General features: G+C 67.9%; 113 protein-coding genes and 1 other RNA gene (2 of these 114 only partly in view). 61 read left to right on the forward strand and 53 right to left on the reverse strand.

Annotated features, from left to right (window positions below):
* Window positions 1–397, forward strand: partial view of an exodeoxyribonuclease III gene (xth, locus tag ACSQ9I_RS20520; protein WP_436314267.1) — the 3' portion only. It extends 383 nt beyond the left edge of the window; the window shows 397 of its 780 coding nt (coding positions 384–780); its start codon lies off the left edge, out of view; it ends in the stop codon at window positions 395–397.
* A complete protein-coding gene (locus ACSQ9I_RS20525) occupies window positions 394–906 on the forward strand; it encodes a hypothetical protein (RefSeq protein ID WP_093103131.1) in 513 nt (170 codons plus the stop codon). Before xth ends, ACSQ9I_RS20525 begins: the two co-directional genes overlap by 4 nt.
* Before the next feature lie 16 nt (window positions 907–922).
* On the opposite strand, the gene ntrC is transcribed toward ACSQ9I_RS20525, so the two are convergent.
* From ntrC to ompA, 16 genes are all read right to left on the reverse strand, one after another.
* Window positions 923–2,473: a nitrogen regulation protein NR(I) gene (gene ntrC / locus ACSQ9I_RS20530; RefSeq protein WP_436314268.1), complete on the reverse strand. Its 1,551-nt coding sequence runs from the start codon at window positions 2,471–2,473 to the stop codon at window positions 923–925.
* 22 nt (window positions 2,474–2,495) lie between these two features.
* The gene (gene glnL, locus ACSQ9I_RS20535) at window positions 2,496–3,572 is read right to left on the reverse strand and encodes a nitrogen regulation protein NR(II) (protein WP_093103127.1); all 1,077 of its coding nucleotides are present in this window, start codon (window positions 3,570–3,572) and stop codon (window positions 2,496–2,498) included.
* Window positions 3,572–4,075 (reverse strand): hypothetical protein, encoded by a 504-nt coding sequence (locus tag ACSQ9I_RS20540; protein ID WP_093103126.1) that lies wholly within the window; start codon window positions 4,073–4,075, stop codon window positions 3,572–3,574. The genes glnL and ACSQ9I_RS20540 overlap by 1 nt, the downstream gene beginning before the upstream one ends.
* Before the next feature lie 131 nt (window positions 4,076–4,206).
* A complete protein-coding gene (glnA, locus tag ACSQ9I_RS20545) occupies window positions 4,207–5,622 on the reverse strand; it encodes a type I glutamate--ammonia ligase (RefSeq protein WP_436314269.1) in 1,416 nt (471 codons plus the stop codon).
* Window positions 5,623–5,769: 147 nt separating this feature from the next.
* Window positions 5,770–6,585 carry a competence/damage-inducible protein A gene (locus tag ACSQ9I_RS20550; protein WP_436314270.1) on the reverse strand — a complete coding sequence of 272 codons (816 nt, stop codon included), beginning with the start codon at window positions 6,583–6,585 and terminating at the stop codon, window positions 5,770–5,772.
* A complete protein-coding gene (locus ACSQ9I_RS20555) occupies window positions 6,570–7,442 on the reverse strand; it encodes an EI24 domain-containing protein (protein WP_093103121.1) in 873 nt (290 codons plus the stop codon). The genes ACSQ9I_RS20550 and ACSQ9I_RS20555 overlap by 16 nt, the downstream gene beginning before the upstream one ends.
* A 36-nt stretch (window positions 7,443–7,478) precedes the next feature.
* The gene (locus ACSQ9I_RS20560) at window positions 7,479–8,450 is read right to left on the reverse strand and encodes a sterol desaturase family protein (protein WP_436314271.1); all 972 of its coding nucleotides are present in this window, start codon (window positions 8,448–8,450) and stop codon (window positions 7,479–7,481) included.
* 16 nt (window positions 8,451–8,466) lie between these two features.
* On the reverse strand, window positions 8,467–9,258 hold the full coding sequence (locus ACSQ9I_RS20565) for a polysaccharide deacetylase family protein (protein ID WP_436314272.1): 792 nt from the start codon (window positions 9,256–9,258) through the stop codon (window positions 8,467–8,469).
* The gene (locus ACSQ9I_RS20570) at window positions 9,245–10,231 is read right to left on the reverse strand and encodes a YncE family protein (protein ID WP_436314273.1); all 987 of its coding nucleotides are present in this window, start codon (window positions 10,229–10,231) and stop codon (window positions 9,245–9,247) included. Before ACSQ9I_RS20570 ends, ACSQ9I_RS20565 begins: the two co-directional genes overlap by 14 nt.
* Window positions 10,232–10,261: 30 nt before the next feature.
* Window positions 10,262–11,020, reverse strand: coding sequence for a pseudouridine synthase (locus ACSQ9I_RS20575; RefSeq protein ID WP_436315790.1), 759 nt, complete (start codon window positions 11,018–11,020; stop codon window positions 10,262–10,264).
* Window positions 11,020–12,756, reverse strand: coding sequence for a gamma-glutamyltransferase (ggt, locus tag ACSQ9I_RS20580; protein ID WP_436314274.1), 1,737 nt, complete (start codon window positions 12,754–12,756; stop codon window positions 11,020–11,022). Before ggt ends, ACSQ9I_RS20575 begins: the two co-directional genes overlap by 1 nt.
* Window positions 12,757–12,781: 25 nt before the next feature.
* Window positions 12,782–14,374 carry a methyltransferase regulatory domain-containing protein gene (locus tag ACSQ9I_RS20585; RefSeq protein WP_436314275.1) on the reverse strand — a complete coding sequence of 531 codons (1,593 nt, stop codon included), beginning with the start codon at window positions 14,372–14,374 and terminating at the stop codon, window positions 12,782–12,784.
* Between the two features lie 173 nt (window positions 14,375–14,547).
* Window positions 14,548–14,935: a transfer-messenger RNA gene (gene ssrA / locus ACSQ9I_RS20590) on the reverse strand.
* A 12-nt stretch (window positions 14,936–14,947) separates the two neighbouring features.
* Window positions 14,948–15,616: an HAD family hydrolase gene (locus tag ACSQ9I_RS20595; RefSeq protein WP_093103275.1), complete on the reverse strand. Its 669-nt coding sequence runs from the start codon at window positions 15,614–15,616 to the stop codon at window positions 14,948–14,950.
* The gene (gene ubiG / locus ACSQ9I_RS20600) at window positions 15,616–16,338 is read right to left on the reverse strand and encodes a bifunctional 2-polyprenyl-6-hydroxyphenol methylase/3-demethylubiquinol 3-O-methyltransferase UbiG (protein ID WP_436314276.1); all 723 of its coding nucleotides are present in this window, start codon (window positions 16,336–16,338) and stop codon (window positions 15,616–15,618) included. The genes ACSQ9I_RS20595 and ubiG overlap by 1 nt, the downstream gene beginning before the upstream one ends.
* A 114-nt stretch (window positions 16,339–16,452) precedes the next feature.
* Window positions 16,453–17,109: an outer membrane protein OmpA gene (ompA, locus tag ACSQ9I_RS20605; RefSeq protein WP_093103112.1), complete on the reverse strand. Its 657-nt coding sequence runs from the start codon at window positions 17,107–17,109 to the stop codon at window positions 16,453–16,455.
* Window positions 17,110–17,332: 223 nt separating this feature from the next.
* Between ompA and gyrA the strand changes: the two genes are divergently transcribed.
* The 22 genes from gyrA to ACSQ9I_RS20715 all read left to right on the forward strand — a co-directional run bounded on the left by gyrA (window position 17,333) and on the right by ACSQ9I_RS20715 (window position 40,042).
* Window positions 17,333–19,981 carry a DNA gyrase subunit A gene (gene gyrA, locus ACSQ9I_RS20610; protein WP_436314277.1) on the forward strand — a complete coding sequence of 883 codons (2,649 nt, stop codon included), beginning with the start codon at window positions 17,333–17,335 and terminating at the stop codon, window positions 19,979–19,981.
* Window positions 19,978–20,559 carry a DUF2059 domain-containing protein gene (locus tag ACSQ9I_RS20615; protein ID WP_436314278.1) on the forward strand — a complete coding sequence of 194 codons (582 nt, stop codon included), beginning with the start codon at window positions 19,978–19,980 and terminating at the stop codon, window positions 20,557–20,559. Before gyrA ends, ACSQ9I_RS20615 begins: the two co-directional genes overlap by 4 nt.
* Window positions 20,556–21,671, forward strand: a complete 1,116-nt coding sequence (gene serC, locus ACSQ9I_RS20620; RefSeq protein ID WP_436314279.1) for a 3-phosphoserine/phosphohydroxythreonine transaminase — start codon at window positions 20,556–20,558, stop codon at window positions 21,669–21,671. Before ACSQ9I_RS20615 ends, serC begins: the two co-directional genes overlap by 4 nt.
* Before the next feature lie 19 nt (window positions 21,672–21,690).
* Window positions 21,691–22,809 (forward strand): prephenate dehydratase, encoded by a 1,119-nt coding sequence (gene pheA, locus ACSQ9I_RS20625; protein ID WP_093103107.1) that lies wholly within the window; start codon window positions 21,691–21,693, stop codon window positions 22,807–22,809.
* A gap of 8 nt (window positions 22,810–22,817) precedes the next feature.
* The gene (locus ACSQ9I_RS20630; RefSeq protein ID WP_436314280.1) at window positions 22,818–23,696 is read left to right on the forward strand and encodes a prephenate dehydrogenase; all 879 of its coding nucleotides are present in this window, start codon (window positions 22,818–22,820) and stop codon (window positions 23,694–23,696) included.
* Between the two features lie 2 nt (window positions 23,697–23,698).
* A complete protein-coding gene (locus tag ACSQ9I_RS20635) occupies window positions 23,699–25,696 on the forward strand; it encodes a bifunctional 3-phosphoshikimate 1-carboxyvinyltransferase/cytidylate kinase (RefSeq protein WP_436314281.1) in 1,998 nt (665 codons plus the stop codon).
* 169 nt (window positions 25,697–25,865) lie between these two features.
* Entirely contained in the window at window positions 25,866–27,551 is a 1,686-nt protein-coding gene (gene rpsA, locus ACSQ9I_RS20640; RefSeq protein WP_436314282.1) for a 30S ribosomal protein S1, read from the forward strand.
* Window positions 27,552–27,599: 48 nt separating this feature from the next.
* A complete protein-coding gene (locus tag ACSQ9I_RS20645; RefSeq protein ID WP_093103101.1) occupies window positions 27,600–27,914 on the forward strand; it encodes an integration host factor subunit beta in 315 nt (104 codons plus the stop codon).
* 32 nt (window positions 27,915–27,946) lie between these two features.
* Window positions 27,947–28,258, forward strand: a complete 312-nt coding sequence (locus tag ACSQ9I_RS20650) for a LapA family protein (protein ID WP_093103099.1) — start codon at window positions 27,947–27,949, stop codon at window positions 28,256–28,258.
* Complete coding sequence (lapB, locus tag ACSQ9I_RS20655; protein ID WP_436314283.1) at window positions 28,248–29,432, forward strand: lipopolysaccharide assembly protein LapB; 1,185 nt, start codon at window positions 28,248–28,250, stop codon at window positions 29,430–29,432. Before ACSQ9I_RS20650 ends, lapB begins: the two co-directional genes overlap by 11 nt.
* A gap of 161 nt (window positions 29,433–29,593) precedes the next feature.
* A complete protein-coding gene (locus tag ACSQ9I_RS20660) occupies window positions 29,594–29,920 on the forward strand; it encodes a ComEA family DNA-binding protein (protein WP_436314284.1) in 327 nt (108 codons plus the stop codon).
* 173 nt (window positions 29,921–30,093) lie between these two features.
* Entirely contained in the window at window positions 30,094–31,062 is a 969-nt protein-coding gene (locus ACSQ9I_RS20665; protein ID WP_093103096.1) for a TRAP transporter substrate-binding protein, read from the forward strand.
* 3 nt (window positions 31,063–31,065) lie between these two features.
* A complete protein-coding gene (locus ACSQ9I_RS20670; RefSeq protein ID WP_436314285.1) occupies window positions 31,066–31,599 on the forward strand; it encodes a TRAP transporter small permease in 534 nt (177 codons plus the stop codon).
* Entirely contained in the window at window positions 31,600–32,913 is a 1,314-nt protein-coding gene (locus ACSQ9I_RS20675; protein WP_093103093.1) for a TRAP transporter large permease, read from the forward strand.
* Between the two features lie 5 nt (window positions 32,914–32,918).
* On the forward strand, window positions 32,919–33,296 hold the full coding sequence (gene crcB / locus ACSQ9I_RS20680) for a fluoride efflux transporter CrcB (RefSeq protein ID WP_436291006.1): 378 nt from the start codon (window positions 32,919–32,921) through the stop codon (window positions 33,294–33,296).
* A gap of 43 nt (window positions 33,297–33,339) precedes the next feature.
* Entirely contained in the window at window positions 33,340–36,279 is a 2,940-nt protein-coding gene (locus ACSQ9I_RS20685; RefSeq protein ID WP_436314286.1) for a monovalent cation/H+ antiporter subunit A, read from the forward strand.
* Entirely contained in the window at window positions 36,279–36,632 is a 354-nt protein-coding gene (locus tag ACSQ9I_RS20690) for a Na+/H+ antiporter subunit C (RefSeq protein ID WP_436304768.1), read from the forward strand. Before ACSQ9I_RS20685 ends, ACSQ9I_RS20690 begins: the two co-directional genes overlap by 1 nt.
* A complete protein-coding gene (locus ACSQ9I_RS20695; protein ID WP_436304769.1) occupies window positions 36,629–38,335 on the forward strand; it encodes a monovalent cation/H+ antiporter subunit D in 1,707 nt (568 codons plus the stop codon). The genes ACSQ9I_RS20690 and ACSQ9I_RS20695 overlap by 4 nt, the downstream gene beginning before the upstream one ends.
* Window positions 38,335–38,826 carry a Na+/H+ antiporter subunit E gene (locus ACSQ9I_RS20700; RefSeq protein ID WP_436315792.1) on the forward strand — a complete coding sequence of 164 codons (492 nt, stop codon included), beginning with the start codon at window positions 38,335–38,337 and terminating at the stop codon, window positions 38,824–38,826. Before ACSQ9I_RS20695 ends, ACSQ9I_RS20700 begins: the two co-directional genes overlap by 1 nt.
* Window positions 38,823–39,101 (forward strand): K+/H+ antiporter subunit F, encoded by a 279-nt coding sequence (locus tag ACSQ9I_RS20705; RefSeq protein ID WP_436314287.1) that lies wholly within the window; start codon window positions 38,823–38,825, stop codon window positions 39,099–39,101. Before ACSQ9I_RS20700 ends, ACSQ9I_RS20705 begins: the two co-directional genes overlap by 4 nt.
* Complete coding sequence (gene mnhG, locus ACSQ9I_RS20710; protein WP_436291002.1) at window positions 39,098–39,445, forward strand: monovalent cation/H(+) antiporter subunit G; 348 nt, start codon at window positions 39,098–39,100, stop codon at window positions 39,443–39,445. The genes ACSQ9I_RS20705 and mnhG overlap by 4 nt, the downstream gene beginning before the upstream one ends.
* 75 nt (window positions 39,446–39,520) lie before the next feature.
* Window positions 39,521–40,042, forward strand: coding sequence for a hypothetical protein (locus ACSQ9I_RS20715; protein WP_436314288.1), 522 nt, complete (start codon window positions 39,521–39,523; stop codon window positions 40,040–40,042).
* Here the strand turns inward: ACSQ9I_RS20715 and ACSQ9I_RS20720 are convergent.
* Window positions 40,032–40,856, reverse strand: a complete 825-nt coding sequence (locus ACSQ9I_RS20720; RefSeq protein WP_436314289.1) for an alpha/beta fold hydrolase — start codon at window positions 40,854–40,856, stop codon at window positions 40,032–40,034. The genes ACSQ9I_RS20715 and ACSQ9I_RS20720 overlap by 11 nt on opposite strands.
* Window positions 40,857–40,968: 112 nt before the next feature.
* A complete protein-coding gene (locus ACSQ9I_RS20725; RefSeq protein ID WP_436314290.1) occupies window positions 40,969–41,157 on the reverse strand; it encodes a hypothetical protein in 189 nt (62 codons plus the stop codon).
* A gap of 166 nt (window positions 41,158–41,323) precedes the next feature.
* On the opposite strand from ACSQ9I_RS20725, the gene ACSQ9I_RS20730 reads away from it, so the two are divergent.
* The 5 genes from ACSQ9I_RS20730 (at window position 41,324) to ACSQ9I_RS20750 (ending at window position 44,884) form a co-directional block, all read left to right on the forward strand.
* Window positions 41,324–41,653, forward strand: a complete 330-nt coding sequence (locus ACSQ9I_RS20730) for a thrombospondin type 3 repeat-containing protein (RefSeq protein ID WP_436314291.1) — start codon at window positions 41,324–41,326, stop codon at window positions 41,651–41,653.
* Between the two features lie 123 nt (window positions 41,654–41,776).
* A complete protein-coding gene (locus ACSQ9I_RS20735) occupies window positions 41,777–42,571 on the forward strand; it encodes an SDR family NAD(P)-dependent oxidoreductase (protein ID WP_436314292.1) in 795 nt (264 codons plus the stop codon).
* Between the two features lie 15 nt (window positions 42,572–42,586).
* Entirely contained in the window at window positions 42,587–43,123 is a 537-nt protein-coding gene (locus tag ACSQ9I_RS20740) for an SRPBCC family protein (RefSeq protein WP_436314293.1), read from the forward strand.
* Window positions 43,120–44,580: an MFS transporter gene (locus ACSQ9I_RS20745; RefSeq protein ID WP_436304776.1), complete on the forward strand. Its 1,461-nt coding sequence runs from the start codon at window positions 43,120–43,122 to the stop codon at window positions 44,578–44,580. Before ACSQ9I_RS20740 ends, ACSQ9I_RS20745 begins: the two co-directional genes overlap by 4 nt.
* 82 nt (window positions 44,581–44,662) lie before the next feature.
* Window positions 44,663–44,884 (forward strand): hypothetical protein, encoded by a 222-nt coding sequence (locus ACSQ9I_RS20750; protein WP_436304778.1) that lies wholly within the window; start codon window positions 44,663–44,665, stop codon window positions 44,882–44,884.
* On the opposite strand, the gene ACSQ9I_RS20755 is transcribed toward ACSQ9I_RS20750, so the two are convergent.
* Complete coding sequence (locus ACSQ9I_RS20755) at window positions 44,885–46,114, reverse strand: NAD(P)/FAD-dependent oxidoreductase (protein ID WP_436314294.1); 1,230 nt, start codon at window positions 46,112–46,114, stop codon at window positions 44,885–44,887.
* Window positions 46,115–46,179: 65 nt separating this feature from the next.
* Here ACSQ9I_RS20755 and ACSQ9I_RS20760 point away from each other — a divergent pair, with 65 nt between their 5' ends.
* From ACSQ9I_RS20760 to ACSQ9I_RS20785, 6 genes are all read left to right on the forward strand, one after another.
* Window positions 46,180–47,070, forward strand: coding sequence for a LysR substrate-binding domain-containing protein (locus tag ACSQ9I_RS20760; protein WP_436314295.1), 891 nt, complete (start codon window positions 46,180–46,182; stop codon window positions 47,068–47,070).
* Window positions 47,071–47,149: 79 nt separating this feature from the next.
* Window positions 47,150–49,144 (forward strand): aconitase family protein, encoded by a 1,995-nt coding sequence (locus ACSQ9I_RS20765; protein WP_436314296.1) that lies wholly within the window; start codon window positions 47,150–47,152, stop codon window positions 49,142–49,144.
* A 25-nt stretch (window positions 49,145–49,169) separates the two neighbouring features.
* Entirely contained in the window at window positions 49,170–50,147 is a 978-nt protein-coding gene (locus tag ACSQ9I_RS20770; RefSeq protein ID WP_436314297.1) for a tripartite tricarboxylate transporter substrate binding protein, read from the forward strand.
* A 32-nt stretch (window positions 50,148–50,179) separates the two neighbouring features.
* Window positions 50,180–50,851: a glutathione S-transferase family protein gene (locus tag ACSQ9I_RS20775; protein ID WP_436314298.1), complete on the forward strand. Its 672-nt coding sequence runs from the start codon at window positions 50,180–50,182 to the stop codon at window positions 50,849–50,851.
* 29 nt (window positions 50,852–50,880) lie between these two features.
* Window positions 50,881–51,747, forward strand: coding sequence for a hypothetical protein (locus tag ACSQ9I_RS20780; protein ID WP_436314299.1), 867 nt, complete (start codon window positions 50,881–50,883; stop codon window positions 51,745–51,747).
* Window positions 51,748–51,770: 23 nt separating this feature from the next.
* Window positions 51,771–52,634, forward strand: a complete 864-nt coding sequence (locus ACSQ9I_RS20785; RefSeq protein WP_436314300.1) for a RibD family protein — start codon at window positions 51,771–51,773, stop codon at window positions 52,632–52,634.
* Between the two features lie 247 nt (window positions 52,635–52,881).
* On the opposite strand, the gene ACSQ9I_RS20790 is transcribed toward ACSQ9I_RS20785, so the two are convergent.
* From ACSQ9I_RS20790 to ACSQ9I_RS20805, 4 genes are read right to left on the reverse strand one after another with little or no spacing between them, the layout of a single operon-like run.
* A complete protein-coding gene (locus ACSQ9I_RS20790; protein ID WP_436314301.1) occupies window positions 52,882–53,688 on the reverse strand; it encodes a methyltransferase domain-containing protein in 807 nt (268 codons plus the stop codon).
* Window positions 53,685–54,755, reverse strand: coding sequence for a glycosyltransferase family 4 protein (locus ACSQ9I_RS20795; protein WP_436314302.1), 1,071 nt, complete (start codon window positions 54,753–54,755; stop codon window positions 53,685–53,687). Before ACSQ9I_RS20795 ends, ACSQ9I_RS20790 begins: the two co-directional genes overlap by 4 nt.
* Window positions 54,752–55,150, reverse strand: a complete 399-nt coding sequence (locus ACSQ9I_RS20800; protein ID WP_093103061.1) for a 6-pyruvoyl trahydropterin synthase family protein — start codon at window positions 55,148–55,150, stop codon at window positions 54,752–54,754. Before ACSQ9I_RS20800 ends, ACSQ9I_RS20795 begins: the two co-directional genes overlap by 4 nt.
* 25 nt (window positions 55,151–55,175) lie before the next feature.
* A complete protein-coding gene (locus tag ACSQ9I_RS20805) occupies window positions 55,176–56,174 on the reverse strand; it encodes a zinc-dependent alcohol dehydrogenase (protein WP_436314303.1) in 999 nt (332 codons plus the stop codon).
* A gap of 18 nt (window positions 56,175–56,192) precedes the next feature.
* Here ACSQ9I_RS20805 and ACSQ9I_RS20810 point away from each other — a divergent pair, with 18 nt between their 5' ends.
* The 4 genes from ACSQ9I_RS20810 (at window position 56,193) to ACSQ9I_RS20825 (ending at window position 59,491) form a co-directional block, all read left to right on the forward strand.
* Window positions 56,193–56,975: a CDP-alcohol phosphatidyltransferase family protein gene (locus ACSQ9I_RS20810; protein ID WP_436290988.1), complete on the forward strand. Its 783-nt coding sequence runs from the start codon at window positions 56,193–56,195 to the stop codon at window positions 56,973–56,975.
* Window positions 56,972–57,568 (forward strand): YceI family protein, encoded by a 597-nt coding sequence (locus tag ACSQ9I_RS20815; protein ID WP_436314304.1) that lies wholly within the window; start codon window positions 56,972–56,974, stop codon window positions 57,566–57,568. Before ACSQ9I_RS20810 ends, ACSQ9I_RS20815 begins: the two co-directional genes overlap by 4 nt.
* Window positions 57,565–59,199: a sulfatase-like hydrolase/transferase gene (locus ACSQ9I_RS20820; protein WP_436314305.1), complete on the forward strand. Its 1,635-nt coding sequence runs from the start codon at window positions 57,565–57,567 to the stop codon at window positions 59,197–59,199. Before ACSQ9I_RS20815 ends, ACSQ9I_RS20820 begins: the two co-directional genes overlap by 4 nt.
* A 73-nt stretch (window positions 59,200–59,272) precedes the next feature.
* Window positions 59,273–59,491, forward strand: coding sequence for a hypothetical protein (locus ACSQ9I_RS20825; protein ID WP_093103053.1), 219 nt, complete (start codon window positions 59,273–59,275; stop codon window positions 59,489–59,491).
* Window positions 59,492–59,508: 17 nt separating this feature from the next.
* Here the strand turns inward: ACSQ9I_RS20825 and ACSQ9I_RS20830 are convergent, their stop codons facing one another.
* From ACSQ9I_RS20830 to ACSQ9I_RS20860, 7 genes are read right to left on the reverse strand one after another with little or no spacing between them, the layout of a single operon-like run.
* On the reverse strand, window positions 59,509–60,525 hold the full coding sequence (locus ACSQ9I_RS20830) for an XdhC family protein (protein WP_436290985.1): 1,017 nt from the start codon (window positions 60,523–60,525) through the stop codon (window positions 59,509–59,511).
* 13 nt (window positions 60,526–60,538) lie between these two features.
* Entirely contained in the window at window positions 60,539–61,147 is a 609-nt protein-coding gene (locus tag ACSQ9I_RS20835) for a CoxG family protein (protein ID WP_436314306.1), read from the reverse strand.
* Between the two features lie 13 nt (window positions 61,148–61,160).
* Window positions 61,161–62,309 (reverse strand): vWA domain-containing protein, encoded by a 1,149-nt coding sequence (locus tag ACSQ9I_RS20840; RefSeq protein ID WP_436306328.1) that lies wholly within the window; start codon window positions 62,307–62,309, stop codon window positions 61,161–61,163.
* 47 nt (window positions 62,310–62,356) lie between these two features.
* Window positions 62,357–63,286: an AAA family ATPase gene (locus ACSQ9I_RS20845; protein ID WP_436314307.1), complete on the reverse strand. Its 930-nt coding sequence runs from the start codon at window positions 63,284–63,286 to the stop codon at window positions 62,357–62,359.
* 9 nt (window positions 63,287–63,295) lie between these two features.
* The gene (locus tag ACSQ9I_RS20850) at window positions 63,296–64,087 is read right to left on the reverse strand and encodes an FAD binding domain-containing protein (protein ID WP_093103044.1); all 792 of its coding nucleotides are present in this window, start codon (window positions 64,085–64,087) and stop codon (window positions 63,296–63,298) included.
* Window positions 64,088–64,110: 23 nt separating this feature from the next.
* A complete protein-coding gene (locus tag ACSQ9I_RS20855; protein ID WP_436314308.1) occupies window positions 64,111–66,492 on the reverse strand; it encodes a xanthine dehydrogenase family protein molybdopterin-binding subunit in 2,382 nt (793 codons plus the stop codon).
* Between the two features lie 11 nt (window positions 66,493–66,503).
* Window positions 66,504–66,998: a (2Fe-2S)-binding protein gene (locus tag ACSQ9I_RS20860; RefSeq protein ID WP_436314309.1), complete on the reverse strand. Its 495-nt coding sequence runs from the start codon at window positions 66,996–66,998 to the stop codon at window positions 66,504–66,506.
* Between the two features lie 131 nt (window positions 66,999–67,129).
* Between ACSQ9I_RS20860 and ACSQ9I_RS20865 the strand changes: the two genes are divergently transcribed.
* From ACSQ9I_RS20865 to ACSQ9I_RS20875, 3 genes are all read left to right on the forward strand, one after another.
* The gene (locus tag ACSQ9I_RS20865) at window positions 67,130–68,239 is read left to right on the forward strand and encodes a helix-turn-helix domain-containing protein (RefSeq protein ID WP_436314310.1); all 1,110 of its coding nucleotides are present in this window, start codon (window positions 67,130–67,132) and stop codon (window positions 68,237–68,239) included.
* Between the two features lie 27 nt (window positions 68,240–68,266).
* Window positions 68,267–68,599, forward strand: coding sequence for a thioredoxin family protein (locus tag ACSQ9I_RS20870; protein ID WP_436314311.1), 333 nt, complete (start codon window positions 68,267–68,269; stop codon window positions 68,597–68,599).
* Between the two features lie 148 nt (window positions 68,600–68,747).
* Window positions 68,748–69,038 carry a GYD domain-containing protein gene (locus ACSQ9I_RS20875; RefSeq protein WP_436314312.1) on the forward strand — a complete coding sequence of 97 codons (291 nt, stop codon included), beginning with the start codon at window positions 68,748–68,750 and terminating at the stop codon, window positions 69,036–69,038.
* Between the two features lie 22 nt (window positions 69,039–69,060).
* Here the strand turns inward: ACSQ9I_RS20875 and aspA are convergent, their stop codons facing one another.
* A complete protein-coding gene (gene aspA, locus ACSQ9I_RS20880) occupies window positions 69,061–70,485 on the reverse strand; it encodes an aspartate ammonia-lyase (RefSeq protein ID WP_093103035.1) in 1,425 nt (474 codons plus the stop codon).
* A gap of 162 nt (window positions 70,486–70,647) precedes the next feature.
* On the opposite strand from aspA, the gene ACSQ9I_RS20885 reads away from it, so the two are divergent.
* Window positions 70,648–71,100, forward strand: coding sequence for a carboxymuconolactone decarboxylase family protein (locus ACSQ9I_RS20885; RefSeq protein ID WP_093103034.1), 453 nt, complete (start codon window positions 70,648–70,650; stop codon window positions 71,098–71,100).
* Window positions 71,101–71,134: 34 nt separating this feature from the next.
* A complete protein-coding gene (locus ACSQ9I_RS20890; RefSeq protein WP_436314313.1) occupies window positions 71,135–72,358 on the forward strand; it encodes a DUF418 domain-containing protein in 1,224 nt (407 codons plus the stop codon).
* A gap of 9 nt (window positions 72,359–72,367) precedes the next feature.
* Here ACSQ9I_RS20890 and ACSQ9I_RS20895 read toward each other — a convergent pair whose 3' ends face one another.
* Both ACSQ9I_RS20895 and ACSQ9I_RS20900 read right to left on the reverse strand, forming a co-directional pair.
* Window positions 72,368–74,086, reverse strand: coding sequence for a tannase/feruloyl esterase family alpha/beta hydrolase (locus ACSQ9I_RS20895; RefSeq protein WP_436314314.1), 1,719 nt, complete (start codon window positions 74,084–74,086; stop codon window positions 72,368–72,370).
* A 228-nt stretch (window positions 74,087–74,314) separates the two neighbouring features.
* On the reverse strand, window positions 74,315–74,839 hold the full coding sequence (locus ACSQ9I_RS20900) for a hypothetical protein (protein ID WP_436314315.1): 525 nt from the start codon (window positions 74,837–74,839) through the stop codon (window positions 74,315–74,317).
* On the opposite strand from ACSQ9I_RS20900, the gene ACSQ9I_RS20905 reads away from it, so the two are divergent.
* Entirely contained in the window at window positions 74,823–75,530 is a 708-nt protein-coding gene (locus ACSQ9I_RS20905) for a hypothetical protein (protein WP_436314316.1), read from the forward strand. The genes ACSQ9I_RS20900 and ACSQ9I_RS20905 overlap by 17 nt on opposite strands.
* Window positions 75,531–75,659: 129 nt before the next feature.
* The gene (locus tag ACSQ9I_RS20910) at window positions 75,660–76,010 is read left to right on the forward strand and encodes an alpha/beta hydrolase (RefSeq protein ID WP_436304799.1); all 351 of its coding nucleotides are present in this window, start codon (window positions 75,660–75,662) and stop codon (window positions 76,008–76,010) included.
* 1 nt (window position 76,011) lies between these two features.
* Here the strand turns inward: ACSQ9I_RS20910 and ACSQ9I_RS20915 are convergent, their stop codons facing one another.
* On the reverse strand, window positions 76,012–76,599 hold the full coding sequence (locus tag ACSQ9I_RS20915; RefSeq protein ID WP_436314317.1) for a TetR/AcrR family transcriptional regulator: 588 nt from the start codon (window positions 76,597–76,599) through the stop codon (window positions 76,012–76,014).
* 96 nt (window positions 76,600–76,695) lie between these two features.
* On the opposite strand from ACSQ9I_RS20915, the gene ACSQ9I_RS20920 reads away from it, so the two are divergent.
* Window positions 76,696–77,163: a DUF1348 family protein gene (locus tag ACSQ9I_RS20920; protein WP_436290974.1), complete on the forward strand. Its 468-nt coding sequence runs from the start codon at window positions 76,696–76,698 to the stop codon at window positions 77,161–77,163.
* Window positions 77,164–77,243: 80 nt separating this feature from the next.
* Window positions 77,244–78,377, forward strand: a complete 1,134-nt coding sequence (locus tag ACSQ9I_RS20925) for an IS110 family transposase (RefSeq protein ID WP_436314318.1) — start codon at window positions 77,244–77,246, stop codon at window positions 78,375–78,377.
* Window positions 78,378–78,744: 367 nt separating this feature from the next.
* Here ACSQ9I_RS20925 and ACSQ9I_RS20930 read toward each other — a convergent pair whose 3' ends face one another.
* Window positions 78,745–79,500, reverse strand: a complete 756-nt coding sequence (locus tag ACSQ9I_RS20930; RefSeq protein ID WP_436304802.1) for a TOBE domain-containing protein — start codon at window positions 79,498–79,500, stop codon at window positions 78,745–78,747.
* A 57-nt stretch (window positions 79,501–79,557) separates the two neighbouring features.
* Here ACSQ9I_RS20930 and modA point away from each other — a divergent pair, with 57 nt between their 5' ends.
* The 3 genes from modA to modC are packed head-to-tail and all read left to right on the forward strand — an operon-like array spanning window position 79,558 to window position 82,077.
* Window positions 79,558–80,319: a molybdate ABC transporter substrate-binding protein gene (gene modA / locus ACSQ9I_RS20935; RefSeq protein WP_436314319.1), complete on the forward strand. Its 762-nt coding sequence runs from the start codon at window positions 79,558–79,560 to the stop codon at window positions 80,317–80,319.
* Window positions 80,320–80,332: 13 nt separating this feature from the next.
* A complete protein-coding gene (gene modB / locus ACSQ9I_RS20940) occupies window positions 80,333–81,007 on the forward strand; it encodes a molybdate ABC transporter permease subunit (protein WP_436314320.1) in 675 nt (224 codons plus the stop codon).
* A complete protein-coding gene (modC, locus tag ACSQ9I_RS20945) occupies window positions 81,004–82,077 on the forward strand; it encodes a molybdenum ABC transporter ATP-binding protein (RefSeq protein WP_436314321.1) in 1,074 nt (357 codons plus the stop codon). The genes modB and modC overlap by 4 nt, the downstream gene beginning before the upstream one ends.
* Before the next feature lie 3 nt (window positions 82,078–82,080).
* On the opposite strand, the gene ACSQ9I_RS20950 is transcribed toward modC, so the two are convergent.
* A complete protein-coding gene (locus tag ACSQ9I_RS20950) occupies window positions 82,081–82,458 on the reverse strand; it encodes a nuclear transport factor 2 family protein (RefSeq protein WP_436314322.1) in 378 nt (125 codons plus the stop codon).
* Between the two features lie 138 nt (window positions 82,459–82,596).
* Between ACSQ9I_RS20950 and ACSQ9I_RS20955 the strand changes: the two genes are divergently transcribed.
* The gene (locus tag ACSQ9I_RS20955) at window positions 82,597–83,502 is read left to right on the forward strand and encodes a ketopantoate reductase family protein (protein ID WP_436314323.1); all 906 of its coding nucleotides are present in this window, start codon (window positions 82,597–82,599) and stop codon (window positions 83,500–83,502) included.
* A gap of 6 nt (window positions 83,503–83,508) precedes the next feature.
* Here the strand turns inward: ACSQ9I_RS20955 and rbsK are convergent, their stop codons facing one another.
* The 8 genes from rbsK to ACSQ9I_RS20995 all read right to left on the reverse strand — a co-directional run bounded on the left by rbsK (window position 83,509) and on the right by ACSQ9I_RS20995 (window position 90,040).
* Window positions 83,509–84,465 carry a ribokinase gene (gene rbsK, locus ACSQ9I_RS20960; protein WP_436314324.1) on the reverse strand — a complete coding sequence of 319 codons (957 nt, stop codon included), beginning with the start codon at window positions 84,463–84,465 and terminating at the stop codon, window positions 83,509–83,511.
* Window positions 84,462–84,911: a ribose 5-phosphate isomerase B gene (gene rpiB / locus ACSQ9I_RS20965; RefSeq protein WP_093103013.1), complete on the reverse strand. Its 450-nt coding sequence runs from the start codon at window positions 84,909–84,911 to the stop codon at window positions 84,462–84,464. Before rpiB ends, rbsK begins: the two co-directional genes overlap by 4 nt.
* Before the next feature lie 25 nt (window positions 84,912–84,936).
* Complete coding sequence (locus tag ACSQ9I_RS20970) at window positions 84,937–85,728, reverse strand: transporter substrate-binding domain-containing protein (RefSeq protein ID WP_436314325.1); 792 nt, start codon at window positions 85,726–85,728, stop codon at window positions 84,937–84,939.
* 39 nt (window positions 85,729–85,767) lie between these two features.
* The gene (locus tag ACSQ9I_RS20975) at window positions 85,768–86,529 is read right to left on the reverse strand and encodes an amino acid ABC transporter ATP-binding protein (RefSeq protein ID WP_436314326.1); all 762 of its coding nucleotides are present in this window, start codon (window positions 86,527–86,529) and stop codon (window positions 85,768–85,770) included.
* A complete protein-coding gene (locus ACSQ9I_RS20980) occupies window positions 86,504–87,205 on the reverse strand; it encodes an amino acid ABC transporter permease (protein ID WP_436314327.1) in 702 nt (233 codons plus the stop codon). The genes ACSQ9I_RS20975 and ACSQ9I_RS20980 overlap by 26 nt, the downstream gene beginning before the upstream one ends.
* Window positions 87,205–87,885 carry an amino acid ABC transporter permease gene (locus ACSQ9I_RS20985; RefSeq protein ID WP_212733618.1) on the reverse strand — a complete coding sequence of 227 codons (681 nt, stop codon included), beginning with the start codon at window positions 87,883–87,885 and terminating at the stop codon, window positions 87,205–87,207. Before ACSQ9I_RS20985 ends, ACSQ9I_RS20980 begins: the two co-directional genes overlap by 1 nt.
* Window positions 87,882–88,661: a FadR/GntR family transcriptional regulator gene (locus tag ACSQ9I_RS20990; protein WP_436314328.1), complete on the reverse strand. Its 780-nt coding sequence runs from the start codon at window positions 88,659–88,661 to the stop codon at window positions 87,882–87,884. Before ACSQ9I_RS20990 ends, ACSQ9I_RS20985 begins: the two co-directional genes overlap by 4 nt.
* Before the next feature lie 68 nt (window positions 88,662–88,729).
* Window positions 88,730–90,040 (reverse strand): D-amino acid dehydrogenase, encoded by a 1,311-nt coding sequence (locus tag ACSQ9I_RS20995; protein WP_436314329.1) that lies wholly within the window; start codon window positions 90,038–90,040, stop codon window positions 88,730–88,732.
* Between the two features lie 99 nt (window positions 90,041–90,139).
* On the opposite strand from ACSQ9I_RS20995, the gene ACSQ9I_RS21000 reads away from it, so the two are divergent.
* Window positions 90,140–90,607, forward strand: coding sequence for a winged helix-turn-helix transcriptional regulator (locus ACSQ9I_RS21000; protein WP_093103004.1), 468 nt, complete (start codon window positions 90,140–90,142; stop codon window positions 90,605–90,607).
* Between the two features lie 13 nt (window positions 90,608–90,620).
* Here ACSQ9I_RS21000 and ACSQ9I_RS21005 read toward each other — a convergent pair whose 3' ends face one another.
* The 5 genes from ACSQ9I_RS21005 to ACSQ9I_RS21025 form a co-directional block, all read right to left on the reverse strand.
* The gene (locus ACSQ9I_RS21005) at window positions 90,621–93,083 is read right to left on the reverse strand and encodes a hypothetical protein (protein WP_436314330.1); all 2,463 of its coding nucleotides are present in this window, start codon (window positions 93,081–93,083) and stop codon (window positions 90,621–90,623) included.
* Between the two features lie 432 nt (window positions 93,084–93,515).
* Window positions 93,516–94,307 carry a molybdate ABC transporter substrate-binding protein gene (locus tag ACSQ9I_RS21010; RefSeq protein WP_436314331.1) on the reverse strand — a complete coding sequence of 264 codons (792 nt, stop codon included), beginning with the start codon at window positions 94,305–94,307 and terminating at the stop codon, window positions 93,516–93,518.
* Window positions 94,308–94,320: 13 nt separating this feature from the next.
* Entirely contained in the window at window positions 94,321–95,145 is an 825-nt protein-coding gene (locus ACSQ9I_RS21015) for an extracellular solute-binding protein (protein WP_436314332.1), read from the reverse strand.
* Window positions 95,142–95,834 (reverse strand): ABC transporter ATP-binding protein, encoded by a 693-nt coding sequence (locus ACSQ9I_RS21020; protein ID WP_093102995.1) that lies wholly within the window; start codon window positions 95,832–95,834, stop codon window positions 95,142–95,144. Before ACSQ9I_RS21020 ends, ACSQ9I_RS21015 begins: the two co-directional genes overlap by 4 nt.
* Window positions 95,831–96,580, reverse strand: coding sequence for an ABC transporter permease (locus tag ACSQ9I_RS21025; protein WP_436314333.1), 750 nt, complete (start codon window positions 96,578–96,580; stop codon window positions 95,831–95,833). The genes ACSQ9I_RS21020 and ACSQ9I_RS21025 overlap by 4 nt, the downstream gene beginning before the upstream one ends.
* 127 nt (window positions 96,581–96,707) lie before the next feature.
* Between ACSQ9I_RS21025 and ACSQ9I_RS21030 the strand changes: the two genes are divergently transcribed.
* From ACSQ9I_RS21030 to ACSQ9I_RS21055, 6 genes are all read left to right on the forward strand, one after another.
* A complete protein-coding gene (locus tag ACSQ9I_RS21030) occupies window positions 96,708–97,802 on the forward strand; it encodes a substrate-binding domain-containing protein (RefSeq protein ID WP_093102992.1) in 1,095 nt (364 codons plus the stop codon).
* Between the two features lie 211 nt (window positions 97,803–98,013).
* Complete coding sequence (locus ACSQ9I_RS21035; RefSeq protein WP_436314334.1) at window positions 98,014–98,928, forward strand: dihydrodipicolinate synthase family protein; 915 nt, start codon at window positions 98,014–98,016, stop codon at window positions 98,926–98,928.
* Between the two features lie 35 nt (window positions 98,929–98,963).
* Window positions 98,964–99,578, forward strand: a complete 615-nt coding sequence (locus ACSQ9I_RS21040) for a TRAP transporter small permease (RefSeq protein WP_093102988.1) — start codon at window positions 98,964–98,966, stop codon at window positions 99,576–99,578.
* Window position 99,579: 1 nt separating this feature from the next.
* Complete coding sequence (locus ACSQ9I_RS21045; RefSeq protein ID WP_436314335.1) at window positions 99,580–100,845, forward strand: TRAP transporter large permease; 1,266 nt, start codon at window positions 99,580–99,582, stop codon at window positions 100,843–100,845.
* A gap of 32 nt (window positions 100,846–100,877) precedes the next feature.
* On the forward strand, window positions 100,878–101,873 hold the full coding sequence (locus tag ACSQ9I_RS21050) for a TRAP transporter substrate-binding protein (RefSeq protein ID WP_093102985.1): 996 nt from the start codon (window positions 100,878–100,880) through the stop codon (window positions 101,871–101,873).
* A gap of 79 nt (window positions 101,874–101,952) precedes the next feature.
* A complete protein-coding gene (locus tag ACSQ9I_RS21055; RefSeq protein WP_436314336.1) occupies window positions 101,953–102,624 on the forward strand; it encodes a GntR family transcriptional regulator in 672 nt (223 codons plus the stop codon).
* Here the strand turns inward: ACSQ9I_RS21055 and ACSQ9I_RS21060 are convergent.
* A complete protein-coding gene (locus tag ACSQ9I_RS21060; RefSeq protein ID WP_436314337.1) occupies window positions 102,621–103,217 on the reverse strand; it encodes a hypothetical protein in 597 nt (198 codons plus the stop codon). The two genes, ACSQ9I_RS21055 and ACSQ9I_RS21060, sit on opposite strands and share 4 nt — an antisense overlap.
* 211 nt (window positions 103,218–103,428) lie before the next feature.
* On the opposite strand from ACSQ9I_RS21060, the gene ACSQ9I_RS21065 reads away from it, so the two are divergent.
* Both ACSQ9I_RS21065 and ACSQ9I_RS21070 read left to right on the forward strand, forming a co-directional pair.
* On the forward strand, window positions 103,429–103,899 hold the full coding sequence (locus tag ACSQ9I_RS21065) for a (2Fe-2S)-binding protein (protein ID WP_436304822.1): 471 nt from the start codon (window positions 103,429–103,431) through the stop codon (window positions 103,897–103,899).
* A gap of 14 nt (window positions 103,900–103,913) precedes the next feature.
* A complete protein-coding gene (locus tag ACSQ9I_RS21070; RefSeq protein ID WP_436314338.1) occupies window positions 103,914–106,109 on the forward strand; it encodes a molybdopterin cofactor-binding domain-containing protein in 2,196 nt (731 codons plus the stop codon).
* Here ACSQ9I_RS21070 and ACSQ9I_RS21075 read toward each other — a convergent pair whose 3' ends face one another.
* The 3 genes in view from ACSQ9I_RS21075 to ACSQ9I_RS21085 are tightly spaced (each overlapping or abutting the next) and all read right to left on the reverse strand, a layout consistent with a single transcriptional unit that may run on beyond the window.
* Window positions 106,110–106,859, reverse strand: a complete 750-nt coding sequence (locus tag ACSQ9I_RS21075; protein WP_093102981.1) for an ABC transporter ATP-binding protein — start codon at window positions 106,857–106,859, stop codon at window positions 106,110–106,112.
* Window positions 106,856–108,697: a branched-chain amino acid ABC transporter ATP-binding protein/permease gene (locus ACSQ9I_RS21080; protein WP_093102979.1), complete on the reverse strand. Its 1,842-nt coding sequence runs from the start codon at window positions 108,695–108,697 to the stop codon at window positions 106,856–106,858. The genes ACSQ9I_RS21075 and ACSQ9I_RS21080 overlap by 4 nt, the downstream gene beginning before the upstream one ends.
* On the reverse strand, window positions 108,694–109,589 hold the 3' portion of the coding sequence (locus ACSQ9I_RS21085; RefSeq protein WP_436314339.1) for a branched-chain amino acid ABC transporter permease. It continues 133 nt past the right edge of the window; the window shows 896 of its 1,029 coding nt (coding positions 134–1,029); the start codon falls outside the window, past its right edge; its stop codon occupies window positions 108,694–108,696. The genes ACSQ9I_RS21080 and ACSQ9I_RS21085 overlap by 4 nt, the downstream gene beginning before the upstream one ends.

Here is a 109,589-nt window from a genome sequence, read left to right on the forward strand (position 1 = left end):
CGCCATGCGCGAGTGGCTGCGCGAGGAGCTCGCGACGCATCCGAGGCTGGTGCTGCTCGGCGACTTCAACATCGCGCCGGAGGACCGCGACAGCTTCGACCCCGTCGGGCTGGCCGAGACCATTCATCACACGACCGAGGAGCGCGACCATTTCAAGGCTCTGCTGGGGCTCGGCCTCGCCGACAGCTTCCGCCTCTTCGAGCAGCCCGAGAAGAGCTACTCGTGGTGGGACTACCGCATGCTGGGCTACCAGAAAAACCGGGGGCTGCGCATCGATCACATCCTGGTGAGCGAGCCGCTGGTGCCGCATGCAAAGAGCTGCACGATTGACCGCGTACCGCGCAAGTGGGACAAGCCCAGCGACCACGCACCTGTAACCCTGGAGCTCGACGCATGAAACGGATCCTCCACCTCGCCCTGCTCGCGGCCGTGCTCGGCCTTTCCGCCTGCTCGGCGCTGAAGCCGAGCGCCACCGACGAAGTGCCCTCCCCCGGCGCCAAAGCCCCCGCGGAACAACCCTCTCAGCCATCGGAAAAGGTGCCGACCGCGCGGCTCATCACCGTGCAGACGCCGGCCGTGCGCGCCTACCGCAAGATCGGCGCCCGGCACATCTACAACAAGTACCCCCAGCGCATCTACAAGGGGAAGATTCCGCCGCTGGTGTATGCGGTGGTGGTGACCGAAACCGAAGTCGACAGCAGCGGGCGCGTCACGGGCGTGCACTTCAGCCGCACCCCGAGCCATGCGCCGGAGGTGAGCGGAAAGATCGCAGAGCTGATCCGCGAGGCCTCGCCCCTGCCGGCCCCGGGCAAGCTGGGCGCGCACACCTACGTCGACACCTGGCTCTGGGACAGGAGCGGCCAGTTCCAGCTCGATACGCTGACCCTGGGGCAGCGCAGCCGCTGAGCGCCGGCGCCACTCGCTATTCCAGGCCGAGCTCCTGGATCTTGCGCGTGATCGTGTTGCGGCCGATGCCGAGCTTCTGCGCGGCCTCGATGCGACGGCCGCGCGTGTTGGCCAGCGCCGTGAGGATCAGGCGCGACTCGAAACGGCGCGACAGCACGTCCCAGACGTCGTTGCGCCCGGCCGCCAGCAGGCTCTGGGCCTCCTGTTCGAGCCCGGCCTCCCACGAGCCCGAACCGACCGGGGCAGCGCCGGCAGCGGGCGCGGATGGCGTCGGGGAAGCCGAGGCCAAGACCGCGGCAGCAGACGTGGAAGGCGCCGCAACGGGTTCGCGTTCGGCTGTGGCGGCAGCGGCGGAGGTGGAGGTGGAGGCACCAGGCGCTGCAACGGCAGCAGCAGCACCGGCCATCACCTCGGGCGGCAGGTCCTTGGCTTCGATCAGCTGTGCCGGCGCCATCACCGTCAGCCAGTGGCAAATGTTCTCCAGCTGCCGCACGTTGCCGGGAAAAGAGAAGGTCGCGAGCTGCGCGAGCGCCGCATCGGAGATGCGCTTGGGCTCGACGCCGAGCTGCTTGGCGCTCTGCTGCAGGAAGTGCCGCGTGAGCGCGGGGATGTCTTCGCCGCGCTCGCGCAGGGCCGGCAGCCGCAGCCGGATCACGTTGAGTCGGTGGAACAGGTCTTCGCGAAAGCCGCCGATCTTGACGCGCTGTTCCAGGTCCTGGTGGGTGGCCGCGATCACGCGCACGTTGGCCTTGACCGAGTTGTGGCCGCCGACGCGGTAGAAATGGCCGTCGCTCAGCACGCGCAGAAGGCGCGTCTGCAGGTCGAAGGGCATGTCGCCGATCTCGTCGAGGAACAGGGTGCCGCCTTCGGCCTGTTCGAAGCGTCCGCGGCGCATGGTCTGCGCACCGGTGAAGGCGCCGCGCTCGTGGCCGAAGAGCTCGCTTTCGAGCAGGTCTTTCGGAATGGCGGCGGTGTTGATCGCCACGAAGGGGCCGCTGGCGCGCGGCGAATGCTTGTGCAGCGCGCGCGCCACCAGCTCCTTGCCGGAACCGGACTCGCCGGTGATCAGCACCGTCACGTTGCTTTGCGACAAGCGCCCGATCGCGCGGAACACGTCCTGCATCGCCGGCGCCTGGCCCAGCATCTCGGGCGCAGCGGCCATCCGTTCCTCGGACACTTCCTCGCGCTGGCTTTCGTCGACCGCGCGGCGGATCAGTTCCACCGCGCGCGGCAGGTCGAAGGGCTTCGGCAGGTATTCGAAGGCGCCGCCCTGGAAGGCCGAGACGGCGCTGTCGAGGTCGGAGAAGGCGGTCATGATGATGACCGGCAGGCCGGGATGCTTGGCCTTGATCTTGTCGAGCAGGTCGAGGCCGGAGCCGCCCGGCATGCGGATGTCGCTCACCAGGACCTGCGGGCCCTGCATCTCGTCGTCGGCCGCGGCTTCGAGCGCGGCCAGCACCTCGCGCGTATTGGTGAAGCTGCGGGTCGGCAGGTCTTCGCGCAACAGCGCCTTTTCAAGCACGAAGCGAATCGATTGGTCGTCATCCACTATCCAAATCGGCTTCATGCAGTTCCTTGTTCCCTGTTAGCTAAGGCAGCGGTATCAATATCTTGAAATCGGTCCGGCCCGGGACACTGTCGCACTCGATCACGCCGTGGTGCTGTTGCACGAAAGTTTGCGCCAGCGTCAATCCAAGGCCTGTTCCGCCTTCCCTGCCCGACACCAGCGGGTAGAAGATGCGGTCCTTGATCGCGTCCGGCACACCCGGTCCATTGTCGATGACATGCAATTCCAGTGCCAGTCGATACCACTGCTTGTTGAAGATCACCTGACGCGCGATGCGGGTCTTGAAGGTGATGCACGCGTCGCCGGCTGCACGCCGCTCGGCCAATGCCTGCGCCGCGTTGTGGACGATGTTGAGCGTGGCCTGGATGAGCTGCTCGCGATCACCGCGGAACTCGGGAATCGAGACGTCGAAGTCGCGCTCGATGTGCAGGTCGCGCGGGAACTCCGCAAGGATCACCGAACGCACGCGCTCGCAGACCTCGTGGATGTTGACGTCGCCCACCACGTGCGGGCGGCGGTGCGGCGCGAGCAGGCGATCGACCAGCGTCTGCAGGCGGTCGGCCTCGTGGATGATGACCTGGGTGTATTCGATGAGGTCGCGCGACTCGACTTCCATCTGCAGCAGCTGCGCCGCGCCGCGAATGCCGCCCAGCGGGTTCTTGATCTCGTGCGCGAGATTGCGGATCAGCTCCTTGTTGGCCTGCGCCTGGTCGAGCAGCCGCTCTTCGCGGTCTTGCCGGACCTGCTGCTCGAGCGGCGACATTTCGATGATCAGTTCGCCCGCGCGGTCGCCCTGCGCGAGCGTGACCTGCACCGGCATCAGCTCGTGGTTGACGCGGCGCAGGAAGGCCTCGTAGCGCAGCGTGGCGAAGTCGTTGCTGCGCGCGCCGTCGATCGCCGTGCGCAGCACCTGCGGCTCATGGAAGCAGGCGCCGAACTGCGAGCCTTCGAGCGTGCGGCGCGAGGTGCCCAGCGCGTCTTCGAGGCCGGCATTGGCGAACAGCACCGCGCCGTCGGTGCGCACCACCGCGATCAGCGTGGAAAGAAGGTCGAAGGCCTGAAAACGCTTGGCGGCAGCGGCGGATTTGCCAAAGGCCATCAACGATTGGCCGGCAGGCGGCCGATTTCGCGGCGGATGCCCGCGATGTCGCTTTCGTTGCGCGCGATCTCGGCCTTCATCTCGGCCACGCGGTCGAGGTACTTCTGATAGTTGCGGGCTTCGCTGCCCTGCTTCTCGGGTTCGCCGTTGTTGTAGTCCTTGAGCAGTTGGGCCTGGCGCTCTTCGGCTTTCTTGAGCTCGGACTCGAGCACCGAGCGGGCTTCGCCGTCGCGTGCGCGCTGGTCGGCGCCGTCGACGCGCGGGCTGCCGGCCGGCGCACGCGCGGCGGTGCTGCCTGCCGCAGCCGCCGCGATCGGGCGGGTGCCCTGGACCACGGTGACGTTGCCGCCCTCCATCACCTTGCAGCCGCGCTGCTGGGCGAGGGTCGCGTTGTTGGTGTATTCGTTGCCGCAGCGCCAGACGCGCTCCTGCTGGGCCTGGGCCTGGAGGTGCACGCCGGCCGCCGCCAAGGCGGCCAGGAGGAAAACGGAAGAAGTCTTCATGGTCGTGAATGTAGTGCGCAGCAAACCGGCATTTTCCTGCAATTCCGGAGTTCGGCCGCGCAAGCTTGCCCCAAAAGGAAAAGGGACGGCCCCAGGCCGTCCCTTTTTAACGCCAAAGCCGAAAAGCTGGCTTACAGGGAGTAGTACATGTCGAATTCGACAGGGTGCGTCGCCATGCGGAAACGCGTGACTTCCTGCATCTTGAGGTCGATGTAGGCGTCGATGTAGGCATCGGTGAACACGCCGCCCTTGGTCAGGAAGGCACGGTCCTTGTCGAGGTAGTCGAGCGCCTGGTCGAGGCTGTGGCACACGGTCGGGATCAGCGCGTCTTCTTCCGGCGGCAGGTGGTAGAGGTCCTTGCTGGCGGCTTCGCCCGGATGGATCTTGTTCTCCACGCCGTCCAGGCCGGCCATCAGCATCGCGGCGAAACCGAGGTACGGGTTCATCATCGGATCGGGGAAGCGCGCTTCGACGCGGCGGCCCTTCGGGTTGGGCACGAAGGGGATGCGGATCGAGGCCGAGCGGTTCTTGGCCGAGTAGGCCAGCTTCACCGGCGCTTCGAATCCGGGGACCAGGCGCTTGTAGCTGTTGGTGCCCGGGTTGGTGATGGCGTTCAACGCACGGGCGTGCTTGATGATGCCGCCGATGTAGTGCAGCGCGAAGTCGCTCAGGCCGGCGTAGCCGTCGCCGGCAAACAGGTTCTTGCCGTCCTTCCAGACCGACTGGTGGACGTGCATGCCCGAGCCGTTGTCGCCGACGATCGGCTTGGGCATGAAGGTCGCGGTCTTGCCGTAGGCGTGGGCCACGTTGTGGATCACGTACTTCTGCAGCTGGACCCAGTCGGCGCGCTGGATCAGCGTGCTGAACTTGGTGCCGAGTTCCATCTGGCCGGCGTTCGCCACTTCATGGTGATGCACTTCGACCGGGATGCCCAGCGACTCGAGCACCAGGCACATCTCGGAGCGCATGTCCTGGAAGCTGTCGACCGGGGGAACCGGGAAGTAGCCGCCCTTGACCGCCGGACGGTGCCCGGTGTTGCCGTGCTCGAATTCCTTGGCGCTGTTCCAGGAAGCCTCTTCGGATTCGATCTTGACGAAGCAACCCGACATGTCGTTCTGCCAGCGCACGCCGTCGAACACGAAGAATTCCGGCTCCGGTCCGAAGTACGCCGTGTCGCCCAAGCCCGAGGCCTTCATGTAGGCCTCGGCACGCTTGGCGAGCGAACGCGGATCGCGCTCGTAGGGCTTGCCGTCGGTCGGGTCGACCACGTCGCAGGTCAAAAGCAGCGTCGTTTCTTCGAAGAAGGGATCGATATTGGCCGTGTTCGGGTCGGGCATGAGCAGCATGTCCGAAGCCTCGATGCCCTTCCACCCGGCAATCGACGAGCCGTCGAAGGCATGGCCGTCGGTGAATTTGCCCTCGTCGAATGCGGACACGGGCACGGTCACGTGCTGCTCTTTGCCGCGGGTATCGGTGAAGCGGAAGTCGACGAACTTGACCTCGTTTTCCTTGACGAGTTTGAGTACATCGGCGACGGTCTTTGCCATCAGGTTCTCCTGGTTTGGATGGTTGGTTGGAATTGCGGGACTGGGAATGCAGTTTTTGTGCCCATTGTCACTGCCGAAGAGGGGTACCCGGCACTGCGCCGAAACCCCAAAAGCAGGCAAGTTGTAACCAAACTGGTGCAGTCAAGATTAACGCACCAATTCGGGTCCAAGACGCGCGCCAAAGGCGTGCAGGCCCTCGAGCAGCTGTGCGTAGGCGGCATCGATGCGCTCGGCATCCCCCTTGACGCCGAGCTCGATGTGGCGGCCGTGCTCGGCATGGTCCACGCTCGGCAGGCTGAAGACCTTGATGCCGGGATGCGCGAGTTCGACGGCTTGCATCAGCGGCGTGAGCGCGGCCTCCATGGCGCCGTAGACGATGACCGATTTCTCCATCGCCCGACCGTGCGCGAACAGGTGCGCATAGCGCTCGTCGAGCACCGATTCGATCATCGGCCAGGCCATGACCGGGAAGCCCGGCACGAAGTGCACGTCGCCGACGCTGAAGCCCGGAATCTTGTTGTAGGGGTTGCGGATGATGTTGGCGCCGAGCGGGAACACCCCCATGTTGAGCCGGTGCACGTTGTCCGGACGGTCGGGCTCGTAGACCGTGCCCTGCTCGCGCGCGGTGTCCTGCATGCGTTCGCGGATCAGCACCTCGGCTTCCGGATGCAGCCCCAGCGGCACGCCCAGCGCCGCGGCCGCACACTGGCGCGTGTGATCGTCGGGCGTGGCGCCGATGCCGCCGGTGGAGAACACGACGTCGCCCGAGGCGAAGGCGCGCGCGAGCGCTTCCGTGATGCGCACCGGCACGTCGCCGACGTACTCGGCCCAGGCCAGCTGCAGGCCGCGCGCGGCGAGCAGCTCGATGACCTTGGGCATGTGCTTGTCGGCACGCTTGCCCGACAGGATTTCGTCGCCGACGACGAGAAGACCGAACGAACGTGTGCTCATGGTGCGCCCCATTGGGTGGCGGCCGCATGGACATCTGCCATCTCGGCCGCGGAAGGTGAAACGGCCGCCGCCGCGCGCTGCGCCCGCAATTGGGCCAGGGCATCCAGGCAGTAGTGCGCGAACCAGAGCGCGGAGAAGGCGAACACCAGCGTGTAGATCCAGATCGCGAGCGGCACCAGCACGAAGAAAGCCGCAGCGAACAGCAGCCCCGACGCCCAGACGATGCTGGGGGCGGCGCCCAGGTAGCCGCACAGCACGCCGACGCCGAGCAGCGGCAGCCGATGGGCGCGCAGCAAGGCCTCGCGCTCCTCCGGGCTCGCATGCTCGGCCAGGGCGTCGAAGCTCATCACGCGGTAGGTCAGCCAGCCCCAGATCAGCGGCGGCAGGATCAGCACCAGCGGCGGAATGAGCCATAGCGGCATCGAGACGACGAGCGCGAGCAGCGCCAGCACGGTGAGGCCCAGCGAGCGGACGACGCTGCCGAAGAAGGAGGCGCCCCTCTTCTGCTCCAGCGACGGGAAACGGCGGTCGGCCACCAGCCGCGTGAGTGGCGGCGCCATGAACCCGGCCACGATCAGGAGCGACACCACAACGATCAGCGGCGTGGCCGCGATCACCACCACCATCGGCGCCAGCACGGCCGTGACGTCACCGGAGAACAGGCGTCCGATCCAGCCCCAGAAGCTGGACAGAAGCGGCCAGGCGTCGAGCGCCTCGCGCGTCCATGCCACGGTCGCGTCCCAGTAGAAATAGCCGAACAGCGCCGCCAGCAGCACCATGAGTCCGAGCGGCAGCAGCGAGAGCACGATCACCCGCGGGTGCATGCAATAGGCCACGGAACGCCAGAAGGAGTCGAGAAGAAGACGCATCGGCGCCGAGGATAACCCTGTCGCGTGGAATCGAGATCAGCCGCGGCCGACAAGACGCCTGAGTCCCAGCCACTGCTGCGCCCAGAAACCGCGCCCGTAGTCGCGTACGCGGCCTCCGGCGTCGGGCTCGACCTGGTCGCGGACGCCGGTCGGGTCGTAGCGCTCCTCGAAATTGACGGTGCGAAACAGCATGTCCCACCACGGCAGCAGCACGCCGAAGTTGTGGCCGCCGAGCGTACGAGGCCCCTGCGACTCGTGCCCGATCCCGATGCTGTGGTGCACGCGGTGGAAGCGCGGGCTGATCCAGAGCCGTTCGCCGATCGCGCCGAAGCCGAGCCGCAGATTGGCATGCTGCAGGCTCTCGCTGAGCTGGGTGAAGGCCACGATCGCGATGAACTGCCCCGGCGCCACGCCGATCAGCTGGGCGACGACGACGATGATCGTGTCGTGGATCACGTCGTCGAGCAGGTGGTTGCGGTTGTCGCTCCACATCGTCATCTGGCGCTGCGAATGGTGCAGCGAATGCAGCGCCCACCACCACTGGAAGCCGTGCTGGCCGCGATGGATGAAGTACTCGACCAGGTCGAGCACCACCAGGTAGATCGCAAACGCGACCCAGGGAATGTCGGTCACGCCGGGCCAGAGCTGGTCGAGATGGAAGGAGCCCCAGCCGGCGGCGCGCACGGTGCCGAGGATTTCGTCGAACAGCGGGTCCAGCGCGAAGAACATTGCCAGCCGGAACAGCCCCAGCCGGTGGATCAGCGTGTAGAGGATGTCGGTGCGGATGGCGGGCCGATCGACCACCGGCTCCGCCGGCCGCCAGCGCTGCAGCGGACCGAACACGGCCACCAGCACCCCTATCTGGATCAGGCCGACCAGCAGCCATCCAGTGGCGTCGAAGGCGTCCTCGACCCAGCCGCCGAGGCCGATGGCGTAGACCAGCGGCTGCACGGCCGCTTCGAACAGCCATTGCTGCAGGTTGGCGAAGGGGTCGGTCAGCCAGTCCATCGGAACACCGCGCGATTCAGGGATGAGATGCGATCCATTCACGATACGCCGGATGCTGGCGCAGCGTCTCGAAGCAGAAGCCCTTGGCCTTGAGGCCGACGATCAAGGGCTCCAGCACGGCCGGCGCCCACGGGTCCTTGCGCGACCAGATGCCCAGGTGCGCAATCAGGATGTCGCCGGGCTTGATGTGATCGAGGGCCTGTTGCAGCAGCTTCTCGTTGCTGAACTTCTCGCTCGGCAGCTCGTCGCCCAGGAAGCCGGCCGGCGCCCAGCCCACGTGCGCATAGCCGCAGGCCCTGGCGGCCGCCAGCAGCCTGGGCGAAGTCTTGCCCCCCGGCGCGCGAAACACCGGCAGCGGCTTCTTGCCCGTGACGTACTGCAGGCGCTCGGAAGCCTTGGTGATATTGGCGCAGTACTGTTCCGCGTCCCAGGTGAACTGCCGCCCGGCAAAGGCGCCGGCCGAGGGTGCGATGCGGAAGCGCGGCGCGAGTCCCTTCACGTCGCCGCGCCAGTAGGCATGGTCGTAGGTGTGGGACGCGAACTCGTGGCCTTCGGCCGCCCTCGCCTTCCACCACGGCGCCCACTGGTTGTCGAGACTGTCGCCGCCGCTCAGCGTGCGCTCGGCCGCGCCGAAGAAGGTGACACGCACCTCCTGGCGCTTGAGCACCTCGGCCACCAGCGGCGCCACGCCCATGTGGCCGGTGTCGAAGCTCAGGTAGACCGGCTTGGCGCAGCTGGCCTGTGCGACGGCGCTGATTGGCGCCGCACCCGCAGCGAGCAGGAGCAGCGCGTATCTAGCGTTTTGCATGATCGAGGGTCCAGACGCCATGGGGCGAGCGGCCGACTGGCACCTGCCGCACCACCTTGTGGGCGGCCAGATCGACCACGCTGAGCTTCCTGGCCCAGCGCGAGGTCACGTAGAGCGTCTTGCCGTCGGCCGAGACGTCCATGCAGTCGGGTCCGCCGCCCACCGGGTAGGTGTCGCTCACCTGCAGCGTCTGCAGGTCGATGCGGCTGATGGTGTTGGCCACGCGGTTGCTGACGAAGACGCTGCGGCCGTCGCCGGCCGAGCGGAAGGCGTGGGCGCCCTTGCCGGTGGGAATCTTGCCGACCAGCTTCGGCTCCCGGCCGGCCACGTCGAAGACCTGCACGCCGTCGCTGCCCGTGAGGCCCACCAGCAGCGTCTTGCCGTCGTGGATGCCGAAGATGTCGGCCGGCATCGGGCCGGTAGGCGTGCGCCAGCGGATGGTCTGCGTGGCGAGATCGACCGCGACCAGTTCGTCGCTGTCCTGCATCGTGACGTAGGCCGTGGTGCTCTTGCCGTCGATCCAGATGTGGCTCGGCGTCTTGCCCGAGGGGATGCGCTTGACCAGCTTGGGCTCCTTGCCGTCCCAGCGGTAGACGTCGATGTGGTTGAGCCGGTTGCCGGCGGTGACGAACCACTTCATGTCGGGCGAGAAGCGCAGGTGATAAGGGTCGATGATGCCGTAGACCACGCGCTGAACCTCGGCCGTGCGCGGGTTCAGGAAGGTGAGCGAGTCGCCGGCCGAATTGGCGACGATCAGCGAACTCTCGTCGGGCGACAGGTAGAGATGGTGCGGCTCCTTGCCGGTCGGGATGCGCAGCTTCTCGGTCCAGCTGACCGGATCGACCACGCTCACCGTGGCATCGAGCGAATTGAGCACGAAGACCGGCGGTGGTTCGGCAGCAAGCGACGGCAGCGCCGCACAGGCAAACAAAAAGGCCGCGAGGCGGCCTATCGGGGGGAAAGAGAAGCGCAAGGGGGAAGTTCCAGAAGCAGGCTTGCGATTTTAACGATCGACCCTGTTCGCTGGCTGACTTGGGCGCGCCGTTCGCAAGGCCTCGACCTGCGCCGACTCCAGCCAGCGCCACTGGCCCGGCGCCAGGTCTTCAGGCAGCGCGAGCGGTCCGATGCGCGAGCGGTGCAGGGTCTCGACCCGGTTGCCCACGGCGGCCAGCATGCGCTTGACCTGGTGGTACTTGCCTTCGGTCAGCGTGAGTCGGAGCTGCAGCGGCCCGACCGGCTCGCAGGCCGCCGCGCGCACCGGCTTCGGATCGTCGTCGAGCACCACGCCGTCGAGCAGCCGGGCCACCTGCGTGTCGTCGATCGCATGCTTGGTGCCGACCTCATAGACCTTCGGCACATGATGCTTGGGCGAGCCCATGCGGTGGATGAACTGGCCGTCGTCGGTCAGGAGCAGCAGGCCGGTGGTGTCCTGGTCTAGCCGGCCGATGGCCTGCACGCCCTGCACTGCGCCTTTGTTGGGACGCAGGCGCAGCGGCGACGGCAGCAGCGTGTAGATGCTGGGATAGGTCGACGGCTTCTGCGAGCACTCGGTACCGGCCGGCTTGTGCAGCATCAGGTAGGCCTTCTCGTGATATGCCCACTCGGTGCCCTGCACAGTGAGGAGCAGGCCCTCCGCCCCGAATTCCGTCGCCGGATCTGCGACGACGGTGCCCGCCACCCTTACCAGCCCTTGCTGGACCAGCCCGGCGCAGACGCGCCGGGTGCCGAAGCCCTGGGTATAAAGAATCTCGTCGATCCGCATCAATACCCGAGGGCCAGGCCGGTGTTGCGCCGCGGATCGTTGGCGCCGTAGAAGCGGTTCTTGCCGACCGGCTTGCCGCCCAGCGCAGGCGCACCGATGGTGATTGCCGCCACGTGATTGGCCGGCTGCGGCACGCCGAGGTTGTGGCCCATGTCGGTCAGGATCTTGCGCGTGTCGGGGCTGAGCGCGAAGGTCTCGACGTTGGTCACGTCGGGCAGCCATTGCTGGTGGAAGCGTGGCGCGTCGACCGCTTCCTGCACGTTCATTCCGTAGTCGACGACGTTGAGGATCGTGTGGAGCACCGCGGTGATGATGCGGCTGCCGCCCGGCGTTCCGACGATGAAGACCGGCTTGCCGTCCTTGGTCAGGATGGTAGGACTCATCGAGCTGAGCGGACGCTTGCCCGGGGCGATGGCGTTGGTTTCGCCCTGCACAAGACCGTAGAGGTTGGGCACGCCAATCTTCACGGTGAAGTCGTCCATCTCGTCGTTGAGCAACACGCCGGTGCCGGCGGCCGTGACCTTGGCGCCGAACCAGTCGTTGAGCGTGTAGGTCACCGAGACCGCATTGCCCCACTGGTCGATGATCGAATAGTGGGTGGTGTTGCTGCCTTCATGGGGTGCGACGCCGGGCTTGATGTCCTTCGAGACGCCGGCTTTCTTCGGGTCGATCACGGCACGGATCTTTTCGGCATAGCCCTTGTCGAGCAGCCGGTCGAGCGGGTTCTTCACGAAGTCGGGGTCGCCGAGGTAGCTGTTGCGGTCGACATAGGCATGGCGCATGGCCTCGATCTGGTAGTGCACGGCCTGCGCCGAGCGGAAGCCGAGGTCCTTGAGCGGATAGCCCTCGAGGATGTTCAGCATCTCGCAGATCACCACCCCACCCGAGCTCGGTGGCGGCGCCGAGACCACGTGATAGCCGCGGTAGTCGCATTCGACCGGCGCCAGTTCGCGGGTCGTGTACTGGTTCAGGTCGGCCTGCGCGATGATGCCCTTGCCGGCCTGGCTGGAGGCCACGAGCGCGGCGCCTACGGGGCCCTTGTAGAAGCCGTCGACGCCGTTGCGGCTGATGGCCTTGAGCGTTTTCGCGAGGTCTTTCTGCACCAGCTTCTGGCCGACCGCGAAAGGCTCGCCCTTGTTCAGGAAGATCGCGCCGGAGGCCGGATCTTTCTTGAAGTCGGCGGTCGCGGTGGCGAGCAAGTCGATGTCGCCCTGCTCCAGCACGAAGCCACGCTCGGCCAGCGCGATCGAAGGCGCGATCAGCGCATCGCGCTTCATGGTGCCGTACTTCTCGCGCGCCAGCTCGAGGCCGGAGACGGTGCCGGGCACGCCGACGGCGAGGTGGCCGTTCGTGCTCAGGCCCTTGACGACGTTGCCATCCTTGTCGAGGTACATGTTGGCAGTGGCGGCCAGCGGCGCCTTCTCGCGGAAGTCGAGGAAGGACTTGCGGCCGTCGGCCAGTTGCACCGTCATGAAACCACCGCCGCCCAGGTTCCCGGCCGCCGGGTAGACCACCGCCAGCGCATAGCCGACCGCCACCGCGGAATCGATCGCATTGCCGCCGCGCTTGAGCACGTCGACGCCGATCTTGGTCGCCAGATGCTGGGCGCTCACGACCATGCCGTTCTCGGCCGCCACGGGCGCCTGCGAGGCCGCGTGCAGCTGTGCCGCGCCTGCCAGCGCGAGCGCCGCCGCGACGGCGCCTCGCAAGGCCGAAGTCCACTGAAGTTGTTTCACGGTTTTATCTCCTTTGAAGAATGGATCAGCCCGCAAGCAGCCCCTTGCGGCGCAAGTCCCGAAGGGCAAGCGCCACCTGTTGCTGCGTGAACTCGCGCAGCGCACCTGCTTCGGTGAGCGGCTTTTCGTCCTTGATGAAGCGCAGGCGCTCAGCGCGGGCTTCAACCGCCAGGTGCAATGCCAGAGACTCGTGCGAATGCTCGCCGTCGAGCAGCGGCAGCAGGCAGCGCTCGAGCAAAGAAAGGCCCACCGGCTCATGCCACAGGTTGCAGGCAATGGCCGAGGGTCCGGCATTCAGCGCGAGACCGGGAGTCCTGCGCACCGCGGCCAGCGCACGCGGGAACTCCGACACTTGCGCGCCCGCCTGCGGCGCGGCGCGCCGGATGCGGACGGCGCCGAGGATCAGCAGCTCTTCGAGCATCGCCATGACGAGCGGCTCGACCGCGGCGCGCGGTTCGCCGGTCCGCGCCGAGACCTCGGCAATCAGTGCGTCGGCCGAGGCGGTGGCCGGGTAGCGCTCGTCAAGCACCTGCGCCACCGCTTTTTGAAGCGGCAGCCGCAGCGTGATCTTGAGGTTGCGCATCGCATTGCAGGGCTGCTCCTGCGCATCGAGCGTCAGCACGCCACCACCTTCGGCTGCGAACACGCCGGCGAATTCGAGCGCGCGGATGCGCTCCGGGACAAGGCGATAGCGGATCTCGGCGGCACGTTCCTGCTTCACGAGCAGCGTCTGACGGAAGGTGCGGTTGACCAGGAAGTCCAGGTACTGCTCCATCATGATCTGGCTGCCTCCGCATTCGCGCAGCAAGGGATCGCGCACTTTTTCGCCGTAGTTCTGGACGAACATGGTCGACGGCTCGGCGTCCGCCAGGTAGCTGAGCCCGTGCGAGCTCGCACGCGCGGCGAACTCCTTGAAGTAGCAGGGCGAGTTGCAGGGCTCGAGGAACTCGTGCAGCAGGTAGGAGCTGTTCGCGGCACGCACGATCGGCATGGTCTCTTCGAGCGTCTTCTTGAGCACGCTGTCCGGTCGCGCCGACTGTTCGAGAAACTCGAGCATGCCGCGCGCGTAGGAGAGTTTCTCGTCCGGCTCGTCGCGCGGGGCGCCGCGCAGGATCATGGCGTCGCGCACGATCTCGCGCGCCTTCCAGCCCGGGTACACGTTGTAGCTCACGTAGGCCACGCCGTTTGGCGCGAGGTTCTCTGAGCACACGCGCAGGATCGCGTCCTGCACCGGCGCCGGCACCCAGCTGTAGACGCCGTGGCAGATGATGTAGTCGAACTGACCGAAGGAGGCGTCGATGCTGGCGATGTCGAGAGCGCGCAGTTCGACGTTCTTCAGGCCCGAGTGCTCGATGGCTGCCGCGCCCTGCCGGATCTGCACCGGCGAAAGGTCCACGCCGAGCGCTCTCGCCTCCGGGTGGCGTGCCGCGAAAGGGATCAGGTTGCCGCCGGCCGCGCTGCCGAGTTCGAGCACGCGTGCCTGCGCCGGCGCAGGCGCCTCCAGCCCGAACAGGAAGGCCAGCGCCTCCAGGTGCTCCACCGCAGACTGAGGAAACGGATGCGAGTCGTACGGCACGGTGTCGTAGTAACTCGTGAGCGCGGTCGTCATTGAATCCATGGGTGTCCTCTGGGCGAGCGACGCCGACTATAGCTCGCGCGCGGAGCAGCGCGGACCTCGTGAGCCCGAAGAATCCAATGAACCTTGACTGATGCGCGAAGCCGGAGCCGGCATGCGCCGAAGCGGTGTCTTGCGGCCGCATGGGCCGCTCGAGGTGTCACTCGCTGGATGTATGGTGGAGCTGGGGGGATTTGAACCCCCGTCCGCAAGCCTTCGTCGCGCAGATCTACATGTTTAGCGATCTGATTTAGGTCTCGCCACCGGTGTCGCGCAGTCGCACGCTACACCGGCCGCCAGCACCCTATGTTCTCGCTCCGACCCAAGGTACCCGGATCGGAGCCAGCCAATGTAGATTATCTTTGCAGCCGGGAGGCGTCAGATTGCTCTAGCGCCCCCTTGCCCAGCCCATCGGCCTGCTGTTGCAAAGCTCACCGGCAATTAAGCGGCGAGTGCGAAACGTTCGTCGTTTGCAGTTAGTTTGTTTGAATCTGTTTTACGAGCGCATTCAGCTCGACATGCCCCGCTGCGATTCCGAACCCACGTCGAAACCAGTGCAGCCCCAAGCGCTGCATTCTAGGCCGGTTTGAGTAGTTGCAAGAGCTCCATGGGCGATGCGATGGCGGCATCGGCCTGCCACAGCGTCACATCCGCCTCCGCGCCCATGTAGCCGTAGGCGGCGGCCACCGTTCCCATCCCCGCGGCCCGGCCGGCCATGATGTCCCGGTGGTCGTCGCCCACATAGATGCAACGAGCGGGCGGCACCCCCAGTTGTCGCGCCGCCTCGAACAAAGGTTCGGGATGCGGCTTGGCATATGGCGTCGTGTCGCCGCTGACGATCGCGCGCGCCGTGCCAAACAGCGGTATCGCGCGTGTCAGCGGGCCAGTGAAGCGCACCGACTTGTTGGTCACCACGCCCCACTGCAGCCCGCGCGCGCAAAGCGCTTCGATCAGTTCGGCCACGCCTTCGAAGACCTGCGTGTTGCGCAGCATTCGATTCTCGTAGTTGACGAAGAACTCCTCGCGCAGCGGCGCGAACTCCGGCGCATCGGGTGTGATGCCGAAAGCCACGCCCAGCATCCCGCGCGCGCCGGCGCCGGCCATGGGGCGATAGCGCTCCAGGGGCAGCGAGGCGAGGCCCCGATCCGTTCGCATCTGGTCGGCCGCGGCGCCCAGGTCCGGAGCGCTGTCGATCAGCGTGCCGTCCAGATCGAACAGGACGGCCTGTGTCGCATCGGCCGCCATCATGGCTGGGGCGCCGATGGTTTGCGGGTTGCAAACATGTAGTTGACGCTGGTGTCGTCGCTGAGCCAGTAGCGCCGCGTCACCGGGTTGTGCTCCAGGCCGCGCGTATGGCGCAAATCGAGGTTTGCAGCGCGGCAATGCGCAGCCAACTCGCTCGGCCGGATCAGCTTCTGGTACTCGTGCGTGCCCCGGGGCAGCATGCCCAGCACGTACTCGGCGCCGACGATCGCGAACAGGAAGGACTTCAGGTTCCGATGAATGGTCGAGAAGAACACCCAGCCGCCGGGCTTGACAAGCTGCGCGCAGGCCTTCACGACGGAGGCCGGCTGAGGCACGTGCTCGAGCATTTCCATGCAGGCCACGACGTCGAAGCTCTCAGGCTGTTCGGCGGCCAGCGCTTCGACACTGATTTCGCGGTACTTCACGCCACGCGTCGCTGCCTCGAGCGCATGCAGTTGGGCGACCTTGAGAGCCTTGTCGGCCAGATCGATGCCCAGGACGTCGGCGCCTCGCCGCGCCATGGCGTCGGCCAGAATCCCGCCCCCGCAGCCCACATCGAGCACCCTGCATCCTGCAATCGGTGCAATGCTTTCGATCCACTCCAGGCGCAGCGGATTAATTTCGTGCAGCGGTCGGAATTCGCTTTCCAGATCCCACCAGCGGTGAGCGAGTTCGGAAAATTTGGCAAGTTCTGCCGGATCGGCATTCACGGTATCGGTCATATGCAGATTATGAAACGACGCGAATTGCTGGGAATCCCGCAACGCGAAATCGCAATGCGATCGCCCATAAAAAAACCCCGCCGAGGCGGGGTTCTTTTTGAAGATTCTTGCGAATCAACGGTTGGCGCGGGTACCGACCACTTCGATTTCCACGCGGCGGTTCTTGGCGCGACCTTCCTTGGTCTTGTTGTCGGCGACGGGTTGCTTCTCGCCCTTGCCTTCGGTGTAAACGCGGTTGCGTTCGATGCCCTTCGAGACCAGGTAGGCCTTGACGGCTTCAGCGCGGCGAACCGACAGGCGCTGGTTGTAGGCATCGGTGCCGATCGAGTCGGTGTGGCCGACGGCGATGATCACTTCGAGGTTCACGTCACGAATCTTCGAGACCAGGTCGTCCAGCTTGGCGCGGCCTTCAGGCTTGAGGACCGACTTGTCGAAATCGAAGAACGCGTCGGCAGCGAAGGTGACCTTCGAGGCGGCGACAGCCGGAGCTGCAGGTGGGACAGGTGCCGGAGCAGCCGGGGCTACAGCGGCGGGAGGTGCAGCGGGAACGAGCGCACCGTCGCAACCAGCGGCAGCCGTGGCGGGCGTCCAGTTGGCATCGCGCCAGCACAGTTCATTGGTGCCGTTTTTCCAGACCAGTTCGCTGGTGCCGTTTTGCCAGTTGTCGATCACGGGGCCACCGTTCGCGGCGGTGACGCGGGTCTGCGCGCCGGCGGCAGTGGCGAGCGCAGCGACTGCAAACATCATCGCCACTTTATTCAGTTTCTTCATGGTTCTCCTCTTGGGGAAAAAGCCGCAGCCGCGCTGCGAATCAAGGACGCTTTAAGTGACCACCACCCAAAACGTTGAGGCGATTGTGCCATAGGGTCTTTGGCAAACCGCCCGCGAGGCGCCCCTGAAACGTAGGACGGAGGCGGAATACCGGCCTTGTGTTGCGGCGGTGCGACACCCTCCGCGGCGTAAAATTCGGCCCCTTGCCGTCAGCCTGCTGCCCATGACCTCGTTCGCCAAAGAAACTCTACCCATCAGCCTCGAAGAGGAAATGCGCCGCAGCTATCTCGATTACGCGATGAGCGTGATCGTGGGGCGTGCGCTCCCCGATGCGAGGGACGGCCTCAAGCCGGTGCACCGGCGCGTGCTGTATGCGATGCACGAGCTCAACAATGACTGGAACCGGGCGTACAAGAAGTCGGCCCGTATCGTCGGCGATGTGATCGGTAAGTACCACCCGCACGGCGACCAGTCGGTCTATGACACCATCGTGCGGCTGGCGCAGGACTTTTCCATGCGCCACATGCTGGTCGATGGCCAGGGCAATTTCGGATCGGTCGATGGTGACAACGCGGCCGCGATGCGCTACACGGAAATTCGGCTCGCGAAGATTGCGCATGAAATGCTGGCCGATATTGACAAGGAAACCGTCGATTTCGGTCCGAATTACGACGGCAGCGAGAAAGAACCGCTGGTATTGCCGAGCAAGCTGCCCAATTTGCTGGTCAATGGCTCGGGCGGCATTGCGGTCGGCATGGCGACCAACATCCCGCCGCACAACCTGAACGAAGTCGTCGACGGCTGCCTGCACCTGCTGCGCCACCCGGACGCCAACATCGACGAGCTGATGGAGATCATTCCGGCGCCCGACTTTCCGACGGCCGGGATCATCTACGGCATCAACGGCATCAAGGACGGCTATCGCACCGGCCGCGGCAAGGTGGTGATGCGGGCGAAGTGCCACTTCGAGGACATCGACCGCGGCCAACGGCAGGCGATCATCGTCGACGAGCTGCCCTATCAGGTCAACAAGAAGACGCTGCAGGAGCGCATGGCCGAGCTGGTGCACGAGAAGAAGATCGAAGGCATCAGCCACATCCAGGATGAGTCAGACAAGTCGGGCATGCGGCTGGTGATCGAGCTCAAGCGCGGCGAAGTGCCCGAAGTGGTGCTCAACAACCTCTACAAGCAGACCCAACTGCAGGACACCTTCGGCATCAACATGGTGGCGCTGGTGGACGGCCAGCCGAAGCTGTGCAACCTCAAAGACCTCATCCAGGTCTTCCTGCAGCACCGCCGCGAAGTCGTGACGCGCCGCACGGTGTTCACGCTGCGCAAGGCGCGCGAACGCGGCCACGTGCTCGAGGGCCTGGCGGTCGCGCTCGCCAACATCGACGAATTCATCGCCATCATTCGCAACGCGCCGACGCCGCCGGTGGCCAAGGCCGAGCTGATGAACCGCCGCTGGGACAGCAAGCTGGTGCGCGAGATGCTCACCCGCACGCGGGCCGACGGCGGCGTCATCAACGCCGACGACTACCGCCCCGACGGACTCGAGATCGAATACGGCATGAGCGCCGACGGGCTCTACAAGCTGTCGGACACGCAGGCCCAGGAAATCCTGCAGATGCGCCTGCAGCGCCTGACCGGCCTGGAGCAGGACAAGATCGTGGCCGAGTACAAGGAAGTCATGGCGGAGATCGACGATCTGCTGGACATCCTGGCCAAGCCCGAGCGCGTCTCGGTGATCATCGGCGACGAGCTCACGACGATCAAACAGGAGTTCGGTCAGACCAAGCTCGGCGTGCGCCGCAGCCAGGTCGAGCACAGCGCCTTCGATCTTTCGACGGAAGACCTGATCACGCCCACCGACATGGTCGTGACCCTCTCGCACAGCGGCTACATCAAGAGCCAGCCGCTGGGCGAATACCGGGCCCAGAAACGCGGCGGGCGCGGCAAGCAAGCCACGGCGACCAAGGAAGACGACTGGATCGACCAGCTCTTCATCGCCAACACGCACGACTACATCCTGTGCTTCTCCAACCGCGGCCGGCTGTACTGGCTCAAGGTGTGGGAGGTGCCCGCCGGATCGCGCGGCTCGCGCGGACGCCCGATCGTCAACATGTTCCCGCTGCAGGAAGGCGAGAAGATCAACGTCGTGCTGCCCCTGACCGGCGAGAAGCGCACCTTCCCGGCCAATCAATACGTGTTCATGGCGACCTCGATGGGCACGGTCAAGAAGACTGCGCTCGACGAATTCAGCAACCCGCGCAAGGCCGGCATCATCGCAGTGGATCTCGACCCGGGCGACTACCTGATCGGCGCCGCGCTGACCGACGGCGCGCACGACGTGATGCTGTTTTCCGACGGCGGCAAGGCCGTGCGTTTCGACGAGAACGATGTGCGTCCGATGGGCCGCAACGCACGCGGCGTGCGCGGCATGACGCTCGAGGACGGCCAGGGCGTGATCGCCATGCTGGTCGCGGAGGACGAGGAGCAGAGCGTCCTGACCGCGACGGAAAATGGTTACGGAAAACGCACAAGCATTACCGAGTACACGCGTCATGGCCGGGGAACCAAGGGCATGATCGCGATTCAGCAAAGTGAGCGCAACGGCAAGGTCGTGGCCGCGACTCTCGTGCATGCCGACGACGAGATCATGCTCATCACCGACAAGGGCGTGCTCGTACGCACCCGTGTCTCCGAAATCCGCGAACTCGGACGCGCGACGCAAGGCGTCACGCTGATCGGGCTCGACGAAGGCGCCAAGCTCAGCGGGCTGCAGCGCATCGTCGAGAACGACGCGAACGTGGAGAACGAGCCCGACGCCGACGACACTTCCTCATCATCTTCAACGGAGAACCCTCAGTGAAAAAACTCAAACTCGCGCTCTTGACGGTCGCGCTCGCCGGCAGCTCGATGGCCATGGCACAGGACAAGGCGGCGATGGTCAAGCAATTCATCGATCTGCAGCGCCCCGGCATCGAAGCGCTGGCGCGCGGCCTGGTCGAGCAGTCCAGCGCCCCCATCGCTCAAGCGGGTTCGCAGTATCTGCAGACGCAGGTGCCGGCCGAGAAGCGCGAAGCCGCCGCAAAGGCCGCCGACGCCGAGCTCAAGAAGTACTTCGACGAGGCTTACCCCATCGTGCGCGACAAGGCGGTGGCGCTCGCGCCGGACGCCCTGGGCCCGATCCTGCGCGACAACTTCAGCGACGAAGAACTGCGCCAGCTGCTGGCCTGGATCAGCTCGCCCTTGAGCAAGAAGTACCAGGAACTCAATCCGAAGATGCAGACCGCACTCACGGAAAAGCTGGTGGCCGAGACCCGCACGAGCATCGAACCGAAGATGCGCACGCTCGACACCAACGTTGCCAAGGCATTGGGCGCCCCGACCGGCAACGGCGCGGCAGCACCGGCCAAGCCGGCGCCCAAGACGCCCGCCAAGAAGTGACGCAGGGTCCGCGCCCGTACAACTTCTCCGCCGGTCCGGCCGCGATGCCGGAGGCAGTGCTGCAACGCGCCGCCTCCGACATGCTGGACTGGCAAGGCAGCGGCATGAGCGTGATGGAGATGAGCCATCGCGGCAAGGAGTTCGGCGCGATCTGCACGCAGGCCGAGGCCGACATCCGGACGCTGCTCGCGGTACCTGCGCACTTCCACATCCTTTTCATGCAGGGCGGCGGCCTCGGCGAGAACGCGATCGTGCCGATGAACCTGTCGCGCGGCGCCGGCGCCGACTTCGTGATCACCGGCAGCTGGAGCGCCAAATCGCAGAAGGAAGCGCAGCGCTACTGCAAGGCGAACGTCGCCGCCTCCAATGCCGACAGCCAGCACACGCGGCTGCCCGACCCCGTGAGCTGGCAGCTCGCGCGCGACGCGTCGTACGTGCACATCTGTTCCAACGAGACGATCCACGGCATCGAATTCCAGGAGTTGCCCGATCTCGCCGCACTGGGCAGCGACGCCCCGCTCGTCATCGATTTCTCTTCCCATGTCGCGTCGCGGCCGGTCGACTGGCGCCGCGTGGGCCTCGCCTTCGGCGGCGCGCAGAAGAACCTCGGCCCGGCCGGCCTCACGATCGTGATCGTGCGCGACGACCTGCTGGGACGCGCGCTCGACATCTGCCCCACGGCCTTCAACTACAAGACGGTGGCGGAGAACAAGTCGATGTACAACACGCCGCCGACCTGGGGCATCTACGTCGCCGGCCTGACCTTCCAATGGCTGCTGCAGCAGACGGAGGGCGAGCTCCGCGGCGTCGAGGCGATGGAGCAGCGCAACATCGCGAAGGCGCAGCTTCTCTACGGCTTCATCGACGCTTCCAGCTTCTACGAGAACAAGGTCGCCGCCAACTGCCGCTCGCGCATGAATGTGCCCTTCTTCCTCAAGGACGAAAGCCGCAACGAGGCCTTCCTCGCCGGCGCGCGCGAAGCGGGTCTGCTGCAGCTGAAGGGGCACAAGTCGGTCGGCGGCATGCGGGCCAGTATTTATAACGCGATGCCGCTGGCCGGCGTGCAGGCACTCGTGAGCTACATGCGAGAATTCGAGCGGTCGCATGCCTAGATGCATGCGAGCCTGACCGATGACCGCACCCACCCCACAGCCTCCTGCCTCCGACAATTCCGCCAGCCTCGCCGATCTGCGCGTGCAGATCGATTCGCTCGACCAGCAACTGCTCGACCTGCTGAACCGCCGCGCGCACGTCGCCGAGCTGGTCGGCGAGGTCAAGAAGCGCGAGGGCACGCCCTACTTCCGGCCCGATCGCGTGGCGCAGGTGATCGAGAAGATGCAGCAGAGCAACGGCGGGCCGCTCAAGGCGCTGCACGTGGCGGCCATCTGGCGCGAGATCATGTCGGCCTGTCTGGCCCTCGAATCGCCGCAGCGCGTCGCCGTGCTCGGCCCCGAAGGCACCTTCTGCGAACAGGCCGCGATCGAATACTTCGGCGGCGCCGCCGACCTGATCTATTGCGCATCCTTCGACGAGGTCTTCCACGCCACGGCCGCCGGCAGCGCGCAGTACGGCGTGGTCGGCGTCGAGAACTCCACCGAAGGCGTGGTCACGCGCTCGCTCGACCTGTTCCTGCACTCGCCCACCCACGTGGTCGGCGAGGTCAGCCTGTTGGTGCGCCATCACCTGCTGCGCACGCGCAACGAGCTCGAAGGCATCGAAGCGGTGCTGGCGCATCCGCAGGCGCTCGCGCAGTGCCAGACCTGGCTCTCCAAGCATCTGCCCAACGCCGAGCGGCGCGCCGTTTCCAGCAACGCCGAGGGTGCGCGGCTCGCGGCCGGCAATCCGGCCTGGGCCGGCCTCGCGAGCGAACGGGCCGCCACCCGCTTCGGGCTGCACATCGTTGCCCACGCGATCCAGGACGACTCGTACAACCGCACGCGCTTCGCCGTCATCTGCCTGCCCCAGACCCTGGCCATGCCGCCGGCCTCGGGCAAGGACTGCACCAGCCTGGTGGTTTCCGTGCCCAACCGGCCCGGCGCAGTGCACGACCTGCTGGTGCCGCTCAAGACCAACAACGTCTCGATGACGCGCTTCGAGTCGCGGCCGGCGCGCACCGGCCAGTGGGAGTACTACTTCTACATCGACCTCGACGGCCATCCGTCGCAGCCCAATGTCGCCGCCGCCCTCGCCGAACTGCGCAAGCTTTGCGCGTTCTACAAAGTCATCGGCGCCTACCCCGTCACCGCCTGAGGCCGCCCATGTTTGAACAGCTCGGCTTGATCGGCTGCGGCCTGATGGGCGGCTCCTTCGCGCTGGCGCTCAAGCGCGCACGGCTGGTCAAGCGCGTGGTCGGCTACAGCAAGTCGCCATCGACCACGGAACGCGCGCGCCAGCTGGGCGTGATCGACGTGGCCGCACCGTCCGCCCTGCTCGCGGTGTCGGGTGCCGACCTGGTGCTGATTGCCGTTCCGGTAGGCGCTTCGGAAGCCACCTTCAAGGCGATCCGCCACGGCATCACCGACCAGATGCTGGTGATGGACGTGGGCTCGACCAAGGGCGACGTGATCGAGGCCGCGCGGCGCGGCCTGCAGGACCAGCTCGGCGCCTTCGTCCCCGCGCACCCGATCGCCGGCAAGGAGCTCGCCGGCGTCGAGCATGCCGATGCCGGCTTGTATGCCGGGCGCCAGGTCGTGCTCACGCCGATCAAGGCCACGCGGCGCTCCAACGTGCAGCGCGCGACGCAGGTCTGGACGGGGGTGGGCGCCAAGGTCGTGACGATGACGGCCGAGGCGCACGACAGCGCCTTCGCGGCCGTCAGCCACCTGCCGCACCTGCTCGCGTTCGCATTCGTCAAAGCCATCACCGCCCAGCCCGACGGCCATCGCTTTCTGGAGCTGGCGGGTCCCGGTTTTCGCGACTTCACACGCATCGCGGCCGGCGATCCGGCCATGTGGCGCGACGTCCTGCTGGCCAATCGCGATCAGGTATTGCAGCATTCGCTGGCCTTTCGCGCGGCACTGTCGCAGTTCGAGGCCTTGATGAACGCGGGCGATGCGCAGGGCCTGGAAGACGCGATCGCGGCAGCCAGCCGCGTTCGCAGCAAATGGCATCCGGGCGCGGCCGCTTCGCCCGACTGACCATGTTCGAAACACCTTTCCTCGACATCCCGCCGCTCGTCGCCGCCGGCGGTACCGTCAGGCTTCCCGGCTCCAAGAGCATCTCCAACCGCGTGCTGCTGCTGGCGGCGCTCGCCGACGGCACGACCACGGTGCACGACCTGCTGGATTCGGACGACACCCGCGTGATGCTCGATGCGTTGGCCGCGCTCGGCTGCCGCATCGAGCGCACCGGCAATGCGCTGCACATCGACGGCCTCGACGGCAAGCTGCAGACGCCGGGCGCTTCGCTGTTCCTCGGCAACGCCGGTACCGCGATGCGTCCGCTGACCGCAGCCCTCGCCCTGCTCGGCGGCGATTTCGAACTGCGCGGCGTGCCGCGCATGCACGAGCGGCCGATCGGCGATCTGGTCGACGCGCTGGTCCAGCTCGGCTGCCGCATCGACTACACCGGCAACCCCGGCTATCCCCCGCTGCACATTCATCCGGTGGCCCTGGATGCTCTGCAGCTCGAAACGCCGATCCGCGTGCGCGGCGACGTCTCCAGCCAGTTCCTCACCGCGCTGCTGCTCGCCTTGCCGCTGGCCGCAGCGCAGCGCGACATCGTGATCGAGGTGATCGGCGAGCTGATTTCCAAACCTTACATCGAGATCACGCTCAACCTGCTCGCGCGCTTCGGCATCGAGGTCCGGCGCGACGGCTGGCAGCGCTTCACGATTCCCGCGGGCAGCCGCTACCGTTCACCCGGCGACATCCACGTCGAGGCCGATGCGTCCTCGGCCAGCTATTTCATCGCGCTCGGTGCGATCGCGAGCGGCGCGGGCATCCGCATCGAAGGCGTCGGCGCCGGCTCGATCCAGGGCGACATCCGCTTCGTCGAAGCCGCCCGTCAGATGGGCGCGCGCGTCGACAGCGGCCCCAACTGGCTCGAAGTCTCGCGTGGCGCCTGGCCGCTCAAGGCCATCGACCTCGACGCCAACCATATTCCCGACGCGGCGATGACGCTCGCGGTGATGGCGCTCTATGCCGACGGCCCCTGCCTGCTCCGCAACATTGCGAGCTGGCGCGTCAAGGAAACCGACCGCATCGACGCCATGGCCAACGAGCTGCGCAAGCTGGGCGCCACGGTCGAGGACGGCCCCGACTTCATCCGCGTGCACCCGCTGGCCGCGGCCGGCTGGCGCGCGGCCAGCATCCGTACCTACGACGACCACCGCGTGGCGATGTGCTTCTCGCTCGCGGCCTTCAATCCGGCCCGCGTACCGCTGCGCATCCTCGAGCCGCAGTGCGTCGCCAAGACCTTCCCTGATTATTTCGAGACCCTGTTCTCGGTGGCCGAGGCCGTCGAAGTGCCGGTGATCTGCGTCGACGGCCCCACCGCCTCCGGCAAGGGAACGCTGGCCCTCGAGCTGGCGCACCGGCTCGGCTATCACTACCTGGATTCGGGTTCGCTCTACCGCGTGACCGGTCTCGCGATGCGCCGCGCGGGGCTCAGCGCAGATGCCGCGCATGAGGCACAGATTGCCACGCTCGCCCGCACCCTGCCCCTTCGCTTCAGCGAGGGCAAGATCGTGCTGGCCGGCGAAGACGTGAGCGATGCCATCCGCACCGAGGCCGCCGGCATGGACGCCTCCCGCGTGTCGGCGCTGCCGGCCGTGCGCGATGCGCTGATGACGCTGCAGAAGAGCTTCCGGCGCCTGCCCGGCCTGGTGGCCGACGGCCGCGACATGGGCACCGTCGTTTTCCCCGACGCCCCGCTCAAGGTCTACCTGACCGCGAACGCCGCCCAGCGCGCCGACCGGCGTCATAAGCAGTTGATTTCAAAGGGTATTTCGACTACAATCGATGGTCTTCGCGCCGACCTGGAAGCGCGTGACCTTCGGGATTCGTCCCGCAGCGTCGCGCCGCTGAAGCCGGCGCCTGATGCCCGCCTCCTGGACAACTCCCTTCTTTCGATCGAGCAATCGGTCGACCGGGTGCTGGACTGGTGGCAGGAAGTACAGCCTTTCAAGTCTTCTTGAAAAGGCGTTTCGGTCCAGCAGGTCCCCGCCGCGCGACAGCGCACCGGCCTGCTGGTTGTTCAACCTCAACCGGGCCCCAAGCCCAACAACCGCCGTCTCCAGATCCGACGCAGTCGCCCGCGATATTGCATTTGCGACTGCAAACCCTGCGTGACGGAAGGAAAACTCAATGTCTGAATCTTTTGCCGACCTGTTCGAAGAATCCCTGAAGCGTTCCGAAATGCGCACCGGCGAGGTCATCACCGCCGAAGTCGTGCGTGTCGAACACAACCACGTCGTGGTCAACGCAGGCCTCAAGTCCGAAGCCTACGTGCCGATCGAGGAGTTCAAGAACGACAAGGGCGAACTCGAAGTCCAGGCCGGCGATTTCGTTTCCGTTGCCATCGGCAGCGTTGAAAACGGCTACGGCGACACCATCCTCTCGCGCGACACCGCCAAGCGTCTGGCTTCGTGGCTCGCTCTCGAGAAGGCACTCGAATCCGGCGATTTCGTCACCGGCACCACCAGCGGCAAGGTCAAGGGCGGTCTCACCGTCCTGGTCAACGGCATCCGCGCGTTCCTGCCGGGCTCGCTGATCGATACGCGTCCGATCAAGGACCTGACCCCCTACGAGAACAAGACCCTCGAATTCAAGGTCATCAAGCTCGACCGCAAGCGCAACAACGTGGTGCTCTCGCGCCGCGCCGTGGTCGAAGCCAGCATGGGCGAAGAGCGCGCCAAGCTGATGGAAACGCTGAAGGAAGGCGCAGTCGTGCGCGGCGTCGTCAAGAACATCACCGAATACGGTGCGTTCGTCGACCTCGGCGGCATCGACGGTCTGCTGCACATCACCGACATGGCATGGCGCCGCGTTCGCCACCCGAGCGAAGTGGTGCAGGCCGGCCAGGAAATCACCGCCAAGATCCTCAAGTTCGACACCGAGAAGAACCGCGTCTCGCTGGGCCTCAAGCAGATGGGCGACGACCCGTGGATGGGCGTCTCGCGCCGCTACCCGCAAGGCACGCGCCTGTTCGGCAAGGTCACCAACATCGCCGACTACGGCGCCTTCGTCGAGCTCGAGCCCGGCATCGAAGGCCTGGTGCACGTCTCCGAAATGGACTGGACCAACAAGAACATCGCCCCGAACAAGATCGTCTCGCTGGGCGACGAAGTCGAAGTCATGGTCCTCGAGATCGACGAAGACAAGCGCCGCATCAGCCTGGGCATGAAGCAGTGCAAGGCCAACCCGTGGCAGGAATTCGCGCAGAACACCAAGCGCGGCGACCGCGTCAAGGGCCCGATCAAGTCGATCACCGACTTCGGCGTGTTCGTCGGCCTGGCTGCCGGCATCGACGGCCTGGTGCACCTGTCCGACCTCTCGTGGAACGAGCCCGGCGAAACCGCCGTGCGCAACTACAAGAAGGGCCAGGAAGTCGAAGCGATCGTGCTGGCCGTGGACGTCGACCGCGAGCGCATCAGCCTCGGCATCAAGCAGCTCGACAGCGACCCGTTCACCACCTTCACCACGGTGAACGACAAGGGCCAGATCGTGACCGGCAAGGTCAAGACCGTGGACGCCCGCGGCGCCGAGATCGACCTCGGTGACGACATCATCGGCTATCTGCGCGCCAGCGAGATCTCCCGCGACCGCGTGGAAGATGCACGCAACGTGCTCAAGGAAGGCGACGAAGTCACGGCCGTGGTGGTCAACGTGGATCGCAAGACCCGCAACATCCAGCTGTCGATCAAGCAGAAGGACATGGTCGACGAGCAAGGCGCGATGGCCAGCCTGAGCCAGCAGTCGGCACGCGAGAACGCGGGCACGACCAGCCTGGGTGCTCTGCTGCGCGCCAAGCTCGACAACAGCGACAAGTAAACAGAGGAAAACACGGTGAGCGTTGCTCACCGTGTTCTTCTGTGGTTTATGACTCGTTCTGACCTTGTCGAAGAATTGGCGGCGCGCTTCGCTCAACTGACGCACCGCGACGCCGAATACGCCGTCAAGACCATTCTTGATGCGATGAGCGACGCGCTGGTGCGCGGGCACCGCATCGAGATCCGCGGCTTCGGCAGCTTCACGGTGAACCGGCGTCCGCCGCGCATCGGCCGCAATCCGCGGTCGGGCGAGAGCGTGCAGATTCCCGAAAAGCGGGTGCCGCACTTCAAGCCGGGCAAGGCGCTGCGCGAGGCGGTCGACGCCCGCACGGCCGAACTCGACGCGCAGAAACGCGAAGCCTGAAGCATAGAATTCCCCCGCCAACGGGGACGCGCATGAAATACCTCCTGTGGCTGCTCAAGGCAGCCATTTTTTTTACCCTCTTCGCCTTCGCGCTGAACAACCAGCACGACGCCACCGTCTACTTCTTCTTCGGCACCCACTGGCGCGCCCCGCTCGTGCTGGTGGTGCTTGCGGCCTTTGCCGGCGGACTCGTGGTCGGCGCGCTCGGCATGCTGCCGGGCTGGTGGAAGCACCGCAGCGCCGCGGCGCAGCTGCCCGCGGCGCCGGTCTCGCCCGTCACGGCAGCCCCTGCCCCGGCAGCCGCCGCCACCGACCTTCCCGCCGTACGCCAACATGGACTTTGATTTCAGCTGGCTGCTGCTCGGCCTGCCCCTCGCCTTCGTCCTCGGCTGGCTGGCCTCGCGTTTCGATCTCAGGCAGTTGCGCATCGAGAACCGGCAGGCGCCCAAGGCCTACTTTCGCGGCCTCAACTTCCTGCTCAACGAGCAGCAGGACCAGGCCATCGATGCCTTCATCGAAGCCGTTCAGAACGACCCCGACACCCAGGAGCTGCACTTCGCGCTGGGCAACCTGTTTCGCCGCCGCGGCGAATACCAGCGTGCTGTGCGCGTGCACGAGCACCTGCTGGGCCGCGGCGACCTGAGCCGCGCCGACCGCGATCGCGCGCAGCATGCGCTGGCGCAGGACTTCCTGCGCGCCGGCCTGCTCGACCGCGCCGAAGCCGCGCTGCAGAAGCTCGAAGGCACGCGCTACGAGAACGAGGCCCGGCTCGCCCTGCTCGCCATCTACGAACGCTCGCGCGAGTGGGCGCAAGCCGCCGCAGTGGCGCAGAAGCTCGACGAGACCGAGCAGGCCAGCTACGGCGTGCGCCGGGCCCATCACCTCTGCGAGCAGTCCGCCGAGCAGGCGGCGGCCGGCGACCTGAACGCCGCAGCGCAGTTGCTGGAGCAGGCGGTCGCGCTGGCGCCGCAGGCGCCGCGGCCGGCCATCGACACGGCCACGCTGCAACTGCGCAACGGCGACTCCGCCAAGGCCTTCGAAACGCTCGCCGCCCTCAGCGAGAACGCGCCGCTGGCGCTGCCTCTTTACGCGGCGATGCTGCAGCAGGCCTCGGTCGCTTCGCAACGCGCGGGCGAGGCGCTGATCCTGCTCCAGCGCCGCTATGCAGAATCGCCCTCGATCGACGTGCTCGAGGCAATCATGGCCTTGGGCGGCGCGCCGGTGCTGCCGGAGGACACCACGTCCAGCGCGCCAGCGGCGCCGGAACCGCGCGACGGCTACATCGCGCACCTGGCCCACCAGCCCTCCCTCGTGGCGGCGTCCCGCTGGCTGGCGAGCGAGCCCTTCACGCACGAGCAGTTCCATCCGCAGGTACAACGCGCGCTCGACCAGGCCACGCGGCCGCTGCTGCGCTACCGCTGCGCAGCCTGCGGCTTCGAAGCCCATCAGCATTTCTGGCACTGCCCCGGCTGCCAGGCCTGGGACAGCTACCCGCCCCGGCGCGTCGAAGAGCTCTGAGCAAATCTGATCAACTCTGACTTCGTCGCAGAGGCGTCAACCCGCAGCTCAGAACCTGCCGTTGAAACCCGCGCCGTGCGCATGCCGCGTGCGGCGGGATGCCCCGTCATCCCTTTCACAACAATGTCAGGGAATCTCAAGTGAAGAAAATGTTGGCCATCATGGCCATGCTCGTTGCGACCGCCTCCTGGGCAGCAGTCGATGTCAACAAGGCGACGGACGCAGAGCTCGATGCGCTCAGGGGCGTGGGCCCCGCGCTCTCCAAGCGCATCATCGAAGCACGCAAGCAAAGCGCGTTCAAGGACTGGCCGGACCTCATGAGCCGGGTCAAGGGCGTGAAGGAGAAGGCGGCCGCCAAGCTGTCTGCCGAAGGGCTGACCGTCAATGGCCAGAGCTTCGCGGGCGCCGCGGCACCTGCGGCCAAGGTCGCGAAGTCCGAGACCCCCAAGGCCGACGGCGCCTCCAAGAAGGCCGACGCCAAGCCCTGAACCATCTCCGCCGCGGTTCGCCGCGCTGATCCCAAGCCGCCTACGGTCGGCTTTTTCATTCGCGCCGAGGCGTCGGCCATGCGCCTACGGCAGGGGAAAGCCCCACGCGATGGCCCGATATTTGCACGTATGCTCCCCGTCGCCTTTTTACTTTCGTACGTTCTGGAGAGCCCATGAATCACAAGTTCGGCATTGCCCTCGCTGGCCTGACCCTCGGCGCAGCAGCGTTGGCGCAAACCAAGTGGGACCTGCCCACCGCCTACCCGGCCACCAACTACCACACCGAGAACATCACGCAGTTCGCGAAGGACGTCGACGCCGCCACCGGCGGCAAGCTCAAGATCACCGTGCATGCGAACGCATCGCTGTTCAAGGCGCCCGAAATCAAGCGCGCCGTGCAAAGCGGCCAGGCCCAGGCCGGCGAGATCCTGCTGGCCAATTTCGCCAACGAGAACCCGATCTACGCGCTCGACGGCGTGCCCTTCCTTGCGACCACCTATCCCGAAGCGAAGAAACTCTACGAGGCTTCCAAGCCCGCCATGGAGAAGCTGCTGGCCGCACAGGGCATCAAGGTGCTGTTCATGGTGCCATGGGCACCTCAGGGCATCTACGTGAAGAAGGAAATCGGCTCCGTCGCCGACCTGCGCGGCATCAAGTGGCGCGCCTACAGCCCCGCCACGGCCAAGATCGCCGAACTGATCGGCGCGCAGCCGGTGCAGATCCAGCAGGCTGAGCTGAGCGCGGCGATGGCCACGGGCGTGATCGAAAGCTACATGAGTTCCGGCTCGACCGGCTACGACACCAAGACCTACGAGCACATCAAGAACTTCTACGACACGCAGGCCTGGATCCCGAAGAACGCGATCCTGGTCAATGCCAAGGCCTTCGACGCGCTCGACCCCGCCACCAAGGCCGCAGTGACCAAGGTCGCGGCCGACGCCGAGGCACGCGGCTGGAAGGTCGCCCAGGAAAAGAACGACGAATACAAGCGCCTGCTGGCCGAGCGCGGCATGAAGATCCACAAGCCTTCGCCCAAGCTCGATGCCGACATGCGCCAGGTCGGCGGCATCATGCAGGCCGACTGGCTCAAGGCCACCGGCGCCGATGGCCAAGCGATCGTCGACGCCTACAAGAAGAAATAAGACATGCGCCGATTCCTCGATCGTCTGTACGGCGGCGCAGGTGCGCTCGGCGCGTTCTGCGTGTTCCTGATCTTCGTGCTGATGGTCGTGGCCGGCGTCGGCCGCCAGATGAACTGGCATGTGAGCGGGCTCAACGATGCGGTGTCCTGGCTCTGCGCCGCGGCCTCCTTCTTCGCGATGGCCCATGCCTTCCGCCACGGCGACTTCGTGCGCGTGACGCTGCTGCTCGATGCCGTGCCGCTCAAGATGCGGCGCGTGCTCGACGTCACGTGTTTGCTGATCGCCGCGGTCTCGGTGACCTACCTCACCTACTGGGCCACCAGCTTCACCTGGGAGAGCTACGAATTCGCCGAGATGGCGACCGGCCTCCTGGTCATCCCGATCTGGATTCCGCAATCGACCTTCGTGATCGGCTGCTGGCTGCTGCTCGTCGCGATGATCGACGAACTGGTCGGCGTGGTGCGCGGCGAGAAGCCGAGCTACCAGCGCGCAGTCGAAGAACGGCACGCGGCCGGCGACTTCTCCTCGGATATCTAGATGCTCGATACCCTCCTCATGGGCGCGCTGCTGCTCGCCATCATGCTGCTGCTCCTGGCCGGCGGCGTCTGGATCGCGATGACGCTGGCCATCGTCGGCTGGGTCGGCCAGGCCTTCTTCACCAACACGCTGCCCGGCAAGAACCTGTTCTCGGCCTTCTGGGAAAGCAATGCCAGCTGGGAGCTCGCGGCGCTGCCGCTCTTCATCTGGATGGGCGAGATCCTGTTTCGCACCAAGCTCAGCGAAGAGATGTTCGAAGGCCTGCGCCCCTGGCTCAACCGCGTGCCGGGCCGCTTGATGCACACCACCATCCTCGGCTGCGGCGTGTTCGGCTCGGTCTCGGGTTCGTCGGCCGCGACCTGCGCGACCATCGCCAAGGTCGCGCTGCCGGAACTCAAGCGCCGCGGCTACAACGAGAAGCTGGCCATCGGCTCGCTCGCGACCGCCGGCACGCTCGGCATCCTGATCCCGCCCTCGATCACCATGGTGGTCTATGCGGTGGCGGCCGACGCCTCGATCATCCGCATCTTCCTGGCCGGCTTCCTGCCGGGCTTCCTGTTGATGCTGCTGTTCTCGGGCTACATCGGCTGGTGGAGCCTGCGCAACCCCGACAAGGTGCCGCCGGCCGATCCGCCGACCGGCTTCAGGGAAAAGATCCGCCTCTCGGGCAACCTGATTCCCTGCGGATTGCTGATCGTCTTCATCGTATGGGTGCTGGTCGCGGGCTGGGCCACGGCCACCGAGTGCGCGGCCTTCGGCGTGCTGGGTTCGCTGGCCATCGCGGCGTGGGGCAAGAGCCTTACCTGGCAGAACTTCAAGGACGGGATCATGGGCGCCACGCGCACCAGCTGCATGATCATGTTCATCCTGGCCGGCGCCGCCTTCCTCACCAAGACCATGGCCTTCACCGGCATCCCGATGCAGCTGGCCGAGTGGGTGGACGGCATGCACCTCTCGCCCTATGCGTTGATCGGCGCGCTGGTGGTGGTGTACCTGGTGCTGGGCACCGCGCTCGACGGCATCAGCATGATCGTGCTCACGGCCGCCGTGGTGCTGCCCATGGTGCAGAAGGCCGGCTTCGACCTCGTCTGGTTCGGCATCTTCGTGGTGCTCTTGGTCGAGATCGCGGAGGTCACGCCGCCGGTGGGCTTCAACCTGTTCGTGCTGCAGAACATGACCGGCAAGGACAGCAACGTGATCGCCAAGGCCGCGATCCCCTTCTTCTTCTGCCTGGTGCTGTGCATCGCGCTGATCACGCTGTTCCCGGGCATCGTGACCGTGTTGCCCAACGCGGTGATGGGCGTCGAGAAGTAGGCGCCGTGCTGCCGGTGTTCGCGATCTGCGTCGGCGCCTCGCTGGGCGCACTGGCACGCTGGGGGCTGGGGCTCTGGCTCAGCACCCCCGGCGCGTCGATTCCCTACGGCACGCTTGCCTCCAACCTCATCGGCGGCTATCTGGTCGGCGTTGCGGTCGCCATGTTCCAGGCCATACCGCAACTCGACCCGGTCTGGCGCCTGCTGCTGATCACCGGCTTTCTCGGCGGGCTCACCACCTTCTCCAGCTTCTCCGCCGAGGTGATCGCGATGCTGATGCAGGACCGGCTCGCGCTGGCCTTCGGCACGGCGGCGCTGCATGTCTGCGGCTCGCTGGTCCTCACCTGGATGGGCATTCGCACGGTGCAGCAGTTCGCCGGCTGATTCGAGGGCTTTCTCCGAGGGGCGCTCGATAGAATCGATCGCGATGCCCCTTGTCCTCCTCGTCGCACTGCCCTTTGTTGCCAGCGTGCTCGCGGCCTTGCTGCCGTCGGATGCACGCAACCGGGAGTCGACGCTGGCGGGCCTGGTCGCGCTGGGTTGCGCGGTGCAGGCTGCATGGCTCTTCCCGCAACTCGCCGACGGCAATGTGATCCGCGAGGAGATCGCGTGGCTGCCCGCGCTCGGCCTCAACCTCGTGTTCCGCATGGACGGCTTCGCCTGGCTGTTCTGCATGCTGGTGCTCGGCATCGGCACGCTGGTCGTGCTCTACGCGCGGTACTACATGTCGCCTTCGGACCCGGTGCCGCGCTTCTTCGCCTTCTTCCTCGCCTTCATGGGCGCGATGGTCGGCGTGGTGCTTTCGGGCAACCTGATCCAGATGGTGCTGTTCTGGGAGCTCACCAGCCTGTTCTCCTTCCTGCTCATCGGCTACTGGCACCACCGGCGCGACGCGCGGCGCGGCGCGCGCATGGCGCTCACGGTCACGGGCGCGGGCGGCCTGTGCCTGCTCGCGGGCGTGCTGGTGCTGGGCCGCATCGTCGGCAGCTACGAACTCGACGTGGTGCTGGCCTCGGGCGAGGAGATTCGTGCGCACCGGCTCTATCCGCTGGTGCTGGTGCTGGTGCTGCTCGGCGCCTTCACCAAGAGCGCGCAATTCCCTTTCCACTTCTGGCTGCCGCGCGCGATGGCGGCGCCCACGCCCGTTTCCGCCTACCTGCACTCGGCCACCATGGTGAAGCTGGGCGTGTTCCTGATGGCGCGGCTGTGGCCGGTGCTCTCCGGCACCGAGGCCTGGTTCTGGCTCGTGAGCGGTGCGGGCGCCGCCACGCTGCTCTTGGGTGGCTATGTCGCGATGTTCCAGCGCGACCTCAAGGCGCTGCTCGCTTACTCGACCATCTCGCACCTCGGGCTCATCACGCTGCTGCTCGGACTCAACAGCCCGCTGGCCGCCGTCGCGGCCGTGTTCCACGTCATGAACCACGCGACCTTCAAGGCCTCGCTCTTCATGGCGGCCGGCATCATCGACCACGAGAGCGGCACGCGCGACATCCGCAAGCTGAGCGGCCTGCTCCGGCTGATGCCCATCACCGGCACGCTGGCGATCATCGCCAGCGCCTCGATGGCCGGCGTGCCGCTGCTCAACGGCTTCCTCTCCAAGGAGATGTTCTTCGCCGAGACCGTGTTCATCCGGGCCACCCCCTGGGTCAACTTGAGCCTGCCGGTCATCGCGACGCTGGCCGGCGTGTTCAGCGTGGCCTATTCGGCGCGCTTCGTGTTCGACGTGTTCTTCGGCCCGTCCCCCGGCCCCGACGTGCCGAAGCAGCCGCACGAACCGCCGCACTGGATGCGCGTGCCGGTCGAACTGCTGGTGCTGACCTGCCTCGTGGTCGGCGTGGCGCCGGCCTGGTCGGTGGGCGCCTTCCTCGCCGCGGCAGCGACGCCGGTGGTCGGCGGCGTGCTGCCCGAATACAGCCTGGCCGTGTGGCACGGCTTCAACACGCCGCTCCTGATGAGCTTCGTCGCGCTCGCGGGCGGCGCGGGACTCTACATGCTGCAGCGGCGCGGACGCGCCCGCGGCGATCTCGAGTACACGCCGCTGCTGCATCGCTTCGACGGCCAGCGCATGTTCGAGAACCTGCTCGCGCGCCTCAGCGAAGCCGGCCGGCGCAGCCGGCGCCTCTTCGGCACGCGGCGGCTGCAAATGCAGTTGCTGCTGCTGGTCGTCGTCGCCGTCGCCGGCGCGGCGGCCTCGCTGTGGCTCACGCCTGCCGAGCGCGGAACGCGCGAACTGCTGCCCTTCTCGACCATGTTCGCGATGACCTGGGTCATCGGCGGCATCTGCGCGCTGGCCGCCGCCTGGCAGGCCAAGTTCCACCGGCTGGCCTCGCTGATGCTGGCCTCGGGCGCGGGCCTGGTGTGCTGCACCACCTACATCTGGTTCTCGGCGCCCGACCTCGCGCTCACGCAGCTGGTGGTGGAGACCGTGACCGTGGTGCTGATCCTGTTGGGCCTGCGCTGGCTGCCGATGCGCACCGCCAAGCCGCAGCCCGCACTGGTGCGAATCCGGCTCTGGGGGCGGCGCGGGCGCGACTTGACTATTGCGGCACTGTCCGGATGCGGCATGGCCGCGCTGGCCTGGACCGTGATGACGCGCCCCTTCCCCCAAAGCATTTCGCCCTTCTTCCTCGAGCGCGCCCTGCCCGAGGGCGGCGGCACCAACGTGGTCAACGTGATGCTGGTTGACTTCCGCGGCTTCGACACCTTCGGCGAGATCGCAGTGCTCGGCATCGTCGCCCTCGCCGTCTATGCACTGCTGCGCCGCTTCCGGCCCGCGCCCGAGTCCATGGCCCTGCCCGCGCAGCAGCGCGCGCAGACCGACGACGGCAGCAGCGACCTGCTGAACCCGCGCCGTGCCCAGGACACCGCCGTCGGCTACCTCATGGTGCCGGCCGTGCTCGTGCGCTTCCTGCTGCCGCTCTCGGTGCTGGTGTCGATCTACTTCTTCATGCGCGGTCACAACCAGCCGGGTGGCGGCTTCGTCGCCGGGCTGGTGATGTCGGTGGCGCTGGTGCTGCAGTTCATCGTCTCCGGCGCCGAGTGGGTGGAAGAACACCTGCGCATCTACCCGCGGCGCTGGATCGCGATCGGCCTGCTGCTCGCGCTGGCCACCGGCTCGGGCGCGGTGCTGTTCGGCTATCCCTTCCTCACCACGCACACCGCGCACCTGCACCTGCCGGTGCTCGGCGAGGTGCACGTGCCGAGCGCATTGTTCTTCGACATCGGCGTGTTCGCGCTGGTGCTGGGCGCGACCATGCTGATCCTCACCGCGCTGGCCCATCAGTCCATCCGCAGTCACCGCTGGGCTGACGAACAAGCCGACAAAGAAGCCGAGCGCGCCGCGGCCGATGCGAAAGGCGCCGCCTGATGGAGGCCGTGCTCGCCATCGCCATCGGTGTACTCGCCGGCTCCGGCGTCTACTTGCTGCTGCGCCCGCGCACCTTCCAGGTGATCATGGGCCTCACGCTGATCTCCTATGCGGTGAACCTGTTCATCTTCAGCATGGGCCGCGTCAAGATCGATAGCGAACCGGTGCTGATCCCGGGCTTCGCCGCCACGCTGGCCAACACCGCCGATCCGATGCCGCAGGCGCTGGTGCTCACCGCGATCGTGATCGGCTTCGCGATGACCGCGCTGTTCCTGGTCGTGCTGCTGGCCTCGCGCGGGCTCAGCGGCACCGACCACGTGGACGGCGAAGAGCGCAAGGAGCCGCAGGAATGACAGGCCTCTTCCGCTTCCTCGACCACCTGCTCGAGCTCGGCATGCCGCATCTCGTGGCGGTGCCGATCCTGCTGCCCCTGTTCACGGCCGCGCTGATGCTGCTCCTGGGCGAACAGCGCCGGCGCACCAAGTCTTTCCTGAGCGTGGTCTCCGGCCTGGTCGGCCTCCTGGCCGCGCTGGCCTTGCTTCGCTGGGTCAACGCCGCCGACACCGGCAGCGGCGCAGGCTCGATCGGCGTCTACCTGCCGGGCAACTGGCGTGCACCCTTCGGCATCGTGCTGGTGGCCGATCGGCTCTCGACGATGATGGTGGCGCTCACCGGCGTCGTCGCCTTCGCCGCCTCGATCTACTCGACCTCGCGCTGGGACCGGGCCGGCGTGCACTTCCATCCGCTGCTGCAGCTGCAGCTCATGGGACTCAACGGTGCTTTCCTGACCGGCGACCTGTTCAACCTCTTCGTCTTCTTCGAAGTGATGCTCGCCGCCTCCTACGGTTTGCTGCTGCACGGCTCCGGCCGGCTGCGCGTGCAGGCCGGCCTGCACTACGTGGCCATCAACCTCGCGGCCTCGTCGCTGTTCCTCGTGGGCGCAGCGCTGCTCTACGGCGTGACCGGCACCCTCAACATGGCCGACCTCGGCATGCGCATTGCGCAGCTCGCGCCGGCCGATCGCGGCCTGGTGCATGCGGCCGCGGCCATCCTCGCGACCGCCTTCTTCGCCAAGGCCGGGGCCTGGCCGCTCAACTTCTGGCTGGTGCCGGCCTACAGCGCCGCCGTGTCGCCGGTCGGTGCGGTGTTCGCGCTCCTCACCAAGCTCGGCGTCTACACGGTGCTCAGGCTCTGGACCGTGCTGTTCGCGCCCGACACCGGTGCTTCGGCGCAGTTCGGGCAGGCCGTGCTGGTCGCGACCGGGCTGGCCACGCTGTTCGTCGGTGCACTCGGCATCGTCGGCACCCAGCGGCTGTCCAACCTTGCCGGCTTCAGCGTGCTGATCTCCGCCGGCACGCTGCTGGCCGCCATCGGACTCGGGCAGCCGGCGGTGTGGGCGGGTGCGCTCTACTACCTGCTGACGTCCACGCTGGCGGCCAGCGCCTTCTTTCTCCTGATCGACATGATCGAGCGCTGGCGCAATGCAGGCATGAGCGTCGCGCCGCACGAGGCGGCCGGCGATGCACCCTTTCTCTCGGAAGACTTGAGTCGCCTGGACGACGTGAATCTCGACGACGATGCGCAAGCGCTTTACGGGCGCGCCATTCCGGCCGGCATCGCCTTCCTCGGCCTCGGCTTCGTCGGCTGCACGCTGCTGCTGGCAGGACTGCCGCCGCTGTCGGGTTTCGTCGGCAAGTTCGCGATGCTCTCGGGCCTGCTCGGCGCGGAACAAGGCATCACGCCGGCGGGCTGGGCCTTCATCGCGCTCTTGATCGTCTCGGGTTTTCTTTCGCTGATCGCCCTGAGCCGCACCGGCATTCGCCACTTCTGGACCCAGCCGCACGCCACCCTGCCTTCGCTGCCTGCGGTCGAAGTGCTGCCGGTGGCGGCGCTGCTGGCGGCCTGCCTCGCGCTGACGCTCGCGGCCGAGCCGGTGATGCGGCACGCCGCCGCCACGGCCGAAGGCCTGCGTTCGCCCGCCGCCTACCGCGAGGCCGTGCTCGGCGCGCGGCAGCTCCCGGGCCCCACCACGCAAGCAGGAGGCAGCGCACGATGATCAAACGCTGGCTTCCCTCGCCGCCGCTGTCGCTGGCACTCTTCGTCGTGTGGCTGCTGCTGAACCAGTCGCTCGATGCAGCGACGCTGCTGCTGGCGGCCATCCTCGCGATCGCGGTCCCGATCCTGACCCAGAGCCTCAGGCCCGCCACGGTGCGCATGCGCCGTCCGGGGCTGGTGCTGCGGCTCGCCGGCGTCGTCGCGCTGGACCTCGTCCATTCGGCCCTGACCGTGGCCCGGCTGCTGCTCACGCGGCGCGGCAGCGGCATGTCGCCACGCTTCGTGCGCGTGCCGCTCCAACTGCGCGATCCCAATGCGCTGGCGGTGCTGGCGATGATCCTGTGCCTCACGCCGGGCACGGCCTGGGGCGAGATCTCGCTCGACCGCTCCACGCTCCTGATCCACGCGTTCGACGTCGAGGACGAAGCAGCCTTCGTCGCCACGATCAAGGCGCGCTACGAGCGCCCGCTGATGGAGATCTTCGAATCATGACCCCCGTGCTCTTCTGGGCCCTCAAGCTGGCGCTGCTGCTGCTTGCGGTGGCCATGCTGTGCGCACTGGCGCGCCTGCTCGTCGGCCCCACCGCGCAAGACCGCGTGATGGCGCTCGACTGCCTCTACGTCAACGGCATGCTGATGATGCTGGTGCTCGGCATCGTCTATGCGAGCAATGTCTACTTCGAGGCGGCGATGCTGATCGCGCTGTTCGGCTTCGTCGGCTCGACCGCGCTCGCGAAGTTCCTGCTGCGCGGCGAGGTGATCGAATGAGCGACTTCATCGTGGGCCCGCTGCCGCTTTGGGCCGAGATCCTGGCCGCGGTATTCACCGTGCTGGGCGCCGCCTTTGCCGCTATCGGCTCCTTCGGGCTGGTGCGGCTGCCAACCTTCTTTCACCGCATCCATGCGCCCACGCTCGGTGCGACGCTCGGCGTGTGGTGCATCACGCTGGCCACCATCATTTACTTCTCCGTGCAGGGCGCAAACCTGTTCCTGCACGCGGTGCTGATCGCGCTCTTCGTCGCCCTCACGGCGCCGGTCACGACCATCTTCCTGATGCGCGCCGCGCTGTTCCGCGAGCGCCAGAAGGGCGGCGACATTCCGCCGCCCACCTAGCGCCATTCCATCAAGGGGCTGGGCTTCGGACGGCTTAATCGCTACGCTCGCGGGACTCAATCCCAGGAGCGCGTCATGTTCTACGGCCTCACGCAGCTCGGTGTCGTGCACACCGCCATCAGCCTCCTCGCGGTCGCCGCGGGCATCGTGGCCTTCTTCCGCTACAAGCAAATCACCCTGGCGACCCGCGCGGGGCAGGTCTACCTGTGGACCACCGTCCTGACCTGCCTGACCGGCTTCGGCATCTTCCAGCACGGCGGCTTCGGCAAGCCGCATGTGCTGGGCATCGCCACGCTCGTGGTGCTGGGCATTGCGGTACTGGCCGGCCGCTCGCGTGCCTTCGGCAAGGCGTCGGCCTATGTGGAAGTGGTGAGCTATTCGCTCACCTTCTTCTTCCACATGATTCCCGGCGTGACCGAGACCTTCACGCGCGTGCCGCTGGGATCTCCGGTGTTCGCCAACGCCGACGATCCCGGCCTGCAGAAGGTCATCGGCCCGATCTTCATCCTGTTCCTGATCGGCGCCTTCCTGCAGGTGCGCCGCCTGCGTGCCGCGAACCGACTGGCGGTCGCAGCTACCGGAGAGCTCAGCCCTTGATGAAAGCCAGCAGGTCGGCGTTGAACTGCTCGGCGTGCGTGCTGGCCAGGCCGTGCGAAAGGCCCGGGTAGATCTTCAGCGTCGAGCCCTTGACCAGCTTGGACGACAGCATGGCCGAGGCGCCGATCGGCACGATCTGGTCGTCGTCGCCATGCGCGATCAGGGTCGGCACGTCGATCTTCTTGAGGTCTTCGGTGAAGTCGGTTTCCGAGAACTGCTTGATGCAATCCAGCAGGCCCTTGTGCCCGCCCATCATGCCCTGCAGCCAGAACGAATCTCGCAAGCCCTGCGAGACCTTGGCGTTGGGCCGGTTGGCGCCGTAGAAAGGTGCGGTCAGGTCCTTGAAGAACTGCGAGCGGTCGGCCGTGACGCCGGCGCGGATGCCGTCGAAGACCTCGAGCGGCAGGCCGCCCGGATTGGCCGCCGTCTTCAGCATCAGCGGCGGCACGGCGCCCAGCAGCACGGCCTTGGCGACGCGCTTCGTGCCGTGGCGGCCGATGTAGCGCGTCACCTCGCCGCCGCCGGTGGAATGGCCCACCATCACCGCGTCCTTGATGTCGAGCTTGTTCATCAGCTCGGCCAGGTCGTCGGCGTAGGTGTCCATGTCGTTGCCGTTCCAGGGTTGGCTGGAGCGGCCGTGGCCGCGCCGGTCGTGAGCGATGACGCGAAAGCCGCGCTCGCCGAGGAACACCATCTGGGCGTCCCAGGCGTCGGCCGTCAGCGGCCAGCCGTGCGAAAAAACGACCGGCTGGCCCGTGCCCCAGTCCTTGTAGTAGATCTGCGTGCCGTCTTGGACGGTGATGGTGTTGCTCATGGTTTGCTCTCCGCGGTTGTGATGCGACGCCTTGCCAAGCGTAGACGCCGATAGGGTTCGGAAGAACCGCAGGAAGAGTAATGCCGCTCTATGACTTTGGGGAGACTTAAAGTCAAAGTCCCGCGAGCCACTTGAAGCCGACGATGAGCGCCACCCCCAGCAGCGCCAGAACCACGAGCCGGCCCCAACGCACGGCACGGTACTCCGGGGCATCGTCCAGGTCGGGTCGCGCGAGCGTGTCGAACGAGGTGTCCGGCTTGTCTCGTGCCCAGTCGTGGAAGTTGTCGCGCTCGGTGTTCATGTAATACATTATAACTACATGTAAGCAAAACTTGCGGAGCCGGCGTTAAGCCTGGCAGGGACAACACCGGGGCGACACACGGCTATACAAGATTTCGCTTGTGCCTTACGCCTACTTCACATGGCAGGAGCACGATGAAGGCTCCTTCCAAGCACAAGGAGCTCGCATGAGAAAGATTACTTTCACTCTTGGCGCCGCCGCCCTGCTGTCGCTCGGCGCGATCACGGCTCCGGCCCATGCTGAATACGGCGAGCGCTATCCGCACCGCGTGATCGTGGTTCCGGCGCCGCCTCCGCCGCCGCAGGTTTACTACGGGCAGCCCTATTACGGCCAGCCGCAGCAGCGCTGGCACGGCGACGATCGCTGGGATTCCCGCCGCCGCGGCTGGGGGGACAACGACCGCGACGGCGTACCGAACCGCTACGACCGCGATCGCGACGGTGACGGCGTGCCCAATCGCTACGACCGCCGCCCGAACAACCCCTATCGCTACTAGGTAGCCTCGCGCCGGCGACGGCGCTCGACGGCGTTCCGAATACTCGTAGACGGTGCATGTGGACACCGTCCAGTATCTCTGCTAAGGTTTGTGGATGGTGTACACAAACCCGAGGAGATACGCATGCTGCTCGCCGACAAGACTGCAGTGATCCACGGCGCCGGGGGCGCCGTCGGCGGTGCCGTCGCACGCGCCTTCGCCCGAGAAGGCGCCAAGGTGTTTCTCGCCGGCCGCACGCTGGCCCGCCTCGAAGCCGTCGCAGCGGACATCGAGGCCGCGGGCGGCACGGCCGAAAGCGCGGTGGTCGATGCCCTCGATGCGCAAGCGGTCGACCGGCATGCCGATGCCGTGGCGCAGAAGGCCGGCGGCATCGACATCGCATTGAATGCCATCGGCGTTGCACACGTCCAGGGCACGCCCTTCGCAGACCTGTCGCTGCAGGACTACGAATACCCGATCACCATCTACACGCGCAGCAACTTCATCACCGCGCAGGCCGTGGCGCGGCACATGGCGAAGAAGGGTTCGGGCGTGATCCTCACCCTCTCGACGCCAGGCGCCCGCCTGCCGGGGCCCGGCTACATGGGAAACTGCGTGGCGAGCGCAGCGGTCGAGGCGATGTCCCGCCACTTGGCCGGCGAGCTCGGCGCGCAGGGCATCCGCGTCGTCTGCATGCGGCCCCATGCGATTCCCGAGGCGGTGGCGACTTCGCACACGCGTGAGGTGTTCCGTCCGCTGGCCGAACGCGCCGGCCTCAGCATCGACCAGATGCTCGCAGGCGCGGCCACCGGCACGTTGCTGAAACGTCTGCCGACGCTGGACGAGGTGGCGAACACGGCGGTGTTCCTGGCCTCCGGCTACGCCGGCGCCATCACCGGCACCGTCGCCAACCTCAGCTGCGGCTTTCTCGTCGATTGAACGGAGATTTTTTTCATGCTCAAGACCATCGTCATCGCCATCGTCGTCCTGTTGGCCGCATTGCTCGGGTGGGCGGCCACCAAGCCCGACACCTTCCGCGTCGAGCGCAGCACCACCATCAAGGCGCCGCCGGGAAAAATCCTTCCCCTCATCAGCGACTTCCGCAATTGGCGCGCCTGGTCGCCCTACGAGAACCTGGAGCCGGAAATGAAAAGAACCTTGAGCGGCCCGCCCAGCGGCAAGGGCGCCGTGTACGCATGGGAAGGCGAAGGCAAGGCCGGCGCCGGACGCATGGAGATCACGGAGGTCGTCGCGCCGGCGTCACGCGTCAAGATCCAGCTCGACTTCAGCAAGCCCTTCGAGTCCCACAACACCGCCGAATTCACGATGCAGCCCGAGGGCGATGCCACCAAGCTGACCTGGGCGATGTACGGGCCCAATCCCTACATGGCGAAGCTCATGCAGGTGTTCTTCGACATGGACACGATGGTCGGCAAGGACTTCGAGACCGGCCTCGGCAACCTCAAGACGGCCGCGGAGAAGCAAGGATGAGCCAGCACATCGAAGGTCGCCGGCGCTGGCTGGCGCTCATGGTCCTTTGCCTCGGCGTCCTGATGATCGTGCTGGACACCACGATCGTGAACGTGGCGCTGCCCTCGATCCGCACCGACCTCGGTTTCACCGAGACCTCGCTGGTCTGGGTGGTGAACGCCTACATGCTCACCTTTGGCGGCTTCCTGCTCTTGGGCGGCCGGCTGGGCGACCTGTTCGGGCATCGGCGGCTGTTCCTGCTCGGCATCACGCTGTTCACCGTCGCCTCGCTGGCCTGCGGTCTCTCGAACTCGCAAGCCCTGCTGGTCGCCGCGCGCGCGGTGCAGGGCCTGGGCGGCGCGGTGGTCTCGGCGGTCGCGCTCTCGCTGATCATGAACCTGTTCACCGAACCGGCCGAACGCGCCAAGGCGATGGGCGTCTACGGCTTCGTGTGCGCCGGCGGCGGCAGCATCGGCGTGCTGCTGGGCGGCCTCCTGACCGACGCCCTCAGCTGGCACTGGATCTTTCTCGTCAACCTGCCGATCGGTGTGGCGGTCTATGCGCTGTGCCTCGCACTGCTGCCGCACCTGCCCGGGCATGCGGCCGGCGAGAAGCTCGACGTCGGCGGCGCGGTGACCGTCACGCTTTCATTGATGCTGGCGGTGTATGCAATCGTCAACGGCAACGAGATCGGCTGGACTTCGACGCAGACGCTGGGCCTGCTCGGCATCGCGGCGGCATTGCTGGCGGTCTTCATCGCCATCGAGGCGCGCGTGCGCCATCCGCTGATGCCGCTGCGCCTGTTCCGCCTGCGCAACGTGGCCGTCGCCAACGTGATGGGCGTGCTGTGGGCCGCCGCGATGTTCGCGTGGTTCTTCATCTCGGCGCTCTACCTGCAGCTGGTGCTGGGCTACAGCCCGATGCAGGTCGGCCTCGCCTTCCTGCCGGCCAACCTCATCATGGCGGTCTTCTCGCTCGGCCTCTCGGCCAAGCTGGTGATGCGCTTCGGCAACCGCGGGCCGCTCGCGTTCGGGCTGCTGCTGGCGGCCGCGGGACTGGCGCTGTTCGCGCGCGCGCCGGTGGACGGCAGCTTCCTGCTCGACGTGATGCCAGGCATGACGCTGCTCGGCCTCGGCGCCGGCATCGCGCTCAACCCGATGCTGCTGGTCGCGATGAGCGATGTCGCGCCGAGCGAATCGGGCCTGGCTTCGGGCATCGTCAACACGGCTTTCATGATGGGCGGCGCATTGGGCCTCGCGGTGCTCGCGAGCCTTGCCTCGGCGCGCACCGACCGCCTCACGGGCTCCGGGGCGCATGCGCTGGCCGCGCTCAATGGCGGCTATCACGTGGCCTTCATCGTCGGCGCCGTCTTCGCGGCCGCGGCGGCCTTGCTCGGCGCCTTGCTGCTGCGTGCCGGATCGCTGTCGCCCGAAACCGAAGAGGAAAAAGAGCCGGTCGGCGCCGCACGCACCAGCTAGAACCGCCAGTCGATGTAACCGGCGCGACGATCGGTCTTCGCCTACAGAAATCGAAGACCTCGGCGCCCAGGATGAGTGGGCCATGAAAAATCCGATCAAACTCACCATCGATGAGCCGGCGCCCGGATCCTTCGTCTGGACGCTGCTCGAAACCGACACCGACGGCGCGCCGCGGAAGGTTCTGAAATCGGCGGAATACGACGCCGACACTTACGAGGCCGCGCTAGCGGCCGGAACCCGCGTGATGGATGCCGAGCTGCGCAGGAGCGCTGCGCCCCCGCGGCGCCGCAGCATGACGAACTGATCAGGCCAGGTGCGTCTTCAGGGGCACGGCGGAGTCTGCCGCAACCGCCGGGTCCGGGCTGCGTCCGGCTTCCAGCAGCTTGCGGCTCATCATGTGGTCTACCGGCGCATTGACCGACTCGACGCAGCGCAGCACGCCGTCCACGTAGTGCAGCAGCGAGAACGAAGCCGGATTGGCGCCCGGGCGCCGCACCATGCTCGCGCCGGCCGTGCCTTCGGCGGGGACCAGCCCGGCCATCTGCAAGCGCAGGCTGCCCTGATCCGACCAGAACCACGGCACAGCGTCGTGCGGACGGGCCGCGCCGGTCAGGGTGGCGACGGCCGTGCGCGCCTGGTCATTGGCGTTCTGCACCGACTCCAGCCGCAAGGCCTGGCCTGCGCGCCGATCCGGAAAGCGCGTGCAGTCGCCGACCGCGAGCACGGCCTCGTCGCTGGTCTGCATGTAGGCGTCGACCACGATGCCATCGGCGCACTCCAGCCCGGCGGCCTGCGCGAGCGCGGTCTCGGGCACGGCGCCGATGCCGAGCAGCATCAGGTCGACCGGCTGCGCCACGCCGTCGAGCTCGATCGCCGCGAGACGCCGGCCCTCGGTCTGCCAGGCGCCGCATTGCACGCCGGTGCGGATGTCCATGCCCGCGGCGCGATGGGTCGCGAGCACATGCTCGGACAAGGCGGGCGACACGGCCCGGCTCAAGAGCCGCGGCGCGCTTTCCAGAACGCTCACGCGCTTGCCGAGCGCCAGCGCCGTCGCCGCCACTTCGAGGCCGATGAACCCGCCGCCGAGCACCGTGACGTGCTGCGCCGCCATCAGCATCGAGCGCAGCTGCGCGGCCTCGTCGGCGGCACGCAGCAGCGCGACGTTCTCCAGCCCCACCAGCGCCGGCAACCGTCGTGCGCGGGTGCCGGTCGCGAGCACCAGCCGCTCCCAGCCGAGCACGGTGCCTGAACGCAGCGTGACGGTGCGCGCCGCGCGATCGATCACAAGCGCCGGGTCGCCCAGGTGCATCGTGATCCCGGCCTCGGCATACCACGCCTCGGCGCGGTGGAGCTGCGGCGCCTCGTCCGGACTCTTGAGGAAGGTCTTGGACAGCGGCGGCCGGTGATAGGGGATCGAGCTCTCTTCGCACACCAGGTGCACGCGGGCGCCCTGCCCCGCCTCCGCCAAGCCGGCGCACAGCTGTGCCGCGGCATGGCCGCCGCCGATGATCACGATGTCTCTGCTTGAATGCATGGTTGGCTTTTTCGTTGATGCCTGCAGATTCTCGCTCGGCGCGCCGCGCCCTTAGGATGCGCGGCATGACCCGCCGCATCGATGCCTACAGCCTGCGACTCTTCGTCTCGACGGCGCGCGCCGGCTCCATCGTGCGCGGCGCGGCGCTCGAGCACATCGCGCCCTCGGCGCTGAGCCGGCGCATCGCCGATCTCGAGCACGCCTTCGGCACTGCCCTTTTCGTGCGCTCGCCGCGCGGCATCGCGCTCACCGATGCGGGCCGCCTCGTGCTCGAGCGCGGGCAGCAGATCGACAACGACCTGCAGTCGCTGGTGCGCGAGGTGCAAATCGAGGGTGACGAAGTGCGCGGCACGGTCAGGCTCTACGCCAACATGTCGGCCGTGATCGGCTTCCTGCCCGAACGTCTGCAGGCCTTCATGGCCCGGTATCCGCGCGTCCAGATCTCGCTGCATGAAGAAGACACGCGCGACGTCATCCGTGCCTGCCTCGACGACCGTGCCGACGTCGGCGTGGGCGTGGAGGCGCCGGTACCCGCCGGGATCGATGCCTGGCGCTTCGCGACCGATCCGCTGCAGGTGGTGCTGCCCGCCGGCCATGCGCTGGCCAAACGAAAGGCCGTCGGCTTCGCCGAGCTGCTGGACCATCCGCTGATCGGCGTCCACCAGGGCGGCGCGCTCGACCGCTCCCTGCACGAACGTGCCCAGGCGCTGCAGAAAAAACCCTTTGCGCCCACCGTGTCGGTCAGCAGCTTCGATGCGGTCTGCCGCATGGTCGAGGCGGGCCTGGGCATTGCGGTGGTTCCGCAAAGCGCCGCCGCGGCCTATGCCGGCAGCCCGCGCTTCGTGCGCCGGCCGCTCGACGAGGCGTGGGCGGCGCGCGAGCTGCATCTCTATGCGCTGCGCAAGACGCCAAGGCCGCGCTCGGTCGCGGCATTGATCGACGCGCTGCGCGGGTAAGTCCCCATCTCGCATTTCGCGAGAGCCCCTGTGCCGCCTTGGCGCTTTTCGGCCCGAGGGCCTGACGCGAAGATCAGGCATGCCAGCCCTTGCGCCAGCTTCCGACGATCTTCCGGCGCTTCGCTTCGCGCCCAGGCTGCTCTTCTTGAGCAGCTCACCCGAAGTCGTCGAACAATGCCTGCGCGGCGAAACGCCGGCACTGGCGGAAGCCATGCCCTTGCGCGACGACATCTCGACCGACGAGATCACGCCGCTGCCCATCCTCACCCACTACGACGACAAGCTCGGCCGCTACCCCTACACCGGCTTCAAGACCGGTGACCGCCTGCCCGTCGGCACCGATGCGGTCCGCGCGGGCGGCATCGAGGTAGTGGTCGCGGGCAGGCGCTACGGCAAGGGCTCGTCGCGCGAGCACAGCCCCGCGGCCGAGAAACTGGCCGGCGTGCGGCTCGTGATCGGGGAGAGCTTCGAGCGCATCTACCGCCAGAACGCCGACAACATCGGCCTCTTCACCTCCACCGATTTCGGGCTGGTCGAACGCATCCGCGCCGGCGAGGCGATTCCGCTCGCCGAACTCGTCGCCGGCCGCGATGCGCTCGCCGCGGCCATCCTGCAAAGCGGCGGCCTGCTGCGCTTCGGCCAGCACTTCATGTGCCGCATCCGGAGCGCCGAGGGCGCGCCGCCCGAGCGGCCACGCACGCTGTTCGAGAAGATCGTGGCCCGCCATGCGCTCGCGACCGAGCTCACCGAGGCGCACCCGGCGCCCGGCGACGGCGCCTTCGTACGTGCCGACTGGCGCTTCATCCACGAGTACTACACCGGCATGGCGGCGCACATGCTGCATGCGACCTTCCGCAAGCCGTTGAACCTGCACGAGCCGGCATCGATCGTGGTGTTCGAGGACCACACCTCCTACGTCGGGGAAAGCCCGGCCCACGTGCGCGGCGGCCTGGTGCCCAACGTGCACCGCATGGTCGAGGCGCAGCGCGAATTCGCGGCCGCGTACGGCCTGCGCTCGCACCGCACCCTGACCGAGGAGGAGGCGCGCACCGACGACGGCAGCAACATCGCTGGCATCTCGCACGCGATGATGGCCGAGCGCTACGCGCTGCCGGGCCAGGTCGTGGTCGGCACCGACTCGCACACGCCGCACAGCGGCGCGCTGGGCTGCGTGGCATTCGGCGTCGGCACTACCGACATGGCCAATGCCTTCGTGACCGGCGCGCTGCGGCTCACCGTGCCGCAGTCGCTGCACATCGAGTTCGACGGCGCGCTGCGGCCCGGCGTGACCGCCAAGGACATCGTGCTGCACCTGCTGGCCGAGCCGCGCATCCGCGCCGGCGGCGGCGTGGGCCGGGTGTTCGAATTCACCGGCGAGGTGGTCGCGCTGCTGTCGACCGACGAGCGCGCGACGCTCACCAACATGACGGCCGAGCTCGGAGGCTTCACCGGCATCGTCGCGCCCGACGCGGAAACGGTGCGCTTCCTGCGCGAGCGGCGCGGCATCGACTTCGTGCTCGAGCCGTGGATGCGCAGCGACGCGGACGCGGTCTATGCGGAGACGATCCGCGTCGATTGCGCCGCGGTGCCGCCGATGGTGGCCCGCCCTGGCGACCCCGGCAACGGGCTGCCGCTGGCGGCGCTCGAGGAGCCGGTGCGCATCGACATCGCCTACGGCGGCTCCTGCACCGCGGGCAAGCGCGAGGACTTCGACCACTATCACGAGGTGCTGCGCTGGGCGGCCGACCGCGGCCTGCGCGTGCCGGATCGCGTGTCGCTCTACCTCCAATTCGGCACGACCGCGGTGCGCGACCACTGCGCGGCGCGCGGCTACCTCGATGCCTTCGAGCGGGTCGGTGCGCGCATCCTGCAACCGTCGTGCGGCGCCTGCGGCAACTGCGGCCCGGGCACCTCGGTGCGCAAGGAAGAGGTCACCGTGAGCGCGATCAACCGCAACTTTCCGGGCCGCGGCGGACCGGGCCAGGTCTGGCTCGCGAGCCCGCCGACCGTGGCCGCGAGCGCCATCGCAGGCGAGCTGCTGTCCTTCGAGGAACTGCGACGCCGGCATCCATGAAACAAGCAAGGAGACACACGTGACGATGATGAAAGCCCCCCTGATCCGCCGCATCGCGGCATCGCTCACCGGCGCCGCCTTGGCGACCGCAGCGCTCGCCCAGGCACCGGCCTCCGACAAGCCGATCCGCATGGTCGTGCCGCTGGCGGCCGGCTCCACCGTGGACGCGGTCGCGCGCGCCATCGGCCCGTCCTTCGGCAAGGCCGCGGGCCATCCGGTCGTGGTCGAGAACATCGCCGGCGCCGGCGGCATCCCAGGCACCACGCAGATCGTGAGGGCGCCGAAGGACGGCCTCACGCTGGGCATGATCTCGTCGAACCACGTGATCAACCCGGGCATCTACAAGACCGTGCCCTACGACACGCTGAAGGACATCACGCCGATCGCGGTGATCGCCACCGTGCCGCTGGTGCTGGTGGTGCACCCCTCGGTACCGGCGAAGAACGTCAAGGAACTGATCGCGCTCGCCAAGGCCAAGCCCGGCACGCTCAACTTCGGCTCGGCCGGCAACGGCAGCACGCTGCACCTGGCCGGCGAGCTGCTGGTCAGCGAGACCGGCATCGATATGAAGCATGTGCCCTACCGCGGCACCGGCCCGCTCGTCACCGACCTGATCGGTGGCCAGGTGCAGCTGGGCTTCGTGTCGGTGTCGCAGGTGGCGCCGCAGATCAAGGCCGGCACGCTGCGCGCGCTGGCCGTGTCGACGCCTACGCGTTCCGGCGCGCTGCCCGAGGTCCCGACCGCGGCGGAGGCCGGCGTGCCCGGCTACAGCTTCGACGCGTGGATTGCGCTGATCGGGCCGGCCGAGCTGCCGAAGAACATCGTCGACGGCTACAGCGGCGCGATGAAGATCGCGCTGGCCTCGCCCGAGGCGCAGAACGCGATCGCCGGCCAGGGGCTCATGGTGCTGAACACCGGCCCCGACGCGGCGCCGGCCTTCTTCCAGGCCGAGCTGAGCAAGCACCAGAAGCTGGTAAAGCAATCGGGAGCAACGCTCGATTGAATGGCCTGCGGACGCGGGTAGAGTCGGCCCAAATGGTCGTCCTCTACCACTGCGTCAGCGCCCGCTCCTTCCGCCCGCTGTGGATGCTCGAAGAGTTGGGCGCACCTTACGAGCTGCGCATGCTGCCCTTCCCGCCGCGCGCGCTGCAGCGCAGCTACCTCGAGATCAATCCGCTCGGCACCATCCCCTACCTCATCGACGGCGAGACGCGGATGACGGAGTCAGCCGCGATCTGCCAGTACCTGGCCGAGCGCTTCGACCCGGACAACCTGCACGGCCTGGCCGTTCGCCCCCACGAGCCCGGCTTCGGCGCCTGGCTCAATGGGTTGCACCAGGGCGAAGCCACGCTGACCTTCCCCCAGACCATCGTGCTGCGCTACGGCCGCTTCGAGCCCGACGAGCGCAAGCTGCCACAGGCGGCCGAGGACTACACGCGATGGTTCCTGGCACGGCTGCGCGGCATCGATGCGGTGCTGCAGCAGGAAGACTTCCTCAGCGCGGGACGCTTCACCGCCGCCGACATCTCGGTCGGCTATGCGCTGATGCTGGCCAGCAAGCTGGACCTGGTTGCGCAGCTTCCGGCCGCCGTTGCCGCCTACTGGCAACGCCTGCAGCAGCGCGACGGCTTCAGGCGCGCCCTCGTCGCGCAGCACGATGCGGCCCTGGCACAGGGCGTTTCGCCCCAAGATGCCAGCGTTGACTGAATCGGCATTGCACCTGCATAACCGTAGGGATGGACTTCCACCACCCGCTGTTCCAGAGCCTGGCGCTGCCGATTTGCATTGCATTCGCGGCGACGGGGTTTCTGCGCGGCGTGCTGGGCCCGGTCCAGGGCGCGCGCTGGGCCGCAGTGGGCGTCGCGGTGGCGATCGTCGGCACGGTGCTGTGGGTGCTGGGCTGGCGGCTGATGCCGGGCGCGCTGACCGAGAAGCTGCCGTGGGTCTATGCGGCTGCTGCGCTGCTTGGCCTCGGCCTCGAAGCCATGCGCGCCGGCCGGCGCGTGCAGTGGCTGGCAGCCGGCATCCTGTGGGCCCTGGTGCTGGCGATCCTGGCCTGGCAGCCGCTGCCGCTCAAGATCGGCATCTGGCTGCTGGGTCTGGCGGTGATCCGCGCCGTGTTGAAGGAAGCCCCGCGGCGCGCCGATGCGATCGCGATGCTCGTGCTCGCGAGCTTCGGGCTCGCGGCGCTCGCGATGATGTCCGGCTCTGCCCTGCTGTTCGAGCTGAGCCTCGGGCTGGGCGCCGCGCTGGCGGGCTGCGCGCTGTGGCTCTGGCCTGTGGGGCGCATCGCTTTCGGCGCCAGCGGCGCGGTCGTCGCGCTGCTGGCCTGGCTGGCGCTGGCACAGGCCACGGCATTGCTGACGCCGGCCCGGCCGGGCGCATTGCTGCTGCTGGCTGCATCCTTCACCTCCGGCTCGCTGGCGCGATGGGGACATCGGCGCCTGCGGCGCGGCGAGGGCCGCCCCTGGGTCGAAACGCTGATCGTGGCCGCGGTGGCCGCCTTGTGGGTTGCAGCCGCGCTGGCATTGGCGCATTGGGGCGGCAGGGTCGACGGGCCCGCCGCTAACATGGACGATCCCTACTACAAGCCCAGGTGGTGAATGCCCGCAACCCGCGCCCGCTCATGAGCTCGACCCAACCCCGCAGCTTCGGCATGGAAGCGCTGTGGCCGCTGTGTCTGGACATCGTCCGGCGTCGCCGCAGCGGAGAGCCGCCGGCGACGCCACTGGTGCCGGGCGAGGATTGGGACGACGAAGCTGTCGAGCTCCTGGCACTGCTACAGCCCCTGCTCGAGCGGACGGCCGAGGCCACGCCCTGGGTGATCGGCCAGTTGGGCCAGAGCCTCGACGGCTGTATCGCCACGCGGGGCGGCGACTCCAACTACGTGAACGGCGAGCAGGTGCTGCTGCACCTGCACCGGCTGCGCGCACTCAGCGATGCGGTCATCGTGGGCGCCGGCAGCGCGGCCATCGACAACCCGCAGCTCACCACGCGCCGCGTGGCGGGCGACAACCCGGTGCGCGTCGTGCTCGACCCGGCCCTGCGCCTGACGCCGACGCTGCGCGTCTTCACCGATCGCCAGGCGCCGACCCTGCTCGTGTGCGACGCGGCACGTGAAGCCGAAGCAGCGCAGCGCGTGGGTGCCGATCAGGTGCTGGGCGTGCCGGGCCTGGTGGACGCCAAGGGCGCAATGGACTTGCGCGCCCTGCTGGCCGCGCTGCAGCAGCGCGGCCAGCGCGTGCTGTTCGTCGAGGGCGGGGGTATCACGGTCTCGCGCTTCATCGCGCAGGGGTGCATGGACCGCCTGCACCTCAGCGTCGCGCCGGTGCTGATCGGCGGCGGGCGTCCCGGGCTGCTGCTGCCGCAAAGCGCGGCGATGCGCGATTGCCCGCGTCCCGCAAGCCGCGTCTTTCGCATGGGGGCGGATGTGATGTGGGATCTGGATCTGCGCCTTGCTCCCTCTCCCTCTGGGAGAGGGCAGGGGTGAGGGCAGCGGCCGTGGTGGCGATGGCGCCGGTTGCTGAGCCCTCACCCTAACCCTTGTATGTAGCAAAGTAGCGGCTGGCCGATCTCGAAAAGAAGACGGCGCTTGTGGCGATGCAGCATGAGTCCTTCAGCCGCAACACGCGCAACCAGCTTCGGCAGGTTTTCGATGCGCTGCGCGAATTGATGACACCACCCGAGCCAGCCAAGCGCCCCATAGGTTTCGTGGCACCCAAGACACGAAAACCTCGCTAAGGCATCGCCAGAAGATCCACGTGCCCCACGCGCAGGCAGGTGCGATCGACAAGCGCTAACCGCCGCGCCTTCCATGCGCCGACGAGCTCGTGCGCAGCCGGTTCCTGTTCCAGCGTGGCATGAGCCATGCCTTCGATCATCGCGCGCAGCATCGCCGCCTCCTCGATGCACCAATCGCTGCGCGCCTGCGTGACGCTGTAGCCCATCGCATCGAGGCGGGCGACCGCCAGCGCAATTGCTTCGCCGCCGAGCGCGGGTCCGAATCCCTTGTCGCGCCGTTGATGGGTGGCGAACAGTTCGTGGACCTCCGCGTCGCCTGCAAGACCAGGCGCCCACGCGACACGGCCATCGACAGTCAGTGCGAAGAGCACGGCCGCATTCGCCATTCGCACATGGTTCAATAGCGCGTCGAGCCACGATGCGGACACGAGGTCCAGCAGCGCCGAGGCCGTGACGAGCCGTGCCTCGCCGAAGGGAACGGCAGCCAGCGCCTCCTCAAGATCGATGCGGAGCGGACGCGCCTTCGCATGCCACCCCGGGCCTTCGAGCGATTCCGGCAACGCCGCCAGCAGGCGCGGGTCGTGGTCGACCATCAGCCACTGCTGGGCGCCGCCCAGCCGCGGCGCCAGTTCGCGCAGATTGGCGCCGGTGCCGCAGCCCAGGTCGATCACGCGCAGGACCGGGTCGTCGCCGCGCAGCCGGGCCGCCATCGCGTGCAGATCCAGCAGCGCAGCCGACGCATTGCGCGCCGCGCGGTCGAAGGGTTCGCGCAGGGCGAGCCAGTCGGCGCTGAAGCCTGTCATGCGCCTCCTGCCTGCTGCCGGAAATCGGCGAGCACCGATGCAAAGCGCGCGCCGCTCTGCTGCCATGTCGGCAGGCGGCCTCGCGCTCTTTGCGCGCCGGCCTTCAGTTGCGCCCGCCACGCAGCATCGTCCATCAGCCGCTGCAACGCGGCGCGCAGCGCGATCGCGTCGCCGGGCGACACCAGCAGGCCCGCATCGGCCGGCACCGTGTCCGGAATGGCGCCCGCGCGGGTGCTGATCACCGGCAGGCCGTAGGCCAGCGCCTCGGCCAGGGCCATGCCGTAACCCTCATGGAACGAGGGCAGCACGAAGGCATCGGCCTTCGCATAGAGCGCGCACAGGCCCGCCTCATCCTGCTCGCCATGCAGCACCACGCGTTCGCGCAGGCCGTGACGTTCGATGGCCTGCATCAATGCCGATGCGCATGCGGCGTCCATGACCAGGCTGCCTGCGCAATGCAGCGTCCAGCGCCGGTCCTTCAACCCGGCCAGCGCTTCGATCAGCAGAGCATGCCCCTTGCGCGGCGTCACGGTCGCCACGCACAGCAGCGACAAGGCATCGGTGCCCGAGCCTGCGGCCAAGGGGGCCGGCTCGGTCCCGGGCTCGACCACGACGATGCGCGAATCCGGAACGTCGAAGGCTGCCAGCGCTCGAGCCGTGGAAGAGCTGGTGACGATCACGCCGCGCGCACTGGCCAGCGCGCGCCGCTCGCTCTCGAACAAGGCGCGCTGCTGCGCCGCGTCGAGGCCGGTCTCCAGCGACAACGGGTGATGCACCAGCGCGATCCAGCAAAGCCGCTCCGCATGCCTTTGCGCCAGATCGGGCAGCACGCCGAAGGCGAGGCCGTCGACCACCGCCAGCGCGCCATCGGGCAAGGCATCGGCCACGCGGCCGGCCTGCGCGAGCGCTGCCGCAGCGGGCGCCGGATAGCCTTCGCCCAAGGTCTGGACCTCGACCTCCCACTGCTGCGCGCGCAGGCCATCGATGACGCGGCGGTCGTAGGTGTAGCCGCCGGTGCGGGTGTTCAAGTCTCCCGGCACCAGGAAGCTGCAGCGCTTGATGGTCAAAGTGCGCCCTCGTAGGCCGCCCAGGCCACATGCGATTCGTTCAACTTCACGCGCATGCTCGCGAGGCCGCTTGCGTGGGGCCCGAGTTCGCCGGCCGCGATGCGCGCGGCAACGCGATCGAAGATCACGCGCGCCATGAATTCCGTGGTGGTGTTGCGCCCCTCGAAGGCCGGATCGTCGTCGAGGTTGCGCAGGTTGAGTTCGCCCAGCACGCTGCGCAGCACCTCGGTGGCGAGCGCGATGTCGACCACCACGCCGTCGGCATCGAGCTCGGCGCGACGCAGTTCGAGATCCACCACATAGGTCGCGCCATGCAGGCGCTGCGCGGGGCCGAAGACCTGGCCGCGAAAGCTGTGGGCAATCATGAAATGGTCGCGGACGTTGACGCTGTACATGCGAAGTCTTTCCAGGGTGAAGGGGTCAGGGATAGTCGATGCGGTGGCACAAGGTGTTCGGCGCGCCCGCGGCGAGCCGGCCGAGCACCGCCGGCAGTTCGGCGAAAGGCGCGCTGTCGGTGATGAGCGCATCGAGCACCGGATCGCGCAGCAGCGACAACGCCAGCGCCATCCGGCGCCGATGGCTCCAGCGCGCGCGCTGCGCGGTGGCCACCTGGCCGACCTGCGAACTCCTGAGCGTGAGGCGCCGCGAATGGAAGGCTTCGCCCAACGGCAGCGTCACCGCGCGCTGCCCGTACCAACTCAGTTCCAGCACCGTGGCCTCGAAGGCGGCCAGCCGCAGCGCCGTGGCCAGGCCTGCTGGGCTGCCGCTGGCATGCAGCACCAGATCGGCCTCGAGACTCGCAGCCTCCGGACTCGCAAAGACGAGGCCCAGCCGTTCCGCCACCGCACGGCGCGCGGGATTCGTGTCGATCACCTCGACCGTGCAACCGGGCATGCGCCCGGCCAGCCAGGCCACCAGCAGGCCGACCACACCTGCGCCCACGACGGCGATGCGGTCGCCAACGCGCGGTGCCGCATCCCACAGCGCATTGACTGCGGTCTCCAGGTTGGCGGCCAGCACCGCGCGCGCGGGCGGCAGGCCCTCGGGCAGCAGGTGCACGGCATCGGCCGGCACCACGTAGCGGGTCTGGTGCGGATAGAGGCAGAACACCTCGCGGCCGAGAAGCGCCTCGGGCCCCCGCTCGACCGTGCCGACGCTCGCATAGCCGTACTTTACCGGCGCTGGAAATTCGCCTTCCTGGAACGGCGCGCGCATGCGTTCGAATTCGCTGGCAGGCACCTCGCCGCCGAACACCAGCAGCTCGGTGCCGCGGCTGATGCCGCTGTGCAACGCACGAACCTGCACCTCTTCGGGACCGGGCGCATCGAATGCAGCGCGCCGGATGCCGGCCCGGCCCGGGGCTTCGATCCAGCAGGCCCAGGACTCGGCAGAAGCAACACGGGAGGGATATGCTGGCATGCAACGGATCTTATGACGATGCTCACCCATCCTCCTGCCGATGGCCCCGCACGCAGCGCGGGCCGGCTCGCGGCGCTCCGGCGCGATGCCTGGCGCGAGGCCGTGCCCTGCTTCCTGCTGCTCGCCGTGGCGGCTGGCGGGCTGACGGTGCTGGGCGAGCTCAGTCCCTGGTTCAAGCTCAAGGCAGCCGCCGTCTTTGCGGCAGCCTTCGCGTGGGTGCTGCATGGCCTTGCGGCCCATGCGCCGAATGCGCGCTTCGGTGCCGCCAACCGCGTGACGCTGGCGCGCCTGGCGCTCGCCGCATTGCTCGCGGCGGGCATCGGCGAGCCCCTGGCCGATGCCGAAGCGATGGCGTGGAGCGCCATCGTCGTGGGCACGACCGCCGCGCTGCTCGATGCCCTCGATGGCCCGCTCGCGCGCCGCAGCGGGCTGGCCAGCGAATTCGGCGCGCGCTTCGACATGGAGACCGATGCGTTGCTGACCTTCGCGCTCTGCCTGCTGGTCTTTCATTTCGACAAGGCCGGCTCATGGATCCTGGCCGCGGGCCTGATGCGCTACGCCTTCGTGCTGGCGATGAAGCCCTGGCCCTGGCTGGCGCGGCCGCTCGCGCCGAGCCAGCGGCGCAAGGCGGTGTGCGTGGCGCAGATCACCAGCCTGCTCGTCTGCCTCGGTCCGATCATCTCGCTGCCCTGGAGCCGGGCCATCGCGGCTGCGAGCCTGGCCGCGCTCACTGCGTCTTTCGCGATCGACATCGCGTGGTTGATCCGTCATCGCGCATCCCCACTGGAGCCTGCCTCATGAAAGCACTCGCGGCCCGCTTGCCGTACGCCCTGATCGTGTCATGCCTCATAGCGAACGCCCTGCCCGCGCGCGCCGAGGCCACACGCTACGAGCTCGACCCTGAACATCTCACCATCGCCTTCCTGGTCGATCACATCGGCTACGCCAAGGTGCTGGGCATGTTCCGCGCCGCGCGCGGCAGCTACAGCTTCGACGAAGCCACGGCCACGCTCAGCAACGTGCGCATCGAGGTCGACACCCAGAGCGTCTTCAGCAACTACGCCAAGCGCGACCAGCATCTGAAGAGCGCCGACTTCCTCAACACGGCCGAGTTCCCGCGCATGGTGTTCACCGCGATCGGCGCCAAGCGCACGGGCGATCGCACCTTCGAGATCGCCGGCCAGCTCGAGCTGCTGGGCCGCTCCCAGCCGCTGACGCTCGCCGCGACCTGGAACAAGAGCGGGCCCTCGCCGATCGAGAAGAGCTACGTGATGGGCGTCTCGGCGCGCGGCAGCTTCAAGCGCAGCAGCTACGGCATGAACTACGCAGTCGGCAACGGCTGGGTCGGCGACGAGGTGCCGCTCATCATCGAGTTCGAGGCCAAGCGCAAATGAGGCCCGCCGCATGGGGCGGGTGGCTGCCGCGCTTCGCCCTGCCCCTGCTGCTGCTCAATGCGCTGCTGACGATGGAGAACCACGGGCCGGGGCTGTGGCCGCGCCTGGCGCTGCGCGTGTCCTTCGAACTCGTCATGGTTCTGGTGATGCTCACGGCCTGGATCGCCTGGCGCGGGCAGCCGGGCGCACGCATGCTGCGCTTGCTGGCGAGCGTCACCGCCTTCTGGATCCTCGCTCGCTACCTCGACGTGACGGTGTCGGCCGTATTCGGCCGGCAGATCAACCTCTACTGGGACAGCAGGCACGCGCTGGACGTGCTGCGCATGGGCGAGCTCGCAGCTTGGCAGATCGGCTTGGCAGCGCTCGCCGCGCTGGCCATCCCTGTGCTGCTGTACGGCCTGGCATGGCGATGCTGGCATGCGATTGCGCGCGAGCTGGCTTGGCCCACGCCGCGGCCCGCGATCGGCCTCATCGGCCTTCTGCTCTTCGCGAACTTTGCCGCGCATGGCATCGGGGGGCGCGACACGCGCTGGTTCTTCTCGATGCCGGTCGCGCCCATTCTTGCGCAGCAGGCCGGAATCCTGGCCGGCCAGCTGCTGCCCGGCCACGCGGCTTCGCAGCTCTCGCCCAGCCCGGCCTTCGAGCACAGCTCGCTCGCAGGCCTCCGCGGCGCCGACGTGCTGCTGATCTTTGCCGAGTCCTACGGCGTCACCGCGCTGGACGACCCGCAGCAGGCCGCCGCGCTCGCGCCGGCGCGCGCGCAGCTGATGCAGGCGCTCGCGGCCGGCGGCCGGCAGGCGGTCTCGGCGCGCGTGCGCTCCCCCACTTTCGGCGGCGCCTCCTGGCTGGCCCATGCGGCGCTGCTCAGCGGCGTCGACATGCAGGACCCCGGCGCATACGAACTGCTGCTGACCACTGATCGTTCGACGCTGGTGCGCCATTTCAAGGCCCATGGCTGGCGTACCGTGAACTGGATGCCGGGCCTGCAGAAGCCCTGGCCCGAAGGCAGCTTCTACGGCTTCGACCGCTATGCCGACGCCGACGGCATCGGCTATCGCGGGCCGCCCTTCGGCTACTGGCGCGTTCCCGACCAGGCCTCGATGGCACTGCTGCACGCGCAGGAACTGGCCGAGCCGCGCGAGGAACGCGCGCCGCGCTTCATCGTCTTTCCGACCCTGACGAGCCATGCGCCCTTCCGCCCGATCGCGCCCTACGTGCCGGACTGGCAGCGGCTGCTGCGCGCCGACGCCTACACGGCGGCGGAAGTCGCACAGGCCGTCGCGCAACCGGGTTCGTGGCTGCAGCCCGTGCCCGCGTACCTCGAATCGCTGGCCTACACCTTCCACTGGCTGGGCGACTACCTCTCGGGTCGCGCGCCGCGGCAGCTGCTCACCATCGTGATCGGCGACCACCAGCCGATGGCGGGCGTGAGCGGCGCGGGCGCTTCGTGGGACGTACCGGTCCACATCATCAGCACGGACACGCAACTGCTCAAACGCTTCGAGGCCCTCGGCTTCACGCCGGGTCTGCTGCCGATGCGGCCCTCAACCGCAGGTATGCATGACCTGACGCCGGTGCTGATCGCCGCATTCGACGCGACTGCCGACGCACCGTTGGGCAGCGCAGAATGAAAGCTGGCGCGCCCACAGCTTCCGAGCAATAGTTCATACCCTGTTCGGCCAGGGCTCTGCTAGCCTCTCTCCCATGCGCGCCATTCTTCTTCTCGCCAGCATCGTGATCCTCGGCCTCGCCTGGTGGCTGGGATCCTTCGTCGGATTGCTGATCGCGATCGGCGCGTGCTTCGCACTGGCGGCTGCGAGTTTCATCTTCTCCAGGGCCCGCAAGGAAGCCCGCGAATCCAAGGAGATGCAGCGCGCCTTCGGCCGCAGCACCACCTTCCTCGCCGGCCTGCGCAGGCACTGACGGCGGCTCACCCGCTGCTACTTGCCGGCGCCCGCGGCCTCCTTGGCATGCGCGACCTCGGTCTCGCGCGGCAGCCTGACGCCGTTCTTCACCGCCAGGATCTCGGCCATCACGCTCACCGCGATCTCGGGCGGCGTCTTGCTGCCGATGTAGATGCCGATCGGGCCGCGCAGGCGCGAAAGCGATGCCTCGGTCTGCTCGAAGTGCTCGATCATGCGTTCGCGCCGCGCCTGGGCGTTGCGGCGCGAGCCGATCGCGCCGACGTAGAAGGCTTCGCTTTGCAGGGCCTCGAGCAGGGCCAGGTCGTCGAGCTTCGGGTCGTGCGTGAGCGCGACCACGCAGCTGCGGCGGTCGGGCTTGAAGGCGCTCACCGCGTCGTCGGGCATCTCGGTGCTGAGCGTCACGCCCGGCACGGCCCAGGCGGTGCGGTACTCGGTGCGCGGATCGCACAGCGTCACCGCGAAACCGCTGAACTTCGCCATCGTCGACAGGTACTCGGCCAGCTGGCCGGCGCCGATCAGGAGCATGCGGTATTCGGGCCCGAAGGTGTTGACCAGCTCGGTGTCGCTGATCGAGAGCTCGGCCGGCGCGCTCGCCTCGGCCACGCTGACGGTGCCATCGGCCAGCGACACGGTGCGCTGCATCAGCCGCCCTTTTTCGAGCGCGGCCACCAGCGTCTCGAGCGAGGCGGCGTCCGGGTCGTATTCGAGCAGCAGTTCCAGCGTGCCGCCGCAGGGCAGGCCGAAGCGGTGCGCCTCATCCGCCGTGATGCCGTACTTGACCAGCGCCGGCGCGCCCGAAGGCATCTCGCCCGGCGCGCCGTGGGCACGGCTGTAGCGCGCGATCAGGTCGTCTTCGATGCAGCCGCCCGAGACCGAGCCGATCACGGCGCCGTCTTCCGCCAGCGCCATGATCGAGCCGATCGGCCGCGGCGAAGATCCCCAGGTGCGCACCACCGTCGTGAGCAGCGCGCGGCGGCCCGCGAGCCGCCAGTCGCGCAGCGTGCGCAGAACCATGACGTCGAGGTTCTCCATGATGTTCGTCTTCCTAGTCGGCCGGCTCTTCCGTATCGCTCGCCGATTTGTCGGACTTCCTGCCGATGCCGATCTTGCGCATGAAGCCCGCCATCGCGCCGGTCTTCTCGGACGGCTCGGCGGCAGCGGGCGCCTCGGCGCTCTCGGCCACCGCGGCCGGCGACGGGCCGTAGCGGCTTTGCATCTCGACCTCGAAGCGCTTGAAGAAATCGTCGGCCGTCGACTTGGCGGCGCCGTCGATCAAGCGCTGCCCCAACTGCGCGATCTTGCCGCCCACCTGCGCCTGCACCGTGTAGTCGAGCTCGCAGCCGGGGCTCGCATCGGCGACCGGCTTGAGCGTCACGCTCGACGAACCCTTGGCGAATCCGGCAACGCCGCCCTGCCCTTCGAAGGACAGCTTGTAGCTGTCCGGCGGCGAGATGTCGGCCAGCGCGACCTTGCCGTTGAACTTGGCCGACACCGGGCCGATCTTGACGGCCAGCGCCACCGCGTACTGGTTGTCGCCTACGGCCTCGAACTTGTCGCAGCCGGGGATGCATTTCTTCAGCGTCTCGGGATCGTTGAGCGCCTCCCAGGCTTGCTGCTGCGTGATGCCGAGCCGGCGGTTGCCGAGCATTTCCATCGTGAGGTTCCTTCTAGCGGCCGGACCGCATCAGGGCCGCGAGACTCGCGGCCAGTTGTTCGAGTGCAAGGAGATTGTGGACCGCGAGCATCGCGTCTGCATGGCGGTGCAGAACGGCCGCCCCGCGCGCGAGCGGCGCATAGCCCTCGTAGCGCAGCAGCGGGTTGAGCCACAGCACCCGCCGCGAATGGCGCTTGAGCCACAGCAGTTCGCGCTCCAGGGTTTCGGGTTCGCCGGTGTCCAGGCCGTCGCTGATCACCAGCACCAGCGTGCGGCGGCCGGTCAGGCGACGCGCATGGCGCTCGCGCAGTTCGCCGAGCGAGGCGCCGAAACGCGTGCCGCCGGCGAAATCGGCGATGGCCTCGCTAGCTGCGGCCAGCATCAGATCGGTGTCGGCCAGCCGAAAGGCCGGCGTCAGGTCGGTCAACTGGGTGCCGAAGGCGAACACGTCGCGCCGGCCGGCGCGCCGCGTCGACGCATGCAGAAAGGCCAGCAGCAGGCGCGCATAACGCTCCATCGATCCGGAGACGTCGACCAGCACCAGCAAGGGCAGCGGCTGCTTCTGCCGCGAGAGCCGCGGCAGAAGCAGCATCTCGCCGCCGGTGCGCCCGGCCTCGTGCCAGACGCCGGGCCAGTGCATGCGCGAATGCGCGCCCGCATCGCCGGTCACGCGCAGGCGGCGCGAGGGCAGCGCCGGCACCGGCAGCGCGATGTCGCGGGCCAGTCGCTCCACCAGGCGGTACTCGGCGGCGCCCAGCGCGTTGAAGTCGGCGTGGTGCACCCGCTGGCGATCGCTTGCCGTCATCGCGGCATCGAAGTCGACCTCGCGCTCGGTCTGCGCGGGCTTCACCGCATCGCGCGGCGCCGCAAGTGCCTCGCGCACGCGTGGCCGGCGCTTCGAGGGCTCGGCCTTGCCTTCGGCGCTCGGCAGCATCTGCGCGAGCAGCTTGTTGGCAAGCTCGGGATCGCGGAACCAGGCATCGAAGAGTTCTCGGAACACCAGGCGATCCTGTTCGCGGCTGATCATCACGGCTTCCATCGCGGCCGCCAGGTCGAGCCGGCTGTCGACCCCGACCAGCGCAGCGGCTTCGGCAGCGAGCGCGATGCGTGCCGAATCGGTCCGCACGCCGGCGCGGCGCAGCGCCCGGCCGAAGCCCATCATGTTGCCGGCCAGCTTGCCGCGCCGCGCGTCGCCGAGTTGCGGAACGCTCACGACGCCGACTCCTCCTCGGGCTTCAGCAGATCGGAGGCCAGCTCGTGCGTCAGCGCCGCCACATCGTCGCGCTGCTTGAAGAGAATGCCCGCGGTATCGACCACGATCTCGGGGTCGAGCTCGACGGTGTCGAGCGCGATCAGCGCCCTTGCCCATTCGACGCTTTCCGCAATGCCCGGTGCGCGCTGGAAGGCGCTTGCAAAGGGCGCGCTACGCAAGCGCCCGACGAAGGCTGCGACCTGCTCGGAAAGAACGGCGCCCGCCTTCGGCACCTGCGCACGCACGATGGCCAGCTCGCGATCGCGCTCCGGATAGTCCAGCCAGTGGTAGAGGCAGCGCCGCTTGACGGCATCGTTGAGTTCGCGCGTGCGATTGCTGGTCAGGATGGTGACCGGCGGCACCAGCGCCTGCACCGTGCCCAGCTCGGGAATGCTGACCTGGTATTCGCCCAGGTACTCGAGCAAGAACGCCTCGAAGGGCTCGTCGGCGCGATCGACCTCGTCGATCAGCAGCACGGCACCGGGCGCCGGCGCCTGCAGGGCCTGCAAGAGCGGCCGGCGGATCAGGTAGCGCGGCTGGTAGACCTCCGATTCGACGTCGCTCGAAGCCCCGTGCGCCTCGGCCGCGCGCATGTGCAGCAGCTGCGCCGCATAGTTCCATTCGTAGAGCGCCTCGCGCTGCTCCAGGCCGTCGTAGCACTGCAGGCGCAGCAACTCGCGCGCGAGCGCGGTCGCCAGCGCCTTGGCCAGCTCGGTCTTGCCGACGCCGGGTTCGCCCTCCAGCAGCAGCGGACGCTGGAGCTTGAGCGCGAGAAACACCGCCGTCGCGAGCCGCCGGTCGGCGTAGTAGGCGGCGCCTTCCAGCGCCTGCACGACCGCGTCGATGGTGTTGAACGGGGAGGTCGCGGCAGGCGTGGTGTCGGTCATCTCCGGAGCTTAGCCCAGCGCCTTTTTCACAGCGCGCTGTGTGAGTACGTTGATCAGGTTGGCGCGGTAGGCCGCCGAGGCATGCAGGTCGCTGTTGAGATCGCTGGCGTCGATCTTCACGCCGGCCGCGGCCTCGGGGGTGAAGCTCTTCGCGAGCGCATCTTCCAGCCCCTTGTGCCGGAACACGCCATTGCCGGCACCGGTAACCGCGACGCGCACGCCGCTGTCGCCTTGCGTGACGAACACGCCGACCAGCGGGAAGTTCGAGGCCTTCTGGCGCAGCTTCTCGTAGGCAGCCCGCTTCGGGATCGGGAAGCGGATCGCGGTGATCAGCTCGCCCTCCTCCAGCGCGGTGGTGAAGAGGCCGAGGAAGAAATCGTCGGCCGCGATCTCGCGCTTGTCGGTGACGATGGTCGCGCCCGAGGCCAGCACCGCGCTCGGGTAGCAGGCCGCCGGATCGTTGTTGGCCACCGAGCCGCCGATGGTGCCCATGGCACGCACCTGCCGGTCGCCGATGTGGTCGGCCAGCCAGGCCAGCGCGGGGAAGCCCGCCTTGATCTCGGCGTTGGCGCCGACGTCGAGGTGGCGCGTCATCGCGCCGATCACGAAGGCATTGCCGTCCTTCTTGATGCCGGCGAGCTCCTTGATGCCGCCGAGGTCGACCAGCTGCTCGGGCGCCGACAGGCGCAGCTTCATCGAAGCCAGCAGCGTCTGGCCGCCGGCGAGGACCTTGCCGCCGGCGGCAGCCAGCTTGGCCGCATCGGCGACGGTGGCGGGACGTTCGAGGGTGAAGGCGTACATGGCGATTTCCTTCTCGTTTGGTTCTACTTGGCCACGGCCTGCATCGCTTCCCACACGCGGTGGGGCGAGGCCGGCATGTCGAGGTCCTTGACGCCCAGCGGCGCCAGCGCGTCCAGCACGGCATTGATCAGGGCCGGCGGCGAGCCGATGGCGCCCGCCTCGCCGCACCCCTTGGTGCCCAGCGGGTTGTGCGTGCAGGGCGTGCAGGTGGTGGCCACCTTGAAGTTCGGGAAGTCGTCGGCGCGCGGCATTGCGTAGTCCATGAAGCTGCCGGTGAGCAGCTGGCCGCTCTCCTTGTCGTAGACGCAGTTCTCCATCAGCGCCTGGCCGAGGCCCTGCACGATCCCGCCGTGCACCTGGCCCTCGACGATCATCGGATTGATGATGGTGCCGAAGTCGTCGACCGCGGTGAAGCGGTCGATCTTCACTTCGCCGGTGCCCTTGTCGATCTCGACCTCGCAGATGTAGGTGCCGCCCGGGAAGGTGAAGTTGGTCGGGTCGTAGAACGCGGTTTCGTTGAGCCCGGGCTCCAGCTTGTCGAGCGGGTAGTTGTGCGGCACGTAGGCGGTGAGCGCGACCTGCCCGAAGGGGATCTTCTTGTCGGTGCCCTTGACGGTGAACTCGCCGTTGCTGAACTCGACGTCAGCGTCGCTCGCCTCCATCAGGTGGGCCGCGATCTTCTTGGCCTTGGTCTCGATCTTGTCGAGCGCCTTCATGATCGCCGCACCGCCGACCGAGATCGAGCGCGAGCCGTAGGTGCCCATGCCGAAGGGCACGCGGCCGGTGTCGCCGTGCACCACGTCGACGGACTCGACCGGAATGCCCAGGCGCGCGGCCACCACCTGCGCGAAGGTGGTCTCGTGACCCTGGCCATGGCTGTGCGAGCCGGTGAACACGGTCACGCTGCCGGTCGGATGCACGCGGATCTCGCCGCACTCGAACAGGCCGGCGCGCGCGCCGAGCGCACCCGCGATGTTCGAGGGCGCGATGCCGCAGGCCTCGATGTAGCTCGAGTAGCCAATGCCGCGCAGCTTGCCCTTGGCTTCGGTCGCCGCCTTGCGCTCTGCGAAGCTGGCCACCTCGGCCAGTTCCTTGGCCTTGTCCATCGAGGCGTGGAAGTCGCCCGTGTCGTACTGCAGCGCCACCGGCGTCTGATACGGGAAGGCGGTGATGAAGTTGCGCTTGCGGATCTCGTCCTGGCCCAGGTTCAATTCCCAGGCGCAGCGCGAAACCAGGCGCTCCAGCAGGTAGGTGGCCTCGGGCCGCCCCGCGCCGCGATAGGCATCGACCGGCGCGGTGTTGGTGAACCAGGCATCGACCTCGACGTAGATCTGCGGCGTCGTGTACTGGCCCGCGAGCAGCGTGGCGTACAAGATGGTCGGCACCGCGGTCGAGAAGGTCGACAGATAGGCGCCCAGGTTGGCGTCGGTGTGCACGCGCAGCGCAAGGAACTTGCCATCCTTGTCCATCGCCATCTCGGCATGGCTCACATGGTCGCGGCCGTGCGCGTCGGACAGGAAGCACTCGGAACGATCGCCGGTCCACTTGATGCTGCGATTGAGCTGCTTGGCGGCCCAGGTCAGCGCCACGTCCTCGGCATAGAGGAAGATCTTGGAGCCGAAGCCGCCGCCCACGTCGGGTGCGATCACGCGCACCTTGTGCTCGGGCAGGCCGAGTACGAAGGCCGTCATCAACAGGCGTTCGACGTGCGGATTCTGGTTGGCGACGTAGAGCGTGTATTCCTCGGTCGCGCGGCTGTAGCTGCCGATCGCGACGCGCGGCTCCATCGGGTTCGGCACCAGCCGGTTGTTGACCAGGTCGAGCTTCGTGACATGCGCCGCCTTGGCGAAGGCCGCGTCGACCGCCGCCTTGTCGCCCAGCGCCCACTTGTAGCATTGGTTGTCCGGCGCGGCCTCGTGGAGCGTGACGCCGCCTGCCTTCTTCGCGGCATCGGCCACGCTCACCAGCGCGGGCAGTTCCTCGTAGTCGACCACGATCGCTTCGGCCGCATTCTTCGCCTGCTCCACCGTCTCGGCCACCACCATCGCGACGTGGTCGCCGACATAGCGCACCTTTCCGATCGCGAGGATCGGATGCGGCGGCTCCTTCATCGGCGTGCCGTCGGGGTTGTTGATGAGCCAGCCGCAGGGCAGCCCGCCCATCTTGCCGTCGATGTCCTTGCCGCTGAAGATGCCGACCACGCCGGGCATCTTCTCGGCGGCGGCGGTGTCGATCGACTTGATGTTGGCGTGCGCGTGCGGCGAACGCAGGAAGATGGCGTGGCTCTGGTTGGCCATCGTCACGTCGTCGGTGTACTGGCCGGCGCCGGTCAGGAAGCGGTAGTCTTCCTTGCGCTTGAGTGCCTCGCCGATGTGCGGCAGGCTGGCGAAATCGGGTGCGCCCATGATGGTGCTCCTTATGCCGTGGCAGCGGCTTTGGCCGGTGCGGCGGCCATGGCCTCGCCGCCCATCTGCACGGCCTTGACGATGTTCTGGTAGCCCGTGCAGCGGCACATGTTGCCGTCGAGCAGTTCGCGGATTTCGGTTTCGCTCGCCTTGGGATGGTGCGTGCACAGGTCGATCGCGCTCATCACCATGCCCGGCGTGCAGAAGCCGCATTGCAGGCCGTGGCACTCCTTGAAGGCCGCCTGCATCGGATGCATGGTGCCGTCGGGCTGGGCGATGCCTTCGATGGTCGTGATCTTCGCGCCGGTCACCTGCGCCACCAGCACGTTGCACGACTTGACCGCGCGGCCGTTGACGTGGACGGTGCAGGCACCGCACTGCGCGGTGTCGCAGCCCACATGCGTTCCGGTCAGGTGGAGATGCTCGCGCAGCGCCTGCACGAGAAAGGTGTTGGGGGGTGCGTCGACCGTGACCGCGCGGCCGTTGACCGTGAATGGAACCTGCATGTGGCTGTCTCCGTTGTGGGTGAGATGGCTAGGATCGGCAACTGGAATCTTGGACGCCGGACAAGGGCACCATCCTAGGCAAAACCCTAGGCGCTTGCAGCGCGCGCTTGAAATTCTCAAAATGAAACACGATGACCGCCCCCCACGCCACGCCGCCGACCGAGCGCTCCCTCTCCATCGCGCAGGCGCGGCGCGAATGGCTCGACGGCGATGACGCGGGTCCGCAGGGCGCGCGCATCGAGCCCTGGCTCGCGCGCTCCTGGCAGCGCTGCCTCGCCGCCGGCCACCAGCCGCAGCAGCGCGTCTGCTTCGATCCAGTCTCGGCGCCGGCGGCCCGCCATGCCGCGGAGCGCAACCGGGCCCTGATCTCGGCCGCGCGGCCGGTGCTCGACAAGCTGTCGCGCGCCATCGCCGACACGCGCTATTTCGCGATCCTGACCGATGCCGAGGGCATCGTGGTCGATGTGGGCGCCCTGCCCGGCGGCAGCGATGCCACAGCCAGGCACGCGCGTGACATCGCGCGCATCGGCGTCGACCTGTCGGAGCGCGCGGTGGGCACCACGGCCATCGGTGCCGCGCTGGCCGAACACGAATCGGTATGGCTGCACCGCGGCGAACATTTCTTCGACGACACCAGCGTCTACAGCTGTGCCGGTGCGCCGCTCTTCGGCCCGCGGGGCGAATGCGTCGGCATGCTGGACCTGACCGGCGTGCAAGTGGTCGAACGCCCCGAGCTGAGGCACCTGGCCGCGCTCTCGGCGCGCAGCATCGAGGACGCGCTGATGCAGAACCATCCTTGCGAGTTGCTGCTGCGCATCGAATGGCCTGGCTATGCCGCAGGGCCGGGCACCGAGGGCTTGCTGTGCATCGACGCCGACGGCCGCGTGACCGGCGCCAATACCGCGGCACGCCAGATGCTCCACCAACCGCTCGGCACCGATCCGACGCTGCACTGCAACGATCTGTTCGCGCTGCCGCCGCAGATGCTCTTCGATGCGGCACGCCGCGGTGACGCGCTGGACGTGCCGCTGTGGTCCGGCCTCCGCGTGCAGGCCCGGCCGCAGCTCGCCGACCGCGCGCCGCGTGGCGCAAGCCAGGAGCGCCCGCGGCTGCGCGACGTCGAGACGGCACTGATCCGCCGCGCGGTGGACGACGCGCGCGGCAACGTGGCCGAGGCGGCGCGCGCACTCGGCATCAGCCGTGCCACGGTGTACCGCAAGCTGGCGCGCCGCCGGCAATAAATTGCAGGTCGACGCAAAATCCGGGCGATGAACGATTCCTACGCCCCGGTCGAGCCCTCCCGCAGCGAAGTCGACACGCTCTCCGGCCCCACGCTCATCGAATTCGGCGCACCGTGGTGCGGCATCTGCAAGATGGCGCAGCCGCTGCTCGCCAAGGCGCTGGCCGAGGTGCCGCCGCTGCGCCACCTCAAGATCGAGGACGCCAGCGGCCGGCCGCTGGGCCGCTCCTTCGGCATCAAGCTGTGGCCGACGCTGATCTTCATGCGCGACGGCAAGGAACTGGCGCGCCTGGTGCGGCCCGACAGCGCGGATGCGATCCGGCGCGAGCTCGGGGAGCTCCTCCATGCCGCTCGGCGATGAACGGTTGCTGAATGGACTTCGGCGGGCACGCCGCCTATATTGAGTTCAGCGATCCGTCTCCGGGGATCGCGGCTCGATGTCATCCCCTCCAGGGCTTTGTGCCGCGGCCGCGGCGGCCAGCCCTCCACCTGCAACGAGGGAAAGCGCCATGGCCACCTACATCTCGCTCATCAACTTCACGGACCAGGGCATCCGCAATGTCAAGGAGTCGCCGAACCGCGCCGAGGCGTTCACGGCCCTGGCAAGCAAGCTGGGCCTGAGCGTCAAGAGCATCCACTGGACCTCCGGCAGCTACGACCTGGTGGTCACGACCGAAGGCAGCGACGAAGCGGCGATGGCCACGCTGCTCAGCGTCGGCTCGCTCGGCAATGTGCGTTCGCAAACGCTGCGCGCCTACTCGGCCGCGGAAATCAAGAAGATCATCGGCCTGATGCCGTGAGGCGCGCGCGCAGAAAGCCGCTTCAGCCGGCCTTCTGCGCCTTCTCGTAGGCGCGTGGCTGCGTCAGCACCTCGTGGCGCAGCGCGTCTTCGAGCTCGGCCTCGGTCATCAGCTTGCGGCGCAGCACCACCTCGCGCACGTTGGTGCCGTTGGCGAAGGCCTCGGCCGCGACCTCGGTCGCTTCCTTGTAGCCGATGATCGGATTCAGCGCGGTCACCAGCGAGATCGAGCGCTCGATGCTCTCGCGCAGCCGGTCCGGGTTGGCGGTGATGCCTTTCACGCAGAGGTCGGCCAGCGTCATGCAGCCGTTGGTCAGGTGCTTGAAGCTGCGGAACAGCGCGCTCGCGATGATCGGCTCGAAGGCGTTCAGCTGCAGCTGCCCGGCCTCGGCCGCGAAGGTCACGGTCAGGTCGTTGCCGAACACCTCGAAGGCGACCTGGTTGACGACCTCCGGAATCACCGGGTTGACCTTGCCCGGCATGATCGACGAGCCGGCCTGCATCGGCGGCAGGTTGATTTCGCCGAAGCCCGAGCGCGGGCCGCTGGAGAGCAGCCGCAGGTCGTTGCAGGTCTTCGACAGCTTGACCGCGATGCGCTTCAACACGCCCGACAGCTGCACGAAGGCGCCGCAGTCCTGGGTCGCCTCGATCAGATTGGGTGCGGTGGAGAGGTCGAGGCCGGTGATGCCGCGCAGCGCGGCCAGCGCCTTGCCCGCGTACTCGGGATGCGCGGTGATGCCGGTGCCGATGGCCGTGGCACCGAGGTTGACTTCGCGGATCAGGGCCGAGGCCTCGGTCAGGCGCGCGATGTCTTCCTCGACCATGACCGCATAGGTCGAGAACTCCTGGCCGAGCGTCATCGGCACCGCGTCCTGCAGCTGGGTGCGGCCGATCTTCAGCAGGTGCGCGAACTCCTTGGCCTTGGCGTCGAAGGCTTCGCGCAGATGCTCCATGGCCGCGAGCAGCTCTTCGATCGCGAAGCAGGTGGCGATGCGGATCGCGGTCGGGTAGACGTCGTTGGTGCTCTGCGCCATGTTGACGTGCTCGTTGGGATGCAGGTACTGGTACTCGCCCCTGCGGTGGCCCATGATCTCGAGCGCGCGGTTGCAGACCACCTCGTTGGCGTTCATGTTGGTCGAGGTGCCGGCGCCGCCCTGGATCACGTCGACCACGAACTGCTCGTGCAGCGCGCCGCCGCGGATTTCCTTGCAGGCCGCGACGATCGCGTCGCGCAGCTCGGCGGGCAGGAGGCCCAGCTCGGTGTTGGCTTCGGCGGCCGCCTGCTTGACCGAGGCGAGCGCGACCACCAGCTCCGGGTAGGCCGAGATGGTCGTGCCCGAGATCTGGAAGTTCTCCTTGGCGCGCAGCGTATGGACGCCGTAGTAGACCTCGTCGGGCACCTCGCGATCACCCAGCAGGTCGTGTTCGATGCGCATCTTCTGGCTCATGGCTTGTTCCTCGGTGAATGGAATTGAAGGCGATGGTCGGCGGATCGGGCCGCGCCCGCAACAGCGTACTCCCACCGCTGTCACAAACGCAGGCCTTCCTGCGTCTTGAATGCATGGAAGGCCGCATGGGGCGGCCGTCCTGATGCAACCAAGGACCTTTTCATGGCTCACACCGCCCGTCTTCCCTACCATCAACTCGCGCCCAAGGCTTTCCAGGGGCTGCTCGACGCCTCTGCCGCCGTCCACAAGGGCGCGCTCGGCAGCCGTCTCGTCGACCTCGTGCTGCTGCGGCTCTCGCAGATCAACGGCTGCGGCTACTGCATCGACATGCACTGGCGCGACCTGATCCGGCAGGAGATCGATCCGCGCCATCTCAATGCGCTGGCCGGCTGGCGCGAAGCGCCCTTCTTCAGCGAACGCGAGCGCGCCGCACTGCGCTGGGCGGAACTCGTCAACGCCACGCCGCACAGCGACGCGAGCGACGAGGAGTTCGCGCGGCTGAAGGCGCACTTCACCGACGTCGAGATCGTCGAACTCGGCTTCACCATCGCGGTCATCAATGCCTGGAACCTGCTCAACGTGAGCTTCCGCAATCCGGTGCCTGAGAAGGTGTAGTCACTTTCGTCAAGCGCGGGCTCTAGGATGCGTCATGGTCGACGCATCTTCATACGGGGCCCGCGCGCTCCAGCCACCGAGGTTGTTGCACCTGGATGCGCTGCGCGGCTTCGCGCTCCTGGGCATCCTGATGGTCAACATCGCGACCTTCGCTTCGGCCTACTTCGGCATGGCCGTGCCCGACCCGGCCTTCGCCCGGCCGATCGACCGCACCGTGCGGTGGCTCGTGGCCTGCCTGTTCGAGACCAAGTTCTACCTGCTCTTCTCCTTCCTGTTCGGCTACAGCTTCACCTTGCAGATGAACGCGGCCGAGCGCAGCGGCAAGGCCTTCGTGCCGAGGATGCTGCGGCGCCTGTTCGGGCTCTGGCTCATCGGCGCCGCGCATGCCGTCTGGCTGTTCCACGGCGACATCCTCTGCACCTATGCCGTGCTGGGCCTGATCCTGCTCCGGTTGCGGCATCGGACCGACGCCCAGGCGACGGTGCTCGCCTGCGTGCTCACGCTGCTGCCCGCCGCCGTCCTGGCCTCGCTGGGCGGACTCCAGCTCCTCGCCGGCGAGACGGCCGACATCGCCGGCACCATGGCCCGCGCGAGCGCCGCGCAGCAGGCCTGGCTGGGCACGCCGGCCACCGTGGTCGCGCAGCGCCTGCGGGACTTGGGCCAAACCTGGTGGATCGTGGTGCTGATCCAGGGGCCATGCGCGCTGGCCATGTTCATGCTCGGCCTGGTGGCCGGCAAGCGCCACCTGTTCGCGCAACACGACCGGTTCCGCGGCCTCTGGCGACGCCTGGCCGTCTGGGGCCTGGCAGTGGGCCTGCCCGGCGCGTTGTTCTATGCAACGGCCACGGTCTACGGGATCGGCTCGGGCTGGGAGATCGCGGGCTTGGGCGCGAGCCTCCTGACCGCGCCCTTCCTGAGCGCCGCCTATGTCGGGATGGCGATGCTGCTGTTCGAGGGCGCGGGCGGCATGCGCATCGCCGGGCTGCTGGCACCCGCGGGGCGCATGGCGCTGACCAACTACCTCACGCAGTCGCTCCTGTGCGCGCTGATCTTCACGGCCTACGGGCTGGGCTGGATGGGCCGCGTCTCGCCGGCGGCCTGCGTGCTGATCGCGTCGATCATCTTCGCGGGCCAGCTGGCGGCCAGCCGCCTGTGGCTGCGCCGCTTCGGCTACGGCCCGGTGGAATGGGCGCTGCGCGCTTTCACGGTCGGCGCCTGGCCGGCGATGCGCAGGACGTCGGAACTACCGCGGCGCTAGGGCCTCTGTTCAGGAGCAGACGTACGAAGCCGCCGATCGCGGATCGCCGCCGGTCAGCGTCGCCTTGGTCGGATGCATGCAGATCGGCCGCGAACTGGCCGGCGTGCCACCGCTGGCGGGGGCCGAGATGTCGATGCGCTCCGGCGAATTGCCGCCCTCCACCCAGGCCGTGAGCGCCGTGTAGAGCAGGTTGATCGTCGGCAGCGGCGGATTCGCGGCCGCGTTGGTGGTGCCGTTGCTGAAGCCGTGGGCCATGCCCGGCACCAGGAAGAGCCGGTAGAAGTTGCGGACCACTGCATCGCCGCCCATCCGATCCGACAACCGCGTGTAGTAGTTGATGGTGCCCTGCGGCGGGATCAGCGTGTCCGCCAGGCCGTGGTAGACCAGCATCCTTCCGCCGCGCAAGGCGAAACGGCCGAGGTCCGGGTCGTCGGTATTGATGTTGGCGAACGCGAATTGCAGGGCGACGCCCTGGTCGAAGGCGTTCGAGAGATTCGCGTAAGACAGCGTCTTCCACCGGTCCACGCCGTTGCCGGTCGCGTTGATGAAGTTGGGCTGGGCCCAGGTCGGGTCCTGCAACTCGAGCGCCACCATGTCGCTCGCGATGGTGAAGGGTGTGGGTCCCGCGAGCCCGATCGGGTTGGTGCCGCGCGTGAGCCCGTGCCAGCGCTGGTTGGCCGAGGCGGAGGGCGAGGTCGCGAAGCCGTTGTCCGCCGAGGGCGAAGGCACGGAGCCGTTGCTGGTCTGGCCGTACCAGATCTTGTTCATCGCCAGCGCCTGGGCGGCCGTGACGCAGCTGCCGGCGGGGCCCGTCCCGCCGCTGCTCGCGCACAGCACGCTGGCGTCCAGCAGCGGGTCGTAGCGGCATTGCGCGAGGTCGGGGATGTAGCCGAGATGCTGCCCGTTCACCACGTCGCAGGCGTTGATGGCGGCATTGCCCATCAGCGTGAGCTGGGCCTGCGTGAGCGGCACGCCGCCCAGGTCGCGCTGGTAGACGATCTGCGGGTACAGCTCGGCCGTGATGAACTTGGTCCAGTTGATGGCCGGCGCGCCGGCGAGGATGCCGTCGAAGTCGGCCGGATTTGCCTGCGCCTCCATGTGGCCCTGGCGGCCGCCGGTGGAGAAGCCGTTCCAGTAGGCGAACCTGGCCGGCGTGCCGTAGAAAGCGGCGGCCAGCGCCTTGGTCTTGACCGCCATCTCGTGGATGCCGCGCTGGGCGAAATCGCTCCACAGCGCCGTGTTGATGGTGCCGTCCGGCTTCATCGCGAAGGAGCCGCCGTTGGCCGTGTTGGCATGGCCGGTGTCGGTGCTGGCCGAGACCGCGCCTTCGACCATCGCGGTTTCCGCCGGCGCGCCGGCGCTGCCGCCCGTGACGCCCGCGAGCGCCGTCAAGGAGGTGTGGACGCCGCCGGCCCAGCCGCCGCCGCCCTTCACGTGCACCCGCTTGTTCCACTTCGCCTCGTTGGGCAGCCAGACTTCGATGCCGATACCGGGCGAGGTCGATGGGGCATCCGCCGGGCCGGAGTTGCCCGGTCCGACCAGCAGTTTCACCACGCAGACGTCGGTGGTCGCCGTGGGTGTGGTGGGCGTCGGCGTGCCGGACAAGAGCAGCGGGTCGCCTGTCTTGAAGGCCTTGACCAGCAGCACGCTGGTGTTGGCATCCGGCTTGAAGGCGCTCTTGATCGAGTCGTCGCAGCTCAGTTTCGTCTGGCCCGGGGGGAAGACCACGCCGGCGCCATGACCGCCGCCTCCACCGCCGCATCCTGCGAGCCCTGCAGCAGCCGCGATGCACGCTGCGCGAATCAGCGCCTTCGTCCGCAAATCGAATCGGCTGTTTGCTTGCATGATGTCTCCCGCTTCTATCCCGGCAGCCGCGACAGCGCGTCTGAAGCGTCATGCGCTGCAAACAAGTCTTCGAGCGTAGGACGAATCCACCGGCCAGCGAGAAGCGGCGGCCTACAGCCGCAGGAGAACGCGGACGCGGCAAAGGCAGTGAACTGGTTTTTCGCGGCGCTCTACGCGTTGTTTTCTCTGTTCAGTTGAGGCCGCAACCGGCTGCTGGATCCATAAGCTGTGCAAATAACGCGGCGAAGACGCGCGCGTTCCGAAGCGCTGCGTGGGAAACGGCTGACAGACAGACGGCTGCCGGTGTGGACAGTGCGGAGGTATTGTTTGCAATTCAGGGGGTTTGCTCATGTCGGTGGTGTGTAGGACTTGCGGAAGCCGGAACCGCGACAAGGCGATGTTCTGCAGCGGCTGCGCGGGCCGCTTGCCCGGCTTCATGCCGACCGGCCCTTCGGCACTCGATGCCGTCAAGACCAGCCGCGCCGCGCCGATCTCGCCATTCGACGCGCCGATGTCCCCCTTGGACGCGCCGTTTTCGCGGCCCCGCGCCGCTTCGCTGGCGCTGCTGCCGGCCGAGACGGCAGCCTTCTGGCTTCGCCTGTTACTGTCGGCATTGGCCATGAGCGTGGTTTTCATCGGCTGGTATCTGTATGTCACGCGCGATGTCGCGGAACCGTCGTGGTGGCCGAAACTGAACGCGGCGGCGGCGGCACCTGAGGCCAAGGCGCCGCCATCGGAAAAAGCTGCAGTGGTGGTGCCAGCGCCAGCATCGACACCAGCACCGCCGCAGGCCGCGGCGCCTGCACCCGTTGCGCCAGCTGTGCCCGTCGCGGCTGCACCCGCTGCACCAGCCGCTGCACCTGCACCCGCTGCACCTGCAACGCCTGTCGCTGCGGCGCCGTCCCAGTCCAACGAAGAAAAATCCTCGGCGGCACCAGCCGCCCCCTCTCGCTCCGCCGCGCTCTCGGAGCGCACTCGCGCGAATCCGCCGATGGCCCCGCGGCAGGCGCGCGCTCCGGCATGGAACCGTGACGACCTGGGGCCGCCGATCGCGCCCGGTCCCGGACCGCTGGTGGGCTCGGTATCTGCACCGGCGTGGCTCCGCGACCCGGGTCCACCGGTCGTGCCGGGTCCCGGCCCGCTGGTCAGCTCTTCTCGCGCGACCACACCGACCTTCGACGACCCGGGACCGCCGGTCGTCCCCGGTCCAGGCCCACTCGTCAGCTCGTCCCGCACGCCCGCATGGGCCGCCGACGACGCGGGACCGCCGATCGCCATCGGCCCCGGACCGCTGGCCAATCCGGTCCGCGCGCCTCGCGCCAGGTAGCGCCGCTCGAGGGACCGCGCGTCCCATTGTTTCCAAGTCGCAAACGCCGCGGTTCTTTTCGCGGCGTTTTTTCGAGGGCGTTCGGTCCCACACTTCATCTCACCAACCAACCGATTTGAAGGAACCGAAATGAATGCCTCGAAGATCATCGCCGCTGCTGCCTTCTCGCTCGTGGCCGCCGCCGGCGCGCAAGCGGAAACCTATGACGGCGTGCACACCCTGACCTCGGCGGCCAGCCGCTCGGAAGTGGCCGCCGAAGGCGTCGCCGCCGCACGCGCCGGCAATCAGTACGCCGATGGCGCTAGCGCCGGTGCGCAGACCTTCACGTCCACCGCCGACCGCGCCACCATTCGCGCGGAGGCGGTCGCCAAGGCGCACGACCCGTTCGAGAGCCTGGATCGCCGTGCCTTCTATCGCGACGAGGTGCCGGCCGCCTACAAGAAGCCGAAGGTGTCGTTCACGCGCCAGGCCGGCCTGTAAATCAGGCTTCGCCGTTGCTTCGCAGCAGCTTCACGAGCCGGTCCAGCGTCTTCAGCGCTGCGTCCGGCGTTTCGTCGAACTGCGCGTGAACGATGGCGCCGTCGACCGCCAGCGCGATGAGCTGCGCGTCCTTCGCGCGCTGGCGCGACGGCGGCAGCAGCTTTTCGATCTCCGCCGTCATGTCGCGCTTGTGGCTGCGCGCGATCTCCACCACCTCCGGCAAGGCGCCGCCGAGCTCGCTCACGCTGTTGAGGAAGGCGCAGCCGCGATAGCCGGCATCCGCAAACCAGTCGCGCAGCGCGGGCACCAGCGCATCGATGCCCTTGCCGCGCTTCGCGCCGTGGCGCTCCAGCGCATCGACGAACCACTTCATCCAGCGCTCGTGACGGTAGGCCAGGAAGGTGCGGATCAGCTCGTTCTTGCTCGGGAAGTGGCGGTAGAAGGTGACCTTGGTCACGCCCGACTCGGCGATCACGCGGTCGATGCCGGTGGCGCGGATGCCTTCGCGGTAGAACAGGTCGTGCGCGGTCAGCAGGATGCGCTCGTTGGCAGGGCGGTCCTTGAGCTCGGGAGCGACGGGGCTTGGCATGACGCCATTGTAGACAGGTCTGTCTACGTGCATTAGACTGGCGACGTAGACAGCTCTGTCTACCTTCTTCCAATCACCCCTCGGGAACCCGCCGCCATGGAAACACGCCCGCCCCTGCCTCCCTTCACATTCGAAACCGCAACCCAGAAGGTTCGCCTGGCCGAAGACGGCTGGAACTCGCGCGACCCGGCCCGCGTCGCGCTGGCCTACAGCGAAGACACGCGCTGGCGCAACCGCGCCGAGTTCCCGGTCGGCCGGGCGGCCGCGCAGGCGCTGCTCGAGCGCAAGTGGGCGCGCGAACTCGACTACCGGCTGATCAAGGAGCTGTGGGCCTTCGGCGGCCCGCGCATCGGCGTGCGCTTCGCCTACGAGTGGCACGACGACGCTGGCAACTGGTTTCGCAGCTACGGCAACGAGAACTGGGAATTCAACGAGCACGGCCTGATGACGCATCGCCACGCGAGCATCAACGACCTGCCGATCAAGGAAAGCGAACGCAAGTTCTTCTGGCCGCTGGGCCGCCGGCCGGACGATCACCCGGGTTTGAGCGACCTCGGACTCTAGATGCTATGGAGGACTGCCCCAGGCGAGTCCCGTTGAGCTAGAACGGGAACCCCCAGGTAGCGAACCAAAGGAGCACGGCCATGTCTGCACCCAAGACAGTCTTCCAAGACAAGGATAGGGCGAATGCGCACGATCTGTATATGAGTTTGGAGCTGAGCGACAAGCGTTGGAACCTGACGTTCGGCGACGGCGCCCGCAGCCCCAGCCGATGCGCTGTGGCCGCTGGCGATTGTGCGGCCGTGCTGGAACGTATTGGCAAGGCCCGAGTGCGCTTTGGGATACCCGCCGAGGCGGCGGTTCACGCGTGCTACGAGGCAGGCCGCGATGGCTGGTGGCTGCACCGCTGGCTGCTTGAGCAAGGCATCAACAACATCGTGGTCGACTCGGCCAGCATCGAGGTCAACCGGCACGCCAGGCGTGCCAAGACCGATCGACTCGATGGTGACAAGCTGTTGGCGATGCTGCAGCGCTACCGCGCGGGCGAGACGCGCGTATGGTCGGTGCTGCGCGAACCCACGGCACAGCAGGAAGACGCGCGCCGGCTGCACCGCGAGCTGCAGCGACTGTCGCATGAGCACACCGCTCATACCAACCGCATCGGCTCGTTGCTGGTGCTGCACAACCTGCGAGTGCATTCCATCGGTGGGCGAGACTGGCAGGCGTGGTGGGACAGCCACTGCGCGCAGGTACCGCCGGCGCTGCGCTGCGAGATCGAGCGCGAGTGTGTGCGGCTGATGCTGGTCAAGCAGCAGATGCGCACGCTCCAGGCGACGCAGCGCAAGGAAGTGGACGACCGTGCGCAGCCGCAGGTGGCGCAACTGGCCAAGCTGCGCTCGATCGGGGTCGCCAGCGCCTGGTTGCTGGTCAAGGAGTTGTTCGGCTGGCGACGCTTTGCGAACCGACGCGAACTGGCAGGCTGTCTGGGGCTCGCACCCACGCCCTATGCCAGCGGCGACAGCCAGATCGAGCAAGGCATCAACAAGGCCGGCAACAAACGAGCGCGCACCTTGCTGGTGGAGCTGGCGTGGAGCTGGTTGCGCTATCAGCCCGACAGCGCCTTGAGCCAGTGGTTCGCGCGTCGCTTCGGTGCCGGCGCCAAGCGTATGAGACGCATCGGCATCGTGGCGCTCGCGCGCCGGCTGGCGGTGGCGTTGTGGCGCTACCTCGAGCATGGCGAGATTCCAGCCGGCGCCACGCTCAAGCCCGTTGCGTAGAGCCCGGCCCAGCTTGGCATACGAAGGCATCTTCATGATCACAGGTCGACGCGCCCGCAACACGCCCGGGTCACCGCATAGGGACCGTCCTACTAGATGGGGCGCGCCGATAACAGGGGTAAGCCCAAGCGCTTTGCGCGCATGTTGCATGTGGTGCTGGATGCGCACACCCGGCACGGATAGAAGGTTGTCCGAGCCTTGGCTCGAACGCTTGTCACTCCCCGACCTCCGATCGCGATGCACTCCCTTCCGGCGGCCCTCGCACCTTGGCACAGCACGTACCGCAATCAACTCCACTGATCGATGTCTGCAGCGAAACCCCTTGACAATTCAGTCCTCATAGAAGGGCCTGTTCAGGCCCTCGCCCTCACCCCGGCAGCGCCACCACCACCGCCGCTTCGTCGATGGTGGCCACCACGCGCTGCCGCGTGCGCAGCCCCGAGCCGGCCGGCGCGAAGCCGACCAGTTGCAGGCCGCTGTCGAGCGTGATCGCGATCTCGTCGCCGTCCTCGCCGCGCGCCGCGCCCTGCACCAGGCCGCCGAGCTGATTGCCACGGGTCCTTCGCGCTGCCGCAACGCGCTCCACGCGTACCGCGGTCGCCTTGCACAGCGCGATCGCCGGCATGCCTTCTGCCAGCCCCAGCAATTCCGCGCTCTCCTGCGTGATGCGCGCGGCGATGGGCTGCTGCGCATCGCCGCCGAGCCTCATGTGCACGCGCACGATGCGGCCGGTGGATTCGAGCGCGGCCACGATCGCCGGCAGCTGGTTGCGCATGCTGGTGCGGATCGAGAGCCGCGCCGCCGCCGTGCCCGCACTGGCGCCTGCCCGCGACTGAACGGCACGGCGCGCCGCATCCAGCGCCTCCGCCAGTTCGAGCAGTTGCGCCCCGTGCGCGGTGAGCACGGCGCCGCCGCCGCCCGCGCCGCCCACCGCGCGCGCCACCAGCGGCACGCCGGCCAGGTTGGTGAGCGTGGCGACCGCCTGCCAGGCCGCCTTGTAGCTCACGGCCGCCTCGCGCGCGGCCTGGGAGATGCTGCCGGTGCGGCCGATGCCGCGCAGGATGTCGATGCGCTTGTCGCTCATGCCATGGCCGAGCGCGTCGCCGAAACGGGGAGATGCCATGCGCGGATTGTGCCGTTGGCTCTACACTCGCGCTATTCCGTTGATGAATAGCGCTCCATGAAGCTCCCACTCGCCTTTCGCCTCGCCGCCGCCACGCTGCTCACGCTCGGTGCGTCGCTCGCCAGCCAGGCGGGGGAAGTCCAGGTCGCGGTCGCGGCCAACTTCTTCGCGCCCATGAAGGCGATCGCCGCCGAGTTCGAGAAGACGACCGGCCACAAGGCCGTGCTCTCCTCGGGCGCGACGGGCAAGTTCTATGCGCAGATCCAGAGCAGCGCGCCTTTCGACGTGTTCCTCGCGGCCGACGACGAGACGCCGGCCAAGCTCGACAAGGAAGGCGCTACTGTGCCGGGCAGTCGCTTCACCTACGCCACCGGCAAGCTGGTGCTGTGGTCGGCCAAACCCGATCTGGTGGATGCCAAGGGCGAGGTGCTCAGGAGCACGAAGTTCGCCCACATCGCGCTGGCCGCGCCCAAGCTCGCACCCTACGGCGCGGCGGCGGTGGAAACGCTCACGCGCCTCGGCCTGCTGGCACAGCTCGAACCCAAGTTCGTGCAGGGCGAGAGCATCGGGCAGGCCTTCAGCTTCGTCTCCACCGGCAACGCGGAACTCGGCTTCGTCGCGCTCTCGCAAGTCTGGGAGAACGGCAAGCTCAAGAGCGGCTCGGCTTGGATCGTGCCCGCTGAACTGCACGGCCCCATCCGGCAAGACGCTGTGCTGCTCGCCCGCGGCAAGGACAACGCGGCCGCCGCTGCGCTCATCGCGTATCTCAAGTCGGATGCAGCCAAGGCCGTGATCCGGTCCTTCGGCTACGACGTCTGAGCGCCGATCCTGCATGCCCACGGCCTCCGACATCGGCGCCATCGTCCTCACGCTGAAGCTCGCGGCGCTGACCACGCTGATCCTGCTGCTGGTGGGCTCGCCGCTGGCCTGGTGGCTGGCGCGCACGCGCTCGGCATGGAAGGGGCCGGTCGGTGCGCTGGTGGCATTGCCGCTGGTGCTGCCGCCCACGGTACTGGGCTTCTACTTCCTGGTGACGATGGGGCCCAACGGGCCGATCGGCGCGTTGACGCAATGGCTCGGTATCGGGGTGCTTCCGTTCACCTTCGCGGGGCTGGTGATCGGCTCGGTGGTCTATTCGATGCCCTTCGTGGTGCAGCCAATCCAGAACGCCTTCGAGGCCATCGGCCAGGAGCCGCTCGAGGCGGCGGCAACGCTCAGGGCCTCGCCCCTCGACTCCTTCTTCAGCGTGGTGCTGCCGCTCGCGCGGCCGGGCTACCTCACCGCGGCCGTGATGGGCTTCGCCCACACGGTGGGCGAGTTCGGCGTGGTGCTGATGATCGGCGGCAACATCCCCGACAAGACGCGCGTGGTGTCGGTGCGGATCTACGACCACGTCGAGGCGCTCGAATACACACAGGCGCACTGGCTGGCGGCCGGCATGGCGGCGTTCTCGTTCCTCGTGCTGCTGGCGCTCTATGTGCTCAATCCGACGGGACAGCGGCGATGAGCGATGGCGTGCATGCGTGGTTGAAGGTCGACCACCCCGGCTTCTCGCTCCAGGTCGAGCTCGACCTGCCGGGCCGCGGCGTGAGCGCGCTCTTCGGCCCCTCGGGCTGCGGCAAGACCACTTGCCTGCGCGCCATCGCGGGGCTGCAACGCGCACCCGGTGCGCAGGTGACGGTCAATGGCGAGGCCTGGCAGGACGGCGACATGTTCCTGCCCACGCACCGGCGGCCGCTGGGCTATGTGTTCCAGGAGACGCGGCTCTTCGCGCACCTGGACGTTCGGCGCAACCTCGAATACGGCATGAAGCGGGTCGCCACAGCCGATCGGCGCGTGTCGCTCGCGCAGGCGGTGGAACTGCTGGGCATCGGCCACCTGCTCGCGCGCCGGCCCGACACGCTCTCGGGCGGCGAACGCCAGCGCGTGGGCATCGCGCGTGCACTGGCCACCAGTCCGCGGCTGCTGCTGATGGACGAACCGCTCGCCTCGCTGGACCTGCAGCGCAAGCGCGAGATCCTCCCCTACCTCGAGCGGCTGCATGCCGAGCTCGACATGCCGGTGATCTATGTGAGCCACGCGCCCGACGAGGTCGCGCGCCTGGCCAACCACCTGGTGCTGCTCGACGCCGGACGCGTGACTGCGAGCGGCCCGGCCAACGCGCTGATGACCCGGCTCGACCTGCCGCTCGCCCATGGCGACGCGGCGGGTGCGGTGGTCGCCGCGGTGGTGACGGGCTACGACGCCGCCTACGGCCTGACGCAGCTCGCGTTCGCGGGCGGCACGCTCTGCCTGCCGCACAGCGGCGCGCGCGTGGGGCAGGCGGTGCGGGTTCGCATCCAGGCGCGCGACGTCAGCCTCACGCTGCAGCACCAAGCCGCGACCAGCGTGCTCAACATCCTGCCCGCGACCGTGGCCGACCTGGCCGAAGACGGACCGGCCCAGGTCATGGTCGGGCTGGACCTCGGCGGCGCACGCCTGCTCGCGCGCATCACGCGCAAGTCGGCCGAGCTGCTGCGCCTTGGCGTGGGCTCGGCCGTGCATGCGCAGGTCAAGGGCGTCGCGATTCTCGAATAGGCCTCAGGCGCCGACCGGCACCTTGTCGAGGAAGCCCGTGACCGACTGCAGCTTGCCCGCTTCGAGCTGAACGAAATCGGTGCCTTCGATCAGGTCTTCGGCGCCGCTCGGGCCCAGGGTCCACGAGAAGCGCAGGTGGTCGCCGTGCGCATCGGCCTCGCCCTTGAGCCTGAAGCGGAAGCCCGGATAGCGCTGGTGCACGCCGCCGACCAGTGCGCTGATCTGCGCGCGGCCACTGCCCTGCATGATCGGATCGACGTAGCGCGCGTCGGCGGTCCAATGGCTTTCGAGCAGCGCGAGGCGGCGCTCGGCGTTGGTCTCGTTCCAGACGGCGATGTAGTGTTCGGCAATGCGCGCGGCATCGGGGGCGGCGGTGTTCATGGCGTTTCCTTTCTGTTCAGGGCCCGCAACGGCGCGGGGTGAATGAATGGTCCCCGCGAGCGCGCCGCGGGTCGATGACGTGGGAGGTCATGGGCGCAACGGCACTACCATGCAGGAAGGACTTTTTCGGAGCAGGTCATGAAGATCGCGGTGATGGGTGCGGGCGCAGTGGGTTGCTACTACGGCGGCATGCTGGCGCGCGCCGGCCATTCGGTGGTGCTGATCGGCAGGGCGCAGCACGTCGAGGCGATACGCCGCGACGGCCTGCTGCTCGATACGCAGTCCTTCAAGGCGCATGTGCCGATCGAGGCCAGCACGGAAGTCAGCGCCGTGCAGGGCGCGCAGCTGGTGCTGTTCTGCGTCAAGTCCACCGACACCGAGAGCGCTGCCGCGCAGATGGGTCCGCACCTGATGCCGGATGCGCTGGTGCTCACGCTGCAGAACGGCGTCGACAACGCCGACCGGCTGCAGGCGGCGCTGCGCCAGCAGGTCGCGGCGACGGTGGTGTATGTCGCCACCGAGATGGCGGGGCCGGGCCACGTGAAGCACCACGGCCGCGGCGAGCTGGTCATCGCGCCGTCGCCCCGCAGCGATGAGGCCGCGCGCCTCTTCATCGAGGCCGGCGTGCCGACGCAGATCTCCGACAACGTGGCGGGCGCGCTGTGGGCCAAGCTGATTCTCAACTGCGCCTACAACGCGCTGTCGGCGATCTCGCAGTTGCCTTATGGCCGGCTCGTGCAGGGCGTCGGCGTGGACGCCGTGATGCGGGACGTGGTGCAGGAATGCCTGGCCGTCGCCGAGGCCAGCGGCGTGACCGTGCCCGGCGACAGCTGGGCCGCCGTCGAGCGCATCGCGCAATCGATGCCGACCCAGTTCTCCTCCACCGCGCAGGACCTGGCGCGCGGCAAACGCAGCGAAATCGACCACCTCAACGGCTACGTGCTGCGCAAGGGTGAAGCGCTGGGCATCGCGACGCCGGCCAATCGCGTGCTGCACACGCTGGTGAAGCTGATCGAGGGACGGTCGGCCGAGGCCCCGGCCTGAGCCGCATCAGCCCAGTGCCACCGGGCTCGGCCGCGGAACCGCAGGCAGTGCCGCGAGGTCTTGCCGATGCGGCATCGACACCTGCGCGCCCGCCTTCGTCACGCTGAGCGCCGCGGCCTGGATGCCAAGCGCGATGCCGGCATCGATGGATTCCTTGTTCGCGAGCGCGGCACACAGCGCGCCGATGAAGGTGTCGCCCGCGGCCGTGGTGTCGACCGCCTGGACCGCCAATGCCGCGAAGTGGCGGCAGCCCTCGGCGTTGGCGGACACGACGCCGTCGCCGCCCATCGTCAGGATCACGTGAGCGGGTCCGCGCTGTCGCAGGGCATCGGCCGCGCGGGCGGCACTCGCCGTGTCGCAGACGGTCATGCCGCTCAACATCGCGGCCTCGGTCTCGTTCAGCACGAGGATGCTCACCAGCGGCCACAGCGCGTCAGGCAGCGGCTGCGCGGGAGCAGGATTCAGCACCACCGTGCAACCGGCGGCATGCGCGATCGCCGCCGCTTCGCACACCGCCGGCATGGGAACCTCGAGCTGCAGCGACAGGATGCGCGCATCAGCGAGAGCGTGGCGCAGGCGCTGCGTGTCTTCGCTGCCCACGGATGCGTTCGCGCCGGGACTCAGCGCGATGCGGTTCTGCGCGCCGTCGTCGACCATGATCAGGGCCACGCCGGTCGACGCCGCATCGGTGGCCACATGGCGAGCCTCCACACCGTCCGCTTCGAGCGATGCCTTCAGGGCGCGCCCGAAGGCGTCGTCGCCCACGCGACCGACCATGGCCACACGGGCGCCCTGCCGCGCGCACGCCACGGCCTGGTTGGCACCCTTGCCGCCCGGATTGCTCATGAAGGAACGAGCCTCGAGGGTTTCGCCGGCATCCGGCACGCGCGGCACACGGAGCACCAGGTCCATGTTGAGGCTGCCGAACACCACGACCTCGGGCGTGGCGTGGTCGGAGTTCAAGACTCGGCGTCCATCTGGTGGAGCTTCTCGACGCGGCGGCGAAAATCCTCGTCCTCCGCCGCGAAGCGCGCCCCCAGGTAGGAGGTGACGAGGTCGGCGGCGAGCCAGGGGCCGACGATCTGCGCGCCGATGCACATGACGTTCACGTCGTCGTGCTCGACCGACTGGTGCGCCGAATGCACGTCGTGGCAGACCGCCGCGCGGATACCCTTCATCTTGTTGGCGGCGATCGACGCGCCGACGCCGGTGCCGCACACCATGATGCCGCGCTCGACCTCGCCGGCGACGATCTTGGCGGCCACCGCGCGTGCCACATCCGGAAAGTCGACCGGTCGGTCGTCGTGGCTGCCGACGTCGACGACCTCGTGGCCGAGCTTCCTGATGTGGTCGACCACGGCGCTTTTGAGCACCCAGCCGGCGTGGTCCGAACCGATGACGAGACGCATGAATTCCTCTTCGAGTTGTGAATGATCAGGGACGCATGTTCGCGGGCAGATCGCTGCCGTGGAACTTCTTGTAGATGGCGTTGAGCTTGCCGTTCTGGAGATTGGCCGTGACCCACTCGTTGAGCTTGGCGACCATGCGCTCCTCGCCCTTCTTGACGCCGACGGCGAGATCGAGATTGCGCAGCACGATCTTCTGCTCGAACGGGCGTTGCGGGTTCTTCGCGGTGATCTGATTCATGATCGTGACCGAGGTGGAGACGATGTCGGCCTGGCCGCTGACGCCGGCGGTGACCATGGTCGCATCGTCGTCGTAGCGCACCACCTTGAAGTCCCTGTCCTTCGCCAGCTGGGTGAGTTCGGTGTCCTGCGTGGTGCCGCGCGTGACGGTGACCGACTTGCCCTTCAGGTCGGGCCAGTCCTTGATCGCCAGATCCTTGCGCGCGCCGATGACGGAGACCAGCGCCGCATACGGCTTCGAGAAGTCGATGACCTTCTGGCGCTCCGGGGTCACCGACAGCGTCGAGACCACGATGTCGGCCTTGCCGGTCTGCAGGTTCGGAATGCGCGTGGCGCCGGTGGTCTGCACGAACTCCAGTTCGAGCCCCCAGTCCTTGGCGAGCAGCTGCGCGGTTTCGACGTCGGAGCCAGTCGGCTTGAGGTCCTTGTCGAGCATGCCGGACGGTGGAATCGAGAAGTCCGTTGCGATGCGGATCTTCTTCGCCTTCATCACGTCGTCGAGCACGTCGGCATGCGCGGCAGCCGCCAGCGTAAGGCAGGCGGCGGCCAACAGGGTGGGCAGTGAACGGAAAAGCTTCATGACGGTGTTGTCTCCATGTTTTCGAAAGAAGGCCAGCCTTCAGAGCTCGCTGGCCACGAACTGCCGAAGCTCGGCGGTTTGCGGGGATGACAGGATCTCGGGGCCGCCGCGCTCCCAGACCCTGCCGCGGTGCATGAACAGCACCTGATCTGCGACCTTGCGCGCGAACGCCATCTCGTGGGTGACCATGACCATGGTCATGCCGCCGGCCGCGAGGTCCTCGATGACGTGCAGCACCTCGCCGGTGAGCTCCGGATCGAGCGCCGAGGTCACCTCGTCGAACAGCATCACCTTCGGCTGCATCGCCAGCGAGCGCGCGATGGCAACCCGCTGCTGCTGGCCGCCCGAGAGCTGCTCGGGATAACAGGACGCCTTCTCCGCAAGGCCGACCTTGGCCAGCACCTCGTGTGCGAGCGCGCGCGCAGCCTGCTTGGCCACGCCCTTGGCCGAGCGCGGCGCGAGCATGATGTTCTGCTCGATGGTCAGGTGCGGAAAGAGGTTGTAGCTCTGGAAGACGATGCCGACATCGAGCCGCAGCGCCTTGAGGTCGACGCCGGCCGCGTCGACGCGATGGCCGCAGACCACGATCTCGCCGCTGTCGATGCGTTCCAGGCGATCGATGCAGCGCAGTGCGGTGCTCTTGCCGGAGCCGCTGCGGCCGATGATCGCCGTGACCTCGCCGCGGCCGACTTCGAAGCCGACGCCTTCGAGCACTTTCAGCGCGCCGAAACTCTTGTGCACGTCGTGCAGGCGCACGACCGGCGCCGCGGCGCGCTCAGGATTGGGCGAGGACTGGGTCATGGGTGAAGACGGCTTTCGCCGCAGTGGGGGACGCGACGGCCCTGCGCTCGAGCCGGCGGCTCCAGACCGAGAGCGGATAGCACAACGCGAAGTAGATCGCGGCGATGAAGAGATAGACGATGAAGGGCTCGAAGATCGAGTTGTTGATGATCTGCCCCGAGCGCGCGAGTTCGACGAAGCCGACCACCGACGCCAGCGAGGTGTTCTTGACGATCTGCACCATGAAGCCGACCGTGGGCGGCGTGGCCAGCCGCACGGCCTGCGGCAGCACGACCTTGAACATGCGCTGCGTGCGGCCGAGCGCCAGGCATTCGGCGGCCTCCCATTGCGCGCGCGGCACCGCCTGGATGGCGCCGCGCCAGATCTCGCCGAGATAGGCCGACACGTAGATCGTCAGCGACACGCCGGCCGCGGCAAGCGCGGAAACCTTGATGCCCAGGGTCGGTAGCCCGAAGAAGGCCAGGAACATGATGACCAGGAGCGGCGAGCCCTGCACCAGCTGGACCCACAGCCCCATCGCCGCGCGCACCCAGCGATGGGGCGAGACCCGCGCCAGCGCGACGATGAACGCGCACAGCCCGCCGCCGACGAAGGCGATGAGCGAGAGGATCGCGGTCCACCCGGCGCCCTGCAGCAGGAACAGCAGGTGGTTGGCGTTGAACGCGGTGCCGGTCATCACAGCGCGGTGCCCAGTCTGCGGCGGCGCGGGAACAGCAGCGCGCCCAGACCCCAGAAGCCGAGGCGCATCAGCAGCGACAGCAGGATGTAGGCGGCGCCGACGAGGATGAAGGTCTCGAAGGGCCGGTAGGTGTCCGACTGCACGTGGTTGGCGATCGCGGTGAGCTCTTCGGCCGAGATCTGCGAGCAGATCGACGAGGCCAGCATCAGCAGCACGAACTGGCTGGTCAGCGCCGGGTACACGCGTTCCATCGCGGGCAGCAGCACGACGTGCCAGTACACCTGCAGCCGCGAAAGCCCGAGGCATTCGGCAGCCTCGATCTGGCTGCGGTTCACCGAATCGAAACCGGCGCGCATGATTTCCGTCGCATAGGCGCCGGCATTGACCGCGAGCGCGATCACCGCGACGGTGAACGCCGACAGCGACAGCCCGAGGCTCGACAGGCCGAAGTAGACGAGAAAGATCTGGACCAGGAGCGGCGTGTTGCGGATCAGTTCCACATACGCGCCGCAGGCACGCGCCAGCAGCCGGTGGCTGCTTCGCCTGCCGGCCGCGCACAGCGTGCCGATCGCGAAGCCCGAGAGCGTGGCGACCAATGCCAGGCGCACGGTCAGCCACGCGCCCTCGACGAACAGCGGCCAGCGTTCGAGCACGACTCCGAAGTCGAAATCGATCACGCCACCTCCTCGCGCATCGGCGGCCGGCCGCGCGCGGCAGGCCCGGTGGCGGCCTTGCGCCGGTATTCGTCACCGATGCTGAAGTGCTTGCGCAGCACCTGGTCGGCTCGGTCTTCGTCGCGCGCGACCAGCGCCTGAAAGATGCGCGCATGGTCTTCGACCAGGTACTGCTTGACCGCCGGATCGCCGCCGACCACGTCGCGGCGCTCATGGTGCGAGCGCATCAGGAGCGTCGACATCGCGGCATACAGCTGCATCAAGGTCTCGGAGCGGCTCGCCCGCACCAATGCGGTGTGGAACTCGTAGTCGGCGCGGCTGCCCTCTTCGGAGTCGTCGACTGTCGCCTCGATCCGGTCGACCGCCGCGGCGATGCGCTCCAGGTCGGATGTCGACGCGTGCCGGCAGGCCAGGCGCACGGCCTGCACCTCGATCGCGATGCGCGCCTGCATCACGTCGTCCACGATGTCGGCCTGCTGCGCCATCGAGAACGCGAAGAAGTCGCCGAGCACCGACACGTCGGGCTTGCGGACGATGGTGCCCACGCGCTCGCGGATCTCGACCACGCCCATCATCGACAGCGCGCGCAGCGCCTCGCGCACGATGGGCCGGCTCACGCCCAGCTGCAGCGCGAGTTCGCGTTCGGGCACCAGCCGATCTCCCGAACGGATGCTGCCCTCGAGCAGCCTGTCGCGCAGGAAGGCGAACACCTTGGAGAAGCCGGTGCCTTCGGCTTCTTGCGTCCGCGTGATCGAGGGTGGCTGGATCTTTCTTGTCATGCCGTGGTTTTACCAGAGGCAAAACCACGGCGCATCCAGGCTATCCCTCTACGGAAAAACCCGAAGGCTCAGGCCGAGGCGCCGCTCGGCAACGCGCCGACAGGACCACGCGGCGCGGGCGAAAGGTAGCGGTCCATCGCCAGGCCGTCGGTGCGGATGTCGGGCCGCCGCCCCATCACCTGGTCGGCCACCAGCTTGCCCGAGCCGCAGGCCATGGTCCAACCCAGCGTGCCGTGGCCGGTGTTGAGGAACAGGTTGGCATACGGCGTGGCACCGACGATCGGCGTGCTGTCGGGCGTCATCGGCCTGAGGCCGGTCCAGAAAGTGGCGCGCGGCAGGTCGCCGCAGGGGAACAGGTCGGTGATCACGCGCTCCAGCGTCTCGCGCCGGCGCGGATTCAGGCGCAGGTCGAAGCCGCCGAGCTCGGCCATGCCGCCGACGCGGATGCGGTCGTCGAAGCGCGTGACCGCGACCTTGTAGGTTTCGTCGAGCACGGTGGACTGCGGCGCCGCGGCCGGGTCGACGAGCGGTACGGTCATCGAATAGCCCTTGACCGGGTAGACCGGGATGTCCAGGCCCAGCTTGGCTGCGAAGTCGCGCGAATAGCTGCCGAAGGCGAGCACGTAGCGATCGGCCGTGAGCACTTCGCGCGCCGGCCCGCCCAGGCGCACGCCGGTGATTCGGCCGCCTTCGGCGGCGAGCCCTTCGACGTCTTGTTCGAAACGGAAATCCACGCCCAGCCCGCGCGCGACGTCGGCCAGGGCGCGCGTGAACAAGTGGCAGTCACCGGTCTCGTCGTTCGGCAAACGCAGGCCGCCGGCCAGCAGGTCGCCCGTGCGCGCCAGCGCCGGCTCGACCGTCGCCAGCTGGCTGCGATCGAGCAACTGGTAGGGAACGCCGCACTCCTGCAGCACGGCCACGTCGCGTTGCACGGCGTCGAGCTGGGCCTGCGTGCGGAACAGCTGCAGCGTGCCCTGGGTGCGATGTTCGTAGCGGATGCCGGTTTCGACACGCAGCTCGCGCAGACAGTCGCGGCTGTATTCGGCCACGCGCATCATGCGTTCCTTGTTGATCGCATAGCGCTCGGGCGAGCAGTTCTTCAGCATGGCCGCCATCCAGCGCAGCTGGAACAGGCTGCCGTCGGGCCGGATCGAGAGCGGCGCGTGCTTCTGGAACATCCACTTCAGGGCCTTGAAGGGAATGCCCGGCGCGGCCCAGGGCGTGGAATAACCGGGCGACACCTGGCCGGCGTTGGCGAAGCTGGTTTCTTCCGCGGGGCCGCTCTGCCGATCGACGAGCGTCACTTCCGCGCCAGCACGGGCCAGGTAGTAGGCGGTTGTGACACCGATGACACCGCCGCCCAGAACGATCACTTTCATGGCAAGACACCTTCGCTGCGAGAGAAGAGTCAAGCGTATTCATTCATCTGCCATAAACTCCACTGAAATATCGACACATTCCAGTGCTTTTTGCTGCCCATGACCGAACTCGACCGCACCGACCGCAAGATCCTCGACATCCTGCAGCGCCAGGGCCGCATCTCCATGACCGAACTGGCCGAGCAGATCGGCCTCTCGACCTCGCCCTGCTCCGAGCGCGTGCGGCGCATGGAACGCGAAGGCGTGATCACCGGCTACCACGCGCGCATCGATCCGCAGGCGATCGGCAAGACGCTCCTGGTGTTCGTGGAAATCACGCTGTCCTCCAAGTCGGCCGACGTCTTCGACAAGGTGAGGAAGGAGCTGCTGCACGTGCCCGAGGTGATGGAATGCCACCTCGTGTCGGGTGGCTTCGACTACCTGGTGAAGGCGCGCCTGCGCGCCATGAGCGACTACCGCCGCCTGCTGGGCGACCTGCTGAAGAAGCTGCCGGTGCCGGCCGAGTCGAACAGCTATGTGGTGATGGAAGAGGTCAAGGAAAGCCTGTACCTGCCGCTGGATCGCTGAGGCTTCGGGCGGATCAGGGCACGTTGGCTGTCCTGAGATGAAACGGCCGGCCCTCCATCGTGAAGCTGCCGCCGAACTCCATGTTCATGCCGCCGGTGCCCTGCACCGGACAGCCGCCCGGCGGCTGGCAGGCCCAGGAGCCGCCGCGGTTCGCGAAGATCACCGAGCCGTAGCGGTAGTTCGACACCGCCTTGCCGGTGTAGTCCGCAATGCTCAAGACCATGTTGTCGCTTGCGAAGTTGTCGGCATCCTCGACCGCGATCGGGTCGACGATGCGCGAGTCCTGCAGGGTGCGAACCACACTGCCGCTGTTGCCGTCGCCTGCGAACCTCACCCACTGGATCTTGCGATCGCCGCGCGAAGCCACCAGCACCTGCTCATTCAAGGGCTCGAAGGTCCTGTTCTCCGGGTCGATCTTCGAGATCGCCAGCGAGGTCGGGTTCTTCCCGATCGCGACACGGCCCTTCTCGACGACGTCCGTGACCGTGGTGCCGGTGGGCACGTTGCCGAGGCCATAGATGCGCAGCGAACCCTCTTCCGTGGCGATCCAGGCGCGGTGAGTCGGCCCGAAGATGGTGGTCTTCACCGCGGTCGGCTTGCTGTCCAGCGCCACCGTCGTGATCACCGTCGGCGTCTGCTGCGGCTTGTACGCGAAGGTGTACGGCCACTGGTTATCGGCCTGACCCAGGTTGGTGAACTCCGTCGGACCGGTACCGAAGTAGACGCTGTTGACGTAGCTGAACAGCGGCTTCAGGTCGATGAAGGCGACCTTCTTCTCCGACTTGGAGATGACCACCGCCACACCTGCCTTGGCATACCTATTGGCGTTCGTGCCGGAACCCGAGAACGTCGCACGCTTGGACGGGTCGGTCAACGGCGAGTAGGTCTGGCCCATGAACTCGCCGTACTTTTCCGGCAGTGCCGTCTGGAACTGGTCGAAGCCCGTGGTGACGGCGATCTCGGTCGGTGCGTTCATGCCCGGCAGGTCGATGTAGCCCAGCACCTTCATGAAGGCGATGTTGCCCATGTTCGGCAGGCCGGGGTACACGCCCATCCACTCGTGCCACCAGTCGTACCAGGCGTCGTAGCTGCCGTTCTGGGCCGAGTTGTACGGGTTGCAGTTGTTGCACAGCCCCGCCAGCGAGATCACCGCCACCTGGCCCTTCAGCGCCGTCGTGTCCCACACCGTCACCAGCGCGTATTCGCTGGTGTTGGTGATGGCCATGCCGGTCGGCACCTTGTTGGCGGGCAGTTTCACCGAGCCCCGGTTGTTCGCCGTGTTGCTGCCCGCGGTGCCGATCAGGCCGTTCTGGAAAGCCACCAGCGAGGTGGCGCAGAAGCCTACGCGGCCGCCGCAACGCGCCACCGCCACCGGCTCGCCGGTCGTGAGGCCGGCGGTCTTGTAGGTGCTGACGTTGTAGTTGGTGCGACCGGCGCTGCCGTCCCACGCGGCCGCTTCCTGCCAGGGCAGCTGCGGCGCTTGCGCGAAGGTGTTGTGGTCGATGGCGGAGATCTGCAGATCACCCACCCCCATGCGCAGCGTCGTGTTGTCGGCGACAAAACCGACGTGGGCCTGGTTGGTCATGTAGAGGCCGGGATCTTCGAGAAGAGGTCCCCCCAGTTGCCAGGTGCCTCCGTGGTAACTCATGGTCTGGTCCGCACGCTTGAACAGCGTCGGGATGCCGGTGTTGTTCACGGACGGCGCATTGCCGTAGCGGTAGGCGATGCCCTCCGCCGTGGCCAACTTGAGCGCCAGGGCGCGGTAGCTATCGGCCACCACTCGGCCGGCGCTGTCGACGACATCGCCGGAGACGACTGCGGGTGCGGGTGCGGGTGCGGGTGCGGGTGCGGGCGCCGGGGCCGGCGCTGGAGCCGGGGCGGGTGCCGGAGCCGGAGCCGGCGCGGGAGCGGGAGCGGGAGCGGGAGCGGTGCCGGGTGCTGCGCCGAGGGAATAGCAAGCCTTCACGACAAAGGGCGAAGGGTCTTTGCCGAAGAATTCGTTCGTGCACTGGCCGGTGCCGCTGACTGTCTTTTGAACCCACGATGAACCGGACCCGTACTGCACAAGGGTGGCAGCAGCGACGGTGAACGACGAGCCCTCGCCCGCGAGCAGCGTGCCTGCTGCAGGCGCGGTGGGCGCGGGTGCAGGCGCAGGCGCAGGCGCAGGCGCAGGCGCGGGCGCGGGCGCGGGGCCTTGGATGTAACACGCCTTCGCCACATAGGGCAGCGGATCGCCAAAGGTCGCATTGCTGCACTCGACCGAACCCGAGAGCAATCTCTTCCTCCAGGTCGAGTTGGCCCCGTACTGCACGGTCGTCGTCGAAGCCAGTGTGAATCGCTGATTCTCGACGGCCACCTTGGTCCAGCTCGAATCAAGCGCCTTCTCGACCGGTGCCGCTTCTTTTTCGACGGCAGGGTCGGTTGGCGCAGCAGAGGTGGACGGTGCTGCAGTCGTATCCGATGCGATCCCTTGCATCACCGGAAATCCACCACCCCCTCCTCCTCCCCCTCCACACGCTGCGAGCGCGGCTGCTGCAGTAACAAGCAAAAGCGCGCTTTTTCCAGTGGATTTCATCCAATACCCTCCAAAAAGGATCGAGTCCGGGGTGCAGGAGCGGTCTGACACGCGTTCCAACAATGCTTGCATTTTGTTTCGTTTGTGCCCTTTTATCGCCGTTTGCGTTACGTATGTTTCATTCGGTAACCTGTTAAGCGCAAATACTTACATCAGGACTCCTGATCTGGTCTGGCGTTCAGGGATTTCTGGAAACCCGGCCGATGGACAAAAAGCCAGGCCCCGGCGCATTGCTGCACGTCATGGGTCGCGCATGAGCTGCTGCACGTGCCCGAGGTGATGGAATGCCACCTGGTGTCGGGCGGCTTCGCCTCGCTCGACCGGTTGTCGATATCAGGGCGCGAGGAAGCCGGCCTTGCGCAATGCGCCCTGCCCGGCGCCATGGACCAGGTCGTCCGCAAAAGCCTGCGCCGCTGGGGCCGCGCCGCTGCGTACGGCCAGCCCGTATTCCGCGCTCACGTTGATGGCCGCAGGCACCTCGACAAGTTGAAGCCCCGGCGCCTCGGCGATGGCCACCACCGCGTTGGTGCAATAGGTCAGGAACACATCGGCCTGCCCGCTCGCGACCAGCATGCCGTAGACATTGCGTCCCGGCGGCGGTGCGGGCGAGTTCGAGCCACCGGTCAGTTGCAGCGCCTTGGTGGCCAGCGCACGCGCCGAACCTGCAGGCGCCGCGCCCGTGCGCTCGACACGCTCGAACAGTTCGAAGGCATAGTCACCCGAGGGATCTGCCTTGGGCGTCGAGGTACCGAGCTTGATCGCCGGGTCGAGCATCGTCTTGACCAGCGTGTCGCGCGTCACCGCGAGCCCGGGCCGCGCGAGCGCGCACAGCGCATTGCGAGCGAAGGCACGGGTCGGCCCCCATGCGCCGTCGGCGCCGAGAGATTGCGGATGCGCCATGTTGGCCGAGGCGAACACGTCGGCCTTTTCTCCGGCCGCGATGCGGTCGCGCAGAAGGCCCGAGGCACCGAAAGTCAGCGCGATTCGCGCGCCCGGGTTCGCCTGTTCGAAAGCTTGCGCCGCTTGCGTGATCGGCGCACGCAGGCTGCCTGCCGCATGGACCGCGAGCGTCTGCTGCTGCTGTGCAGCGGCCGCGCCGGCGACCAGACCCGAGGCGAGAGCCACCGCGCGCCAGCCCCTACTGGCCCGCATTGGGAAAGAACAGCTGCTCGCCGCCGATCTTGTAGCTGGCGATGGTCGACTGCCCGGCCGGCGAGATCACCCAGTCGACAAACTTCTGCGCGCCGGCGCTGTTGAGTTGCGGAAACTTCGCCGGGCTCACGACCATCACGCCGTACTGGTTGAAGAGGCGTTTGTCGCCTTCCACCAGCACCGCCAGGTCGGCGCGGTTCTTGAAGCTCAGCCAGGTGCCGCGGTCGGCCAGCACGTAGGCATTGCTCGAGGCCGCGATGTTGAGCGCCGGGCCCATCCCGCAGCCGCATTCCCTGTAGCCCGCGCCCTTCTTGTCGTTGGGCACTTGCTGGCCTGCGTCGGCGCCAGCCTGCGTCCACAGTCGGCGCTCGGCGGCATCGGTGCCGCTCTTGTCGCCGCGCGAGACGAAGGCCGCATTGCTGGTCGCGACCTTCTTGAGCGCGGCGGCGATGTCCTTGCCTTTCACCGCGGCCGGGTCGTTCTTCGGCCCGACCAGCACGAAGTCGTTGTACATGACCGGGAAGCGCCTGGCCGCAAAGCCCTCGGCAACGAACTTCTCCTCGGCCGCCGTGTCGTGCACGAAGAGCACGTCGGCATCGCCGCGCCTGGCCATGTCGATCGCCTGGCCCGTGCCGACCGCGACCACCTTGATGTCGATGTTGCTGGCCTGCTTGAAGGCCGGCAGCAGGTGCGAGAACAGGCCCGACTGCTCGGTCGAGGTGGTGGACGCCATGGTGATGGTCTCGGCATTCGCCGAGAAGGCGCCGGCCGAGAGGACGAGCGCGAGCGCAAGAAACTTGATTGACTTCATACCAACTCTCCTTTGACGAACAGACGGGCCTCTTCCGGCAACGGCCCATTGAAGAAATCGTGTACCGGCAGGTCGGCCAGCACGCGGCCGTGCTCCAGATAGATCACGCGGCTCGCGAGCCGCTTGACCTGGCCGAGGTTGTGGCTTGCGAACACCAGCGTGCGGCCGTGCGCCGCATCGGCGATCAGGGCTTCGACCTCGCGCTTGGCCGTGGGATCCAGGCTCGCCGTCGGTTCGTCGAGCAGCAGCACGGCCGGCTTCAACGCCCAGGCGCGCGCCAGCGCCATGCGCTGCTGCTGGCCGCCCGACAACGTGCGGGCGTTGCGGCCGGCCAGCGCGGCAAGGCCGACGCGCCCGAGCGCCGCCGTGGCCTCGCGCTGCGCGCTGCGCCATGGCGCGCCATGCAGCCAGAGCGCGAGCGCGACGTTGTTGCGCACGCTCATGCGCAGCATGTGCGGCCGCTGGAACAGCATGGCCTGCGCACGCAGCGGCACCTTGCCGACGAAGGCGCCGGACGCATGCGGCACCAGCCCGTGCAGCACGCGCAGCAGCGTGCTCTTGCCGCTGCCGTTGGCGCCGATCAGCGCGACGCGCTCGCCGGCATGGATGGACAGCGTGGCGCGGACCAGCGCCGGCACACGGCCGTAATGCACGTCGATCTCGTGCAGGCTGAAGAGCGCTTCGCTCACGACAGCACCTCCACCCGCCGCGCCGCTGCTGCATCGGCCGCGCCGCCGTCGACGCGCTCGCGCCAGCCGCGCACGGCCGAGATCGCGAGGTTGAGCAGCAGCACCACGCCCAGCAGCACCAGCCCGAGCGCAAGCGCGAGCGGCAGGTCGCCCTTGCTGGTCTCGAGCGCGATCGCGGTGGTCATCACGCGCGTGAAGCCGTCGATGTTGCCGCCGACGATCATCACGGCGCCGACCTCGGACACCGCGCGGCCGAAGGCAGCGATCAGCACCGTGATCAACGCATAGCGCTCGTCCCACACCAGGAGCAGCGCGCGCACCAGCCCGCCGGCGCCGAGCGAGCGCAGCTGCTCGCCATGTGCGCGATCGGCGTCCTCGACGGTCTGGCGCGTGAGGGCCGTGACCACCGGCAGCACCAGCAGCGCCTGCGCCAGCACCATGGCCTTGAAGGTGAACAGCCAGCCCAGGAAGCCCAGCGGCCCCGAGCGCGAGAGCAGCAGGTAGATCACCAGCCCTACCACCACCGAGGGCAGCGCCAGCAGCGTGTTGAGCAGCGTGAGCAGCAGGCCGCGGCCGGGGAAGCGCGCCACCGCGAGCCAGGCCCCCAGAAGCAGGCCGAAGCCGCAGGCCAGCACGCAGGCGGTGCCGCTGACGGCCAGCGAGCGCCCGACGATGGCGAGCAGCACCGGATCGGCCGAGACGACGAGCTGCCAGGCCGCGGCGGCGCTGTCGGTAAAGGTGTTCATGCAGGTGGTGGATTCGGGAGCCGGGCAGTATCGGCAAATGCAGGGAGCCGACTTATGCAATCGCATGCATAGGTCAGGGTCGGCCTCTGCATAATCCTTCGCGGCATCCCGCCCTCCTCTTTTCTCCGTGCAACAGATCGAACTCTCCTATGCCATCGCACCGCGCCGCAACGGCCGGACGCTGATCCGCAATCCGCTCATGGAGCTGCTGCACGCGGTGCGCGAGCACGGCTCCATCTCGGCCGCGTCACGGGTGCTGGGCCTGTCGTACCGCCATGTGTGGGGCGAGCTCAAGCGCTGGGAGCAGACGCTGGGCCATCCGCTCGTGACCGGCGCGCAGGGCCGCTCGGCGCAGCTCTCCGAGTTCGGCGACAAGCTCCTGTGGGCCGAGCGCCAGGCGCAGGCCCGGCTCGCACCGCAGATCGAGGCGCTGCATGCCGATCTCGAACGCGCCTTCGCGCTCGCCTTCGACGACAGCATCCACGTGCTGAGCCTGCATGCGAGCCATGACGATGCGCTGGTGCTGCTGCGCGCGCACGCGGCCGAGAGCGCGCACCTGCAGCTCGACATTCGCTTCACCGGCAGCGTGGACGCGATCAGCGCGCTCAATGAGGGGCGTTGCGTGATGGCGGGCTTCCACACACTGGAGCGGCCGCCGCGCGGCTCGCTGGCGCAGCGCACCTACAAGCCGCTGCTCAAGCCCGGGCTGCACAAGATCATCGGCTTCGCGCGGCGCACGCAGGGCCTGATCGTCGCGCCGGGCAATCCGCTGGGCCTGCGCAGCCTGGCCGATGTCGCGAGCCGGCGCGCACGCTACGTGAACCGCGCGCTCGGCACCGGCACGCGCGTGCTGCTCGACGAGCTGCTCGAAGCGCAGAAGCTCGACGCCGATGCGCTCGAAGGCTATGCGCACTGCGAGCCTTCGCATGCGGCCGTCGCCCACGCGGTGGCGGCCGGCCAGGCCGACGCCGGGCTCGGGATCGAATCGGTCGCGCGCAGCGCGGGCCTGGGCTTCGTGCCGCTGGTCCACGAGCGCTATCACCTGGCCTGCCTCAAGTCGGCGCTCGACCAGCCCGCGATCCTGGCCCTGCTCACGCTGCTGCGCGGCGCAGCGTGGCAGCACCGCCTCGGCACGCTCGCCGGCTACGAGAGCGCCGGCAGCGGCGAGGTGCAGTCGCTGAACGCCCTGCTGCCGTGGTGGAGCTTCAAGCGGCCGAAGTGACGCTGCTTCCCTGACGGACCAAACAAGTGCGCGCCGCGCACTTCAACGATGCGCCTTGCATCGCCATGCCGCGCCGCGGCCCCCGTACCCGCCATTTCCATCAAAACACCCTGGCATGCAACCTGCTAAATACCCTGACAAGATATTTCTAATATCTCACTAATATATTTAAAAGACACTTCCAACCCTATCCATCCCCAGGAGCAAGCACGTGAGCAACCCCCGCTGGCAAGGCATCTTCCCCGCCATCACCACCAAATTCCACGCCGACGAGCGCATCGATGCCGAAGGCACCGCGAAGCACATCGACTTCCAGATCAGGAACGGCATTCACGGCCTCGTCACTTGCGGCTCGCTCGGCGAGGCCAGCACGCTGACGCTGGAGGAAAAGCTGGAGGTCGCCAGGATCGCGCTGGAAGCCAGCGACGGCCGCGTGCCGGTGCTGGCCAATGTCTCGGAGACCAGCACGCGCGAAGCGCTGCGCTACATCGACGGCGCCAACAAGCTCGGCGTCGCCGGCTACATGGTGATGCCCTCCGTGATCTACGTGGCCGACGCGCGGGAGGCGATGCTCAACGTGCGCACCATGGCCGAAGCCGCGCAGAAGCCGGTGATGGTCTACAACAACCCGGTCGCCTACCGCGTCGACCTGAAGCCCGAACACATGGTCGAGCTGGCCGATTGCGAATGGATCGTCGCCATCAAGGAGAGCACCGACAACATCCGCCGCATCACCGACCTGCGCAACACCTTGGGCGACCGCTACCAGCTCTTCCTGGGCGTGGACGACCTGGCCTACGAAGGCCTGGCGCTGGGTTGCGACGGCCTGCTCGCCGGCGTCGGCTGCGCCTTTCCGCGCGAGACCGTGGCGCTCTACGACCTGATGAAGGCCGGCCAGTTCGCCGAAGCGCTCAAGCTCTATCAGTGGATGACGCCGATGCTCCATCTCGACGTGTCGACCAAGCTGGTGCAGAACCTGAAGCTCATCGACCTGCTGGTCGGCGTCGGCACCGAGCACATGCGCCGCCCGCGCCTGCCGCTCGTCGGCGAGGAACGCGCAGCGATCGAAGCCATCGTCGGCAAGGCGCTCGCGACCCGCCCGGCGCAGTACCGGTCGGTCGCCTGATCCGGGCCGCAGCACCGCCAGGCCGCAAGAACGCCATGAACAACAACGCCCTCGGACCGCCGGGCATCAGCCGCTTCGTGCTCGATGCCTCGGACGCGATCCTGCGCTGCGAACGCTATCTGCTCACCGGCCTCATGGGCCTGCTCGTCGCGCTGATCCTGCTGAACGTGGTCACGCGCTACACGGGCGTACCGCTCTACTGGGTGGACGAGGCATCGGTGTACTCGGTGGTCTGGCTCACCTTCATCGGCGCCTCGGCGATGACCCGGCTGCGGCTGGACTTCGCCGTGACGCTCTTGACCGACAAGCTCGGCGCCAAGGCAGCGGCGGCCGCCAAGGCCTGCGCCTCCGGCGGCGTGCTGCTGCTCGGCTTCGGGCTGCTGGCGATGTGCTGGGTCTGGATGGACCCGGTGGGCATCGCGCGCCACGGCTTCGATGCGAAGGACTACGCGGCCGAGTCCTTCAACTTCCTCTACACCGAGACCACGCAGACGCTGAACTGGCCGACCTGGGTCGTGCAGCTGATCCTGCCGATCTTCTCGCTCACGCTCAGCGTGCATGCGCTGGCCAACCTGCTGGAAGACCTCGGCCTGCAGCCCAAGCGCGTGCACCGCGAGTTCCACGTGCTCAACGCCGACGCGGTGAACTGAGATGCTGACCTCCGCATTCTTCCTCGTCGTGATGCTGATCGGCGTGCCCATCGGCGCCTGCCTGTGCCTGGCCGGCATCGTCTACATCCTGAATTCCGGGGACACGGTGCTGTTCCAGTCCTATCCCCTGCAGATGTTCTCAGGGATCGACAGCTACGGCCTGATCGCGATTCCGCTGTTCATCCTGATCGGCGAGATCATGAACGGCGGCGGCATCACCAGGCGCCTGGTCGACCTGGCTCTGGCCTTCATCGGCTCGGTCAAGGGCGGCCTCGCCTACGTGAACATCCTCGCCAACATGCTGGTGTCCTCGATCATCGGCTCGGCCACTGCGCAGGTGGCCATCATGAGCCAGATCATGGTGCCGGAGATGGAGAAGAAGGGCTACGACAAGACCTTCGCCGCCGGCCTCACCGTGTATGGCGGCATGCTCGGCCCGATCATCCCGCCATCGGTGATGTTCGTGGTCTACAGCGTGCTGGCGCAGGTCGCGGTCGGCGACATGCTGATCGCCGGCATCCTGCCCGGCATCGTGCTCACGCTGCTGTTCTTCGTCGTGATCGCCTGCATGGGCGTGATCTACAACTATCCGCGCACCGAGAAGCGGACCCTCCGGCAGCGGCTGCACACCATTGCGACGGCCTGCCCCACGCTCTTGATCCCGATCGTGATCGTCGGCTCCATCCTCACCGGCTTCGCCAACCCCACCGAGGCCGCGGCCGTCGGCGCGCTGGCCGCGGCCCTGGTCGGGCGTTACGTGACGAAGGAATTCAGCTTCAGGACGATGCCGGAGATCCTGCTCAAGTCGGCGATCTACTCGGCGGTCGTGCTGTTCCTGGTGGCCGCCGCGGCGGTGTTCTCCTGGCTCTTGATCTACGGCAAGGTGCCGCAGGCCATTGCGGCATGGATCCAGACCGTCGCCAAAGACCCGGTCACCTTTCTGCTGCTCGCGAACGCGATCCTGCTGGTGATCGGCACGGTGATCGACGGCATTCCCGGCCTGATCATGACGGTGCCGATCCTGCTGCCGATCGCCACCGAGATCTACGGCATCGACCCGCGCCACTTCGGCGTGGTGGTGGTGGTGAACCTCGTGCTGGGGCTGATGACGCCGCCCGTCGGCCTGAGCTTCTTCGTCGCCGCCGCGGTCACCGGCGCCAAGCCCGGAAAGATGTTCATCGTCACGCTGCCCTTCTTCCTCATCTGCTGCGTGGCGCTGGTGCTGTTGTCGCTCTTCCCGAGCCTGTCGCTCGGTCTTCTCAAGTAGGCCTCTTTTCTTCCCCCCAACCGGAGCATTGCATGTCCCTCTCACGCCGACACTTCGTCCAGGCTGCGGCCGGCACCGCCGCCTCGTCCCTTCTCTTCAGTACGCCGTCGCGCGCGGCCGCGGCCAAGGATTTCCGACTCGGCCTCATCACGCCGGCGGGCCATTCGTGGAACCGCGCGGCGCTGGGCTTCGGCGAGGCGCTGAAGAAGGCCACCGACGGCCGCCTGAGCGCCACGGTGTTCCACTCGGGCCAGCTGGGCAACGAGTCGGCCATGATGCAGCAACTGCAATCGGGCGCGCTGGACATGGGCTGGATCCAGGCGGCCGAGCTGGGCTCGCGCGTCGCGAGCGTGGCAGCCATCAATGCGCCCTACCTGGTGCGTTCGACCACCAACGTCGCCACGCTGGTGCGCACGCCGGCCGCGCTGAAGCTGCTCGAGGTGCTGCCGCGCGAAACCGGGACCATCGGCCTGGGCTGGGGCATCACCGGCATGCGCGTGGTGTTCTCGACCAAGAACATCTCGACCCCGACCGAGCTCAAGGGCCTGAAGCTGCGCATCAATCCGACGCCGGTGTACCGCGACTTCTATCAGTTGCTGGGCGCGGCACCCACGCCCATTCCCACGCCCGCCGTGTTCGATGCCATGTCCAACGGCCAGGTGGACGGCCTCGAGGCCGACATCGAGTTCTCGTGGAACCAGCGCTTCGACCGGGTGTCGAAGGTGCTGCTTCCGATGAACGCGCTCTTCATGCCTTTCGCGCCGCTGGTGTCGGGCCGGATCTGGCAGACGCTGGATGCGAAGGACAAGGAGCTGATCCGCGACCTGATCAAGCAATCGCTCGACGCGCAGATCAAGGACATCGTGACCACGGAGCTCGGGCTGATCGACAAGTTCAAGGCGAGCGGCATCGCTTTCAAGAGCGACAGCGGCTTCGACCCTGCGCCGGTCATCCGGGAGTTCGACAAGCTCTGGTTGCCCAAGGCGCCGCAGATCGCCGAACTGCGCAAGATCGGCGCCGCACTGTAAGCCAGGCCCCCTTCGCCACCCGGTCGCTGCCGATGGGAGAATGCGACCGCCTTTCCGACCCCAGCCTCAGCCCTCCACGATGCCCGTTGCAGCCACGTCTTTCCCAAGTGCCGCCGCCCCGCGGCGCGCCGCCGACATCGCCTACGACGCGATAGAGGCGTTGATATGCACGCTGCAACTCGAACCCGGCAGCCAGGTGGTCGAGGCCGAGATCGCCGAACGTACCGGGCTCGGCCGCACGCCGGTGCGGGAGGCACTGCTGCGCATGAGCTCGATCGGGCTGATCGTGCAGCAGCCGCGGCGCGGCCTGCTGGTCTCCAGCATCGATCTGGCCGACCATCTCGATGTGCTGCAGACGCGGCGCGTGCTGGAAATACTCATCGCCTGCTGCTCGGCACGCCGGGCCACCGCCGCGCAGCGCAAGGAAATCCTGCGTTGCGCCGAAAAGATGGTCAAGGCAGCCGCACGCGGCCACCTGGACGACTACATGCAGGCCGACCACGAGCTCGACCGCGTGAATCACCAGGCCAGCCAGAACCACTCCGCCGTCAAGAGCGTGGCGCCGCTGATCGTGCAGTGCCGCCGCTTCTGGTACGCCTACCAGCACGAGGGCGAGATCGTCGAAGCCGCCAAGGCCCACATGGAACTCGCCCAGGGCATCGCCACCGGCGACGAGGCGGCAGCCGTCGCGGGCGCGAACAGGCTGCTCGACTACCTGGAACGCTTCGCCCGCAAGGTGATCGACAACTAGGTTTTTTCGCCGATGGCCGGCGTGGGCACGGCAGCGGCCTGCGCCGCGGCGAGCCCCTTGTTCAGGCGCTGGCGGATCACCAGGCCGACGATGCCCAGCAGCAAGGCAATCAGGCCGAGGACCAGCGTCACCTTGTCGGTGGCCATCGTGGCGGCCACCTTGTCCTTCGATTCCATGATCTTCTGGACGTCGGCGAGGGAGACCACGGTGCGGCCCTTATGCTTGATCTCGTAGACCATGTTGTTGTCCGACGGATCGAGCCTGACCTCGATGGCCTCGTCGATCAGCGGTTCGAGCTTGCTGCGCCCGACCGCGTTGTCGACGCGCCATTTCTCGGTGCTGCCGTTGGCCAGCTTGGCATCGAGCACGAAGTAGCGGCGGGTCGTCGTGCCGCCGCGGCGGCGCTTGGACGTTTCGGTGACCTCGCTGCCGCCGGTGATCGAGCCGCTGCGCACGACCAGGTCTTCGACCGCGGTGCCGTGCGTGTCGGCGGAGGCCTTCCACTGCGCATAGCCGGCCCACCCGAGGATGCCGATGCCGAACAGCAGCGCGAGCCAAGCCTTGCCGGTGACCTGATAGAGCCATTCACTCATGTTGTTCGCCTTTCTTGCGAGTTGAAAAAACCGGCCGATGTTAAGGCGAGTCGATGACAAATTGGCTATCAAATCCATAGCGACAAACGCATATCTGGCGCGGCTTACGAAGGTATTAGCCTGAAAGAATTCGTCATGGACCCGATGCCGGACGTCGCTTGATGCGATGGGCACGCTGTGGCAACCTGCACCGCCGCCCAAGGAGGTCCGCATGCCCAGCATCACCCTCATCGTCAATGGCGCCTCGAAAAGCATCGAGGCCTGGGATCCGGACATGCCGCTGCTCTACGCGCTGCGCAACGACCTGGGCCTGCATGCGGCCAAGTTCGGATGCGGGCTCGCGCAGTGCGGCGCCTGCACCGTGCTGCTCGACGACATGCCTGTGCGCTCGTGCAGCATTCGCATCGCCGATGCGGCCGGGCGCCGCGTCGTCACGGCCGAAGGGCTGGGTTCGCCCGAGAAGCCGCACGCCGTGCAAGCTGCCTTCATCGCCGAGCAGGCCGCGCAGTGCGGCTACTGCACCAACGGCATGGTGATGACGGCCGTCGCGCTGCTGCGCGCCGTGCCGCGGCCGAGCCGCGACGAGGCCAAGCAGGCGCTCGCCGGCAACCTCTGCCGCTGCGGCTCGCACGAGCGGGTGTTGCGCGCCGTGCAGCGCGCTGCCGATTCAGGGAGGGCCTGAGCATGGAGACGCTCATGCTGACACGCCGCGCCCTGCTCGAAGCCGGCGCACTGGTCGTGGGCTGCGGGCTCGTGCCCATTCAGCCCGCGCATGCACAGCCGATCGCCGGCGCGCAACGCTCGCTCGCGCTCGGCGAGGTCGATTCCTTCCTGGCGCTGCGTGCCGACGGCACCGTGGTCGTCTACTCGGGCAAGGTCGACCTCGGCACCGGCCACCGCATCGCAATGCGGCAGATGGTGGGCGAGGAACTCGGCGTGGGTGTCGAGCGCATCGAGCTCATCGAGGGCGACACGGCGCTGACGCCCAACCAGGGGCCCACGGCCGGCAGCACCGGCGTGATGCGCGGCGGCGTCGAGCTGCGCCAGGCCGCGGCGACGGCGCGCGAGGCGCTGATTGCGGCGGCGGCACAGCAGCTGCAACTGCCGCCCGAACAGCTCACGCTCGCCGACGGCGCGGTGCGCGCGGCCGACGGCCGCAGCATCGGCTGCTCCGTCCTCCTGGGCGGCCGCGGCTTCGAGCTGAAGATGAATCCGAAGGCACCGCTCAAGCGGCCTTCGCAGTACGTGCTGGTCGGCCGCTCGCTGCCGCGGCCCGACGTGCCGGCCAAGGTGACCGGCCGCCATGTCTACGTGCACGACCACGTGGTGCCCGGCATGCTGCACGGCCGCGTGCTGCGGCCGCCGGCGGTGGGCGCGAAGCTGTTGTCGGTCAACGAGGCTTCGGTGGCTCGGCTGCCCGGCGTGCGCGTGGTGCGCATCGCCGATTTCGTCGGCGTCGTGAGCCCCGACGAATGGGCCGCGGTGCGCGCGGCGCGCGAACTCGAGCTGCGATGGAGCGACAGCGCGCCACTGATCGGCCACGCGGCGCTGGTCGACTGGGCCCGCAGCGGCCCCTTCGTGGCCGAGGAAGTCATCGCGTCGAAGGGCGACGCGCAACGCCTGGCCGGCCTGCGCGATGCGGCGGACGTGCTGCGCGCGAGCTATGCGTGGCCGATCCAGTCGCACGGCTCGATCGGCCCCTCGTGCGCCGTGGCCGACGTGCGCCCCGACGGCGGCACGGTGTGGACGGCGTCGCAGGCCAGCCATCGCTTCCTCAACGTCTTCGCGGCACTGGTCGAGCTGCCGCGCGACAAGCTGCGCGTGGTCTACCTCGACGGCGCCGGCTGCTACGGCATGAACGGGCACGACGACGCGGCGGCCGATGCGGTGCTGCTGTCGAAGGCGGTCGGCCGGCCGGTGCGCGTGCAGTGGAGTCGCGAGGACGAGCTGGGCTGGGACCCGAAGGGCCCGCCGCAGCTGCTCGACATGAAGGCCACGCTGACGCCGGAGGGCCGCATCGACGCCTGGGAAACCGACATGTGGGTGCCGCGCGCCACGGCCAACCTCGAATGGATACCGCTGCTGTCGCCGCTCGCCGCCGGCCTGCGCCAGCCGGTGGGCCAGTCCGTCGGGCTGGTGTCGCAGAACGGCGATCCGCCCTACGGCGCGAACGCGGTCAAGGTCACGGCGCACTGGCTGGGGCCGGCGCCGCTCAGGCCTTCCAACATCCGCGCGCCGGGCAAGGTCGCGAACTGCTTCGCGGTCGAGAGCTTCGTCGACGAACTGGCGGCGAAGGCGCGCATGGACCCGCTGGCCTTCCGCCTGCGCGACACCGCGAACCCGCGCGGCGCCGAGGTGATCCGGCGCGCGGGCCGGATGATCGGCTGGCAGGCCCGGCCCTCGCCTGCCGCCACGCGCGGCGGCGGCATCGCGAGGGGCCGCGGCATGGCCTATATCCACTATAAGAACAACGAGACCTATGTCGCCATCGCGATGGAGGTCGAGGTCGACCGCAAGAACGGCGAGATCGCGGTGCGCCGGGTCTGCTGCGCCCACGACTGCGGGCTGATGATCAACCCCGACGCCGTGCGCGCCCAGGTCGAGGGCAACATCCTGCAGACGCTCTCGCGCACGCTGCACGAGGAGACCACCTTCGACCGCTCGCGCGTCACCAGCGTCGACTGGGTCAGCTACCCGCTGCTGAACTTCACCGAAGTGCCGCGGCTGGAGATCGAACTGATCGACCGGCGCGAAGAGCCGCCGCTGGGTGCGGGCGAAGCGGCTTCCAGCCCGGTGCCGGCGGCGCTGGCCAACGCGGTGTTCGACGCCACCGGCGTGCGGCTGCGCAGCGTGCCCTTCACCAGTGCGAAGCTGAAGGCGCTGCTGGCCTAGCTATCGCGCCGGCGTTTCGTCGGTGCGCGCGCCCAGCCCCAGGTAGGTGTCGATGATGCGGCGGTCGTGCAGCAGCTCCTTGGCCGGTCCCTGCAGCGCGACCGCGCCCATTTCGAGCACGTAGGCACGGTCCGCCACCTGCAGCGCGGCGCGGGCGTTCTGCTCCACCAGCAGCACCGAGACGCCATGCTGGCGCAGCGAGGACACCACCTGCAGCACCTCGCGCACGATCAGCGGCGCGAGGCCGAGCGAGGGCTCGTCGAGCATCAGCAGGCGCGGCCGCGCCATCAGCGCGCGGCCGATCGCGAGCATCTGCCGCTCGCCGCCGGACAGCGTGGACGCGAGCTGCGCGCGACGCTCCTGCAGGCGCGGGAAGATGCCGAAGACCTCCGTCATGCGCTGGCGCTGGTCGCGCTCGCCGCGCCACCAGCGCGAGAAGCCGCCCAGAAGCAGGTTGTCCTCGACCGACATCTCGCCGAAGAGCTCGCGCTTTTCCGGCACCAGGCCTACGCCGCGCGCCACCATCGCTTCCACGCTGGTGCGCGCCATGCGCTCGCCGTCGAGCAGCACGCCGCCGCGCGAAGGAAGCAAGCCCATCGCGGCGCACAGCAGCGTGGTCTTGCCCGCGCCGTTGGGCCCGATCACCGTGACGATCTCGCCCGCGTCGACGCGCAGGTCGATGTGGTGCACGGCTTCCACCGCGCCGTAGGAGACGCAGAAGTCTTCGAGTTGGAGGAGTGCCTTGCTCATGCCACCTGCTCCATCAGCTTTTGCTCCGCCGGCTCGTCGACGCCACCGAGATAGGCGTCCAGCACCTTCGGATCGGCCTGCACTTCGAGCGGCGTTCCGCGTGCGATGACGGCGCCGAACTCCAGCACAGTCACGCGGTCGGCCAGGTTCATGACGAACTCCATGTCGTGCTCGACCACCAGGATCGCCAGACCCTCGGCGCGCAGCTGGTCGAGCAGGGTGGCGAGCGCGCGCTTTTCCAGGTGGCGCAGGCCCGCGGCCGGCTCGTCGAGCAGCAGCACCGCGGGATGGCCCGCCAATGCGCGTGCGATCTCGATCACGCGCTGCTGGCCCAGCGCCAGCGAGCCCGCCGGCACTTCCACGAACTCGCCGAGCCCGCAGCGCTCGAGCTGGCGCCGCGCCTGCGCGAGCAAGGCGGCCTCTTCCGCGCGATCCAGGCGCAGCATGGAGGCGATCCATCCGCGCCGCCCGCGGCGGTGCGCGCCGAGCGCGACGTTCTCGATCACGCGGCGCTGGCCCAGCAGACGCACGTGCTGGAAGGTCCGACCCAGGCCCAGCGCGGCGAAGGCGCGCGAGGGCTGGCCGGTCATCGGCCGGTCCATCAGCCGCACCTCGCCCGAGGTGGGATCGTCCACGCCCGAAATCATGTTGAAGAAGGTGCTCTTGCCGGCGCCGTTGGGACCGATCAGCGCGTGGATCTCGCCCGCCTTCACATCCATGCTGACCGCGTCGTTGGCGACCAGGCCGCCGAAGCGCTTGGTCACGGCGTCGGCCTGCAGCACGACCTGCCCGCGCGGCGGCAAGGTGGCCTCGGGCAACGTGAGCGTCTGGCGCGGAGCACGCGGCTTCACCGGCTTCAGGAAGCGCCCGCCCAGGCGCGCCACGGTCGGCCACAGGCCGTCGGCAAAGCGCTGCAGCACCACCAGCATCAGGAGGCCGAACACGATCACCTCGAAGTTGCCGCTGGAGCCCAGCAGGCGCGGCAGGATGTCCTGCAGCTGCTCTTTCAACAAGGTGATCAGCGCGGCGCCGAGCACCGCGCCCCAGAGATGGCCGGCGCCGCCGACCACCGCCATGAAGAGGTACTCGATGCCGATGTTGAGGTTGAAGGGCGTGGGGTTGATGAAGCGCTGCATGTGCGCATAGAGCCAGCCCGACACCGCCGCCAGCAGCGCTGCCAGCACGAAGACCTTGATGCGGTAGCGCGCGGTGTCCACGCCCATCGATTCGGCCATCACGCGGCCGCCCTTCAGCGCGCGGATGGCACGGCCCTCGCGCGAATCCAGCAGGTTGTGCAACGCCCACAGCGCGAGCAGCAGCACGCCCCAGATCACCAGGCCCAACGAGCGCGGCGATGCGAAGGACAGGCCGGCCACCACGATCGGCGGCACGCCGGCCACGCCGGTGTGGCCGCCCAGGAATTCCAGGTTGCCGAACAGGAAGTAGAAGCTCAGGCCCCAGGCGATGGTGCACAGCGGCAAGTAGTGCCCGGAAAGCCGCAGCGTGATCGCGCCCAGCCCCCAGGCCACGAAGAAGGTCACGAGGATGCCGAACAGGAGCCCGATCCACGGCAGCAGCGCGGGGCTCACGACCGTGCCGATCGCGGCGGCGACCGCGGGCGAGGTGCAGACCCAGGCGGTCGCGTAGGCGCCGGTGCCGACGAAGGCGGCCTGGCCGAAGGAAGTCATGCCGCCCACGCCGGTCAGCATCACGAGGCCGGCCGCGACCAGCGCGTAGAGGCCGATGTAGCTGAGCACGGTGACCGAAAAGTCCGGCAGGAAACCCCACACCGCCGCGAGCAGGACGACGAAGGCGATGGCCATATGCCGGCGCGTCATTCCTCGTCCTCCACATGGCGGCTGCTCAGCGAGCGCCACCAGAGCACCGGGATGATCAGCGTGAAGACGAAGACCTCCTTGAAGGCGCTGGCCCAGAAGGAGGAGAAGGCCTCGAGCTGGCCCACGATCAGCGCGCCCACCAGCGCCAGCGGATAGCTGGCCAGGCCGCCGACGATGGCAGCCACGAAGCCCTTGAGGCCGATCAGGAAGCCGGTGTCGTAGTAGATGGTGGTCAGCGGCGCGATCAGGAGGCCCGAGACCGCGCCGATCGCCGCCGCCAGCGCGAAGCTCAGGTCACCCGAGAGGCCGGTGGGAATGCCCATCAGCCGCGCGCCGACGCGGTTGATCGCGGTGGCGCGCAGCGCCTTGCCGACGATCGAGCGTTCGAAGAAAAGAAACATCAGCACCACCAGCGCGGCGGTGACCGCGACCACCACGAGCGATTGGCCCGTCAACGCCACGCCGCCGAGGTCGAGCCGCAGGTCCGAGAAGGCCGGCGTGCGCGAACCCTCGGCGCCGAAGAAGAGCAGGCCCAGGCCGACCAGCACACCGTGCAACGCCACCGATACGATCAAGAGCGTGAGCACGGTGGCATCGGCCAGCGGCCGGTAGGCCAGCCGATAGAGCAGCGGGCCGAGCGGCACGATCACCGCGAGCGCCGTCAACGTCTGCATCACCAGCGATTCCGGGCGCAGCAGCAGCACCAGCGCGCAAGCCACCAGCGGCAGCACCACGCACCAGGCGAGCGTCGATGCCCAGTCGACCGCGGCACCCCGCTTCCATCGCCACAGCTCCACCACCAGCGCCATCACGGCCAGCGCCACCAGCAGCCACAGCGTGGCCGGCACGCGACCGGCCTGCAAGGCAACCACCGACAGGGCACTGAAGGCGA

Origin of the sequence: Variovorax sp. LjRoot84 (genome assembly GCF_964254305.1) — a bacterium.
Classification (GTDB): Bacteria; Pseudomonadota; Gammaproteobacteria; order Burkholderiales; family Burkholderiaceae_C; genus Variovorax.

Excerpts from the sequence above, each read along its gene's own strand:
- ACSQ9I_RS20635 (WP_436314281.1), top strand. The coding sequence starts at position 23,699 with ATGTTCGAAACACCTTTCCTCGACATCCCGCCGCTCGTCGCCGCCGGC.
- aspA (WP_093103035.1), bottom strand. The coding sequence starts at position 70,485 with ATGAGCCAGAAGATGCGCATCGAACACGACCTGCTGGGTGATCGCGAG.
- modB (WP_436314320.1), top strand. The coding sequence starts at position 80,333 with ATGCCCACGGCCTCCGACATCGGCGCCATCGTCCTCACGCTGAAGCTC.
- ACSQ9I_RS20665 (WP_093103096.1), top strand. The coding sequence starts at position 30,094 with ATGAATCACAAGTTCGGCATTGCCCTCGCTGGCCTGACCCTCGGCGCA.
- rpsA (WP_436314282.1), top strand. The coding sequence starts at position 25,866 with ATGTCTGAATCTTTTGCCGACCTGTTCGAAGAATCCCTGAAGCGTTCC.
- ACSQ9I_RS20560 (WP_436314271.1), bottom strand. The coding sequence starts at position 8,450 with ATGGACTGGCTGACCGACCCCTTCGCCAACCTGCAGCAATGGCTGTTC.
- ACSQ9I_RS20725 (WP_436314290.1), bottom strand. The coding sequence starts at position 41,157 with ATGAACACCGAGCGCGACAACTTCCACGACTGGGCACGAGACAAGCCG.
- ACSQ9I_RS20920 (WP_436290974.1), top strand. The coding sequence starts at position 76,696 with ATGGAAACACGCCCGCCCCTGCCTCCCTTCACATTCGAAACCGCAACC.
- ACSQ9I_RS20810 (WP_436290988.1), top strand. The coding sequence starts at position 56,193 with ATGCTCACCCATCCTCCTGCCGATGGCCCCGCACGCAGCGCGGGCCGG.
- ACSQ9I_RS20705 (WP_436314287.1), top strand. The coding sequence starts at position 38,823 with ATGACCCCCGTGCTCTTCTGGGCCCTCAAGCTGGCGCTGCTGCTGCTT.
- ubiG (WP_436314276.1), bottom strand. The coding sequence starts at position 16,338 with ATGACCGATACCGTGAATGCCGATCCGGCAGAACTTGCCAAATTTTCC.
- ACSQ9I_RS20900 (WP_436314315.1), bottom strand. The coding sequence starts at position 74,839 with ATGAAAACCACGCTCATGGCCAATGCCGACAGTAACAGGCGAAGCCAG.
- ACSQ9I_RS20815 (WP_436314304.1), top strand. The coding sequence starts at position 56,972 with ATGAAAGCACTCGCGGCCCGCTTGCCGTACGCCCTGATCGTGTCATGC.
- ACSQ9I_RS20820 (WP_436314305.1), top strand. The coding sequence starts at position 57,565 with ATGAGGCCCGCCGCATGGGGCGGGTGGCTGCCGCGCTTCGCCCTGCCC.
- ACSQ9I_RS20925 (WP_436314318.1), top strand. The coding sequence starts at position 77,244 with ATGTCTGCACCCAAGACAGTCTTCCAAGACAAGGATAGGGCGAATGCG.
- ACSQ9I_RS20830 (WP_436290985.1), bottom strand. The coding sequence starts at position 60,525 with ATGGAGAACCTCGACGTCATGGTTCTGCGCACGCTGCGCGACTGGCGG.
- ACSQ9I_RS20980 (WP_436314327.1), bottom strand. The coding sequence starts at position 87,205 with ATGACCGGCACCGCGTTCAACGCCAACCACCTGCTGTTCCTGCTGCAG.
- ACSQ9I_RS20975 (WP_436314326.1), bottom strand. The coding sequence starts at position 86,529 with ATGACCCAGTCCTCGCCCAATCCTGAGCGCGCCGCGGCGCCGGTCGTG.
- ACSQ9I_RS21080 (WP_093102979.1), bottom strand. The coding sequence starts at position 108,697 with ATGACGCGCCGGCATATGGCCATCGCCTTCGTCGTCCTGCTCGCGGCG.
- ACSQ9I_RS21040 (WP_093102988.1), top strand. The coding sequence starts at position 98,964 with ATGAACAACAACGCCCTCGGACCGCCGGGCATCAGCCGCTTCGTGCTC.
- ACSQ9I_RS20660 (WP_436314284.1), top strand. The coding sequence starts at position 29,594 with ATGGCCATGCTCGTTGCGACCGCCTCCTGGGCAGCAGTCGATGTCAAC.
- ACSQ9I_RS21005 (WP_436314330.1), bottom strand. The coding sequence starts at position 93,083 with ATGCAAGGGATCGCATCGGATACGACTGCAGCACCGTCCACCTCTGCT.
- mnhG (WP_436291002.1), top strand. The coding sequence starts at position 39,098 with ATGAGCGACTTCATCGTGGGCCCGCTGCCGCTTTGGGCCGAGATCCTG.
- modC (WP_436314321.1), top strand. The coding sequence starts at position 81,004 with ATGAGCGATGGCGTGCATGCGTGGTTGAAGGTCGACCACCCCGGCTTC.
- ntrC (WP_436314268.1), bottom strand. The coding sequence starts at position 2,473 with ATGAAGCCGATTTGGATAGTGGATGACGACCAATCGATTCGCTTCGTG.
- ACSQ9I_RS20565 (WP_436314272.1), bottom strand. The coding sequence starts at position 9,258 with ATGCAAAACGCTAGATACGCGCTGCTCCTGCTCGCTGCGGGTGCGGCG.
- ACSQ9I_RS20840 (WP_436306328.1), bottom strand. The coding sequence starts at position 62,309 with ATGATGGGCTTCGGCCGGGCGCTGCGCCGCGCCGGCGTGCGGACCGAT.
- ACSQ9I_RS20765 (WP_436314296.1), top strand. The coding sequence starts at position 47,150 with ATGCCAGCCCTTGCGCCAGCTTCCGACGATCTTCCGGCGCTTCGCTTC.
- ACSQ9I_RS21065 (WP_436304822.1), top strand. The coding sequence starts at position 103,429 with ATGCCCAGCATCACCCTCATCGTCAATGGCGCCTCGAAAAGCATCGAG.
- ACSQ9I_RS21075 (WP_093102981.1), bottom strand. The coding sequence starts at position 106,859 with ATGAGCAAGGCACTCCTCCAACTCGAAGACTTCTGCGTCTCCTACGGC.
- ACSQ9I_RS20885 (WP_093103034.1), top strand. The coding sequence starts at position 70,648 with ATGGCTCACACCGCCCGTCTTCCCTACCATCAACTCGCGCCCAAGGCT.
- ACSQ9I_RS21060 (WP_436314337.1), bottom strand. The coding sequence starts at position 103,217 with ATGAGTGAATGGCTCTATCAGGTCACCGGCAAGGCTTGGCTCGCGCTG.
- ACSQ9I_RS20695 (WP_436304769.1), top strand. The coding sequence starts at position 36,629 with ATGACAGGCCTCTTCCGCTTCCTCGACCACCTGCTCGAGCTCGGCATG.
- ACSQ9I_RS20825 (WP_093103053.1), top strand. The coding sequence starts at position 59,273 with ATGCGCGCCATTCTTCTTCTCGCCAGCATCGTGATCCTCGGCCTCGCC.
- ACSQ9I_RS21000 (WP_093103004.1), top strand. The coding sequence starts at position 90,140 with ATGACCGAACTCGACCGCACCGACCGCAAGATCCTCGACATCCTGCAG.
- gyrA (WP_436314277.1), top strand. The coding sequence starts at position 17,333 with ATGACCTCGTTCGCCAAAGAAACTCTACCCATCAGCCTCGAAGAGGAA.
- ACSQ9I_RS20740 (WP_436314293.1), top strand. The coding sequence starts at position 42,587 with ATGCTCAAGACCATCGTCATCGCCATCGTCGTCCTGTTGGCCGCATTG.
- glnL (WP_093103127.1), bottom strand. The coding sequence starts at position 3,572 with ATGGCCTTTGGCAAATCCGCCGCTGCCGCCAAGCGTTTTCAGGCCTTC.
- ACSQ9I_RS20685 (WP_436314286.1), top strand. The coding sequence starts at position 33,340 with ATGCCCCTTGTCCTCCTCGTCGCACTGCCCTTTGTTGCCAGCGTGCTC.
- ACSQ9I_RS20595 (WP_093103275.1), bottom strand. The coding sequence starts at position 15,616 with ATGGCGGCCGATGCGACACAGGCCGTCCTGTTCGATCTGGACGGCACG.
- ACSQ9I_RS20585 (WP_436314275.1), bottom strand. The coding sequence starts at position 14,374 with ATGGATTCAATGACGACCGCGCTCACGAGTTACTACGACACCGTGCCG.
- ACSQ9I_RS20875 (WP_436314312.1), top strand. The coding sequence starts at position 68,748 with ATGGCCACCTACATCTCGCTCATCAACTTCACGGACCAGGGCATCCGC.
- ACSQ9I_RS20790 (WP_436314301.1), bottom strand. The coding sequence starts at position 53,688 with ATGACAGGCTTCAGCGCCGACTGGCTCGCCCTGCGCGAACCCTTCGAC.
- ACSQ9I_RS20870 (WP_436314311.1), top strand. The coding sequence starts at position 68,267 with ATGAACGATTCCTACGCCCCGGTCGAGCCCTCCCGCAGCGAAGTCGAC.
- modA (WP_436314319.1), top strand. The coding sequence starts at position 79,558 with ATGAAGCTCCCACTCGCCTTTCGCCTCGCCGCCGCCACGCTGCTCACG.
- ACSQ9I_RS20955 (WP_436314323.1), top strand. The coding sequence starts at position 82,597 with ATGAAGATCGCGGTGATGGGTGCGGGCGCAGTGGGTTGCTACTACGGC.
- ACSQ9I_RS20910 (WP_436304799.1), top strand. The coding sequence starts at position 75,660 with ATGAATGCCTCGAAGATCATCGCCGCTGCTGCCTTCTCGCTCGTGGCC.
- ACSQ9I_RS20780 (WP_436314299.1), top strand. The coding sequence starts at position 50,881 with ATGGACTTCCACCACCCGCTGTTCCAGAGCCTGGCGCTGCCGATTTGC.
- ACSQ9I_RS20525 (WP_093103131.1), top strand. The coding sequence starts at position 394 with ATGAAACGGATCCTCCACCTCGCCCTGCTCGCGGCCGTGCTCGGCCTT.
- ACSQ9I_RS20990 (WP_436314328.1), bottom strand. The coding sequence starts at position 88,661 with ATGACAAGAAAGATCCAGCCACCCTCGATCACGCGGACGCAAGAAGCC.
- ACSQ9I_RS20630 (WP_436314280.1), top strand. The coding sequence starts at position 22,818 with ATGTTTGAACAGCTCGGCTTGATCGGCTGCGGCCTGATGGGCGGCTCC.
- glnA (WP_436314269.1), bottom strand. The coding sequence starts at position 5,622 with ATGGCAAAGACCGTCGCCGATGTACTCAAACTCGTCAAGGAAAACGAG.
- ACSQ9I_RS20645 (WP_093103101.1), top strand. The coding sequence starts at position 27,600 with ATGACTCGTTCTGACCTTGTCGAAGAATTGGCGGCGCGCTTCGCTCAA.
- ACSQ9I_RS20800 (WP_093103061.1), bottom strand. The coding sequence starts at position 55,150 with ATGTACAGCGTCAACGTCCGCGACCATTTCATGATTGCCCACAGCTTT.
- ACSQ9I_RS20845 (WP_436314307.1), bottom strand. The coding sequence starts at position 63,286 with ATGACCGACACCACGCCTGCCGCGACCTCCCCGTTCAACACCATCGAC.
- ACSQ9I_RS20850 (WP_093103044.1), bottom strand. The coding sequence starts at position 64,087 with ATGTACGCCTTCACCCTCGAACGTCCCGCCACCGTCGCCGATGCGGCC.
- ACSQ9I_RS21070 (WP_436314338.1), top strand. The coding sequence starts at position 103,914 with ATGCTGACACGCCGCGCCCTGCTCGAAGCCGGCGCACTGGTCGTGGGC.
- ACSQ9I_RS20745 (WP_436304776.1), top strand. The coding sequence starts at position 43,120 with ATGAGCCAGCACATCGAAGGTCGCCGGCGCTGGCTGGCGCTCATGGTC.
- ACSQ9I_RS20670 (WP_436314285.1), top strand. The coding sequence starts at position 31,066 with ATGCGCCGATTCCTCGATCGTCTGTACGGCGGCGCAGGTGCGCTCGGC.
- ACSQ9I_RS20865 (WP_436314310.1), top strand. The coding sequence starts at position 67,130 with ATGACCGCCCCCCACGCCACGCCGCCGACCGAGCGCTCCCTCTCCATC.
- ACSQ9I_RS21015 (WP_436314332.1), bottom strand. The coding sequence starts at position 95,145 with ATGAAGTCAATCAAGTTTCTTGCGCTCGCGCTCGTCCTCTCGGCCGGC.
- ACSQ9I_RS20835 (WP_436314306.1), bottom strand. The coding sequence starts at position 61,147 with ATGGAAATGCTCGGCAACCGCCGGCTCGGCATCACGCAGCAGCAAGCC.
- ACSQ9I_RS20575 (WP_436315790.1), bottom strand. The coding sequence starts at position 11,020 with ATGCGGATCGACGAGATTCTTTATACCCAGGGCTTCGGCACCCGGCGC.
- ACSQ9I_RS20675 (WP_093103093.1), top strand. The coding sequence starts at position 31,600 with ATGCTCGATACCCTCCTCATGGGCGCGCTGCTGCTCGCCATCATGCTG.
- ACSQ9I_RS20555 (WP_093103121.1), bottom strand. The coding sequence starts at position 7,442 with ATGCGTCTTCTTCTCGACTCCTTCTGGCGTTCCGTGGCCTATTGCATG.
- ACSQ9I_RS20770 (WP_436314297.1), top strand. The coding sequence starts at position 49,170 with ATGATGAAAGCCCCCCTGATCCGCCGCATCGCGGCATCGCTCACCGGC.
- ACSQ9I_RS20540 (WP_093103126.1), bottom strand. The coding sequence starts at position 4,075 with ATGAAGACTTCTTCCGTTTTCCTCCTGGCCGCCTTGGCGGCGGCCGGC.
- ACSQ9I_RS20715 (WP_436314288.1), top strand. The coding sequence starts at position 39,521 with ATGTTCTACGGCCTCACGCAGCTCGGTGTCGTGCACACCGCCATCAGC.
- ACSQ9I_RS20860 (WP_436314309.1), bottom strand. The coding sequence starts at position 66,998 with ATGCAGGTTCCATTCACGGTCAACGGCCGCGCGGTCACGGTCGACGCA.
- ACSQ9I_RS20950 (WP_436314322.1), bottom strand. The coding sequence starts at position 82,458 with ATGAACACCGCCGCCCCCGATGCCGCGCGCATTGCCGAACACTACATC.
- ACSQ9I_RS21050 (WP_093102985.1), top strand. The coding sequence starts at position 100,878 with ATGTCCCTCTCACGCCGACACTTCGTCCAGGCTGCGGCCGGCACCGCC.
- ACSQ9I_RS20805 (WP_436314303.1), bottom strand. The coding sequence starts at position 56,174 with ATGCCAGCATATCCCTCCCGTGTTGCTTCTGCCGAGTCCTGGGCCTGC.
- pheA (WP_093103107.1), top strand. The coding sequence starts at position 21,691 with ATGACCGCACCCACCCCACAGCCTCCTGCCTCCGACAATTCCGCCAGC.
- lapB (WP_436314283.1), top strand. The coding sequence starts at position 28,248 with ATGGACTTTGATTTCAGCTGGCTGCTGCTCGGCCTGCCCCTCGCCTTC.
- ACSQ9I_RS20970 (WP_436314325.1), bottom strand. The coding sequence starts at position 85,728 with ATGAAGCTTTTCCGTTCACTGCCCACCCTGTTGGCCGCCGCCTGCCTT.
- ACSQ9I_RS20905 (WP_436314316.1), top strand. The coding sequence starts at position 74,823 with ATGAGCGTGGTTTTCATCGGCTGGTATCTGTATGTCACGCGCGATGTC.
- ACSQ9I_RS20915 (WP_436314317.1), bottom strand. The coding sequence starts at position 76,599 with ATGCCAAGCCCCGTCGCTCCCGAGCTCAAGGACCGCCCTGCCAACGAG.
- ACSQ9I_RS21055 (WP_436314336.1), top strand. The coding sequence starts at position 101,953 with ATGCCCGTTGCAGCCACGTCTTTCCCAAGTGCCGCCGCCCCGCGGCGC.
- ACSQ9I_RS21025 (WP_436314333.1), bottom strand. The coding sequence starts at position 96,580 with ATGAACACCTTTACCGACAGCGCCGCCGCGGCCTGGCAGCTCGTCGTC.
- ACSQ9I_RS20760 (WP_436314295.1), top strand. The coding sequence starts at position 46,180 with ATGACCCGCCGCATCGATGCCTACAGCCTGCGACTCTTCGTCTCGACG.
- ACSQ9I_RS20750 (WP_436304778.1), top strand. The coding sequence starts at position 44,663 with ATGAAAAATCCGATCAAACTCACCATCGATGAGCCGGCGCCCGGATCC.
- ACSQ9I_RS20550 (WP_436314270.1), bottom strand. The coding sequence starts at position 6,585 with ATGGGGCGCACCATGAGCACACGTTCGTTCGGTCTTCTCGTCGTCGGC.
- ACSQ9I_RS20855 (WP_436314308.1), bottom strand. The coding sequence starts at position 66,492 with ATGGGCGCACCCGATTTCGCCAGCCTGCCGCACATCGGCGAGGCACTC.
- ompA (WP_093103112.1), bottom strand. The coding sequence starts at position 17,109 with ATGAAGAAACTGAATAAAGTGGCGATGATGTTTGCAGTCGCTGCGCTC.
- ACSQ9I_RS20785 (WP_436314300.1), top strand. The coding sequence starts at position 51,771 with ATGAGCTCGACCCAACCCCGCAGCTTCGGCATGGAAGCGCTGTGGCCG.
- ACSQ9I_RS20735 (WP_436314292.1), top strand. The coding sequence starts at position 41,777 with ATGCTGCTCGCCGACAAGACTGCAGTGATCCACGGCGCCGGGGGCGCC.
- ACSQ9I_RS20995 (WP_436314329.1), bottom strand. The coding sequence starts at position 90,040 with ATGAAAGTGATCGTTCTGGGCGGCGGTGTCATCGGTGTCACAACCGCC.
- ACSQ9I_RS20650 (WP_093103099.1), top strand. The coding sequence starts at position 27,947 with ATGAAATACCTCCTGTGGCTGCTCAAGGCAGCCATTTTTTTTACCCTC.
- ACSQ9I_RS20775 (WP_436314298.1), top strand. The coding sequence starts at position 50,180 with ATGGTCGTCCTCTACCACTGCGTCAGCGCCCGCTCCTTCCGCCCGCTG.
- ACSQ9I_RS21045 (WP_436314335.1), top strand. The coding sequence starts at position 99,580 with ATGCTGACCTCCGCATTCTTCCTCGTCGTGATGCTGATCGGCGTGCCC.
- ACSQ9I_RS20890 (WP_436314313.1), top strand. The coding sequence starts at position 71,135 with ATGGTCGACGCATCTTCATACGGGGCCCGCGCGCTCCAGCCACCGAGG.
- ACSQ9I_RS20930 (WP_436304802.1), bottom strand. The coding sequence starts at position 79,500 with ATGGCATCTCCCCGTTTCGGCGACGCGCTCGGCCATGGCATGAGCGAC.
- ACSQ9I_RS20730 (WP_436314291.1), top strand. The coding sequence starts at position 41,324 with ATGAGAAAGATTACTTTCACTCTTGGCGCCGCCGCCCTGCTGTCGCTC.
- ACSQ9I_RS20755 (WP_436314294.1), bottom strand. The coding sequence starts at position 46,114 with ATGCATTCAAGCAGAGACATCGTGATCATCGGCGGCGGCCATGCCGCG.
- ACSQ9I_RS20720 (WP_436314289.1), bottom strand. The coding sequence starts at position 40,856 with ATGAGCAACACCATCACCGTCCAAGACGGCACGCAGATCTACTACAAG.
- ACSQ9I_RS20690 (WP_436304768.1), top strand. The coding sequence starts at position 36,279 with ATGGAGGCCGTGCTCGCCATCGCCATCGGTGTACTCGCCGGCTCCGGC.
- rpiB (WP_093103013.1), bottom strand. The coding sequence starts at position 84,911 with ATGCGTCTCGTCATCGGTTCGGACCACGCCGGCTGGGTGCTCAAAAGC.